Source organism: Allosphingosinicella indica (assembly GCF_900177405.1).
In the GTDB taxonomy this organism is placed as follows: domain Bacteria; phylum Pseudomonadota; class Alphaproteobacteria; order Sphingomonadales; family Sphingomonadaceae; genus Allosphingosinicella; species Allosphingosinicella indica.
In genome coordinates this window covers 1,024,767-1,136,027 of record NZ_LT840185.1, presented here as the reverse complement: position 1 = coordinate 1,136,027, position 111,261 = coordinate 1,024,767, and the positions used below count along the sequence as shown (strand labels likewise).

Genomic DNA, 111,261 nt, shown 5'->3' with positions numbered 1-111,261 from the left:
GCAAGGCCAAGCTTGCGCCCCCCAACAGACCTGACATTCCCCGTTTCTTCGTCACCGCTTATGCGACTCCTGGATCGATACGGCTCTAATACGACTCCATACGCCCGGCCAGCGCTTCGGGTCCGTTAACCGGGATTCGCTTTCACGCTGTTGCATCTTTCCCACAACCTGTGGCCCCGAACCCCGATATGTTCACCATGACAGCGGCAGATTGATACAGGATGAAGCGGCGAGGGTGCCGCGATTTGCGACGAAGCCCGCGCTGCCGAGTCGCAGAGACGGCTTGCCGCCTGCGCGGTGATAACTTAACGCCTCCCTGTCTCAGTTTTTCGAGGAAATGCTTCATGGTTCGCGCCGCCGCCCTTGGCCTCGCCGCCGTCTGCCTAATCGCGCTGCCCGCCTGTGCCAATCGCAACAAGCAGGCGCCGCGCCAGGTTGCGGCCTCGCAGGTGACGCAGATCGGCGTCAATTCCTACCTGTGGCGCGCCGCTCTCGACACGCTGTCGTTCGCGCCGATGGGTCAGGTCGATTCCAACGGCGGCGTGATCGTCACCGATTGGTACACCAACCCCGAATCGCCCAACGAGCGCGCCAAGGTGACCGTCACCATCCTCGATCGCGACCTGCGCGCCGATGCACTGCGCGTCGCCGCCTCGCGCCAGGTGCTGCAGAACGGGCAGTGGATCGAGGCGCCCGTCGCCGCGGCCACCGTGCAGAAGCTGGAAGAGATCATCCTGACCAAGGCCCGCGACCTGCGCCGTAGCGCCGTCGCCGGCTAAGCCCGGAGCAAAGCGTGGCGAACAGCCGCTTCAATCCGCTCGAGGCCGACGCGCGCTGGCAGCGGACGTGGGAAGAGCGCGGCTCGTTCCACGCCGATGACGCGAGCGGGAAGCCCAAGAGCTATGTGCTGGAGATGTTCCCCTATCCATCGGGGCGCATCCACATGGGGCACGTCCGCAACTACACGATGGGCGACGTGCTGGCGCGCTATCGCCGGATGAAAGGTTTCGAAGTGCTCCACCCGATGGGGTGGGACGCCTTCGGCATGCCGGCCGAGAATGCGGCGATGGAGAAGAAGGTCCATCCGGGCGAATGGACCTGGGCGAACATCGCGACGATGCGTGCGCAACTGAAGCGTCTCGGCTTCGCGCTCGACTGGAGCCGCGAACTCGCGACCTGCGACCCCGCTTATTACGGGCACGAGCAGGCGCTGTTCCTCGATCTGCTCGACGCCGGCCTCGTCTACCGCAAGGAGAGCGAGGTCAATTGGGACCCGGTCGACATGACCGTGCTCGCCAACGAACAGGTGATCGACGGCCGCGGCTGGCGGTCGGGCGCGCTGGTCGAGCGACGCAAGCTCAGCCAGTGGTTCCTCAAGATCACAGACTTCGCCGAGGAGCTGCTCGACGGGCTCGGCACGCTCGATCAATGGCCCGACAAGGTCCGGCTGATGCAGGAAAACTGGATCGGCAAGAGCCGCGGCATGCGCTTCGGGTTTGCGCTCGCCGGTCGAGGGGATACCGTCGAAGTCTTCACCACGCGGCCCGACACCATCTTCGGCGCGTCGTTCGTTGCGGTATCGCCTGATCATCCGATCGCGCTACAAGTGGCGGAAGGCCGGCCCGATGCGGCGGCGTTCATTGCGCTGTGCAAGCAGGGCGGGACGACCGCGGCGGAGCTGGACACGGCCGAGAAGCTCGGCTTCGACACCGGTCTGAAAGCCGTCCATCCGCTTGATCCCGCATGGGAATTGCCGGTCTACATTGCCAATTTCGTGCTGATGGACTATGGCACCGGCGCGATCTTCGGCGTGCCCGGCCATGACGAGCGCGACCATGAGTTCGCCACCAAATACGGCCTGCCGATCCGCCGCGTCGTCGCGGCTAGCGCAGACGACGCCGGGACGCCGATCGGCGACGCGGCCGAGAGCGCCGGCGGGGTCATCGTCAATTCGCGCTTCCTCGACGGTCTGGATGTCGAGGCCGCCAAGGCCGAGGTGATCCGCCGCGCCGAAGCGGATGGCTGGGGCGAGGGGACGACCGTCTGGCGGCTGCGCGACTGGGGCGTGTCACGCCAGCGCTATTGGGGAACGCCGATCCCGATCGTCCATTGCGACGCCTGCGGCCCGGTGGGCGTGCCCAAGGACCAGCTTCCCGTCACGCTTCCGGAGGACGTCAGCTTCGACGTGCCCGGCAACCCGCTCGATCGGCATGCGAGCTGGAAGCATGTGCCCTGCCCGAAATGCGGCGCAGCGGCGCGGCGGGAGACCGACACGCTCGACACCTTCGTCGATTCCTCCTGGTATTTCATCCGCTTCGCCAGCCAACCGGACGACAAGCCGTTCGACAAGGCGGTCGCGGAAAGCTGGTTGCCGGTGGGACAATATATCGGCGGGGTCGAGCATGCGATCCTTCACCTGCTCTACGCGCGCTTTTGGACGCGCGCGCTGCAACGCATCGGCAAGATCAATGTCGCCGAGCCTTTCGCGGGGCTCTTCACCCAGGGCATGGTGACGCACGAGACCTATCGCGCGCCCGACGGCCGCTGGCTCGCGCCCGACGAGGTTTCGGGCGGCATCGTAACCGCGACCGGCGAGGCGGTGACGCTGGGCCGCGTCGAGAAGATGTCCAAATCTAAGAAGAACACCGTCGATCCCGAGCCGATCGTCGATCAATATGGCGCCGACGCGGTGCGCTGGTTCATGCTCTCCGACAGCCCGCCCGAGCGCGATCTGGCGTGGAGCGAGGAAGGCATCCAGGGAACGTGGCGCTTCGTCCAGCGTCTGTGGCGGATGACCGCTGCGGACCCTCAGACCGACGGCGAGGACAAGGCCCTCGACCGCAAGCTGCATCAGACGATCGCGGCGGTGGGCGAGAATATCGAGGCGCTGGCGTTCAACAAGGCAGTGGCCAACGTCTACGAGCTCGCCAATGCGATCGAGAAGGCGCCGCCGTCGGCCTCGCGCAACGCCGCGGCTCGGACCTTGCTGCTGCTGGTCGCGCCAATGGTGCCGCATCTCGCCGAGGAAGCGTGGGCAGCGCGCGGCGGAGAGGGGTTGATCGCCGATGCTGCCTGGCCCGCCTTCGACGAGGCGCTGTTGGTGGTCGACGAGGTAACGATCGCGGTGCAGGTGAACGGCAAGCTCCGCGACACGCTGACCGCGCCCAAGGGGGCCTCGCGCGAGGCGATCGAGGAAATGGCGCTGGCGTCGGAGAATGTGGTGCGCATCCTCGACGGCAAACCGCCGCGCAAGGTGATCGTGGTGCCCGACCGGCTGGTGAATCTGGTCGCATGACCGAGCCTCACCCCGCCGCGCGGCCTGAGCTCGTTGAAGGCCTGCCTTTGTCTCCAGGCAGAAGGGCAGGGCTTCGACACGCTCAGCCCAGGCGGGTGTGGGGTTTTGCGCTGATCCTGTCCGCGCTCGCACTTTCCGGCTGCACCCTGCGCCCGCTCTATGCCGGCGGCGGGCAGGGCGCGGTGGCGCAGACCCTCGGCACGGTGACCGTGGCCCCGATCGCCGGCCGTGCCGGCTGGCTCGTCCGCACCGCGCTCGAGGATCGGCTCGGCCAGCGCGAGGGCGAGAGCCCGCGCTATCGGCTGGAGATCGAGCTGGACGACGACATCACCGGCTTCGGCATCCGCCGCGACAGCAGCGTGACGCGCGAACGGCGGACGCTGCGTGCGCGCTATCGCCTTGTCGATGCCGCGGTCGGCACAGTGCTGCTCGACGCGACCGCAGGCTCCGACGCGGGGATCGACGTCGTCGGATCGGAATATGCGACCGTCGCCGCCGAGCAGACCGCGCTCGAGCGGCTCGCCAAGGAAGTGGCCGACCAGATCGTGTCGCGCGTCGCGGTCTATGCGGCGCGAAGCGAAGCGGCGCGGTGAAGGCCAACAAGGCGCAGCTCGACAGCGCGCTGAAGGCGCCGGCCGCGACGCGCTTCTTCCTCTTCTACGGCCCCGACGAAGCGGGATCGCGCGCGCTCGCCAAGCGGATCGGCGCTGTGATGGGGGCGGACGCCGAGCGGATCGACATCGCCGGCACGGAGCTCAAGGCCGATCCAGCGCGACTGGCAGACGAGGCAGCGGCGATCTCGCTGTTCGGCGGCGCGCGATACATCATCGTCGAACCGGCAGGCGAAGAGAGCTTGGCTGCCGTCGAGGCGCTGGCCGAGGCGGCGACCGCGGGCAACCCAGTCGCGCTGGTGGCCGGCGCGCTGCGGCCGACCTCCAAGCTGCTCAAGCTGGCGTTGGCCGAGAAGGGTGCGATCGCCTTCGCCAGCTACGCGCCGGAGGGGCGCGACGCCGACCGGCTGGTCGCCGAGATGGCGAAGGCAGAAGGGCTGGACGCGCGGCCCGACGTCGCCCGGCGCATCGCCGACGGCGCCGGCGGCAACCGCGCATTGATGGCGCAGGAGATCGCCAAGCTCGCCCTTTATCTCGACGCCGCGCCCGACCGGCCCAAGCCGCTCGACCATGACGCGATCGACGCGGTGGGCGTCGGCAGCGAAAGCGGCGATCTCGGCCGCATGGTCGACAGCGTGATGGACGGCGACGCGGCGACCTTGCGCGCAGAGTTCAACCGGCTGGCCAGCGAGGGGATAGAAGGCATCCCGCTGGTCCGCGCGTTGCTCCGGCGGACGAGCCTGCTGGCGCGGCTGCGCGCCGAGGTCGAAAAGGGGCAGGCGCCCGGCGCCGTCATGGCGTCACAGGGCAAGGCGATCTTCTGGAAGGAGAAGGACCGCGTCGCCGGCCAGCTCGTCCGCTGGCGGAGCGACCTGCTCGCCAAGGCGACGAGCCGCCTGGTCGAGGCCGAACGGCTCGCCAAGGCCTCCGGCAGCCCCGGCAGCGTCGCGGTCGACGAGGAATTGTTCGCCATCTGCCGCCAGGCGGCGCGGCTGCGCTAGATCTTCTCGCCGCTCAGCCGCTGGCAGATCATGTCGAGCTGGTCGAGCGACGAATAATGGAGCGCCACGGTGCCGCCGTCGCCCTTATGCGCGATACTGACGTTGAGCCCCAGCATGTCTCCGAGCTGGCGCTGGAGTGCCTCGACATCGGCGCTCGACCCCTTGGTCTCGATCGGCCCGCGCCGTGCCGCGGGGCGGCCGCCCCGCACCAATTTCTCAGTCTCGCGCACGGAAAGATCGCCGCGGATCACTTCCAGGGCCAAGGCCTCGGAATCGTCGGCGCCGATGAGCGCCCGCGCATGGCCCATCGTCAGCCGCCCGGCAACGACATGATCGCGGATGGCCTGGGGAAGGTCCAGCAATCTCAATAGGTTGGCGACATGGCTCCGCGATTTGTGGACGAGCTTGGCCAGCGCCTCCTGGGTGTGGCCATAATCGTCGATCAGCCGCTGATAGGCTTCCGCTTCCTCGATCGCGTTGAGATCCTGGCGCTGGATATTCTCAATGAGCGCCACTTCGAGCGTCGTCGGATCGTCGAACTCGCGGACCAGCACCGGGACTTCATGCAGCCGCGCCTTCTGCGCCGCGCGCCAGCGGCGCTCGCCCGCGACGATCTGGAAGCGGTGCCCGTGCGGCCGGACGACGATCGGCTGGATCAGCCCGCGCGCAGCGATCGACTCGGCAAGCTCGGCGATCGCCTCGTCGCTGAAGCTGCGGCGCGGCTGATCGGGGTTGGGCTCGATGCTGGCGACCGGCATCATCCGCACGCTGTCGCGCCCGCCGCCCGATAGCGGCGCTTCCTGCGACACCTCGCCGAGCAGCGACGACAGGCCGCGGCCGAGTCCGGTGGTCCGTTTGCGGGGCGCCTCGTCGCTCATGCGGCGACCGCCGGCGCGGGTAGCCGTGCGATCAGCTCGCGGGCCAGCGAGATATAGGCTTCCGAGCCTGGGCAGCGGTGATCGTAGATGAGGGCGGGGACGCCGTGGCTCGGCGCTTCGGAGAGGCGTACGTTGCGCGGAATAACCGTGTCGAAGACGACATTGCCGAGGCAGGCGCGCACATCGTCCGCCACCTGCGCCGAAAGATTGTTGCGCCGATCGTACATGGTGAGCGCGACGCCGAGGATCGAGAGATCGGGGTTGAAACGCGCCCGCACCCGCTCGATCGTTTGAAGGAGCTGGCTCAGCCCCTCGAGCGCGAAGAATTCCGCCTGGAGCGGCACCAGCACCGAATCGGCGGCGACGAGCGCGTTGACGGTGAGCAGGCCGAGCGACGGCGGACAGTCGATCAAGCACACGTCCCAGCGGTCGCCTGTAGCGAGGACATGATCGAGCCGATGCGTGCGCGCCTCGCTGCCGACCAGCTCGATCTCGACGCCGGACAGATCGACCGTCGCGGGCACGAGATCGAGCCGCGGCACGCGCGTTGCCACGACCGCCTCGCCCAGCGCGCATTCTCGAGTGAGCAGATCGTAGCTGGAACGGTCGCGTTCGGCATGCGACACGCCAAGGCCGGTGGAAGCATTGCCCTGGGGATCGAGGTCGATCAGCAGGGTGCGCTGCCCTGTCGCGGCGAGCGCGGTGGCTAGATTGATCGACGTGGTGGTCTTTCCCACTCCGCCCTTCTGGTTGGCGACTGCGATGCGGATCATTTCCGGTGTCTCAGCTCCTGTTACCGTCCCCGGCGGCGCCGGACCCCGGTGGCAACGACGATGCGCGCTTCGGGATCGGTGAGGCTTGGCTCGAGACGGAAGTCACCCTGCCACGAAGCCTTGGCGGCTTCCAGTTCGGATGCAGCGCTCCGCCCTTTTGGCAGCACCCAATGTGTCTCTTCGGTCGCGAAGCGGGATCCGGAGACGAATAATTTGTCGAGCGATGTCACCGCGCGGGCGCTGATGACGGCAAACGGCGACGCCGGGATCGTATCGATATTGCCCAGGACAACGAATGCCCGGCCGGCAAGCCCTGTCTCGGCAACGACGCGATTGAGGAAATCTACCCGCAGCCGCCGCTGCTCCACCATGACCGTTTTTGTGCGACGCAACATCGCAACAACCAGGCCCGGAAAGCCTGCGCCACTGCCTATGTCGAGCCAATCACCGCCTGGCGGCGCGAACGCGGAAAGTTGGGCCGAATCAACGATATGGCGATTCCATATCTGTGGCAGCGACGCTGGAGAGACCAAGTTCTGAACCGCGTTTTCACGTGAGACAAGGTCGGCATAGGTATTCAGGCGCTCCATTGTTTCACGTGAAACACCGAGACCATCGATCAGAAACTGCCGCGCGTCGTCTTCGGTCATGCTGCGCGCCGACGTGCTTGGACGAGGATCGCTGCCAGCGCCGCAGGCGTAATGCCGCGGATCCGCGAAGCCGCACCCAACGTGGATGGACGCGCGGCATCGAGCCTTTCGATCATCTCATTCGAAAGTCCGGCGATGGCCGCATAGTCGATATCGACGGGCAGCTTGACCGCATTATCGGCGCGCAATCTCGCAATCTCGACCGCCTGCCGGGCAACGTAGGGCGCATAGCGATGGTCCTCGATCGCCTCGGACAGCAGATCACTCGCGCAATCGCTAAGAGAGGCGTCGAGCCTTCTCACCGTCGGCTCTGTCACGTTGGGGAAACGCAACCATTCAGTGAGTGAGCGAACTTTGCCATCGTCGACCACCTCGGCACCGGCCGAACGCATTTCAGATGGCGCATATTGTTCCGCCAAATGCCTTTCTATGACAGCCAGTGCCTTGGTGCGCCGCTCGAAATGCTCGCGACGCGCGCGTCCGGCGAGCCCATGCGCAAGAGCGAGGGGGGTGAGCCGCGCGTCTGCGTTGTCGGCGCGCAGGCGGAGGCGATACTCGGCGCGCGCCGTCAGCATGCGGTACGGCTCGGTAACGCCCTGCAGAACGAGGTCGTCGATCATCACCCCGAGATAGGAATCGGCGCGATCGAACAGGATCGGTGACGCATTGCCAGCCGAAGCAGCAGCATTGGCGCCCGCAACCAGACCTTGCGCGGCCGCTTCCTCATAGCCGGTGGTACCGTTGATCTGCCCTGCGAGATAAAGCCCTTCAACGTCCCGCACGGCTAGCGTCGGCTCGAGGATGCGCGGATCGACATAGTCATACTCCACCGCGTAACCGGCTTGCAGGATCTCCACCTGTTCGAGACCAGGAATCGTGCGCAGCATCACCAATTGGACGTCTTCGGGCAGCGAGGTGGAAATGCCGTTGGGGTAGATCGCCGGATCGTCGAGGCCCTCTGGCTCGAGAAAGATCTGATGCCCGTCGCGATCGCCGAAGCGATGGACCTTATCCTCGATCGACGGGCAATAGCGCGGCCCCACACCGCTAATCTCGCCGGCGAACAGGGGAGAGCGATCGAGATTCGCCCGGATGATATCGTGCGTAGCGATCGTCGTCCGGGTAATCGCACAGAAGACCGATGGTGCCTCCCGACGGTCGGTCATTGCAGACATCGTCCAACTGCCGGCGTCGGACGGCTGGCGTTCCAGCACAGCCCAGTCGACTGTACGACCGTCCAGTCGCGGGGGCGTGCCGGTCTTTAGGCGTGCCAGTGGAAGCGACAATGCGCGGAGCTGGTCCGCCATCGCCTTCGCCGCCCGCTCGCCGACGCGACCCCCGATTGTGGCGGACATGCCGAAATGGAGCTTCGCACCGAGAAATGTCCCTGTCGCCAGCACCACTGCCGCCGACGTGATTGCGCGGCCGTCGGCTAGCACCACGCCGCCGACGGTCCGCCCGCTCAGAATGAGCGAAGCCGCTTCGCCCTCGACAACGTCGATTAGCGGCTGCCCAGCAACTGCCGATTGAACGGCAGTCCGAAAGCGCTTGCGGTCAGCCTGGATCCGGGGCCCGCGCACCGCAGCGCCTTTGCTGGCGTTGAGCATGCGGTGGTGAATCGCAGCATGATCGGCAGCCCGGGCAATCACGCCGTCGAGCGCGTCGACTTCGCGCACGAGATGGCCTTTGCCGATCCCGCCGATTGCTGGGTTGCAGGACATCGCACCGATAGCGGCGCGGTCGAACGTTACCAGCGCCGTTCGCGCACCCATACGCGCTGCTGCGCAAGCTGCCTCTACGCCGGAATGGCCACCGCCCACCACGATTACGTCGAATTGCATGATCCGCGCTCTAGTCGACCCAGCGCAAAGCGTCACCCTGTTCCACGTGGAACAATCATTTTCCGATACAGAATCGCCCGAAAAGCGCGTCGAGCATATCTTCGACACCGGCGCGGCCTGTAATGCGGTCCAGCGCATGACGCGCGACTCGCAGCGACTCCGCCGCGAGGATCAGATCATCAGCCTGCGCTTCCTCAAGTGCCGTGCAACAATTTTTCAGCTCAGCGCGGTGTCGCCAATTAATCGCGATGTCTGTTTCGGCTGGAAGGATCGCGCGGGCGTGCTCGGCAATCATTGCGGTCAATGTCGCGAGCCCTGCTCCGGTCAGCGAGGACGTTGCGACATCGGCTTTCAGATCAACGGGAATGACATCGCATCGCGGCGACACTGTGACCAGCGAAGGATGGTCCGGCCGGTCAGATATGTTTCCGAGCCAGAGGACGATATCGGCGGCAGCGACGCGACCCTTGGCGCGCGCAATCCCCATCTCTTCGATCGGATCATCGCTGTCACCCCGGAGCCCCGCGGTATCGGCAAACAAGAAGGGGATGCCGTCGATCGCAACCGGCGCCTCAATCACATCACGGGTCGTGCCAGCGATGGGCGAGATAATCGCCGCCTCGCGGCCGATCAGCGCATTGAGGAGGCTGGACTTGCCGGCATTGGGTGGGCCGGCGATCACCACCCTAACGCCATCGCGCAATCGCTCGGCATCGGGCCGCGCAAGCGTTGCAGCGATCTCGCCGTGCAGCGAGCGCAGCAGATTGTGCCAGCCGGCCCCGACGGGGATGACGTCCCCCTCGTCGGCGAAGTCGATCGCCGCCTCGAGTTCCGCAGCGAGTTTGAGCACTTGCTCCTGCCAGTCTGCAATCCGGCGGCTGAGCGCACCGCCCGCAAGCGTCAGGGCAGCACGCCTCTGGCTTTCGGTCTCGGCAGCAAGCAGATCGGCAAGGCCCTCGGCCTCTGCCAGATCGATCCGGCCATTCTCATAGGCGCGGCGCGTGAATTCGCCCGGCTCAGCCGCGCGCAGGCCGGGGAGCTCGGTCAAAGCGGCGTTGACCGCGGCGACCACCGATCGCCCGCCATGGAGATGCAGCTCGGCGGCATCTTCCCCGGTGGCGTTGTCGGGGCCGGGAAGCCATAATATCAACGCATTATCAAGGACTTGTCCGTCCCGCGCAAACAGCGTCGAGAAGGTGGCGCGGCGCGGCGCGGGCACCTTTCCGGCAAGCGCGGACACGGCAGCCTGCGCGCGCGGCCCGCTGATCCTTATGACGGCGATGGCAGCAGGCGGCTGGCCCGACGAGAGCGCAAAGATCGTGTCGCGCGAAACGCCGCTCACGTCTTGCCGGCCATCCCGCTCATCATCTGCTGCCACATCTTCATGCCGGCTTCGCTCATCGGACCCCACTGCTTGACCATGTCAAGCATCCCTTCCGCGGTGAGGCCATCGGCGACCATCTTCTGCATCTTCTGGACATAGGCGTCGTGGACCGGCGTCAGATCGGGAAGCCCCATGAACCGCCGCGCCTCTTCCGGCGTGCAATCGACGTCGACGCTGATCTTCATGGCCATTCTCCCGTGCCCCCGCGCACCCTGGGCGCCGTGCCGCCACCTATGTCCAGCTTCGCTGCCAGGAGCGCAAGAGCCGGGCCCTAGTGTACCCACGGCCGCCTCACGCGCCAGCGGTCCACCTCGACGCCTAGCTAGCCGCCAGGCCGGAGGCCGGAGCCCGACGGCTCCGCTCAGAAGCCGATCAGCGTGCCGATACCGACGTTGGGATCGACGAAGCCGTCGAAGATCATCTTGCCGGCGACGTAGAGGATAACGGCGAGGCCGATCCACGCGATCCAGCGATAACGCTCGATATAGCGGGCGATGAAGTTGGCGGCGACGCCCATCAGCGCCACCGACAGCAGCAGGCCGATGATGAGGATGCCAGGATGCTCGCGTGCCGCGCCGGCGACCGCGAGGACATTGTCCAGGCTCATCGAAACGTCCGCCACCGCAACCGCCCAGGCGGCGCCCGCGAAGGTCTTCGCGGGTTTGATGTTGGCGCTCTCGTCGCCATGCACTTCCGGCGATCCGCCGATCCCCGCGCCAGCCGGCCGCAGTTCGCGATACATCTTCCAGGAAACCCAGAGCAGGAGCAGGCCGCCGGCAAAGATCAGCCCCACGATCTGCATGAGCTGGGTCACCACCAGCGCGAAAGCTATGCGCAGGACGAGCGCGGCCATGATGCCGATTAGGATGACCTTCTTGCGCTGGTCCGCGGGAAGACCCGCCGCCAGCGCGCCGATCACGATCGCATTGTCGCCCGCGAGGACGATATCGATCAGCAAAACCTGCCCGAACGCCCACCAAGCGGCGGGCGAACCGGCGAACAGCGTGCCCATGTCGCTGACAATATGGTTCCACATCTCGAGCATCGCGTATCGGCCCCTTCAGGCGCTTACTGGTTCATCGAGGCGAAGAAATCCTCGTTGGACTTCGCATCCTTCATCTTATCGAGCAGGAACTGCATCGCGTCCACCGTGCCCATCTGCATGAGGATGCGGCGGAGCACCCACATCTTCGAGAGCGTGGCCTGATCGACGAGCAGTTCTTCCTTGCGGGTGCCGGACTTGCCAACATCGAGCGACGGGAAGATGCGCTTGTCGGAGACCTTGCGGTCGAGCACGATCTCGGAATTACCCGTGCCCTTGAACTCCTCGAAGATCACCTCGTCCATCTTCGATCCGGTGTCGATGAGCGCGGTGGCGATGATCGAGAGCGAGCCGCCTTCCTCGATGTTACGCGCGGCGCCGAAGAAGCGCTTCGGCCGCTGCAGCGCGTTTGCGTCGACGCCGCCGGTCAGCACCTTGCCGGAGGACGGCACGACGGTGTTGTAGGCGCGGCCGAGGCGGGTGATCGAATCGAGCAGGATAACCACATCCTTCTTGTGCTCGACGAGTCGCTTGGCCTTTTCGATCACCATCTCGGCAACCTGGACGTGGCGCTGCGCCGGTTCGTCGAAGGTCGAGGAGATGACCTCGCCGTTCACGCTGCGCTGCATGTCGGTGACTTCCTCCGGCCGCTCGTCGATGAGCAGCACGATCAGGAACACCTCGGGGTGATTGTCGGTGATCGCGCGCGCGATGTTCTGGAGCAGCACGGTCTTGCCGGTACGCGGCGGCGCGACGATCAGCGCGCGCTGGCCCTTGCCCTGCGGGCTGACGATGTCGATCACCCGTGCCGACTTATCCTTGATCGTCGGGTCGAGCGTGTCGAGGCTCAGCTTCTCGTCTGGGTAGAGCGGCGTCAAATTGTCGAAATTGACGCGGTGGCGGACAACGTCGGGATCGTCGTAGTTGACCTGGGTGAGGCGGGTCAGCGCGAAATAGCGCTCGCCGTCCTTCGGGCCGCGGATCTCGCCTTCCACCGTGTCGCCGGTGCGGAGGCCGAACTTGCGGACCTGGTTGGGCGCCACATAGATGTCATCGGGGCCGGCGAGATAATTGGCCTCGGGGCTGCGCAGGAAGCCGAAACCGTCGGGCAGCACCTCGATGGTGCCCATGCCCATGATTTCCTGCCCATTCTCGGCCTGGACCTTGAGGATGGAGAACATCAGCTCCTGCTTGCGCAGCGTCGACGCGCCCTCGATGCCCAGCTCTTCGGCCATGGCCACCAGCTCGGCAGGGGTCTTCTGCTTGAGGTCTTTCAAATGCATTGCGGGTATCTCGAATGAAAAAGTTGGGATCAGTCGTGCCGGGCCGGGAAAGCTGGCGCATCTCTTTGGGATGGGACGGCCCGCGCGGACGGCGGGCAAAACGACTTGCCCCGGGCTTTAGCCCGCCTTCGTTTCAAGTCAACTGCGGAGAGCCGCCTAGAACGGCTTCACGATCACCAGGATGACGATGATCGCGGTGACGACACCGGGGATCTCGTTCATCATCCGGAGCGCCTTGCCGCTCATCGGTCGCTGGCCGGAAGCGAGCTTCTTGCCGTAACCGACCATATAGCCGTGATAGCCGGAGAGGCCGATGACGAGTGCGAGCTTTGCGTGGAACCAGCCCATCGTCCAGGCGCCGGTGATGTAAACGAGCGCGAGGCCGAGCAGCCAGACGAGAATCATCGACGGCGTGATGATGATCGTGCGGAGCTTACGCTCACGCTCGATCCATCGCGCTTCCTCATCGGAGCCCGGCGCGGACTCCTGATGATAGACGTAGAAGCGCGGCAGCATGAACAGTCCCGCGATCCAGAAGATCACGAAGATGAGATGCGCCGCCTTGATCCAGGCGTAGGTCAAGGTGAGGGCCGTCTGAAGATCATTGATCAAGCCCGGTCTCCACCGCCGCGGACCAGCCGCAGAAGCTGCTCGACATGCGCTATCGGCGCATCGGGCAGGATGCCGTGGCCCAGATTGAAGATATGCGGTCTTCCCCGGAACGCCGATATGATGCGCGCCACCGCCGATTCAAGCGCCGCGCCGCCGGTGATCAGCGCCAAGGGATCGAGATTACCCTGCACTGGCATGTGCTTGGGCAGCACCGCATCCGCCCATTCCGGGTTCACCGTCTCGTCCACGCCGATCGCATCGATCCCGGTCGCTTCCGCATAAGCGGGGAGCTTGCCGCCGGCACCCTTGGGGAAACCGATCACCGGCACGTCGGGATGCCTTGCTTTCAGCCCGGCGACGATCCGCTGCGTCGGGGCGATCACCCATTGCTCGAACTGCGCGGGACTGAGGCTGCCCGACCAGCTGTCGAACAATTGCACCGCCTCGACCCCGGCACCGATCTGGCCGGAGAGATAGTCGATCGTCATCGCCTCGACCGCGGCGATGATCGCGCCGAAGCCTTCGGGATCGCGATAGGCGAGGCGCCGCGCCTCCGCCTGCTCGCGGCTGCCGCGCCCCGCGACCATATAGGTCGCGACGGTCCAGGGGCTGCCTGCGAACCCCAGAAAGGTGACATTGGGGTCCAGTGCCCGTGCAACCTTATCCACCGTCGCGTAAACCGGCTCCAGGCGCCCTGGGGCGGGCGTCAGGTCGGCAAGCCTCGCTTCGGACAGCGGCGGCGCGAGGCGCGGCCCCTCGCCGGCCTCGAACGTCAGGTCCATGCCGAGCGCGTAGGGTACGATCAGGATGTCGGAGAAGAGGATCGCCCCGTCGAAGCCGAAGCGGCGGAGCGGCTGCAGCGTTACCTCCGCCGCGGCGTCGGGATCGTAGACGAGATCGAGGAAACCGCCCTTGTCGGCCCTCAGCGCACGATATTCAGGAAGGTAGCGCCCGGCCTGACGCATCAGCCAGATTGGCGGAATTGCGCGCTTTTCGCCCTTGAGGACGGCGAGCAGGGGCTTGGTCGGAATGGTCATGGAGGCGTCCGGCTTCCCGCTCTTCTATCCTTAAAGGATTCTTATAATAGGAGTCTGATGTAAGATGTAGGGCGACGGATGCCGGGGTTTATTGCCTGCGCCCGATTTTGCAAACAGCTTGACTCGAAAGAGCCGCACGCAGGCTCCGGGATTCGCACGAACGATCCCCGCTTTCCACAGCTTCGCGCCGGAACTTTTTCGCTGTTCGCCATACTGTGGATCGAATCCGCGGGCTGTGGGCGGCGGCAATGCTTGAAAGCGCGCCCAGGCTTCCGCTAGCGATTCCCACACGCTTTTCCACAGGGGCTTTCCGCTGAGCCAGCTTCACCTTCATCTGCTCTCCGATTCCACCGGCGAAACGCTCGAAGTGGTCGCGAAGGCCTGCCTCGCGCAGTTCGATGGGGTTGAGGCGGTGCGCCACTTCTGGCCGATGGTCCGCTCCGAAGGCCATCTCGATCGCGTGCTCGACGATATCGAGCGGCGGCCGGGGCTGGTGCTGTTCACGCTGGTCAGCCCCCACATACGCCGCGAGCTCGAGCAGAAGTGCCGCAAGCGCAACATCCCCGCGGTTTCGGCGCTCGATCCGGTGATCGATGCGCTGGCGGCAATCACCGGCCAGGCGGCGAAGGCGCGGCCGGGGCGGCAGCATGCGCTGGACGCAGCCTATTTCGCGCGCGTCGACGCGATCCAGTTCACCATCGCGCACGATGACGGCGTGGGGTCGGAAAATTGGGAGGAAGCGGATCTCGTTCTCGCCGGCGTCTCGCGCACGTCGAAGACGCCGACCTCCATCTATCTCGCCAATCGCGGCTTCAAGGTGGCGAACATCCCGCTGGTGCCAGAGGCGCCGCCACCGCCCAATCTGTTCACGGTGAAGCATCCGATGGTCGTCGGCCTCACCACCAATCCGGACCGGCTGATCCAGATCCGCCGCAATCGGCTGCTCGCGCTCAACCAGGTCGAGGAGACCAATTACGTCGATGCGGAGGCGGTGAGCAGCGAGCTCGCCTTCGCGCGGCGGCTGTTCGCCGATCATGGCTGGCCGGTGATCGACGTCACCCGGCGCTCGATCGAGGAAACCGCCTTCGCGATCGTCAAATTATGCGACGAGCGTTCGGAGAAGGGCGCAGCATGAGCCTGCTGCTCGCGTCGAAAAGCGCGGCGCGGCAGGCGATGCTCGCGGCGGCGGGCGTGGAGTTCGTCACCATCGACGCGCCGCTCGACGAGGAAGTGGTCAAGCGGGAGCTACGCGCGGACGGGCTTGACGCTGCGGCGCTCGCGATAGCGCTGGCAGAGCGCAAGGCTATTTCGGCCGACGCGGCGGCGGACGCCTGGGTGCTAGGCGCGGACCAGACGCTCGAACTTGCCGACGGCACGATGCTCGACAAGCCAGCATCGCGCGAGGATGCCAAGGCGCAGCTTCGGCGCATGGCGGGCGAAGCCCATCAGCTCCATTCCGGCGCGGCGCTCGTCCAGGCGGGCGCGGTCCGATGGCGGCACGTCGCAAGCGTCGCGCTGAAGATGCGACCACTGAGCGATGCCTTCCTCGCCGATTATCTCGACCAGGAATATGAGGCGGTGCGCTGGGGCGTCGGCGGCTACCGGATCGAGGGGCCGGGCGCGCAGCTCTTCACCGCGATCGAGGGGAGCCATTTCGTGATTCTCGGCCTGCCGCTGCTACCGCTTTTGGCTGAGCTGCGCGCAATCGGGCTGATGGCGTCATGACGCTGATCCTCGGCCTCACCGGATCGATCGGCATGGGCAAATCGACCGTGGCGGCGATGTTCGCGGACGAGGGTGTGCCGGTGTTCGATGCCGATGCCGAAGTGCACCGGCTGCAAGGCCCGGAGGGTGCGCTTGTCGCCGAGATCGAAGCGCATTTTCCGGGCACCACGAGCGCGGCGGGGGTGAATCGTACGACACTGGCGGAACGTGTGTTGGGTGACGGCGACGCGCTCGGGCGGCTGGAAGCGCTAATCCATCCCGCCGTCGCGCTCGCGCGCGCGGAGTTTCTGGCGGCGCATGAGGCGGCGCCGTTCGTCGTGCTCGACATTCCGCTGCTCTTCGAAAAGGGCGGGTGGGATCAGGTCGACAAGATCGCGGTCGTCTCCGCCCCCGCCGACGTGCAGCGCGTCCGCGTGCTGGCGCGGCCTGGGATGAACGCCGAGAAGTTCGCGCGCATCCTCGCGCTCCAGCTCCCCGACGCCGAAAAGCGCGCGCGCGCAGATTTCGTCATCCCGACAGGAGGATCGCTGGGAGAAACACGGGAAGCCGTTAGCGGAATTGTGCGGACGCTTTCCGTTCCCCGGCGAAAGCCGGGGTCCAGCACGTAAGCTTCACTCGAGACTGGACCCTGGCTTTCGCCGGGGAACAGCGCTGCCCTTGCCTCGCTCGCGCGGCGGTTCCATAACGTCTTCATGCGTGAAATCGTCTTCGATACGGAGACCACCGGACTCAGCCCGCAAGGCGGCGACCGGATGGTGGAAATCGGCTGTGTCGAGATGTTCAACCGCGTCGAAACGGGCCGCACGTTCCACGCTTATTTCAACCCCGGCCGGTCGATGCCCGCGGGTGCGGAGGCGGTGCACGGGCTGAGCGACATCTTCCTTTCCGACAAGCCGCTGTTCGCCGATCAGTGTGAGGCGCTACTCGAATTTTTCGAGGACAGTCCGCTCATCGCGCACAATGCGATGTTCGATTTCGGCTTCCTCAATCACGAGCTCGGCCTGTGCAGCCGCCCGGTCGTCTGCATGACGCGGATGGTCGATACGCTGGTTCTCGCGCGGCAGCGGCATCCCGGCGCGAAGCACAGCCTCGATGCGCTCTGCACCCGCTACGGGATCGACCGGAGCCTGCGCATCAAGCATGGCGCGCTGATCGACGCCCAGCTTCTTGCGCAGGTCTATGTCGAGCTGACCGGCGGCCGGCAGATCGGCCTGTCCCTGGCCGCCGAAGCTCCCGCAGCAGCCGAAGCACCCGCCGATGCGATCATCGTCGCCACCGTCGCCCGCCCGCCGCGACCGCATCGTCCCAGCGACGAGGAACTTCGTCGCCACGCGGCCTTTGTAGCGACGTTGACCGATGCCATATGGGATCGCGTGGAGGGCCGCGGTTGACGCGCCCGCGGGCGGGGGCCTAACCCGCCCGCGTCAGTTATGGAGAATATGATGGATATCCGTGTTTCGGGTCACCAGGTCGATACCGGCGACGCGCTGCGTCAGCATGTCGAGGAGCGGATGACCGGAATCGCGGACAAATATTTCTCCCGCGCCATATCGGCCAACGTCACCTTCGGCCGCGGCCCGCACGAGCATAGCTTCGTCTGCGACATCGTCGCGCATGTCATGCAGGGCGTGATCCTCAAGGCCTCGGCCAATGCCAATGACGCGCACCCGGCGTTCGACGGCGCTGCCGAGAAGATCGAAAAGCAACTTCGCCGCTACATGGACCGGTTGAAGAGCCGCTCTTCGGCGCCCGCGCTGGAGCTGGCCGACATCCCGGCCGATGCGGGCTACACCGTGTTCCGTGCCGACGAGGAGGAAGCGCCGGCGACCGATCATCCGCCGATCATAGCCGAAACGCGCGTCGATATTCCCGACGCCAGCGTCTCCGATGCGGTGATGCTGCTCGATCTCAGGAACACTAACGCCTTGCTGTTCCGCAATTCGGGCAGCGGCAAGTTCAACATGGTCTATCGCCGCGGCGACGGGACGATCGGCTGGGTCGAGCCGCAGCGCGACTGACGCGCGCGCCGCACGGCCGTATCAGCTTCGAGGGATTTGCGGCCGGCGGTCGCAACGACGGTGCTTATGAATGAAGTCGGTGATTTCCTCGCCATCGGTGCGGTCGATGCGGGCCTGTTCGGCGAGAACAAAAAGGCGCTGTTTCAGCACCTCGCCAACGCGGCTGCCGGGCAGACCGGGCTCCCCGCCAAGACGATCCTCGCCGCGCTCAGCGAGCGCGAGCGGCTGGGATCGACAGGCTTCGGCGGCGGCGTCGCGATTCCGCACGGCAAGCTCGCCGATCTGCCAGCGGTGTTCGGCTATTTCGCGCGGCTCGCACAGCCGATTGCCTACGATGCGGTCGATGGCCTGCCGGTTGACCTCGTCTTCCTACTGCTGTCGCCGGTCGATGCCGGTGCCGATCACCTGAAAGCGCTGGCCAGCGTCAGCCGGGCGCTGCGCGATCGCCAGACGGTGGCGAAGCTGCGCGGTGCGCGGTCGAAGGATGCGATCTACGCGCTACTCGCCGGCACCGAATCCGCCGATGCCGCCTGACGCGGGCGATCGCGCCGGCGCAGCGGCCCATTATCGCGCGCTCGAATCGCTTTATGCAGTCGCGCCGATCAACCGGCTCTTCCAGTCGCGCATCGAGATTGCGGAAGAGGGGCTGGCGCGGATCCGCTTCACCATCGACGACAGCGTCAGCCACGCCGCCGGCGCGGCGCACGGCACTATCTATTTCAAGATGATGGACGATGCCGCCTTCTATGCCTGCAACAGCCTGGTCACCGATCGCTTCCTGCTGACCACCGCATTCAACATGATGTTCACCAAGCCGCTGCGCGGTGGCGAGGTCGTCGCCGAAGGCCGCTGGGTGAGCGGCAAGCGCCGCGTGTTCGTCGGCGAGGCGCGGTTGATCGATGCCGAAGGCGAGGAAGCCGCGCGTGGCACCGGCACCTTCATGCGATCGCACATCCCGCTCTCCGGCCTGGCCGGCTATCGCGCCGGATGACTCCGCGCCTGGCGAGCGACGTGCTGGTCCGCGCGTTGCGCGACAAGGCCCAGGCGGAGGGCGGATTCGCGACGGTGTTATCCAAGGGCGATGCGCAGGCGGGCTCGGTTCTGCTCGTCCTCGCCGAGCGCGGCGTACGGCGTTCGGCGATGGAGCGGCTGCTCGATCCCGACGGCAACTATCGCTGGCGGACGGTTGGCGAGGAGGCGGCAAACCCCGAATCGATCGAAAAGTTCCTGTCCAGCAGGCAAAAATTCGATCCCGATTTGTGGATTTTAGAACTGGACATCGCGTCAGCCGAACGGTTCGCCGCTGAAATGACCGCTTTTGATTGACCCCCCGAGCCGCGGCGGGAATGGGCGGCGGGCACTTAGAAGCGGGGGGCCACCCACAACAGCCTGATTTGGCTTGGGGGCCGCGCGAGACGGGAGGCGATCCGCAGCATCGGCGCAAGTCGCGCTGGCGCTGCCTCAGATCGCAGACCGCATAGAATTTGCAGTGAATGTCCAGGAATTTTCGCGTCGCGGGCTTTGCCGCGGCGATTTTGACGCTTGCCGCAGGGGTCGCCTACGCCGATCCGTCGCAAGCCCTCGATACCGATGTCGCGCCGATCACGTCGCGCTACATCGACCACGCTACCGCCACCATCGATGACGCCGCGCCGCAGGTGCAGACGGCCGATGCCGAGCGGATCCTTTCCCACGACGTCGACTTCTCAACGCCCGTCGCGCAGCATGCGGTGGCGGCGATCGGCGGAGACGAGCGCGGCGCGCTCAACGGCGCGAACCCGGGCGGCAAGATGGCCTCGCTCGCATCGCTGGTCGAAGAACATGGCGCGACCGAGCTCGGCAGCGACGATCTCGAATGTCTCGCCGGCGCGGTCTATTTCGAATCGAAGGGCGAGCCCCTGGAAGGCCAGCTCGCCGTCGCCGAAGTGATCATCAATCGCGCAGGCTCGGGGCGTTTCCCCACCTCTTATTGCGGCGTCGTCAAGCAGCGCGGGCAATTCTCGTTCGTCCGCGGCGGCCAGATCCCGTCGATCCCGAAGGCGAGCAATGCCTGGCGCAAGGCCGTGGCGATCGCGCGGATCGCGGAGGACGATCTCGCCGAGAGCGCGGGCGCCGACGCGATGTTCTTCCACGCCCGCTACGTGTCGCCCGGCTGGCGCAACCTGAAGCGCGTCGGGACGATCGGCAACCACATCTTCTACCGCTGAACCAGCCCCCTGGAAGCGGCCGACCTCCCCCCACCCCAAGGCCGTTTCCAACCTCGAAAGCCGTCGCCGGCCTTGCCGCGGCGGCTTTCGTTCGTTCCCGTTTCATTCTATGAAGCGGCATGGCCAGCCAGCCCCACGCCATTTCGCCCGATTGCTTCGCCGACGAGCCGCCGATCGCGCGGGATGTCGCGCGCGGGGTGACGCGGCTGTTCTTCCGGCAGGATATCCACGCGCTGTGCGAGGTGCCGCTGCCCAACGGCCGGCGCGCGGACATGATGGCGATCTGCGGCCAGGGGCTGCTCACCATCGTTGAGATCAAGGTTTCGCGCGCGGACCTTATGGGCGATCACAAATGGCCCGAATATCTCGATTATTGCGACCGCTTCTTCTGGGCGGTGCCGGCGGGGTTCGGCCTTGCCGATTTCGACGGCGCGGCGCTGGGGCCGGAGGTTTCGGGGCTGCTCGTCGCCGATCGCTACGACGCGGCGGTGATCCGCGATGCGCCGCTCAGGAAGCTCGCGCCCGCGCGGCGCAAGGCGGAGACATTGCGCTTCGCCCGCCGCGCCGCGCGGCGGATGGCGGGGGTGCTCGATCCAGGGCTCGACGGCCTCGACTGAGAATCAGAAGACCGGGCCGACCTGAGTCTTGGGCTTGGCCGCGGGCGATTCGAGCTCGCGGACTATCGCCGCGGCGCGGCCGTCGCGCTTGGCATAGTCGATCGCCGAATAGCCCGCGATGCTGTCGGTGCGCTTGGGGTTGGCGCCGGCGGCGAGCAGCAGCCGCACCATCGCGAGATCGCGGTTGTGGACCGCCAGGATCAGCGGCGTCTCGCCGCGCTGGTTGGGCCCGTCGACCGAGGCGCGGTTGGAAAGCAGGAGTTGCGCGCCGTCGACCCAGCCGACCTGCGCGGCGAGCGCCAGCGCGGTGTTGCCTTCGCGGTCCTGCATGTTGGGATTGGCGCCCTTGCCGAGCATGAACGACGTCCAGGTATAATCCTTGTCGCGCACCAGCAGGTGAAGTGCGCCATTGCCGCTGCCGTCGCGCGCGGTGAGCACGGTGGAGCCGGGCTGGCGAACGAGTGATTCGGCCTCCTCGCCCTTGCGCTTCTTCACCGCCTCGATGAACTTGAACCCGTCCGAATAGCTTTGCGCCGAAACGGCGGCGGGCATCAGCCCGGACGCGAGCAGGAGGCCGGCGAGCGCGCCGCGGAAATACCCGGTCTTCACGATGAACTTCCCCAACAATCGCGACTTGATCCCGCGCATCTAGCAAAGCATGGCTGGCGGCACCATGAACGATTATCGCCCCTTCGCCATGCTGGCGCTGCTCTTCGCGCTGCTGCTTTCCGCCTGCTCCGGTGCTTCCGAGCGGGGTGATCCGCCGCTGAAGGGCGCGCGTGTCGGCGGGCCGTTTACGCTGGTCAACCAGGACGGGCAGACCGTCCGCGACAGCGATTTCAAGGGCAAGTACCGCATCGTCTATTTCGGCTACACCTATTGCCCGGACGTCTGCCCGGTCGACATGCAGGCGCTGGGGCAGGGCCTCAAGATGTTCGAGAAGACCGACGCCGCGCGCGCCGCCAAGGTGCAGCCGATCTTCATCTCGGTCGATCCGGAGCGCGACACGCCGGCGGTGATCAAGGAGTTCGTCGCAAATTTCCACCCGCGCTTCATCGGCCTCACCGGCACGCCCGAGCAGCTCGCCGCGAGCGCCAAGGAATTCGGCGTCTATTTCGCGCGATCGGGCGATCCGGCGGCGAAGGATTATCTCGTCGATCACACCAATATCGCGCTGCTGATGGGGCCGGAGGGCGAGCCGATCGCGATGCTGCCACACGACAAGGGGCCGGGGGCGGTGGCTGCCGAACTGCAACGCTGGGTGGAATGAACTTCTGGGAAAAGCCGCTGGCATCGCTCGACCGCGCCGAGTGGGAGGCGCTGTGCGACGGCTGCGGCAAATGCTGCCTTCACAAGCTGGAGGACGACACCACCGGCGACGTCTTCCCCACCAACGTCGCGTGCAAGCTGCTCGACCGGCGGAGCGGGCAGTGTGGCGATTACAGACGCCGCAAGGCACACGTCCCCGACTGTATCACGCTGACCCGCACGACGCTTTCCACCTACGATTGGCTGCCGAAGACCTGCGCCTATCGCCTGCGTGCGGCGGGCGAGCCGCTGCCCGATTGGCATTATCTCGTCTCGGGCGACCGCGAGGCGGTGCACCGCGCGGGCGAATCGGTGCGTGGCTGGACGGTGAGCGAGGTCGATGTCGGCGATCTCGAGGATCATGTCGTCGACCGCGAACTCTGATCTGGTCCTGCGACCGAGCGCGCGGGCGCGGGTGATGCGGCTGAGCGTCGATCCGCGCACCGGCGGCGTGGTACTCACCTATCCGCGTCGCGTCTCGGCGCGGCGGGCGATGGCCTGGGCGGACAGCCAGCGCGGCTGGATCGACGCGGCGGTGGCGCGCGTGCCACCGGCGATCGCGCTGACGCCGGGAACCGATATCCCGTTGCGCGGCACGCCGCACATCATCGACTGGAGCGAGGGACGATCGCGCAAGATCGCGGCGACGGACGGGCGCATCGCGGTCAGCGGTCCGCGCGACAATCTGGAGGCGCGGCTGCTGCGCTGGCTGAAGCGCGAGGCACTGGCGGTGCTGACCGAGGAAACGCATGATTATGCGCGCGCGGCCGGCGTGGCCGTGAGCCGCGTCGGTGTTGGCGATTCCGTTTCGCGTTGGGGAAGCTGCTCCTCATCGGGCGCGATCCGCTATAGCTGGCGGTTGATTCTGATGCCCGATCGCGTTCGCCGCGCGACGGTGGCCCACGAAGTGGCGCATCGCATACATATGCATCACGGGCCCGACTTCCACGCGCTCGTCGCCGATCTGTTCGAGGGCGATTCTCGCGAGGCGCGCGCCTGGCTCAAGGCGCATGGCGCCGGGCTTCACCGCATCGGCCGCGCCGCGAACGCGTCGATCCCCGCCCAGCCATAAGCCCCCAGCGCTTCCGCCTCGCGGCCCCGGTCTTCGTTCATCCCGCCGAGCGCGATAACCGGCTGTTCGGCCTCGCGCGCAATCTCAGCGAAACGCTCGGGGCCTAGCGGAGCGGCGCCGGGATGCGAGCGCGTTGCGAACAGCGGGGAGAGGAAAACGAAGTCCGCACCGGCCGCCTCAGCGGCGCGCAAATCTTCCAGCGCGTGGACCGGCGCGCTGCGCCATCCTTCGCCGCGCCGCTGGCTATCCCGATTGTGACTTCCGTCCGCGCCCCATTCGGCGGCGAGCGCGTCCGGCCCGGCAAGCAGCAGCACGGCATCGCCCGCGGCGGCGCGGACGCGATCGAACAGCGTGCGTCTCTCGACCGGCGCGAGGCTGTAATGGCGGAAGACGATGCCGCTGCCCGGCGGCAAGCTCGCGACGATTTCGAGCAAAGCGCCGCCCAGCCGTTCGTCGGTCATCAGCCAGCGTTTCGGCAGAGGGTGGCGGCGGGGCATGACGCTTTCTATAGCAGCGCCGATGGATGACGCATCGGCAAGGCTGGAGGACGTGCGGGCGCGGATCGCACGCGCCGCGAAGACGGCGGGGCGCGATCCGGCCGGCGTGACTCTGATCGCGGTCTCGAAGACGCAGGGCGCCGATGCGATCGCGCCGCTGATCGCCGCCGGCCAGCGCGTGTTCGGCGAGAATAGAGTGCAGGAGGCGGCGGAGAAGTGGCCGCAGCTTCGCGCTGCGCATCCCGATGTCCGGCTCCACCTCATCGGCCGGCTCCAGTCCAACAAGGCGGACGAGGCGGTGGCGCTGTTCGACGCGATCCATTCGGTCGATCGCCCGTCGCTCGTCGCGGCGCTGGCGAAGGCGATGGACAAGGCGGGGCGGCGGACGGATTGCTTCCTCCAGGTGAATATCGGTGACGAGCCGCAGAAAGGCGGCTGCGCGGTCGCCGATCTGCCGGCGCTGATCGAAGCGGCGCGCACTGCCGGCCTGCCGGTCGCCGGGCTGATGTGCCTGCCCCCGGCCGACGTCGAGCCCGCGCCTTACTTCGCGCTGATGGCCAAGCTCGCACGGCGGCATGGCGTCGCCGGGCTCAGCATGGGCATGTCGGCCGATTACGAGACCGCGGTGGCGATCGGCGCCACCCACGTCCGCGTCGGCACCGCTCTGTTCGGAGCGCGCGATTGACCTTCGAAGGCTTGATTTTTGACTTCGACGGCGTGCTGCTCGAAAGCGAATATGCCGGCAACGCGCAGATGGCGGCCTTCCTCACCGAAGCCGGGCATCCGACGCGGGTGGAGGATGCGCTCAGGCACTTTACCGGCCTCGCGGGCGACGCCTTCGTCGCGGCGGTCGAGCGCTGGATTGATGCGCCGCTCCCCGCGGGTTTCGCCGAGGCGCGGGACGCGGAGGACCAGCGCGCGATGAGGGAAGGGCTGACCGAAGTCGCGGGCGCGATCGCCTTTGTGCGTTCGCTGCCTGCTGACCTCCCCCGCGCCATCGCCTCATCGAGCTCGAGCGCATGGATCCGCGCACATCTCGATCACCTCGGCCTCCGCGACGCGTTCGAGCCGATGATCTTCAGCGGCCGCGAGCATGTCGCCAACGGCAAGCCCGCGCCCGACATCTATCTTCACGCCGCCGCGGCGATGGACGTTCCGATCGAGCGCTGCCTCATCATCGAGGATTCGGCGGTCGGCGCGAAAGGCGCGGTCGCGTCCGGCGCGACGGTGGTGGGCCTCTGCGCAGGCACCCACTGCGCCCCCGACCACGCCGACATGCTCCGCTCTCTCGGCGTCCAGCAAATCGCCCACAGCTTCGATGAGGTTGCGACCTTTCTGATCTCCGGCGAAAGCCGGAGCCCGGCCGCCGGATAACGCCGAGAGTGGGCCCCGGCGTGCGCCGGGAACTCAGAGCTGATGCCCGCTCTTTCGCCGTTTGGCGTCGAGATAGGCGCTGTTGTGCGGGTTGGGCGGGATGGCGAGGGGGACGCGTTCGGGGATCGCGATGCCTTCGGCTTCCAGACCTGCCACCTTGCGCGGGTTGTTGGTGAGTAGGCGGATGCGGTTTTGACCGAGCAGGCCGAGCATCGCGGCGGCGACCGAGAAATCGCGCTCGTCGTCGCCGAAGCCCAGGCGGAGGTTGGCGTCGACGGTGTCGAACCCCTGATCCTGCAGCGCATAGGCGCGCAGCTTGTTGACCAGGCCGATGCCGCGCCCCTCCTGGCGGAGGTAGAGGAGGATGCCCCAGCCGCCGTCCGCCATCGCGGCGAGCGCGTGGCGAAGCTGCGGCCCGCAATCGCATTTGAGACTGCCGAGCGCGTCGCCGGTGAGGCACTCGCTGTGCAGGCGGACGAGCGGCGGAGAGCCGCTTGGCGATCCGATCAGCAGCGCGACATGTTCGGCCGCATCGCCGACCGAGCGGAAAGCGACGATCTCCGCCGTCTCCGCCACCGCGACGGGGAGGCGCGCGCGCGAGGCGATGCGCAGATGATCCGCCTCACGATACGCCATGACGTCATCGGCCCCGACTGCCGCCTCGCTGCCGGCGCCGCCGACGAACAGCGCTGGCAGCAGCCCCGCAAGCCGGGCGAGGCGAAGCGCCGCGTTCGATTCCGGGGCGGCGGGCATCGTGCGGAATGGACCCTTGAGCGGCGTTGCAAGGTCGCGCTGCGGATCGGCGATCGCGGTCGCGGCGGCGAGGTCGATCCACGGCGCACGCGCGATCCGCACCGGGCCGGTCGGCGTCCCCTCCCGCTGGTTGGCCAGCTTCAGCGTCGCCGCGCGATTGCCCGAGATGAGGAGATCGGCCGGCGTCTCGGCATCGAAGGATGCGAGGCCGCCGTCGTCGGCCGTCTCGATCGCCAGCACGGAGAGCCCGTCCACCGCCACGGGCCAGCCGCGCCGCAGCGCATCGACCGCGCGGGCGACGGCGCGCGGATCGCTCACACGTTGAACTCGGTGACGAGCGGGATGTGATCGGACGGCCGCTCCCAGCTCCGGCAGCTTTCATGGACGGCATGGCGCACCGCAGTCGCGGCGACATCCTTGGTCGCCCACATATGATCGAGCCGGCGGCCGCGATCGTTGCGCGTCCAGTCGGGCGAGCGATAGCTCCACCAGGTGTGAAGCCGCCCTGGCGCGGGGTGGAAGTGGCGGCCGAGATCGACCCATTCGTTGCTCTGCTGCAGCCCGGTCAGCGCCGCGACCTCGACAGGCGTGTGACTGACGACGTTGATCAGCGCCTTGTGGCTCCAGACATCGCATTCGAGCGGCGCGACGTTGAAATCGCCGACCATGATGGTCGGCCGCTTTGTCGTCTCCGACCAGCGCGTCATCCGTTCGAGGAAGTCGAGCTTTTGGCCGAACTTGGGGTTGAGCGCGCGATCGGGGATGTCGCCGCCGGCGGGGATATAGACATTTTCCAGCCGGATCCCGCATTCGAGATCGACGCCGACATGTCGCGCCTCGCCATTCGCCTGCCAGTCATGCTTGTCGACATTGGCGAGCGGTAGGCGGCTAAGGATCGCGACGCCGTGGTGCATCCGCTGCCCGCACAGCACCATGTGCTTGTAGCCGAGCCGCTGGAACAGATCGCGCGGGAAGGCGTCGTCCATCACCTTCGTTTCCTGGAGGCATAGGATGTCGGGCTGCTCGGTGCGAAGGAATTGCTCGACGATCCCGGCGCGCGCGCGCACCGAATTTATGTTCCAGGATGCGATCTTCAGGTTGGATTGCGGATCGGGGCGGGACATGGGGGCGATGTAGCCGCGCGGCCCCAAAAAGGTAAGGCCCCCGCTCCGGGGGCGTGGAGCGAGGGCCAACCTAGCGTTTGCTACGCGAGGTCAATTGCAGGAGCCCGGTCGGGAAACAGGGGGAAAACCCGGTTACAAGCCCTGCAATTGCAGCCCTCCTATTAGGCCCATTTTCCTGTCGCGCCGATGAATGGCGTTAACAATTTCGTTCAGAAACCGAAAAATCAGCCGCGCGGGCCACGGTTGGGCCGCGGGTCGGTCCAGCGGAAGGCGGAATCGGCCACTGCGACGTTGAATCGCTGGTTGGTGAGCTTGATCGTCGAGCGATTGTTCTGCGCGTCGATCGTCGTCCAGCCCTGCAGCATCAGCCCCTGCGGCGCGCTCGGCACCTTGGCGAAAGCGATGGTAATGGTTCCGAATTCGGGCCGCTGACGGTCCTTCGCCTCGACCAGAAGCACCTGGCTGTCGTTGCGCGTCACCTTGGCGACGCCGCGCAGATCCTTGTCGGGGTTGAGCAGCACCGAGAGCGGCGAGGTGCCGATCGGCCAGCGCGACACCTGCTTCACCTCATAATCGATGAAGGTCAGCGCCTTGCCGTCACCGACGATCAGCATCGGGATGCCCTTGGCATATTCGAAGCGGACGCGGCCCGGCCGCTTCATGGTGATGGTGCCAGTCAGCGTGCGGCCGTTGCGGCCGGTCTGCGCGAAATCGGCGGTCATCGTATCGACCGCCTTCAGATGGCCCTGCGCCTGCGCCAGCGGCGACGTCTGCTGCGCCGCGACGGGCACGCTCAGCACCGCCGCTGCGGCGGCCAGGAAAAGGGTGCGCGAAACGCTGCGCGTCATCATCGTCTCCGAACTGTTACGGGGGCGTGTCTAGCAATCCGGGTTGAATGCCCACTGAACCCCCACGGTTCCGCGGGGTTCAGATCGGATGTCCCTCGGGGTCGATCAGCACTTCGCGGCGGCCGACGTGGTCGGGGGCGCTGACCTTGCCTTCTTTCTCCATCCGCTCGATCAGCCGCGCGGCATTGTTGTAGCCGACGCGGAGCTGGCGCTGGAGGTAGGAAGTGGACGCCTTCTGGCTCTCCGCCACGGTCTGCACGGCCTTGCGGTAGAGCTGCGCCTCGGGGTCGTCGTCGCCGACCGGCTGGCCTTCGAACATATAGCCGCCGTCCTCCGGCTCCTCGGTCACCGCCATCACATATTCGGGATGGCCCTGGCCGCGCCAATGTTCGGCGACGGCGCGCACCTCCTCGTCGGAGACGAACGGGCCGTGGACGCGTGCGATCTGCTTGCCGCCAGGCATGTAGAGCATGTCGCCCTTGCCGAGGAGCTGCTCGGCGCCCTGCTCGCCCAGGATCGTGCGCGAATCGATCTTGGAGGTGACGGCGAAGCTGATCCGCGTCGGCAGGTTCGCCTTGATGACGCCGGTGATGACATCCACCGAGGGGCGCTGCGTCGCCATGATGAGGTGGATGCCGGCCGCGCGCGCCTTCTGCGCCAGCCGCTGGATCAGGAACTCGACCTCCTTGCCCGCGGTCATCATCAGATCGGCAAGCTCGTCGACCACCACCACGATCTGCGGCAGCACGTCGTAGTCGAGCTCCTCCATCTCATATTTGGGCTGGCCGGTTTCCTGATCGTAGCCGGTCTGCACGCGGCGGCCGAGCGTCTGCCCCTTCGCCTTCGCGTCGCGGACTTTGGCGTTGAAGCTGGAAAGCGCGCGTACCCCCACCGACGCCATCATCCGGTAGCGCTCCTCCATTTGCTCGACGGTCCATTTGAGCGCGCGGATCGCCTTCGCGGGCTCGGTGACGACCGGCGACAGGAGGTGCGGAATGTCGTCATAGACGCTGAGTTCGAGCATCTTCGGGTCGATCATGATCATCCGGCACTGCTCGGGCGTCAGTCGGTAGAGCAGCGACAGGATCATGCAATTGAGCCCGACCGACTTGCCCGATCCGGTGGTGCCGGCGACGAGCAGGTGCGGCATCGGCGCGAGATCTGCGATCACCGGATCGCCGGCGATATTCTTGCCGAGGATCAGCGGCAGCGAGGCGACCTGATCCTCGAACGCATCGCTCGACACCAGTTCGGACAGCGACACCATCTCGCGCTTGGTGTTGGGCAATTCGATGCCGATCACGCTGCGGCCGGGGATGGTGGCGACGCGCGCAGAGAGCGCGGACATGTTGCGCGCGATGTCGTCGGCAAGCTGGATGACGCGGCTCGCCTTGATGCCGCTCGCGGGTTCGAGTTCGTACATGGTGACCACCGGGCCGGGGCGGACCTCGACGATCTCGCCCTTCACCGAGAAATCCTCGAGCACCGATTCGAGCAGGCGGGCGTTGCGCTCGAGGCTGGCCTTGTCGAGCCGCGCCTGCGGCTGCGCGGGCGGCGGGGTGAGGAGGTCGAGCGTCGGCAGCGTATAGGCATCGCCCAGCGCGAGCGAGGATTGGCGCTCGCGCTGCGGGCGGCGGGTCTTGTCGGGCTGCCGCGGCCGATCGGCGATGACGGTGCGCGGTGTGTCCTTGGCGGCGATGACCGGCTTGCGCGGCGCGGCATCCTCCGCCTCATCCTCCTCGTCGAAGAAGTCGTCCTCGATCGGATCGTCGCGGAGATCGGCGATGCGGCGCGGCGCGCGTTCGCGGCGGGCGGCCATCCAAGCTCGCTCCTCGGCGCGGAGGCCGAGGCCCATGTAGAAGAGAAAGAGGCCGGCGATCGCGAGCAAGCCGACGACGACGAGGCGGAAGGGCTCGGCGATGCCGGGCTCGCCGATGAGGCCGAGGCCCAGTTCGATGAGCTTGGCGAAGGTCAGCCCGAACGCGCCGCCCCACCCCGCCGGAAGCCCGTTGACCGCACCGCCGAACAGCAGCGCGACCGCGGTGCCGACCAGGCTGATGCCGGCGAGCGTCACGAGCAGCGCGCGGCGCCAGCTGCCTGCATCGGCGGAACGGGCGACGCGCAGGCCGATGAGCATCACCAGCGGCAGCGCAAGGCCGATCGCGGGGCCCCACAGGCTGAGTAGCAGATCCGAAGCATAGGCGCCGGGCGCTAGGATCCAGTTGCGCACCGGCCCTGCGGCCGACGTGTTGAACGCGGGATCGGATGGGTGATAGCTGACCAGAGCCAGCGCGGCGAGCAGCGCGGCGAGGATGAGCCCGCCGCCGGCGACCAGCGCGACCGTGCGGCGGAACGCGCGGTCTATCCCCGCGCGCCGCTTCGCCGCTTCCTGCTGCTGTCGGCTGGATCGCGCCGCCGTCGCCATGTCCTCGTGCCCGCTATGTTCCCCGGCCACCTCATGCGCCCTCGCGGACTCCCCGGTCAAGCGCGGCGGGCGGTCATGGCGTCGCCGGGCGCTTGGCGTTGCTCCGCTGCATCGCTAGACCGGAGCGATGGAACGCGCGGACGTCATCATCCTCGGCGGCGGGCTCGTCGGCCTCACGCTTGCCATCGCGCTCGACCGGCACGGCGTTTCGACCATCGTCGTCGATCCGGCCGATCCTGCGAGCCAGCTTGCGCCGACCTATGACGGGCGCGCGACGGCAGTGGCGAGCGCATCGTGGCGGATGCTCGAGGCGATCGGCGTCGGCGCGCGGCTGGAGGGGATGGGCTGCGCGATCGGCGCGATCCGCGTCAGCGATGGCCTCAGGCCCGGCGGGATCCTGTTCGAGACGCCCGAGGACGACCGCCCGCTCGGCATCATGTTCGAGAACCGGCTGATCCGCGCGGCGCTGCGCGAGACCGCGCTCGCATCGGAGAATCTGACGCTGCTGATGCCCGCACGTCCGGCCGAGGTGGTACGCGACGGCGCGGGCGCGCGGGTGACGCTGGCGGACGGCCGCACAATCGCGGCGCCGCTGATCGTCGGGGCGGAAGGGCGCATGTCGCCGACGCGCGAGGCGGCGAACATTCCGCTCGCGCGCTGGAGCTACGATCATACCGCGATCGTCGTCACCGTCACGCACGAGACGGATCACGGCAACACAGCTTACGAGATCTTCTACCCGGCCGGGCCATTCGCGATTCTGCCCATGCTGCCGGGTGAGGACGGGCGCCACCGCTCGGCGATCGTCTGGTCGGTGGCCGCCAAGGACGGGCCGGCGGTGATGGACCTGCCGCCGCGAGCGCTGGCGGCGGAGGTGGAGAAGCGGATGGGCGGCTTCCTCGGCGCGGTCGAAATCACGGCGCCGCGGTTCAGCTACAAGCTCGGCTTTCACCATGCGGCGACGATCACCGGCGAACGGCTGGCGCTGGTCGGCGATGCGGCGCACGGCATCCATCCGATCGCGGGCCAGGGGCTCAACCTCGGCTTCCGCGACGCCGCGGCGCTCGCCGAAGTGATCGTCGAGGGTGCGCGCATCGGCATGGACCTGGGCGATGCCGCGCTGCTCGAACGCTACGAGCGGTGGCGGAGCCTCGACACTTTCATGGTCGCCGCCGCGACCGACGGGCTGACGCGGCTCTACGGCGTGCCGGGCCGCGCCGCCTCAGTCTTGCGCCGGTTCGGGATGGGCGTCGTCGAGCGCGTCGGGCCGCTCAAGGACCGGCTGATGGCCGAAGCCCGCGGCGAATCGGGCGAACTGCCGCTGCTGCTACGCGGGCTTCCGATCTGATCCTCCCCTGCGCAAAGCGCAGGGGAGGGGGACCATGCGCAGCATGGTGGAGGGGCAACTCGGACTCAGCAGACCCCTCCACCGTCCTTCGGACGGTCCCCCTCCCCCGGCTTGCCGGGGGAGGACCTTAAGGAACGCGCTTCCTCGGCCAGCATCACCGGCACGCCGTCGCGGATCGGGAAGGCGAGGCCGGCGGCGTCGGAGATCAGTTCGTCGCCCTCGTGCCGGAGCGGCGTGCGCGTCAGCGGGCAGACGAGCTTGGCGAGCAGCGCGGGATCGATGCTCATTGCAGCGTCGCGGGGCCGTCGGCGCCGCCGGGCATCATGCGCTGGAACTGCATGAACTGGACGAGGAGGTCGGCGCGATGGGAGATGTCCGGCGCTTCGATCAGCGCCTGCTTCGATCCGGTGTCGAACGGCGCGATCTGGGCGATGCCGTTGACCAGCATCTCGTCGTCGAGCCGCGCGACCGCGCCCCAATCGACCGCATAGCCGAGCGCATCGGCATAGCGCCGCGATTCCTGTTCCAGATCCGCGCGCAGCGAGATGGCGAGCGGCTCGGGCTCGTCGTCATCGGCGGTGAAGGCGGATCGATCCGCGTCGATCTGGCGATACGGCGTCTCGACCTCGGCCTCGCGCGCGATGCGGAAGCGGGTCAGCCCCTCCAGCACGATGTTGAACCGGCCATCGTCGAGCGCCTCGGAGGCCTCGATCCGGCCGATGCAGCCGACGGGGAACAGCCCCGGCTTGTCCTTCGCGTCGCGCGGCTGGACCATCGCGATGAGCTGGTCGCCCGCCATCGCGTCGCGCACCATCGCCCGGTAGCGCGGCTCAAAGATGTGCAGCGGAAGTTGCGCGCGCGGGAACAGCAAGGCGCCCGCCAGCGGGAAGACGGGGACGCGCAGCAGGCTCATCAGGTGAAGAGGATCGCGGAAAGGCGCCGCCGCTGCGCGCCCGCCCAGGGATCTTCGAGGCCGACGACTTCGAGCAATTGCAGGAAGCGCTTGCGCGCCGCGCCCTCGTTCCATTCGCGATCGCGGCGGACGATCTCGAGCAGATGGTCGGCCGCGGTGTCGCGATTGCCGGCCGCCATCAGCGCCCCGGCCAGCTCGAAGCGCGCCTCGTGATCGTCGGGATCGGCGGCTACGCGCGCTTCCTGCGCCGCGGTGTCGGCACCCGCAGGCGCGGCGGCGGCGAGCTCGAGTGCGGAACGGGCGCGCTGCACGGCCGGATCGGCCGCCGTCGCCTCGGGCAGCGCATCGAGCGCGACGCGCGCATCGTCGGTGCGCCCGTCGGCGATCAGCGCGCGGGCGAGCCCGGCGATCACCTGGGGCTTGTCGGGCGCCATCGCGCGGAGCTGCTCGAATATCGAGACGGCGCGGGGGCCATCGCCCTCGGCCAGCACCGCCTCGGCCATCTCGATCAGCGGCGCGAGCTCCGCCTCCGCCGCCTGCGCCTCACCCTGCACGGGAAGCTGGGCGAGGAGCTGGTCGAGCATCCGGACGAGCTGGCTTTCGGTGCGCGCCGGCGTCAGATCAGCAACGATCTGGCCCTGGAACACGGCGTAGACTGTGGGGATCGACTGGACGCGGAACTGCGCGGCGATCGCGCGTTCCTCGTCGACATTGATCTTGGCGAGCCGCACGCCGCGATCGGCATGGTCGGCGGCGACCTTTTCCAGCACCGGGGTGAGCTGCTTGCACGGCCCGCACCATTCGGCCCAGAAATCGAGGATCACGAGGTTCGTCATCGACGGCTCGATCACGTCGCGCTTGAACCGCTCGATCGCCTCGCGTTCCTCGGCGGTCATTCCCAATGTCGCCACTATCGCACTCTCCTTGCGTCGCGGCCTGTATGTGGTGTTCCGCCCCGCGATGCCAAGCGCAATCGGGGGCTTGCCGCCCCGATACAAGGGTGCTAGCAGCCCGCCTCACCTGACAGGCCGGAAGGCCGCGGCACCGCCGCGATCCTCCCTCCGGCCCAGCTTTGAGCGGGCGTAGCTCAGGGGTAGAGCACAACCTTGCCAAGGTTGGGGTCGAGGGTTCGAATCCCTTCGCCCGCTCCAGTCTTCTCAATGACTTACAAGCGACTGTGACGGCGATAGCGAGAATCGCCCCACTGTATCCCCACTCGCCAACGCCATAAATCCCCCTCGTTTGCCACCCTGTGACTCGGCAAAGGCAGTGCCAAGCACTGCGGGACCGAGCGCCCTTGCCCCGCACGGGACCGGCAAAGATTCCTTCGCAGTAGGGCCCCCCCCGGTGGGGGGGAGGGGTGGAATCGCATCCTCCTGCCGCGTTTGTAAACCGGCCTCTCGTCCGAGATAAAAAATTAGAAAATTAGCGTCCTTCAACAGATTGACTGTCAGCGATGGATGTTCAGATGAACCATGCCGCCACCGTTCTCCGGAGCCAAAAAGACGATGAAACAAGAGAGAGCGCCCTCTCGCATACTTCCGCCTCGGTGCCGGGGGCCGCTGGTACGGAACCTTTCGGGCCTGGTCAGACCGAAGTGCCGGTGTTAGAACCCCCGAATGGGCTACCACGACGGCGTATCGCAGCAGGAACCGGTTTCCCGGCGCACAGAGGCGGGCCGCCCCTCCACGGTCGTTCTTAGCCGTTCGATTTCGACCCACGCGTCAACCTTCAAACTCGCAGATGGGCGAACTTTTTCGAGCCGACGGTATTTGCCTATTGGGAAGGGTGATGTCGTCTCCCTGTGCGACGACTCGCTGACAGCCTACGTCAGCCGCGATAGGCTTTGGATCGACCACACAGCGCCATGGACGGAAACTTCCCGGCTGCAACTCGGGGCTCTCGACCTCCTCGTCACCTTCAAGGAGATCGAGACGGCTGAGGAGCAGGAGCTCTTTCAGCAACTGCGGCAGTTCCACTATCGCGGGGGCGGCGGGGCTGGGAGAACCGTGCCGATAATCGGAACAGTTGAAGCGCCTGATCTCCCCCGAGTCGTCGGCTTTATTGAGCTTTCATCGAGTATGATAGCAAATTCAGCCCGGAAAAGGTTCTTTGCTGCCCCTTACTCCGAGCCATCAGGAATATACTGGAGAGACTGGGACCGACTAACGTCCAGGAAGTATTCTAATCTCATTTGCCGAATATCGCGATTTGTCATTCACCCCGAACTTAGGGGCCTCGGGCTGGCATCGCTTTTTGCTGAAGCAGCGCGAAAGTACGCCGGAGAAAGATGGAACTACGGCGGATATCGGCCTCGCTTCCTAGAAATTACCGCCGACATGCTCCGGTTTTACCCGTTCGTCGGACGGCAATTTACCTACATGGGAGACACGGAAGGCAACGAGCACCGCGTTTCTAAGGACATGAACTACCTCGTCCGGAAAGCTATGTCTGCCAAGGGACTCAGGGGAATGCCACAAGGCGGAGGTGGGATCATGAGCCTACAACGCTCGTACGCAGCAAAGCTCCTGGAATTTATCAGCGATACGGGTTTCTCATTGGAGGAAACCGTTGGCCGGCTCCAGTATGATCCGGCTCTCTTGGACCAGGAGTCGTGGGAGGCTCTCCATAATCTGAACCGGAGGCCTAAGCCTTGTTATGTGACTGGTCTCACCCAAGCCGCCGAGGCCTATGTTTCGGCACGGGCATCGACATTGCACGGTACGCGAGGCCCAAATTCTTCCCGCCTGCCGTCTGAGCCAAAAATTTGGCGTCTTGATGACATCAATATCACGGTGTCCTCCGGAATTTTGCAAACCTCTGAGGCGAGGACGCTGCAAGACGCTTTCGGCTTTGTCGGAGCGTCTGTCAGTTCCACCGTTGTCGAAGGGCTATCGCTTTCGTTGAGAGCGGGAGAGATGACGCTGGTCTGCGGAGCAAGCGGCTCTGGGAAATCCCTCCTCCTCGGTGCTGTTGAGCAACTTCTCACGGGGGCGCCACGGTGCGAGCGATTTCTAACAATTTCCGGGTCAGCTAGCGGCGTCGCGCGGGTCACGTCCCTTCCGACGCTCGATCCAAACCTAACTCCATTGGACTACCTGAGGGATGGGCAGCTACCGTCGTTCCTGGCGGTCACGGCGAGATGTGGCCTTGCGGAACCCCAGCTGCTGGTTCGGCCTATTTGGACGCTTAGCTCTGGCCAGCGTTATCGGTTGCAGGTGGCCCTAGCCGTGCTCGTGAAACCGCAGATTATCTTGATTGACAACTTCTGCGAGTCTCTGGACAGGTTCAGCGCGCGGGCTGTTTGCAAGGGCCTACGGTCGCTTGTGCTCGAGCATAACGTCGCGTGCGTGCTGGCCACGGCTGCATACGATCGACTGGCAAACTTTATAGCACCTGGCTGCGTTGTGATGCTTCGTCGAGGCGACAGACCTACTATGCGGGAAGGCGTTCTCGGTGAAATATAAGAAGCTTATAACTGGCACTAGGTATCAAACGAGAGCCCCAGGTAACTTCTTTACCGATCAGAAAAGCAAATCCGTTCTTCTAGGCCGCCGCGAAGCCTCGGAAATTAACCTCGCTTTTGTCGGCAAGGTTTTAGAGCAAAGCCGCACCGGCAATCTCCTTGATTATAACGTGCAGCTGGATATCCAATTTCCCCACGTGATTGGCATCTTCGGGAGCCGAGGTAGTGGGAAGAGCTACGACTTAGGAGTAATTCTCGAAGGGATATTTGGTCCCTCACGGGCGGATGTGACGGACGCAGGCATCGTTTTCGACGTGCAGGACCAGTTTTGGACGCTTGCATACAAGCCAGACCCTTCGCTTGATACCGACCAGGCACAGGTGCAAGAGCTTACGGCGTGGGGTTTACAGCCTGAGCACATTGAAGGAGTTCAGGTTTGGATCCCGCAATGTAGCGACACCCAGGTCCCGGAAGCCGTTTCATTCTCACTCTCCGCTTCTCAGCTGACCCATGCGGACTGGCTCGCCATCTTGGAGCTAGAACGATTCTCCCCAATGGGACAGGCACTGATCACTCTTTTGGATACCAGTCCGGGGAGCACCCCAGAAGGGCTGGCAGACCTTTGTGACGGGGCTGGCCCGCTTTCAAATTATCAGCAAGGGACTGTGGACGGGCTGCGCTGGCGCCTCGAAAGCCTCGCGCATACGGAAATAATCGGCTCCACTGGACTGAGCATCGATGAGCTTCTTCAGAAAGGTAGGCTGACGGTCGTACTCATGCGGAACCTCGCTGAGTCCGTTCGCGGCCTTGTGGTTGGGGTTATTTCGAGGCTCGCGGCAGATCGCATGGGCCGCGTACAGCAGGCCCGCAAGGTTGCCGCACGCACGGGGAATCGGCTCTCTGATGACGGCATTGCTCTAACCCGACGACTTTGGATTGTACTGGACGAAGCGCACGTACTCGTGCCGTCGGACGGTGCGACTGCCGCGACAGGTCCGTTGATCGATTATGTGAAGCGCGGGCGCGATGCCGGCCTATCTCTGATTTTTGCAACTCAGCAGCCCTCGGCAGTAAACTCCAAACTGATGAGCCAGGTCGATCTCACCCTTACTCACATGCTCGGGTTTGATGCAGATTTGTCGGCTGCTATCGCCCGCATGCCCACGCGCGCCTCAGTAGATTACGACGTGGACAGCCAATCCGGCTGCTCGCTCGCAGATGTCATCCGCAGCCTCGGACCAGGTGAGTGTGTCATAGCCGATGGCGCAAGCAGTCGGATATTTCTCGCACGAGTTCGCCCCCGCACCACCGCGCATGGCGGGGCAACGCCTAAGTGATCGGCAATCGAACCGAGAATGAAGATGCGTTGGCTCGCGCGTTATCGCGCCATATCGGGTACACTACAGCGGCTTATGACCTTGATCGCATTCTTTCGGTCCTGGAGGTTTTCCATGACAGGCCCTCTGCGGTCAAAGAGGAGATTATCGCATTCCTGCGCTCGTCGCAAAGCGAGGGGGGCAATCAATCAGACCTAACGGATGATTATCTCGCCGAAATTATTTCTTTCGCCCGCGCAATGCGTATCGTTCAGCAGACGTCGGGACGCGAGGCGCGCCTCCAGAGATTTTCACCGACAGAATTGGGCCGATCGTTATTGTCATCCCGTCGGATAGATAACCCTGAGTTCTCCAGTTTCTTTGCAGCTCGCATCGCTTTCCTGGCAGATGCAGACTCTCTTGTCGCCTTGTTAATGCACTACCGGGACAGCGGCGATATTAATCTGTTCGACTACTATGTCACATTCTTTCAGCAGTTACGGAATGAGCGTGAACGCTGGCTTCAAGGGGCATTCCCGGAAGCGATCTTACAAGATCGGATCAGTTCCAAGTTATCGTGGATTTCGCCTGCAAAGGCCCGAGGCCAAGCGCATAAGGTGGAAGTGTTTACGAGGAATACCGCCCGTCATCACGCGACCCCTCGAAGGGGGTGGCTTCAATCCTTCGGGATGGTTGATGATGCTGGCCGTTTAACAGCATTCGGTTCTGACGCCCTCGGGGCGCTCCTCCCGGGAAACAACTATTTCTGGTTGGGCCCCCCACGCGGCATCCAAGAGGCGCTTCACGTTAGGCCAGATTATGTCATCGGTGGCCCGTTTGAGGACGAGTTCAACTTCTCAGTAGCCACGGATGAAGCTACGTCGGACCAGATCACGGCTCTGGCTCCTGACGTGGCTAAAATCATGGTGGCAGCGTATCCCTTTGCCCGATTAATCCACGCATCGCAGGCATCGCTAGAGCTACCGCTGGAATATATTAAGTTCAGATCATATCGAGATAAGGTCCATTACGACGAGCTATTGACGGTAGACGAGGTTTTTAGGAGTTACCGGGACCAATTCGACCGCCTTTCTGCTCTTAAGGGGAAGGTGGGCTTTTACAGGGTCAGGTAGATGAGGCTATTGGGGGAGCACGAATGATCGGGCCTCGTAAGAACAGAGTTACATTTCAAGAAGTGTATGCAACTCGTGAATTTTATAGAAGGTTTGTATCGTCCTTAAGCGAGAGTATAGAGCGGATCACAATCTGCTCCCCATACTTTCACCTTCTGCCGAAGCCTTTTGACAACATAATCAAGTTTTGCGGATTTTTGCAGCGGCGAGGTATCGGTGAGATTGTCATCATAACGCGCCCTCCCGGTGTCGACAGCGCCGCTATGAGTCTCGACACAGCTCGGAGGCTTGATGCGGACGGGATCAGCTTCTTCATAAGGGCCAATCCGTACCTGCATGCGAAAATGTACCACATCGAATACTCAAAGGGTCACTTCCGCAGCTTTGTCGGCTCAGCCAACTTCACGATAGGTGGCTTGGAGAGGAACCACGAGGTTATGGCCGAACTAGAAGGCGTCGGTCCGGCTTCACCCTGCGAGAGGGAGTTGGCTCGCATGACGGGGAACGGTGCTCTCACCTTCCCAGCGTGGGTTCATCGGCATAAGCCAGCGGGCGCGGGAGAAACGATATGAAATTTGAGGATTATGATCTCAGGCAAGATCCATTTCCGATCGCTCCAGAAAGCAGCGTGCACAACTGGGCGGGCGACCATGAACTGCGAGATGAGCTTGTAGATATTGTCAAAGGCGTACGCGCCAGAGATATAGGAGTCAGTGAATTCATCGTAATAAATGGCGAATTGGGGGCAGGCAAAAGCCATGCCTTGCGCTATCTGAGAACCCTAATCTGTGAGAGTCCCAACGATTTTGATTCACTGGCGGTTTACCTTGAACGTCCGCGGGTCGCAAACAAGCTGAATTTTGAAAATCTAGCAAAGTATATTGTCCAAAGCATTGGACGCGACACGCTTTCTGCCTACTGCTCTGCCATAGCTCGCACGATAGACGAGATCGTCGAGCAGCTCGCTCATGAAAAGGGAATGGGCGGTATCAAGGACAAGGGCACCTTCTACGAAGAGGCCTATAATCAACTTAAAGAGAGCGACCGCCCCATGGCGCGCCTTTTGGCGCGAGGGACGAGGCCAGGGTCAAAGGTATTTGAGTTTCTCACCGGCGCCGATAGGTGCGATGGGCCTGAGTACGAAGGGAAAATTGACTCAGATTTCATGGCGGCCAAGGTGTTGGGTGATTTCTTTCGGGTACTCACCGCCGAGTTTCCGAACGGTAAGAGGATTAAAGAGTCAATCTACTTCTTTTTAGACGAATGTGAGATGCTGCTGGAGGCAAAAACCTCGGAAAGCGACTTAGTCTTTTCCGGTCTGCGCGAACTGATAAACGGCTTACCTTACCGGTTCTGCTTGATGATGAGCTTCACGGCCGCAACCGCTTTGATCGAGGCGGTGATGCCGAACCATCTACTGAAGCGCCTCACGCGGGATTATATCGAGGTCCCGATGCTCTCGGATGCCATGGCCGTAGAGTTTTTGCGATCACAACTGAATTACTATCGCACGGCGGGCTCCTCGCATGTCGACACCTTCTATCCCTTCTCCACCGAAGCCGTGGAGGCAATCGTGGAGGATCAGACCTCTCTCACACCAAGGAGCATGTTTATTCAGTGTAAGAGAGTCTTTGAACGAGCTATCCGGCGTCACGGCGTAGAGTCAGGCGACGTGATCACTCGGGAGATCGCCGAGAAAATCATGGGACATTGATCGCGGTAACACATCCTAATCAGGGGCTTGGTTGCGTTAGAGGGACGAGCGGATTCGACCGCCACCTTATTTGGGTCAGCTGCGGTCGAGCGGCGGGCTGGCCCTGCGTAACTCGATGCGCGTAGACGCCGCCTAAGCGACGTTCCTGTCCACCAGCTCAAGCATCACGTCCCGGCGCGATGCCGAGCCTGGTCTTTGCGTCGCCTATCCCTGCTCCACGCAAAGGACATGGCTCGCGCGTCACTCGCCGGGCGGAAGTGCTTCGGTCAGTGCGGCTACGTCGCATCGAAGGGCGATGCACAGGCGGCAAAGGACAGTGAAGGTGACGTTGCGCTCTCCGCGCTCGACAGCGCCGTAATAGGAACGGTCCACGTTCGCCACCAAGGCCAGGGCCTCCTGCGTCAGGCCGATACGCTTGCGCTGCGCCCTGATCCTAGTGCCCAGTTCCTGAAGGATCGCCCCTTCGTCCATCCGCCAGCTTAGGCGATGGATGGTGCTTTTCAGTCCACGGGCTATTATACCTCATTCCACGTTGGGCTTGGTGGAAGGACACGCCGATGATCGAGGAATCCCCTGCTGACACGGCTCGGCCCGCAGCTCCCGATCTTGAACGGCAGAGGGCCGAGGGCGCGGTCAATATGCTCGGGAGTTTCGCCCTTGGAGCGATCCAATTGGCGTCGGGTCTCTTCCTTGTAGCCAACGCCATCCTGATTATTGGGATTGTGGCGGTGGTAGTAGCCCGCCGGTCATGGAGCGAGGTGCCAGGTGCAACCTTCCTCTTGAGCCTTGGGGCTACTACAGCTGTGTCATTCCTGCTGTTTCGATGGAGCAATCGGACCATCGAAGCCTTGGAAAGCCGTGGATAAGGTTCTCCGATCGGATCGCGACTGGGCTGCAATCGACGGCGAGCTTTGCCGCGTGCGGAAGTTCAGAGAATTCGGAGCACGGATCGCGGACGGCAAATTCGTTGAGGTCGGCACGTGTCGACCCTATGCGATCGTGTCGTTGGAATGTCGGAAACTGCCCGTGGGCACGGTCGGTTGCATCACGCATAAGCTGGATTTTGCGCACTTGTGGGCGGTCTTCAGGGAAAGAGGCATCGGGGACGATGAAGAGGCCCTCATTTTCTGGACGAGAAGGAATCTGAAGCCCGTCGCCAAGGCTGTGTCCCTGTTCATGCCGAAGCTCTGGGTGATGATCTGGACCCGTGGGGCCTACGAGCGCGAAACCGATCCTGAGCTGCGATCCCGGCCAGGAACCGAAGCAGATATGGTGCCGATTATCAGCTGGAAGCCGGGTGTGATGAATTAAAGCTACGGATGGTGGCTTAGCTGCGTGCTTACGGACTATCTGGAATGAAGGGACTCCCCCGAATTCCCCTTCACTCCGTCACTATTCCATTCAGTTGATCACTGGTTCATGGTCAAATTGATCAAGATAGCTGACCGTCATTTGCAGTCTCAGCGCCTCCTTATCGCCTTCAGCGACGATGAAGGAATCATGGATCGGTAAAGCGACGATCCCCTTCTCCATCAGATTGTGGATAACCGACAAGGCAATGTCGGAGTCCGCCCTTTGCAGCCATCTCCAAGCGCCGGTCTGGAACGATTGGGCGATCGGTTCATGCTTGGCCCTGATCATCTCCAAAACATGGGATTGCTTGAAATAGGGCCTTACGGCTTCCTCTTTCGTTAGCCTGATCCGTTCGGGACTGCCGCCCTCGCATCCGTTGATCAGGGCTTGGGTCAACCGCTTCACGCCTTCCCGGAAATGACTCTTGCGAAGGTCATGCTCCCGTTCGCAGGCGTCGAGGGCTTCCAGAAAATAGGGATCGCCTTCGAACGCCATTCCCTTCTCGTGATACAACATGCGGACTGCACAACCGGAGAAATCCAGTTCCACCGTCGGCTTGCCGTTGATCCTGATCATCGGACGAAATTCCTTCGGGCAGTTGATCCACCACGCCCCGTAGAGCCGCCCGCCGGCTTCAAAGGATCCTTCGTTGAACTGCCGGAACAGGCTCTTGTTCGTCAGGTCCGGTTGCTTGAGTCGCGGAATGCCTTCCCGCCGCCCGGCGTTCATCTGGGCGAGCAACCTGGCCTTATCCCGACTAGACAGGTCCATTGCGACGTCCTGTGCCGCGACAAAGCGATTGTAGGCGTCGATTTGCTCTGTCCATCGCCGCGTCTGATCGTCAGGCTCGAAGGCGATCAAGTCGCCATCGTCGCTGTTGGTTCGATAGAGTCGAACGAGCCGGTGAGGCTCCAGACGGTGCGTGATGTTGCGGCCCGTCAGTCGAGCCCTGATCGCGGCGATCATGAAATCCGGCGTCACGGAATAGGTCGTGGAGGCTTCGCCCCACACGCCAATGTTAATTTCGACGAGTCCCGCTTCCCTTAACAGTTCCAGCTCGCGCTTCATCGCCACGCCGTTCAGCCAGCCAGCGCGTCCGCGATAGGCGTGCGGCGCCAATTGCACCGCGACCAAAGGCGGATGGTAGCTACGGAAGGCCCGGAAGCCGTTGGCAGCCAGCTTACGGAGGAAGGTCTGATGATTGTCGACATCGGCTTGCCGCCGTGCCCGTTTTCGGACCTCGATCGCTTCGACCTGGGCCAGCAAGGCGTCGGCAAAAGCATCACCTTCCGGCCCGGTGAAGTCATAATCTTCGTCAAACCACTCTCCCAAAGGCGCTAGGAAACCGCTGGAGGCGTTCGCGTCCTGCTTCGGCTCCATCGGTGCCCGATCAACGGGAATGGCCTCAACGAGGCGCGTATCCGCCCATCCGGCGACGCCACGCGCCGCCAGCATCCTGTCATGATACATTGGTTGCTGCTCCGTTCAGGCCGCGATGGCGGCAACGAAGGCGTCGATTTCAGCCTTCACATAGCGGGGGCAAGTGCCGATGTATCTGGCATCCACGTCGAGGATGTGGGGCAGCCCCTTAGCTCTTTTGTGCCGCTGACCCCGCACCCATGACGGCGACAGATTCAGCTTCCGGGCAACATCCTTGTCGGTGAAAAATTCCGGCTCAATTGACATGAGCTCTTCTCCTTATTGGGACGAGCGAAAACACCGTTGCGAAGCGCGGGCTTCGAACGGTGGATCGGCTCTGATTTTGGGGTTTATGGAAGAAGGGAAATCCCCTCTATCCATACCTCCATTATATCCGAAAACGGCGGATTTGTCAAGAAAAAACGGATATATCGGCCCGTTGGGGGCCGGTAGCGAGGCCAGTCCGCTAGACTTTGCTAGACATCGGACTAGGCGCTCGCTTCCCCGCCAGAGACTATGCGGCGAACGCGGCCGCCGCTTCCTTGTCGCCGCGATCCACGGCGTAGTGCTTGGCCAGCATGGCAGTGCCGGTATGTCCAAGGCGCCCTGCCACGGTGCGAACGTCTATCCCCTTGTTGATGAGGATTGTCGCATGGCTGCGGCGGAGATCGTGAAGGCGCACGTCTTTCAACCCTGTCGCCTTCCACAGGGCAGTCAAGGCGCGTTTCAGCGTCGTGATCGACACAGGGAAAAGCCGATTGTCTCCCCCCGGGCGATCCAGCTTCTCGAGCGCCTCTAGGATCGACCGCATTTCCGCGGTGCAGCTGACGAAGCGGGATTTGCCGTTCTTGGAATTGAGCACCTCGACCACGACGTGCTCGGCATCGACGGCCCGCACATTGGCCCATGTCAGCGCGAGTATCTCCGCTCGCCGCATCCCCGAATTGTAGGCCCATGCGACATAGTGCCGGAGCCAGCCCCTGATCCGCTGCGGCGTTTGCTCCCGCTTCTCTTCCTGCTCTCGCTCGATGCGTTCGCAGGTCGCAAGGATCGTCTGCCATTCCGCCTCAGTGACAAAACGCTGTCTCGGCTCGACGCCTCTGATCTTGTCGGCGCGTGTGGCCGGGTTTCGCTCGATCAGGCCGTTGCGAACGGCATCATTCATGATCGCATTGAACGTGCTTAGCTGTCTTTGCACCGTGGCGGGCGCGAGGTTAGCGCGCTGCTTGCCGATCCAGCGATTGACATCGCCAACGGTGATCGCGTCCAGCGCCTTCTTGCCGAACGTCGGGATCAGCGCCGTGGCGATATGGCCCTTGGTGACGCCGTAGCCCTTGAGCGTCGATTTTTTCCGTTCGAGCCAGTCCGTTGCGAAGCTGGCGAAGGATTCCGCCTGGACGGCTTCCAGTGGCTCGCCGCGATCGGCTAGGCCCTGTAGGCGGTCCCGCTCGGCTTCTAGCTGCTGCCACGTCCAAGAGGCCCGGTTGCCTGCCTTGTGCTCGATGGAGCCTGATAGAGGCACCGTGCGGCCCTTATAGACGCCGCCGTGGGGCATCCTGATCTTGACCCAGACCGTGCTCGCCTTGCTGCCTTTGAACAGGCCGATCCCGTCGCAATAGACCGGGCGCTTCGTCATTCGGGCGGGGAGTGAGGCTTCCAGTTTCTCGTATTTGGCATAGCGGCCGGGGCGGCCGACCGGGCGTCGCGCATTTGTCATTCTTATCGCTCCGTTGAGGGGTTGCTTTCCCCGGCTGGCACCTCCGAACTTGCAGTGGGGAATCCAGTGGGGTATATCATTATTATAACCGGAAATGGACCAAAAGTCCACCCCGCTCTATCCCCACTTGGAACGTCTATAAACCCCGGAAACGCTCAAAAACGGCAGAAACGCGTGAGTTTGAGAAATCGCGGAAATCCGGGAATGACAGTAACGAGAAAGCCGCCGGAAAACGGCTGATGCCGACCTTGCCAAGGTTGGGGTCGAGGGTTCGAATCCCTTCGCCCGCTCCATGCATCACATGCGATAGTTGTTAGCGCTGGCCGGTTATTCCGGCTGGCCGATCGGTACATAGAGAGCGCTTGGCCTCGCGCGGTCGTGGTGGAGCGTAACCGTCACCGGCCGTGCGTCGGCCATCGTTTCCGCCGAGACGTCGCCGCCGCTGTTGTAGTTCTTCTGCGTCCAGATCGAGTTGAGCGGGCCGATGACGAGGCGGAGTCGGCTGCCCTTGGCGATGCGGCGCGAGACGAACATGAAGCTGTCGAAATCATAGCGCTGCGCCGCGCGGGTGGTGACGAGCTTCGCCTGCCGCGGGCTTTCCCGGAAGCGCGCGCGCTTGATATCGTCGGTCAGGAGGATGCTGCGGCCGGTGCCGTCGATCTCGTAGACCGCGGCTCGGAAATCGGTGTCGGGCGTGTCGATCGCGATCCAGGCGGAGAGGCGGAAGAAGCCCGAGACTTCGGTATCCTTGTCGAACGGCGCGCTGTGATAGACGAGCTGCTTGCCGTCGCCGGCGAGGACGAGCTGCTGGTCGGTGAGCAGCGAGGGATCGATGCTCGCCTCCAGCGCCGCGCGGGAGGTGTCGCGCGGATCGTAGACGTAGCGGTCGGGCCTGCCCGCGCCGGGCCGTGCCGGATTGAGCGCGCCGGATGCCATCACCCGCGTCGCGCCGCCGCCATCCGAATCGAGATAGAAGGGCCGCTCCTCGGCGGTCACGCCCTCCAGCGTGTCGGCATAGCGCCAGCGATCGGCGCCCATGACGTAATAAGCGACGCGTTTTTCGAGGAAGGCGGGCCTGGCGCCGCCCGCCATCGTCCAATTGTACCAGTCGACGTGGAGCTTGTTGAGATCGACGAGGCTCTCCTTGCCGAAGGTGAGGCCGCCGACTTCGGCGCGCGGGGTGCGGGTGCCGGCATGGTCCCATGGCCCGACTATGAGATAATGATTGGCGCGCGCCTCAGGTGATCCCAGCGCCATATGCTTTTTGTAGAAGGCGAAGGCACCCGGCTGATCGCCGTCGTAGCTGCCGGTGATCGTGAGGATCGGCATCGAGAAAGCGCGGAACTGCGCGTCGGTCGGCGCATAGCTGTCGTACCAGGCATCGACCGCGGGGTGAGAGATCCACTCGCGCAGGGTCGCCTGATCGCCGCCCAGCTCGCGCTCCAGCGTGTTGAACGCCACGCCCTCCTCGAACCGGCGGCGCGCGATCGCGCCCCAGAAGTCGCCGTCGCCGAAGATATTGCCCTGCGACGCCTTGCCCGAGGTGAAGTTCAGCCATTGCAGCAGATAGGGGTAGAAGATGTTGTTGCGCGCCGGGAAATCGGCGCCGGGATAGGGCGAGGCGACGGGGACGATGGTGGCAAGATGCGGCGGCGCTTCCTTGGCCGCGGCCCACTGGTTGTAGCCGGCGTAGGAGCCGCCCCACATCGATACCTTGCCGTTGCAATAGGGCTGTTTCGCCAGCCATTCGACGACGTCGTGGCCGTCCTCGGCCTCCTGGATCAGCGGGCGGAACGTGCCTTCGGAATTGCCGCGGCCGCGTGCGTCGACGGTCAGGAACGGTAGGCCGTGCGCGGCGAAATAGACGCCGCGGTCGTGATAGCTTTGCGCGATATAGGGGGTGAGCGTGAAGATGCAGGGCGCGGGGGCGGCCTGCCCCTTGGGCAGATAGACGTTGGCGCTAAGCTGGGTGCCGTCGCGCAGCGGAATCTTCACGTCCCAGCGGAAAGCGATCTTGGCGGCATCCGGCGTGTTCGGCTCGGCAGCGGCCCCCGGTGTGGCGATCGCCAGAGCGAACGCCGCCACGATCGATCTCAATGCCCGCATGACCGCCTCCCCAATGTCCTGATCAGGACAATATTGTCCTCAACCGGCAAGTCAACCGACCGACAGTCTTGCTGTTGACACTCATTCTCATAAGAGTATTTGAGACCGCGAATCATTCGCAATATCAAAACAGCGGGGAATAGCGGTGTTAATAGGGGTGTCGGGGAGCATGTCTCGGGGTGCGCTGATTGTGGCGATGATGGCCGGTGCGCCCGCCAATGCGCAGAGCGCCGCGGCGCAGCAGGAGGCTGGCGAGCAAACGGATGCGGCGAAGGCCGCGGAGGAAACTTACGCGCCGGTGCCGCTGCGCTACGGATCGATCCCGGGCAGCCGGGCGATCACCGTCACCGCGACGCGCACCCCGATTGCGGTGCTCGATGCGCCCGCGACGGTCAGCGTCATCGATGCCGAGCAGATCGCACAACAGCTCGTCACCGACGTCAAGGATCTCGTCCGCTACGAGCCCGGCGTGAGCGTACCCCGCTCGCCGGCGCGGTTCGGCGCGGCGCTGGGTTCAACGGGGCGCGATCGCAACAGCGGCTTCACCATCCGCGGCCTCGGCGGCAACCGCGTGCTGATCCAGGTGGACGGCATTCGCGTGCCCGATGGCTTCGGCTTCGGCGCGCAGCTTGCGGGGCGCGGCGACTATGTCGACGTCGGCCTGGTCAAGTCGGTCGAGATCCTGCGCGGCCCCGCCTCGGCGCTTTACGGCAGCGACGGCCTTGCCGGCGCAGTCAGCTTCATCACCTCCGATCCCGCCGATTTCCTGGCCGGGCGCGACGGCATCGCCGGGCTCGCCCGCGCGTCCTACAGCTCGGCGGACGAGGAGTTTTCGGAGACCGCGGTGGTCGCGGGCGCTTCCGGCCAATGGTCGGCGATGGCGGCCTATACCCGGCGCGATTTCAAGGAGCTCGACAATCAGGGCGACAACGACGTCACCGGCCCGGCGCGCACTACGCCCAACCCGCAGGACGGCGAATCGAACGCGCTGCTCGGCAAGCTCGTCTGGGGCAATGGCGATCACCGCATCCGCCTGACCGGCGAGCATCTCGGCACGCGCGTTACCAGCGACGTGCTGTCCGGCATCACCGCCGCGGTGGCGCGGCTCGACGCGCGCGACAGCGTGAAGCGCGACCGGATCGGGCTCGACTGGACGTGGGAGGGCAGCGGCACGATCGATCACGCCTCGCTCGGCGCCTATTGGCAGGACGGCCGCAACCGCCAGTTCACCTTCGAGGACCGCACGGTCCTCGCCGATCGCGAGCGGCTCAACACCTTCGACAATCGCGTCATCGGCGCCAGCGGCGAGCTGCGTGGCAATTTCGCCGCCGGGACGATCGCCCACCGCTTCGTGCTCGGCGCCGACTATAGCGAGACGCGGCAGGAGGGGCTGCGCGACGGCACCGTGCCGCCCGCGGGCGAGGTCTTCCCGACCCGCGCCTTCCCGGTCACCGATTTCACCCTGCTTGGCCTGTTCGCGGGCGACGAGATCGCCATCGGCACGAGCGGGCTGACGCTCTATCCGGCGCTCCGCTTCGACTATTACAAGCTCGATCCGCGCGAAGACCCGCTGCTCCCCAATTTCCCGGCGACGGGGCAGGATGGATCGCGCGTGTCGCCCAAGTTCGGCGCGCTGTGGAAGGTCGGCGGCGGGGTCAATCTGTTCAGCCAGTACGCACAGGGCTTCAAGGCCCCCGCGCCGACGCAGGTGAACCAGTTCTTCGAGAATCTCGCCTTCGGCTACACGTCGGAGCCAAACCCGGATCTGAAGCCGGAGACGAGCCGCACCTTCGAGGGCGGCGTCCGCTACGGCGGCGAGGCGGTCGATCTGTCGCTCACCGCCTTCACCGGGCGCTATCGCAACTTCATCAGCCAGGAGGTGGTGGGCGGAAGTTTCACCCCCACCGACCCGGCGGTCTACCAGTTCATCAATCTCGATAGGGTCAAGATCAGCGGCGCCGAGGCGCGGCTGCACGGCCGCATGCCCGCGGGCTTCACCGGCACGCTGGCACTAAGCTACGCCAAGGGCGACGTGATCGACCCGAGCGGCGCGCGGACGCCGTTGGCGAGCGTCGATCCACTCAAGCTCGTCGCGGGCATCGGCTGGCGCGCCGTCGACGATCGCTTCGGCGGCGACGTGACGATGACGCACAGCGCGGGCAAGAGCGAGGCGCGCAGCCGCGGGCTCTGCACCCCCTCCTGCTATCTGCCCGACGCCTTTACCATCGTCGATGCGACAGCATTCGTGCGGATCGGCGAGGCGCTCACCCTGCGCGCCGGCATCTTCAACATCCTCGACGCCAGATATGCCTGGTGGAGCGACGTCGCCGGGCTCGCCAGCACCACCGCCATCGCCGACGCCTTCACCCAGCCCGGCCGCAACGCCAGCGTGTCGATCAGCGCGCGCTTTTAACAAGGGACCAGAGAAATGAACTTCACCCGATCGATCACCCTCGCCCTCCTCGTCTCTGCTGCCGCCCCCGCGCTCGCCGACGGGCCGGTCAAGCCGCGTGAAGCCGCGGCCGAGGCCGCCTCCTTCCAGCGCGACCGGCAGGACATCCTGGCGATGGCGGGCAACTTCAAGGTCCGCTTCGACATGCGCGAGACGACAAGCTGGCGGCCCGACTACAAGCCGATCGACGCCAAGACGTCGGGCGGGCACGAGGTGGTGCGCGTCATCGAGGATAGCGGCAAGGTGATCCGCCTCCAGCACCTGCTGGTCGTCGATGCCGACGGCGAGCCGATGGTGATCAAGCACTGGCGGCAGGATTGGGTCTACGAGCCGGAAAGCGTCCTCGTCTACGATGCGAAGGGCCGCTGGAAGCTGGAAGAGGTGCCGCAGCGGATGCGCGCAAGCCGCTGGTCGCAGACCGTCTATCAGGTCGACGACAGCCCGCGCTATGCCGGTTGGGGACAATGGACCGACGAGGGCGGCATCCGCCGCTGGCGCAGCAACTGGACGCTCCGCCCGCTCGCCCGCCGCGATGCGATCCGCAATCCCGTCTACGACCGCTACCTCGGCATCAACCGCCACTCGCCGACGCCGACCGGCTGGATCCACTGGCAGGACAATATCAAGGAAGGGATGGTCGACGGGAAGATCGTCCCCTTCGTCCAGGAATCGGTGCTCAACACCTATGAGAAGTTCGACGGCTTCGACGTGAAGGCGGCGGACGATTATTGGGCGCGCACCAAGGGCTATTGGGCCGCGGTGCGCACCGCCTGGGACAAGGCGATCGCCGACAATCGCGGCGTCACGGTGCAAGAGGAAGCGCAGACCGGCACCGTGATCAGCGGCCGACTGCTCGAAATCGGCAACGAGATCGTCGACGGCAAGATCAAAGAATCCGCGGCCATCGCGGAAGCGCGCGCCAAAATTTCCGGCGCGACACGGAGCTCGCTCGCCCAGCGCTGATCCCGAAGGCGAGCGACGCGGCGCCCAATCCTGCCATCCCCGGGCGCCGCAACCTGCAAGAAGATGGCAAGGGCGGCCAGAGCCCCCTGCCGGCCGCTACGGCACCCGTCGCGGCGTAATGTTCCGCGGCGGGTGCTTCTTTATGGGGCGGGTACGGCCTCGGGACGCGGGGTGGTCGCGTCCGCCGGCGTGTCCGGATTTTCGACGCGCGGGGTGCGCGGTTCGAGCAGCGCGGCGGTCTCGATCGTGTCGAGCGCGCGGCGGGCGGAAACGTAGCGGCGGGCATCGCCGATCCAGGCGGTGGCATGGCCGCGGCCGGGCATGCGCAGCACTTCCGCCAGCGCGACGTCGACCTGGCCGGCATCGAGCCGTCGCTTGGCGCGCTGCAGCCGCTCGGCGGGGATGGTCGGCGGCGTGCCCGCTTTCCGCACGGTGATGAGATCGGCCATTTCAGTTCTGAGCGCGTCCCACCAGCTCTGGTCGGGCGCCGCACCGGTGAGCTGCGGGCCGACTTCCTGCAGGCCCTGCTGCAATTCCTCGAGCGTTACCGGCTGCTGCGCGGCGGTGATGATCGTCGCCACCGCCTGCCGCTGGCTGGTGCCGAAGCGCTGGCGGAGCAGCCCTTCGAGATAGCCGAGCGCAACGCCGCGATCGAGCGCGCGGCGCGCGGCGAAGGCCACGAGCAGCCCCTCGGCGCGATCGGCATTGCCGACGGCGGAGCGCGACTGCTCGTCGATCGCGACGACGCGCTGCTCGAGCTGGCCGACGCGGCGGGTGATTTCGGGATCAATCACCACCGTCTGGCCGTCGGCGGGATTGGCGGGGGCGGGAATCGTTACGACGGGCGGCGGAACGTCCACTACCGGGATGGGCGCCGGTGCCGCGGGCTGGACGCCGATGTAGCGCGCCGCGGCGCTCCAGTTGGCGAGCAGCCAGGCGGCGGCCGCGAGGCCGAGCAGGAAGGCGGTCAGCGGCAGCCAGACGCGCGACAGCAGCGATCGCTGCCGCACCACGCCCTCGACGGGATCATGCTCCATGATGTGCCCTCTTCACGCCTGCCCCGCGCCCTTCTGGCACAGCTTTGCGGCAAGCTCCAGCAACGCCGCGTCGCGGGGCGCGGCGGCGGCATGCACGCCGCGCCAGCCCTTGCCCACAGCTTCGGCGGCGGCAGTGCTGATCGCCGCGAGGGTCAGCCGTGCGCGGATCTCGGCAGAGGCGAGCTCCGCCAGCACGCGTCCGACGCGCGGCGAGTGCAGCAAGGCGATGCCGCCTGCTGCGATTGCCCTTGGGAGCTTCGCGACGGCCTCGGAACGATAGACCGTGCATACGTCGATCGCGATTCCCTGCGCATCAACGACCGTGCGATCGGCACCGGCGAGATGCAGCGCGCATGTGATGCCGTCCGCCGCCATCATTGTGACAAGCGCATTGCCATCGGAAGGACCGACACGGATGCCAGGCAGACCGCTGTCGCGCGCGGCGTCCGCTGTCGCTTCGCCAACCGCATAGCAGGGCAGGTTCGCATATCGGAGCAGGTCCTCACCTGCGTGGCGCGCAGCATTGGCGCTGGTCAGCATCAGCGCATCGTAAATGGCGGGCTCCGGCGCATCCCAGGCGATCGGCATCACTGAAAAGAGCGGCGCGATCACTGGATCGAGGCCCAGTGCGGCGGCGCTTGCCGCGGTCCGGTCGGCGCCGGGTTGCGGGCGGAGAATGAAGAGCTTCACGCTCCAAACAGCGCACGCAGCGAGGGCGCGGCGCGATCGAGCAACTGCCGGGCGAGCGCGCGCGGCGCGTCCCCGTCGCCAGCGTCGAACCGCGCCTCGCCCGCTTCGCTGAGGCTGCCGTCGGCATTGAGGATCTCGGCACGGAGATGGACTTGGCCGTCCGCTATTACCGCGAGCGCGGCGACCGGCGAGTGGCAGTCCGCGCCGAGGCCTTCGAGCAGGCACCGCTCGGCTGCAACGCAGACGTGGGTGTCGCGATGGTCGATCGCTTCGATCAGCGCAACGGTCCGCTTGGCCGCGGCCAGCGTCTCGATGCCCACCGCACCCTGCGACGGCGCGGGCAGCAGATCGTCGAGAGGCACGCCGATCTCGGGATGGCCGAGCCGGTCGAGCCCAGCGGCGGCGAGCAAAGTCGCATCCGCCTCGCCCTTGTCGAGCCGGGCCAGCCGCGTCGCGACGTTGCCGCGGAAGAGCGTGATGGCGAGATCGGGGCGGATACGGCGGAGCTGCGCGGCGCGGCGCGGCGATGCGGTGCCGACGGTCGCGCCCTCGCGCAGCACAGCCAGGCTTTTGGCGCCGATCAGCCGGTCGCGCACGTCGGCGCGCGGCAGCATCGCCGCGATCCGCAGCTCGGCCGGGCGCAGCGTCTCGACATCCTTCATCGAATGGACCGAGATATCGGTGATGCCTTCGGCCAGCGCGCGGTCCAGCTCCTTGGTCCACAGCGCCTTGCCGCCAATGTCTGCGAGCGGGCGGTCCTTGATCGTATCGCCGCTGGTCGTGATCGGCACGATCTCGATCCGCTCCGGCCCCCAGCCGTGCGCAGCGCGCAGCGCGTCGGCGACGAGCCGCGTCTGCGCCATCGCGAGCGGGGAGGCGCGGGTTCCGATGCGAAGCGGCAGGGTCATGCGGCGCCTCTGCTAGCGCTATTGTTCCGGCGGTGCCAGCCCGCGCCCATCGCCGTGCGGGGCTTGCTCCCAAACCCGCCGCGATGGCAGGGAACGGGGATGAGCCTCATCCTCGGCATCGAATCCTCGTGCGACGAGACGGCGGCGGCGCTGGTGACGTCCGATCGCCGGCTGATCGCGCACAAGCTCGCGGGCCAGGAGGCGCAGCACCGCCCCTATGGCGGCGTGGTGCCTGAGATCGCGGCACGCGCGCATGTCGATATCCTCCCCGCGCTGGTCGAGGACGTGCTGGCGGAGGGCAATGTCACGCTGGCGGACGTCGATGCGATCGCCGCGACTGCGGGGCCGGGGCTGATCGGTGGCGTGATGGTCGGGCTGCTTACGGCCAAGGGGCTGGCGCTCGCCGCGCGCAAGCCGCTGGTCGCGGTCAATCATCTCGAAGGCCATGCCTTGTCGCCGATGCTGAGCCACCCCGATCTCGATTTCCCCTATCTGCTGCTGCTTGTCTCGGGGGGGCATTGCCAGTTGCTGCTGGTCGAGGGCGTCGGCGCCTATCGCCGTCTCGCCACGACGATCGACGACGCGGCGGGCGAAGCGTTCGACAAGAGCGCGAAGCTGCTCGGCTTGGGATTTCCGGGCGGTCCGGCGGTCGAGCGCGCGGCGGCGGAGGGCGATCCGCGCGCCGTGCCGCTGCCCCGGCCTCTCGTCGGATCGGCCGAGCCGCATTTCTCCTTCGCCGGCCTCAAGAGCGCGGTGCTCCGCGCGCATCAGGCGGAGCGATGGAGCGTCACCGACATCGCCGCCTCGTTCCAGCAGGCGGTCGTCGATTGCCTGGTCGATCGCACGCGCCGCGCTCTCGACGCTGCTCCGCAAGCGACCGCGCTGGTCGTCGCCGGCGGCGTGGCGGCGAACGGGGCGGTGCGCGCCGCGCTTACCACGCTCGCCGGGGAGGCGGGGCTGCCCTTCGTCGCGCCGCCGCTTTGGCTTTGCACCGACAATGCGGCGATGATCGCCTGGGCCGGGGCGCTCCGCTTCGAAGAAGGGATGGTCGACGGACTGGACGCGCCGGCGCGGGCGCGCTGGCCGCTCGATCCGGCGGCAGAGGCAGTGCGCGGCGCCGGGGTGAAGGCGTGAGGATCGGCGTCATCGGCGGGGGCGCGTGGGGCACGGCGCTTGCGCAGGTCGCTGCGGCCGGTGGCGAGGAGACGTTGCTGTGGGCGCGCGAGCCGGAAGTGGTCGAGGCGGTCAATCTCCGCCGTGAGAATAGCGTCTTCCTGCCCGGCATCTCGCTCTCCACCGCGATCCGCGCGACGGACGCGCTCGACGACCTCGCGGGATGCGAGGCGCTGCTCGTCGTCACGCCCGCGCAGCATATGCGCCGCGTCCTTGCCGGGCTCCCCGCGCTCGCCGTCCCGCTCGTGCTCTGCTCGAAGGGGATCGAGGAAGGCAGCGCCAAGCTGATGCATCAGGTCGCGCACGAGGCGCAGCCGGCAGCGGCGATCGCGGTGCTGTCCGGCCCCACCTTCGCCCATGAAGTGGCGGCGGGACTGCCCGCGGCGGTGACGTTGGCGATCGCCGACCAAGCGGCGGGCGAGGCGGTGGCGGCTCGCATCGCGCGGCCCAATTTCCGGCCCTATCTGTCCGACGACCTCACCGGCGCCGAGATCGGCGGCGCGGTCAAGAACGTGCTGGCGATCGCCTGCGGCGTGGTCGAGGGTCGCGGCCTCGGGCAGAACGCGCGCGCCGCGATTATCTCGCGCGGGTTTGCGGAGATGACGCGCTTCGGCCTTGCGCGCGGCGCGCGGGCGGAAACGCTGGCCGGCCTCGCGGGGCTCGGCGATCTCGTCCTCACCTGCTCCTCGACCAGCTCGCGCAACTTCGCGCTCGGCAAGGGGCTGGGCGAGGGAGCGGACGCCAAGGCGCTGCTCGCCGACCGCAAGACGGTGGCCGAAGGCGCCTTCACCGCGCCGGTGTTGCGCCAGGCCGCGGCGGACGCCGGGGTCGAGATGCCGATCGTAGGCGCGGTGTGCGATCTGCTTGCCGGAAGCGCGTCGGTCGATGCGGTGGTGGAAAACCTGCTGTCGCGACCGCTCAGGGCCGAGGGGCTTTAGCCTCAGAAATCCCAGGCGATGCCCTTATTCTCCCAGTCGCCATAACGCGTCGGCTCGCGGCCCTTGGGGCCGCCATGCTCATCGGCTTGCGGCGCTTTCTCCGGCGCGGGCGGTGGTTCGTTCGTCCAGTGGGCGGGCGGTTTCAGGTGGGGCGGACGGCGGGCGGGCATGAGCGCTTCCGATTGCAGCAAGGGGTGTCGCGCCCCATATTCGCATCGAGGAGACGATAGGCAAGATGAGCGGTTTGAGGACGGTGATGCTGCTGGCGGCGCTGACGGCGCTGTTCATGGGGCTGGGCTACACGATCGGCGGATCCGGCGGCGCGCTGATCGCTCTCGGCATCGCGGCGGCGATGAACCTCTTCACCTTCTGGAATGCCGACAAGATCGTGCTCAAGATGCACGGTGCGCGCGAGGTCACCTCGGGCCAGCTCGTCGATATCGTCCGCGGCCTCGCGCAGCGCGGCGCGCTGCCGATGCCCAAGGTCTATGTGGTGGATTCGCCGCATCCCAACGCCTTCGCCACCGGCCGCAACCCGGACAATGCCGCCGTGGCCGCGACGACCGGGCTGATGGAGATATTGAGCCGCGACGAGATTGCGGGCGTGATGGCGCACGAACTCGCGCATGTGAAGAACCGCGATACGCTCATCATGACGATGACCGCGACCATCGCGGGCGCGATCTCTTTCCTCGCCAATTTCGGGCTGTTCTTCCGCGGCGGCGACAATCGCGGCAACATGCTGGCGATGATCGCGGCAGTGATCGTCGCGCCCTTCGCGGCGATGATCGTGCAGATGGCGATCAGCCGCACCCGCGAATATGGCGCGGATCGCGGCGGCGCGGAGATCAGCGGCAACCCGCGCGCGCTCGCTTCGGCGCTCGCCAAGCTGGCGCAGGGCGCGGCCCGCGTCCCCAATCCGGTGAGCCTCCGGAACCCCGCCGCCGCCTCGCTCTATATCGTGCCGTCGGGCACCGGCCGCGACAGCCTGTTCTCGACGCACCCCGACACTGGCAACCGCATCGCCGCGCTGGAGGCGATGGCGGACGAGATGGGCCTCGCCGCCCCGCCGCCGCTCGCCGAGGTGGCGCGGCAGAGGGCCGGAACCGCAGTGCCGGTCACCCGCCGCCGCACCAGCGCGCTCGATCCGCACGGGCGGCGCTGAATGAGCTTCCTGTTCGACTGGCTCGTCGAGTTTGTCGTCGGCACGATAGTTTTCGGATTCTGTTGGCTGACGGGCTACGTCGTTCTGCGAGGCCTCTCCGGCGGCGCGCTCAAAGTGCGCAGCTATTCCCTCATGTACGGCGAGCATTGGCCGACTGACGAGCGCGGCGTTTATGCATGGGCGGCGATCGTGGTCGGCGCGGCTTTTTGGGCCTCCGCCATCACCGGAGCCGTCTATTTTGCCTGACGCCAAGCGCGCACCCGATGGAGCCGGCGTCCCCGCGCGGCGGGCGGCGTTGCGGCTGCTCGATGCGGTGCTGCGCAAGGGGCTGCCGCTGGAATCGGCGCTCGACGCGGCGGCGCGCGATCTCGACAAGGCGGAGGACCGGGGGCTGGTCCATGCCATCGCGGCGGAGACGCTCCGCCGCCTGCCCGATCTCGATGCGCTGATCGACAGCGCCACGAAGAAGCGCCTGCCCGACGATGCCAAGGCGCGGTTCGCGCTGCGCATCGCGCTGGTCCAGGCGCTCGCGCTCGGCACGCCGCCGCACGCCGCGATCGCGACCGCGCTGCCGCTGATCGATGGTGGACCGCGCAAGCTCGTCCACGGCGTGTTCGGAACGCTGATGCGGCAGGGTGCCGCGCTCCCCGATCCGCCCACCCTGCCCGATCTCGTCGCTGTGCGCTGGGCGCATGCCTGGGGGGAGGAGGTCGCCGCGGCCGCCGCTAGGCTGATCGCCGCGCCGCCGCCGCTCGATCTCAGCTTTCCCGCTGACCGGCCGCCGGCATTGGAAGGCGCTAGCTTGCTTCCCGGTCACCTCCGCCTCGCGGCTGGCACGGGGGTGGCGGGGCTCGCGGGCTATGGCGAGGGCGAATGGTGGGTGCAGGACATCGCCGCCTCGCTCCCTGCGCGGCTGCTCGGCGCTGGCGCGGGGCGGAGCGCGCTCGATCTCTGCGCCGCACCTGGTGGCAAGACGATGCAGCTCGCCGCCGCCGGCTTTGCAGTCACCGCGGTCGATGCCTCGGAAAGTCGTCTCGCGCGACTTGCCGACAATCTGGCGCGCACGCACCTCTCTGCCCAGGTGGTGACCGCCGACGTCATGGCGTGGGCGCCGCCGGAGCCGGTGGACGCGATCCTGCTCGACGCGCCTTGCTCGGCGACCGGCATCTACCGCCGCCATCCCGATGTGCTCCACCGTGTCCGCCCGCGCGCCATCGCCGAGCTCTCAGCGGGCCAGGCGGCGATGCTGGCGCGCGCCGCGGACTGGCTGAAGCCCGGCGGCAGCCTCGTCTATTCGGTTTGCTCGCTCGAGCGGGAAGAAGGCGAGCGGGTCGCCGAAGCCTTCCTCGCCGCCCGCAGCGACTATGCGCCCGAGCCGATTTCGGCGGACGAGATCGGCGGCATCGCGCAGCCGGTGGATGGGCATTTGCGCCTTCTCCCCGGCACGCTGGAGGCCGAGGGCGGTGCGGACGGCTTTTTCATCGCACGGTTCAGGCGAATTAGCGGGGGATAACTCGCCCGCTTCCTTGAAGCGCGCGAATCGCGCGGTTAAGGATTCCGTCGTGCAACAGACGGTCCGGATCGCCCCTTCCATCCTCTCCGCCGACTTCGCCCGGTTGGGCGAGGAGGTGCGCGCCATCGACGCGGCCGGTGCCGACTGGATCCATGTCGATGTGATGGACGGCCATTTCGTCCCCAACATCACGATCGGCCCGGGGGTGGTGAAGGCGCTCCGCCCGCACAGCGCCAAGACTTTCGACGTCCATCTGATGATCGCGCCGGTCGACCCGTTCCTCGGGGCTTTTGCCGAGGCGGGGGCGGATATCATCACCATCCACCCAGAAGCCGGGCCGCACTTCCACCGCACGATCCAGGCGATCAAGGCGCTCGGCAAGAAGGCGGGCGTCTCGCTCAACCCCGGCACCCCGGCCAAGATGCTCGATTATGTGCTGGAGGAGGTCGATCTGGTGCTGGTGATGAGCGTCAACCCCGGCTTCGGCGGGCAGAGCTTCATCGACAGCCAGCTCCGCAAGATCGAAGCGATCCGCAAGCAGATCGACAAGATCGGCAAGCCGATCGATCTCCAGGTGGACGGCGGTATCGATGCCACGACTGCGCCGCGCGCGATCGCGGCGGGGGCGGACGTGCTGGTCGCCGGCACCGCCACCTTCCGCGGCGGGCCGGAACGCTACGACGAGAATATCCGGGGCCTGCGCGGGGGATGAGCCTGCTGGAGCGCATCGACCCCAGGCCGGAGGAGCAGGAGATCGGCTCCGGCAAGAGGTTGATCCGCGTCGGCGACGATCGCGGCGTCTCGCTCGCCGAGCGGCTTGCCTACCGGCTTCACCGCCTGTCGTGGCGGACGCCGCTGCACAAGCTGCGCCTGCGCGGCCGCTTCCCGCTGAAGCTGCTCGCGGTGCCCAAGGATCCAATTGCCGGCGACAAGGCAGCGGGCGAGGCGATCCTGGCGGGCGAGATCGCCTTTGGCGGGCGCAGCGTCGAAGTCGCGCGGCTCGCCTTCAACGATCCCACCTTCGCTCCAGATTTCTCCGATCATCTGCAGAGCTTCGCCTGGCTGCGCGACGTTGCGGCGGCGGCGACGCGCGAGAATGCGGCAAAGCTGGTCGAGGGGATCACCCGCCACTGGCTGGAAAGCTGCGCCGAGCGGTGCGGCGAGCGGGCGTGGCGCGCCGACCTGTGGGGCCGTCGCATCCTCTTCTGGTCGGCCTACGCGCCCTACATCCTTTCCAGCCGCGACATCGTCTACCGCTCCGCCGTGCTCAACACGCTGGCGCGCGGCGCGCGGCATCTCGACAAGAGCGCCGATCGCGCGCCCGAGGGGCTACCGCGGATCACCGCCTGGGCGGGCGTGATCGCCGCCGCGCTGGTCGTGCAGGGCGGGCCGGTGCGGCAGGGCCGCGGCGAGGCGGGTATGATCCGCGCGCTGGAGGCGGCGCAGCATGAGGACGGCGGCCTCGTCAGCCGCTCGCCGACCGAACAGCTTGCGCTGGTCGAGGTGCTGGCGCAGGTCCGCGCCGCCTATTTCGCGGCGCGCAAAGAAATGCCCGACGCGATCGGCGATGCGCTGGAGGGCGCTGCCTCCGCGCTCCGCACGATCATCCTCGGCGATGGCGGGCTGTCGAGCTGGCAGGGCGGCAACGGGCTCGATCCGCGCACCGTCGCCACCGTGCTCGAAGGATCGGGAGTCGAGGCCGGCGCGCTGCGCCAGGCGCGCGGCTGGGGCTATCAGCGGCTCGCGGCGAAATCGGTGACGGCGGTATTCGACGCCGCACCGCCGCCGCCCAGCCGCGCGCTCGCCGGCGGCTGCGCCTCGACGCTGGCGTTCGAATTGAGCGATGGCGGCAACCGGCTGATCGTCAATTGCGGCGGCGTCGGCGCCGCCAAGGCGGCGCTACCCGCCGAGTTGGTCCGCGCGCTGCGCACCACCGCGGCGCATTCGACGCTCACGCTTGGCGATCGCAACTCCACCGCGGTCCATGACGACGGCTCGCTCGGCAAAGGCGTCGGCCAGGTCGAGCTCGGCCGCGACGACACCGCCGGCACGGTGGTCGAGGCCGGGCACGACGGTTACGTCCGCCGCTTCGGCCTCGTCCATCAGCGCCAGCTCGCGCTCACCGCTGACGGGCTGGCGCTGGAGGGGGAGGACCGGCTGATCGCGCAGGGCCGACGCCGGCGCTCCGAGCCGACGGGCTTCGCGATCCGCTTCCACCTCGCGCCGGGCGTCGAGGTGACCAGCACCGCCGACGGCCAGGGCGCGCTGCTCCGCATCAAGGGCGGCGCGGTCTGGCAGTTCAAGGCGCGCGGCGGCGCGCTCGGCATCGAGGACAGCCTGTGGGTCGACGGCGCGGCCAAGCCGCACGGCACCCAGCAGCTCGTCATCACCGGCGAGACGCCGCCCGATGGCACCACCGTCGCCTGGACGCTGAAGCGCGCGCGCTAGCTACGACACGCCCGGGCCGCTATGGGCGGCACCGATTCCCGCATCCATCGAAAGTAACCCATGTCCACCGTGAAGATTCGCCGCGCTTTGCTCTCCGTCTCCGACAAGGAAGGGCTGGCGGAACTGGGGCAGGCGTTGGCCGGACAAGGCGTCGAGCTGGTCTCCACCGGCGGCACCGCCAAGGCGCTCCGTGGTGCGGGGCTGGAAGTGCGCGACATCTCCGATCTTACCGGCTTTCCCGAGATGATGGACGGGCGGGTGAAGACGCTGCATCCCAAGGTTCACGGCGGCCTGCTCGCGGTGCGCGGCGATGCGGCGCATGAGGAAGCGGCGGCAGCGCACGACATCGGCATGATCGATCTCGTCGTCGTCAATCTCTATCCCTTTGCGCAGACCGTTACGCGCGGCGCGGAGCGCGACGAGGTGATCGAGAATATCGACATCGGCGGACCGTCGATGGTCCGCTCGGCCGCGAAGAATCACGCGAGTGTGGCGATCGTCACCGATCCGGCCGATTATGCGCTCGTAGCCAAGGGCGAGACCACGCTGGAGGATCGCAAGCGGCTCGCGGCGAAAGCGTTCGCGCTCACCGCGCAATATGATGCGACCATCGCCTCGTGGTTCGCCTTCGCCGATCAGGGCGAGATCTTCCCCGAGACGGTCGCGATTCCCGTGCGCCGCGCGCAGGAGCTGCGCTACGGCGAGAACCCGCACCAGCGCGCCGCGCTCTACGTTCCCGCCGGCCCGGCCACCCCGGGGATCGCGCAGGCCGAGCAGCTGCAGGGCAAGGAGCTCAGCTACAACAACTACAACGACGCCGATGCCGCGCTCGAGCTGGTCGCCGAATTCAAGGACGGCCCACCGACGGTGGTAATCGTCAAGCACGCCAACCCCTGCGGCGTGGCGAGCGGCGAGACGCTGCTCGACGCCTATCGCGCCGCCTTCGCCTGCGACACGGTGTCGGCGTTCGGCGGCATCATCGCCTGCAATCGGCCGCTCGACGGCGCGACGGCGGAAGCGATCTGCGAGATTTTCACCGAAGTCGTCGTGGCGCCGGGCGCCGACGATGCGGCGCGCGCCGCCTTCGCGCGCAAGAAGAACCTCCGCCTCCTGCTGTGCGGCGATTTCGCCGCTCCGGCGCGGCCGGGACTGACGATCAAATCGATCGCGGGCGGGATGCTGCTCCAGTCCCGCGACAATGGCGGCATCACCCGCGACGAACTGCGCATGGTGACCAAGCGCGCGCCGACCGAGCAGGAGCTGAAGGACTGCCTGTTCGCCTGGACGGTCGCGAAGCACGTCAAGTCGAACGCCATCGTCTACGCAAAGGACGGCGCCACCGCGGGCATCGGCGCGGGGCAGATGAACCGGCTGGAATCCGCGCGCATCGCCGCGTGGAAGGCCAAGGATGCGGCGGAGAAAGCGGGCTGTGGCGAGCCGCGCACGATCGGCTCGGCGGTCGCTTCGGACGCCTTCTTCCCCTTCGCCGACGGGCTGCTCGCCGCGGTCGAGGCGGGGGCGACGGCGGTGATCCAGCCGGGCGGATCGATCCGCGACGACGAGGTGATCGCCGCAGCCGACGAGGCGGGACTCGCCATGGTCTTCACCGGCATGCGCCACTTCCGCCACTGAGCGGAAGGAAGCTCAGCTTTCGCGCGGTGCCAGCTTCGCAGGGGGTAGCGTCGCGTCTTCCTCGGGCGCGTGGCTGCGGAACAGCGCGCGGTCCTCGCGGGTGAAGCCCTTGCGCCACATGATGTAGCCGAAGGCGCCCAGGATCGCCGGGATGCCGAACACCAGCTCGACCCATTCGAGATTTGGCGGCAGCAAGGTGAAGCACCAGCCAACGACGACGGCGGCGCCCGTTGCCCAGACGAGCGGCCAGCGCCACCCCTGCACGGGCGCGCCGAGCAGGCGCGAGAGCAGCCGCGCCTTCAGGATCGAGGACAAGCCGAGCGCAAGCATCAGCCCCAGCGCCGGCCCCGCCGCCTGCCAGCTTTCCGGCCATTGCGCCGCGCGCGCGGCCAGGATCAGCGCGATCGATAGCGCGACCTGCACCGCGACCATCGCCAACGAGATCATCAGATTGCGGTGCCGCGCGACGTAGACGAGCGCGGCTTCGGAGACGACCGCGGTCGCCGCCACCGCTTCCGCCGCGAGCAGGAAGCCGAGCGCCGCGGTGCCGCCGACGAAATTGGGGCCGACGAGGCCCATCACCGCCTCGCCCGGGATGCCGAGCGCGAGCGCGATGCCGACCTGCGCGGCGATGATCCAGAAGCCGACCTGGCGGACCTGCCTCGCCACCGCCGGCTTATCGTCTTCGGCGAGCTTCTGCGTGATGACCGGGCCGAGGATCGGATCGAAGCTGGTCTTGAGCTTCTGTGGCAGGCTCGCGACCTGCTGCGCGACATAATAGATGCCGACGATCGCGGGCGAGAAGAACAGGCCGAGGATCGCGATGTCGATGCGGCGCGATCCCCATTCGATCGCGTCGGCGGCGGCGAGCGGCATGTTGCGCCGGGTCAGCGCCCAGAGGCCGCGCACTTCGGGCCGCCAGCCGTGCGGCCAGCCATAGGCCTTGAACAGCGGCCAGAGCGACGCGCCCAGCGCCGCGACCATCGACAGCACATAGGCGATGATGAGGCCGTCGCGCTTGGAGAGAGTGAAGAAGAGAAGCGTCGCCGCGATGCTGATCGTCCACGGCTCGACGATCGCGCGCGCGGTCACCGTCGCCTTGACGTTGTGCTGATAGGCGAGCGCGGCGAGCGCGATGTCCGAGCCCGCGATCGCGAAGACGATCAGCGGCAGCAGCCATTCGATGCCGTTGATCGGGCTGTTGGGGAACATCGCCTGCGGAAAAGCAATGAGGATCGCGCTCGCCACCGCGGAGGCGATGAAGGCGACCAGCATCGCATCCCAGACGACGCAGACGTGCGGCTTCTCGGTATTCGAAAGCTGCTGCGCCAGCCCGCGCTTCAGCCCCAGCGTCGCGAGCTGCGCGGCGAATTCGACGATCAGCACCGCATAGGCGAAGCGGCCGAGCGCCTCGGCACCGTAGAAACGGCCGGCGACGAACAGGAAGGGTAGCCGCGCGGCGAGCCGCAGCAGGAAGCCGAAGAAGTTCGTCCGCCCGCCCCGCGCCAGCGCGGCAATATCCTTGTCGGCCGGCGCGGCCGTGCTCAATGCGCGGCGCCCCAATTGGCGCCGGTGCCGACCTCGACGCCGAGCGGCACGCTGAGCCGGATCGCGGGCTCGGCGGCGCCTTCCATCACGGCGCAAATGACGGCGGAGGCCTGCTCCACCTCGGCGGCGGGGACTTCGAACACCAACTCGTCATGCACCTGCATCAGCATGCGCACGCCGGCGAGATCCGCGTCGCGGAGCGCCGGCCCCATCCGCGCCATCGCGCGCTTGATGATGTCGGCGCTGGTGCCCTGGATCGGCGCGTTGATCGCGGCGCGCTCCGCCCCCTGTCGCTCGTGCTGCACTTTGGACTTGAGGCCGGGGAAATGCGTCTTGCGGCCGAACAAAGTGGTGGTGAAGCCGGTGGAACGCGCCTTCTCCAGCGTCTCGGCAATGTAGTTGGAGATGCCGGGAAAGCGCTCGAAATAGCGGTCAATGATCGCCTGCGCCTCTTCGGCGGTCACTTCGAGCCTGCCGGCGAGCCCCCAACGCGAGATGCCATAGAGTATCGCGAAATTGATCGTCTTGGCGCGTCCGCGGGTGTCGCGGTCGACCGTGCCGAACAGCTCGCGCGCGGTGATGTTGTGGATGTCGGCCCCTTCGGCGAACGCGGCCTTCAGCTCGGGCACGTCGGCCATATGTGCGGCGAGGCGGAGCTCGATCTGGCTATAGTCCGCCGCCAGGATGACATGGCCTTCCTCGGCGATGAAGGCGTCGCGGATGCGGCGGCCGATCTCAGTGCGGATCGGGATGTTCTGTAGATTGGGATCGGTCGAGGATAGCCGCCCGGTCTGCGCGCCGGACAGGCTGTAGGTGGTGTGGACGCGGCCCGTATCGGGATTGATCTGCTGCTGCAGCGCATCGGTATACGTGGTCTTGAGCTTGGTGAGCTGGCGCCAGTCGAGCACCAGCCGCGCGATCGGAGCGCCGTCGCGCGCCAGCCGCTCCAGCTCATTGACGTCGGTCGAATAGACGCCCGACTTGCCCTTGCGGCCGCCGGGGAGCTTCATCTTGTCGAACAGGATGTCGCCGAGCTGCTTGGGGCTGCCGATGGTGAATTTGCACCCCGCCTCGCCGCAGATCTTTTCCTCCAGCGCAGCGATCTGCTCGCTGAACTCGGCCGACAGCCGCGAAAGCTCGTCGCGGTTCACCTTCACGCCCTCGCGCTCCATCCGCGCGATCACCGGCACCAGCGGCCGGTCGACCAGCTCGTAGACGCGTGCGACGCGCTCGTGCGCCAGCCGCGGCTTGAACCGCTGCCATAGCCGGAACGTGATCTCGGCATCCTCCGCGGCATATTCGGTGGCGCGATCGAGCGGCACCTCGTTGAACGGGATCTGCTTCTTCCCCGCCCCGCACACCTCCTTGTAGGTCAGCGGCTGGTGGTCGAGATGCTCGACCGCGAGATCGTCCATCGCGTGGCTGGCGAGCCCGCCGGCGTTGAGATCGAAGCTCATCACCAGCGTGTCGTCGAGCGGCGCGACACAGATGCCGCGGCGATCGAGCACCACCCAGTCGAACTTGAAATTGTGGCCGATCTTGAGCGTCGCCGGATCCTCCAGCAGCGGCTTCAGCTTGCCGAGGACGGTGGCGGCGGCGAGCTGGTCGGGCCGCTCCGAAAGCATGTCGTGCCCGCCATGCTCCAAGGGGATGTAGCAGGCGCGGCCCGGCGCGGTGCAGAGGCTGATGCCGACCAGGATCGCGCTGACGCAATCGACCGAATTGGTCTCGGTATCGAGCGCGACATAGCCTTGAGCGCTCGCTTCCGCGATCCAGCGGTCGAGCGCCGCTTCGTCGGTGATGGTCTCGTAGCCGCTGCGGTCGATCGGCGGATCGTCGCTTCGCGCCTCCACCGCCGCTGCGGCCGCGGGCGCCGCCGCCTGCGCGGTGGCCGAGAGACGCGAGAGCAGCGACTTGAAGCCGTGATCCTCAAGGAAGGCGCGCAGCGGCTCTTCCGGGATGCCCTTCATCGACAGGTCTTCGAGCGGTTCGGGGAGCGGCGCGTCGCACACCAGCTCAACCAGCTTGCGCGACATTCTCGCCGCATCGGCGTGGGCGATGAGATTGTCACGCATCTTGGACGGCTTCATGTCCGGCGCGGCGGCGAGCACCGCCTCGACCGTGCCGAATTCCTGGATCAGCTTCGATGCCGTCTTGGGGCCGATGCCGGGGACGCCGGGGATATTGTCCACCGCATCGCCCATCAGCGCGAGCACTTCGCCCAATTGCTCGGGCGGGACGCCGAACTTTTCGATCACATAGTCGCGGCCCATCCGCCGATCGTTCATCGTGTCGAGCATGTCCAAGCCCGGCTCGATGAGCTGCATCAGATCCTTGTCGGAGCTGACGATCGTCACCTGCCAGCCGGCAGCGATCGCGGCCTTGGAATAGCAGGCGATGATGTCGTCCGCCTCCAGCCCGTCCTCCTCGATGCACGGCAGCGAGAAGGCGCGCGTCGCGTCGCGGATCAGCGGGAATTGCGGCACCAGCTCGGGCGGCGGCGGCGGGCGGTGCGCTTTGTACTCGGGGTAAAGCGCGTTGCGGAACGTGCTCTCCGACTTATCGAGGATGACGGCGAGGTGCGTCGGCCCGTCCGCCTTGTGCAGGCTTTCGGCCAGCTTCCACAGCATCGTGGTGTAGCCGTAGACCGCGCCGACGTTGAGGCCGTGCCGGTTGGTGAGCGGCGGCAGCCGGTGGAAGGCACGGAAGATGTAGCTGGATCCGTCGACCAGATAGAGATGCGGGGAGGCCATGACGCGCCGGTCTAGCCTAGTCGCCCGGCATTGGGGAGACCTGTCAGCGGAGGTTCAAGCGCAGCCGTTTAGCCGCCCAGTCATGGATAGACGCAGTTTCACGCTTTCGGCGCTCGCGCTCGGGGTTCTGGGCGCCGCGCCCGTGCTGGCGCAGGCGGCGTCATGGCGCCCGACGCGCTTCTCTGTGCGGGTGCGCGGATCGGGGCCGGACGTGCTACTGATCCCCGGCCTCACCGCCGGGCGATCGGTGTGGAGCGATGCGGTGACGGCGGTGCCGGGCTATCGCTACCACCTGCTGCAGGTCGCGGGCTTCGCGGGCGAGCCGGCGGGCGGCAACGCGAATAGTGCGGTGATCCAGCCGCTGGTGGCGGAGATCGCGCGCTACATCGCCGATCAGCGGCTCGTCCGCCCCGCGATTGTCGGCCATTCGATGGGCGGCACGGTGGCGATGATGCTCGCGGCACGGCATCCGGCGCGGGTCGGCAAGCTGATGGTGGTCGACATGCTGCCCGCGCCCGCCGGCCTCGTCGGGTCTGACGCCGCGGCGATCCGGCCGCTGGCGGATTCGCTGCGCTCGATCTTCACTTCGTCGCCCGGCGGGCGGCGGCTGATGGAGGGGTTGATGGGCAATTTCGGCGGCGGCGCGGCGGCGACGGGGAGCGATCCCGATGTGGTCGCACAGGCGATGCACGAGCTAGCGCTCATCGATCTGAAGCCGGAGCTGCCGCGGATCGCGGCGCCGATGGAGGTAGTCTATGCGACGCCGCCAGCGGGCGGCGGGGTCGATCCCGCGGTGATCGTCCGCGATTATCGCAGCGCTTATGCGGGGGCGAAGGGGGCGCGGCTGACGCGGATCGCGAACAGCGGCCATATGGTGATGCTCGATCAGCCTGCGGCCTTTGCCGCGGCGCTCAAGTCCTTCCTCGCGCGCTGAGCGCGGGCGGGCGCTCAGCGGCTGTTGGCGAGGAGGCCGGTGGCGAGATACGCCAGGATGGTGATCGGCCCGAGGAGGAACAGCAGCAGGACGGCGATGATGCGGACGCCCATCGCGTCCATGCCACTGTGGTTTGAAAGCCCGGCGCAGACGCCCATCAGTTTGGCATTGTCTTTGTCGAGCAGGTAGCGATCGGTCATGGTCTATCCCCTTTGCGGGATGGAGGTTCGAACGATCAGGCGAAGGGGATCGGGCCGGTCGCGGCGGCGACGAACAGGCTGCTGGCGATGAGCGCGCCGACGATCGAAGCGGCGATCTGGTTGAGCGAAACATAGGTCATTTGAAGTCTCCCTTTGTGCGGCGCCGGACTGTCCGGTGCCATGCCAAGGGATTTGCAGAAGCCGTGCCAATTCCCGAAAGCGGCGGAAATCCGCCACTTCGCATCGGGGCGAACCTTTCACCCCGATGAACGCAGCCCAATGTTCGGTAAAAATCGCCAGCTTTTGGTGTTCACCTTCGTCCGTGCCCGGACAATTGTCCGAATTCGGACAAGCTTGATGCCATCACGCGCCGTCCGTAAGCGTCGAGCCGACGACATGAGGGAGCTTGGTATGCGTCCGGACAAGGAAATGCTCTGCCCGATCGACAACACGCCGCTGGTGATGAGCGAGCGGCAGTCGATCGAGATCGATTACTGCCCGCTGTGCCGCGGCGTGTGGCTCGATCGTGGCGAGCTCGACAAGATCATCGAGCGGAGTGCGGCGAACAACCTTCCCGACCGTGATTATGATCCGCCGCGTGGCGCGCAGGCGCCGCAGCCGGGGTTCGGCGGCGGCTATTCGGGGCATGACAAGCCCTACCGCAAACGGCGCAAGAGCTTCCTCGAGGAATTGTTCGACTGACGCCTTCCGCCGCACGTCACGCGGCGGTCAGTCCTTCCAGGCCCAAAACAGAGTTGCCGGGGGCACGTTGATCCATTCGAAGCCGCGGTCGATGCGCTCGAAATGGGGGGTGAGGAACTGCTTCACCTTGGGTGAGAATTGATAGACCAAAAACGCGCCGCCGGGGCGCAGCGCCGCGGCGGTCTCGCGCGCGATCTTCGGCCCAATGCCGGGCGGAAGCGTCGAGAAGGGCAGGCCCGAAAGGATGTAGTCGGCATGGTCGAAGCCACAATCGGCCATGATCGTGCGCACGTCCGCCGCCGATCCGGTCACCGCGATCAGCCGGTTGTCGCGGATCTTCTTGCCGAGATAGTCGGTGAAATCGGCATTGGTGTCGATCGTGATGAGTGTGGCGTCGGGCGCCAGCTTGTCGAGGATGCGTTGGGTGAAGGTGCCGACGCCGGGGCCATATTCGACGAACAGCTTGCACGCCGCCCAATCGACCGGGCCGAGCATCTTGTCCATCAGCACGCCCGATGACGGAATGACGGAGCCCACCATCACCGGATGCTTCACAAAACCCCGCAGGAACTGCCAGCGCGGATCGGTCTCCAGCTTGCCCAGGACCGATCGTTTGCGCCGGGCTTGTTCTGCCGAAAGGGTCATCAGGATCGTCCGTTGCCGTTGGGCATGAAGGTTCGCGTTGGCAAAACAACGCCCGGATGGCAAGTGCGGCCCATGCCCGGTCCGGAAATATGACAATGTGCGGAAGGCCGTTACCGCACCGCGATCCGGCGCGGCGGCAATGAGCGGATACGGCATCCCGCGCGAGCGGTTCGCCCTGCTGTTCGGCGTGACGGTGGTCGCTGCCGCCGGCAATACGGCGATGCAATCGCTGCTCCCCGCGATCGGCCGCGAGCTTGGTGTCGCCGACATCTATGTGGCGCTGACCTTCAGCTTGAGCGCGGTGATCTGGGTGGTCGCGGCGCCTTATTGGGCGCGCCGCGCGGACCAGCGCGGGCGGCGCGCGCTGATGCGAGTCGGCCTCTACGGCTTCATCGTCTCGATGCTGATGTGCGGCGCGATCCTCGCCGCCGGGCTGCTCCACTGGTTGACCCCAGGGATCGTCTTCCTGGTCTTCATCCTCGGCCGCGGCGTCTATGGCGCATGGGGATCCGCATCGCCGCCCGCGGTGCAGGCCTATGTCGCCGCGCGGACGGAGGGGGATCAGCGCACCAACGCGCTCGCGGCCATCGCATCGGCCTTCGGGCTTGGCACGATCATCGGCCCGGCGGTGGCGCCGCTCTTCATCTTCCCGCCGCTCGGCCTTGCTGCGCCGATGATCGTCTTTGCCGGGATCGGCGCGATCATGCTCGTCGCGCTCGTCGCGCGCCTGCCCGACGATACCCCGCGCAACCCCGCCCGCGGGCCGATCGCGCCTTATCCATCGATCGGCGGCGGTGCGCCGATGCCGGCGGAGGAGGCGCCGCACCTGCCGCTACGCTGGCGCGACCCGCGCGTGCTGCCTTGGCACGTCATCGGCGTGGTCGGCGGGCACGGGCAGGCGGCGCTGTTCGGCGTCATCGGCTTTCTGGTCATCGACCGGATGGACGTGCCGCTCGCCGACGCGCAACAGTGGATCGCGATCGTGCTTATGGTGAGCGCCGGCGCATCGCTGCTCGCGCAATGGTGGCTGATCCCGCAGCTCGCGCTCGGGCCGCGGCGGATGGTGATCTGGGGCGCGGTGCTGGCGGCGGCGGGATCGCTGATCACCGGCTATGCATCGGGCATCTACGAGATCACGCTCGGCTTCGCGGTTTTCTCGCTGGGCTTCGGCTTCTTCCGGCCGGGGTTCACCAGCGGCGCCTCACTCGCCGTCGCGCCGCATGAGCAGAATGCCGTCGCCGGGATGGTCACCTCGGTCAACGGCATGGCCTATATTGCCGCGCCCGCGATCGGCATCGGGCTCTATGGCCTCGGCATGGCCGCGCCGTTCATCGCGGTCGCGCTGCTGATGGCGGCGCTGGCGCTCAGTCTGCTTCTGCGGCCGAACCTTTCGACCCGCGCGGAGTGAGCATCCCCGGCTGGACGAAGCCGATGCCGCCCGCCGCGAAGGCGTCCTGCTTCAGCTTGCTGCGGATCTTCTCATATTCGGTTTCCATCTCGGGCGTGACGGACGCGCGAGTGTCGGCAAGCGCCTTCTCGAAATGCGCGTCGGTGACTTCGCGGACATCGAGCGAATCGCGCAGCGCGAAGAGGCCTGCGCGGCGGACGAGATCCTCGAGGTCGGCGCCGGTGAACCGCTCGGTCCGCGCCGCATAATCGTCGAGATCGACGTCGCTCGAGAGCGGCATCTTCGCGGTGTGAATCGAAAGTATGCGCCGCCGCCCGGCACGGTCGGGGACGGGCACGTAGACCAGCTCGTCGAACCGGCCGGGCCGGAGCAACGCGGGATCGACCAGATTGGGCCGATTGGTCGCGCCGATCACCACCACCGACTGCAATTCCTCCAGGCCGTCCATCTCGGCGAGGATGGTGTTGACCACGCGTTCGGTCACCTGCGGCTCGCCCATGCCGCCGCCGCGCGCGGGGACGAGGCTGTCGAGTTCGTCGATGAAGATCACGGTCGGCGCGACCTGCCGTGCACGCGCGAACAGGCGCGCGATCTGCTGCTCGCTCTCGCCATACCATTTGGAGAGGAGATCGGAGGATTTGGTGGCGATGAAATTGGCCTGCGCCTCGCGCGCCGTCGCCTTGGCGAGCAGGGTCTTGCCGGTGCCCGGCGGCCCGTAGAGCAGGAAGCCTTTGGCCGGGCGGATGCCGAGGCGACGGAAAGCGTCCGGATCCTTCAGCGGCAGCTCGACGCCTTCCTGGAGCCGCTCGCGCGCGTCGTCTAGCCCGCCGATATCGTCCCAGCCGACATTGGGCACCTGCACCATCACTTCGCGCATCGCCGAGGGCTGGACGCGCTTCAGCGCCTGCTCGAAATCGCTGCGGGTGACCGAAAGCGTCTCGAGCACCTCGGGCGGGATCGTGCCTTCCTCGAGGTTGAGCTTTGGCATGATCCGCCGCACCGCCTCGATCGCCGCCTCGCGGGTCAGCGCGGCAAGGTCGGCGCCGACGAAGCCGTAGGTCTGTTTCGCGAGCTGCACCAGCTCGACGCCTTGCGCCAGCGGCATGCCGCGGGTGTGAATGCCGAGGATCTCGCGCCGACCGTTCTCGTCGGGGACACCGACGACGATCTCGCGGTCGAAGCGGCCGGGGCGGCGCAGCGCCTCGTCGATCGCTTCCGGCCGGTTGGTGGCGGCGATGACGACGACGTTGGCGCGCGGCTCCAGCCCGTCCAGTAGCGTGAGAAGCTGCGCGACGAGCCGTTTTTCCGCCTCGCCAGTCACCTGGCCGCGTTTGGGGGCGATCGAATCGATCTCGTCGATGAACACGATCGAGGGGGCGTTGGCGCCCGCCTCCTCGAACACCTCGCGCAGCCGCTTCTCGCTTTCGCCGTAGGCGGAGCCCATGATCTCCGGGCCGGCGATGTGGAAGAAGCTCGCATCGCTCTCGTTGGCGACGGCGCGCGCAAGCCGTGTCTTGCCGGTGCCGGGCGGGCCGTGGAGCAGAACGCCCTTGGGCGGATCGACGCCCAGCCGCTCGAAGATTTCGGGATAGCGCAGCGGCAGCTCGACCATTTCGCGGAGCTGGTCGATCGTCCCGCCGATGCCGCCGAGATCGTCATAGGTGACGTCGGCGCGGCGCGTCTCTTTCGCCTCGGTATATTCGGAGCGGAGCTCGACTTCGGTATTCTGGTCGATGTGGACGATGCCCTTGGGGCTGGTCGACACGACGGTGAGGCGGATTTCCTGCAGCGCGAACGCCGGCGCGTTCATCATCTGCCTGAGCTCTGGCGGGATGTCGCCGCGGTTGATCTGTTGCTGGCCCGTGGTCGCGACGATATCGCCCGCCGTCACCGGCTTCATCCCGAAGCTGCGCTTCAGCGCGTTCGAAGAGCCCTGGAGGCGGAGGTTCTTCTGCGCGGGCGCCAGCACGACGCGCTGCGCGGGTTTCGATTCAGCCTTGCGAATCTCGACATAATCGCCCGATCCGATCTCGGCATTGGCGCGCTGCAGGCCGTCGAGGCGGACGATGTCGAGCCCTTCGTCCTCGGGGTAGGGATAGACCGCGCGTGCAGGCGTGGTGCGCTTGCCGCCGATCTCGACCACATCGCCTTCGCCGAGGCCGAGCGATTTCATCAGTGCCCGGGGGATACGCGCCAGGCCGCGTCCGCTGTCATCCGGCCGCATATTCGCGACCTGGAGCCGCCCGGCTCCCTTTTCCTCGTCGGCCATGATGTCTCCTTGCCCTGCGAGGCAAATAAGGATCGGCGGACGGGGTTCCAGCTTTGTGGGCAAAAAAAAGGGGCCGACCCGAGGGCCGACCCTTTGAAAGTTTAGGAGAGGATGCCTGAAAGGCGAGGTCTTTTTCGCTAATGCAACATCATTGTGCAAGTGCGAAATGATATGCTATTGGTTGCATCTGGTGCAATCATAACCGCGCTTTACCGCGGATTTTGCCTGCCGCGGTGTGCGTGCGGCGCACCATATAGGGGAGAGGATATGCGCAGGCTTCCTCCTTTGACCGCGATCGAGGCCTTTGTGCAGGTCGCGCGGACCGGATCGGTGAAGGGCGCGGCGGAAGCGCTGTCGCTTTCGTCGCCCGCGCTCAGCCGGCGGCTGCAATCGCTCGAGCGTCACGTCGGCCATCCGCTGTTCGAGCGGCGTCATCAGTCGGTGCGGCTCAATCCCGAGGGCGAGCGGCTGCTCGTCGAGGTCGGCCCCTCGCTCGACGCGCTCGGCCTTGCCATCGAGCGGGCGCGCGGCGAGCGCGAGCTGATGCGGCTGCGTCTCTCGGTGCTGCCGCTGTTCGCGTCGCAGCGGCTGATGCCGCGGCTCGCCGAGCTTCGCGCAGCCCATCCGGAGCTGCACATCGACATCGATACCGCCGCGCACGGCCTCGCCCGCCTCGATGAAGGTGTCGATGCCGCGATCGTGCTGACCAGCGAGGTCGATAGCAGCCTGTATGCGCGGCGGATCGACGTGAACCAGATCGTCGCCATCGCCGCGGCCGATCTCGGCTACACCCGGCCCGCCGATCTCGCCGCGGCAACCGTATTTCTCCACCGCGACATGGCCGACATCTTCGACATGTGGCGCGATGCGATGGGGGTGTCCGGTCTGCAGCCCGCGGCGATCGACTATTTCGATTCGGGGCCGCTGATGCTCGAGGCAGCGGCGCAGGGGCTCGGCGTCGCGCTGATGCTCGACAGCCATTTCCGCGACGCGCACGATCCCCGCATGGTAGAGCTGTTCGGCGCGCGGATCGACACGCCCTACGGCTATTGGTTCGCGTGCCGCCGTTCGGCGCTCGGCCGCCGCCCGGTGCGCATCTTCCACGACTGGCTGTTCGCCAGCATCGCCGGAAGCGGCGAACTCAAGGCAGCGGCCTGAGCGGCGCATGCCTTAGTCGCGGACTTCGGCCTTCACGATCTTGCCCGGCGTGGCGGGCGGCTCGCCCTTGGGCAGCGCATCGACATGCTCCATGCCCTCGGTCACCTCACCCCACACCGTATATTGGCGGTCGAGGAAGCGGGCGTCGTCGAAGCAGATGAAGAACTGGCTGTTGGCGCTGTCCGGGTTCATCGTCCGCGCCATCGAGCAGGTGCCGCGGACATGCGGCTCGTCGCTGAACTCGGCCTTGAGGTCGGGCTCCTTCGATCCGCTGGTGCCGGTGCCCGTCGGGTCGCCGCCCTGCGCCATGAAGCCGGGGATGACGCGATGGAAGACGACGCCATCGTAGAAACCGTCCTTGGCGAGCTTTGTGATCCGCTCGACATGGCCGGGCGCGAGATCGGGGCGCAGGCGGATGACGACGTCGCCGCCGGAATCGAGCGAAAGGACGAGGGTCTGTTCGGACATGGATATCTCCTGTGGTCTGGCGAGCACTTAGGGGCCGAAACCCGCCCGCGCCACCCCTCGCCGCTTATCGACAGCGCCGCCCCACCGGCCTAGGAGGGCGCCGGACCGCGCGAGGAGAGGGCGATGAGCGACAGCGAAATCGATACCCCCATCGCGCAGACTGTCCCCACCCCGCCGACACCGCCGCCCGAGCGCCACGACGAGGACGACCGGATGAACCCGGATTTCGTCCGCGAAGTGATCGACCGTGTCGAAGCCGGCGACAATGAGGGCGCGCGCGCGCTGGTCGAGCCGCTCCACGCCGCCGACATTGCCGACCTGTTCGAGCTGATCGACCGCGATGACCGCCGCGCGCTTGCCGCCGCGGTCGCCGACCTCCTCGACGGCGACGTGTTCGCGGAGATGAACGACTGGGTGCGCGACGAGCTGATCGACGCGCTCGAACCGCACCAGGTCGCCGAGATCGCCGGCGAGCTCGATACCGACGACGCCGTCGCGATGATCGAGGACATGGAGGCGGACGAGCAGGCCGCCGTCCTCAGCGCCATGGAGCCGGACGATCGCGCCGCGATCGAAGAGGCGCTGACCTTCCCCGAGGAATCGGCCGGACGCCTGATGCGCCGCGATCCGATCGCGGTGCCGGAGCATTGGACGGTCGGCCAGGTGATCGATTTCCTGCGCGCCGAGGACGAGCTGACCACCGATTTCTGGGAAGTGTTCGTCGTCGATCCGCAGCACCATCCGGTCGGCTCGGTCGCGCTGAGCTGGATCCTCCGCACGCCGCGCAATTTCGCGATGGCGGATCTCATGCAGCGCGAGCAGACGCTGATCCCGGTCGATATGGACCAGGAGGAAGTGGCGCTCCGCTTCCAGAAATACGCGCTGATTTCCGCCGCGGTGGTCGATCCCGCGGGGCGTCTCGTCGGCATGATCACCGTCGACGACATCGTCCACATCATCCAGGAGGAAGCGGGCGAAGACGTGCTGCTGCTCTCCGGCGCGGGCGAGGGCGACATCAACGAGCCGCTGCGCGACAGCTACAAGGCACGCGTCCGCTGGCTGGCGGCGAACCTGCTGACCGCACTGGTCGGATCGTCGATCATCGCCTTGTTCGGCGCCGCGATCGAGCAGATGGTCGCGCTCGCCGTGCTCATGCCGATCGTCGCCTCGATCGGCGGCAATGCGGGCACGCAGACGATGGCGGTGGCGGTGCGCGCGCTCGCGATGAACCAGCTCACCCGGTCCAACTCGCTGCGCACCATCTGGCGCGAGATACGGCTTGCGCTGCTCAACGGCGCGACGATCGCCATCCTCATCGGCATCGGCGCCGGGCTGGTGTTCGGCAACCCGGCGCTCGGCGGGGTGATCGCGGTCGCGATGCTCATCAACATCGTCATCGCCGGGTTGGCGGGCGTGCTGGTGCCGCTGCTGCTCGATCGGCTCAACCAGGATCCCGCCGTCGCCTCCTCGGTGTTCGTGACCACGATCACTGATTCGATGGGCTTTCTCGCCTTCCTCGGCCTTGCGGTCGCGGCAGGGCTGGTAAGCCATTGAAGCGATTGGCGCGCGCCGCCATATCGCCGCCATGCCGCTCCACATCAGCAAGGTCGCCGTCGGCTGCGCGAGCTTCTCGGCGCTGCGCAACCGGCAGGCGCGGCGGATGCGCGATGGGTTCGTGCCGGTGCTTACCCGCTTCCGCCCCAAGCGCGCGGACGAGCTGATTGGCGGATCTTTGTTCTGGATCGTCAAGCACCGCATCATCGCACGGCAGGAGATCTTGGGGTTCGAGGACGCGGCCGAACGGCGGACGCTGATCCGGCTCGATCCGGCGGTCGTCCCGCTGACGGCGGCGCCAAAGCGCGCGCATCAGGGCTGGCGCTATCTCAATGCGGAAGACGCACCCGCCGATCTCGGCGAGGGGGTGGCGGGCATATTGGAATTGCCGCCCGCGATGGCGCGGCAGCTCGCGACGCTGGCGCTTATCTGAGCTCTAGCGTCCGCACATCACCCGTCCGCTGCCGCGGACGGTGACGGTGCAGGCGGCCTTGCCGGCGATTTCGACATCGCCGGACCCTGCGGAATTGACCTTCACGGCGCGGTTGACGGTGGTCATGACCCGGCCGGTGGTGCCGGCGTTGATCTGCGCATCCTCGGACACGAGCCCTTCGGCGGCAAGATCGCCCTGGCCCTGGATGGAGGCGCGCAGCGTCTTCGCCTTGCCCGCGATCGTGATGCCGCCCGATCCGAGCAGCGCGAGATCGAGCCGGTCGGCCTCGATACGGCCGATCGCGATCGCGCCGCTGCCCGAGAGCGAAGCTTCGAACTTCATCGCCTTGACGCTGTCGACGGAAAGACTGCCCGTGCCGCGTACGAACACGCTGGCGAGATCGCGCGTCGAAAGCTCGATGACCGGAGTGCCAGTGGCCTCGCCGGGATAGCCGCCCCAGCGCGACAGGCTGGGTTTTACCTTGAGCAGCTTGCCCTGAACCTCGATCGACACCGAATCGAGCGCGCGTGTATCGCCGCGCGCTATCGCGCCGTTGGGTTTGCCGGTGACGAGGCGCACTTCGAACGGCCCGTCGATCTGGACCCGGTCGAAATCGGTGACGGTAAAGCGCCGCTCCGCCGCCGCGGCAGGCGCGGGGGCGAGAGCGGCGAAGAGAAGCGCGACGGGGATGCGGTTCATGTCCCCGTTGATGAACGTAAAAGGTTAACGCGGCCTCAATATCCGCGCCGCCTCAGCCGCAATCGACGGAGCCGGAACCCATCTTGCTGATCTTGCAGCGCGCGCCGCCGCTGATCTTCGCGTCGCCCGATCCCATGATCGATACGGTCGCGTTGCGCGTTGCCCGGATGCTGGTGTTGCCCGATCCGACGATGCTGATGTCTGCGTCGCCGGCCGTGAGGCCCGCGAGATCGATGTCGCCCGATCCCGCGATCGATGTTTCGGCGCTGTCGGCGGTGCCGGCCGCCTTGATGCCGCCCGATCCGGCGATCGAGAAGGAGGCCTCGCCCGCCTTGAGCTGGCCGATCTCCATGTCGCCCGATCCGCCGATCGATCCGGCGAAGCGGCGCGATTCGGCGCGGTCGATCTTCATGTCGCCCGATCCGCCGATCGCGGCGGCGCTGAGCGACGGCACCGTCACGTAGATCACCGCCTTGCCGCGGTGCGTGCCGATGTTGCGCTGCTCGCCGATGCGGAGCGTGCCGTTGCGCACTTCGATCTCCAGCCGGTCGAGCTCTGCGGCATCGCCGACGGCGCGGACCGAGACGGGGCCTCCGACCTTCACCTCGACATCATTGTGCCCGGCGAGCGACACGCCCTCGAACGCGCCGACCTGAAAGCTGCGCTCGGCAGTGCCGCGCGGTGCATCGTCGTCCCCGCCACGCTGGGCGTCGGCGACCATGTTGCATCCGGCGAGTGCGAGGATCGGAACGGCGGCGATGGCGATGATGCGCATCGATAGTCTCCCTGCTGTGTTAGCAAAACAATACAGAAGGGCCACGATCGGCGCAACTCCCAAACAGAAAGGGCGGCCCCGAAGGACCGCCCCGTCATGCGTTCGCCAAAGGTTCGCGGCTTACTTTTCCGCGGCCACCTTGTCCTTGTTATAGATCGCCGCGGCCTTGTTCAGGATTTCGAGGATCTGCTCGAGCGCCTTCGGCTCGTCGACCTGCTCCATCGCGGCCAGTTCGCGTGCCAGGCGGCTCGATGCGGCCTCGAAGATCTGGCGCTCGGAATAGCTCTGCTCGGGCTGATCGTCGGCACGGAACAAATCGCGCGTCACTTCGGCGATCGAGATGAGATCGCCCGAGTTGATCTTCGCTTCATATTCCTGCGCGCGGCGCGACCACATGGTGCGCTTCACCTTGGGCTTGCCCTTGAGCGTTTCCAGCGCGTCCTTCAGCGTCTTGTCGGAGGACAGCTTGCGCATGCCGACGCTTTCCGCCTTGTTGGTCGGAACGCGCAGCGTCATCTTTTCCTTTTCGAAGCGCAGCACATAGAGTTCAAGCTGCATTCCGGCGATGTCGGTGCTCTGCAGCTCGACCACGCGGCCTACGCCGTGCTTGGGGTATACGACATAATCGCCAACGTCGAAGCTCAACGCCTTCGCTGCCATCTATCAAACCTTCCGTGGAAATGGCCGCTGTTCGGGACGGTTCGCATCCCCCCACCAGACGCGAGTCGTAAACCGATGTGCGGCGATTCTTCGTGGTTGCGCTTGTGCGGGCGCAGAGAAGCACCCGCGTCGATGACAATCGTATAACATAGATGCGACGGAAAAACTAGGCCGGTGGGCCATTTCTGACCAAAGCGCGGCCGTCCTTCGCCCAAAGGGGCAGGATCAGTCGCCTTGGCCCGGTTCGGCGCTGAAATATTTATCGAATTTGCCGTCTTCACCCTTGTGCTCATCGGCATCGGCAGGCGATTCGCGCTTGCGGGTGATGTTGGGCCATTCGGCGGAATAAGTGGCGTTGAGTTCCAGCCACTTCTCCAGCCCGTTTTCGGTATCGGGCAGGATCGCTTCGGCCGGACATTCGGGCTCGCATACGCCGCAGTCGATGCACTCGCTGGGGTTGATAACCAGCATGTTGTCGCCCTCGTAGAAGCAGTCCACCGGACACACTTCGACGCAATCCATATATTTGCAGCGGATGCAGGCTTCGGTGACGACATAGGTCATTGCGCGGCTTCTCCCTGCCTTCGCCCTAATCCTGCCCGCCTCCGCTCGTCAACGGCTGCTCGGAAACCGCCTCATAGAGCGCCCGCGCTTCGTCGGGCGGGCCACGGCGGTCGGGGAGCGCGAGGATACGGATCACGCGGACGGTGCCGCGCTGCGCGAAGCTCAGCACGTCGCCGGAGCGGACCGGGGCATGGGCACGATCGAGGATGCGGCCGTCCATGCGGATTCGCCCCGCTTCCGCCATTGCCTGTGCCAAGGCCCGCGTCTTCACGATGCGCGCAAACCACAGGAATTTGTCGAGCCGCAGCGTCTCAGCCACGCTTCAGCTCCGCGAGCTTGGCGAAGGCGTGGCCGGCGGGCTGTTCGCGCTCACGCCGCGGCTTGGGGCGGCCCTGCCATACCCAGCCGGCCTCGCCGGCCGCTGGACGGAAGCCGATCGCGCGCATCAGCCGCGCCAGCGCCTCGGGCTTGAGGCCGATCGAGGTGGCGAGCGCGGCATCGACCACCGGCCCCTTGCAGCCACGTGCCTCATGCGCATGGCGCGCGAACCGCTCGGCGATGTCGACGCGCAGCATCTGCGGACCTGCCGCGCGAAAGCCGAGCCGCTCGAGCAGCGCAGGATCGTCCGGCGTATGGAGGACGACGGCGGAATCGGCCGGCAGCTCCGGCATCGGGGCGCCGGTGGCGGCGGCGCGGAGGGCGGCACGCCAGCGCGCGGCCTCGGGCTTGAGCATGTCGGGCAGGAACAGGTCGAGCGCGCCGATGCGGATACGCAGCTTCGCGATCGCGCGGCGCTCGGCGCGATCGAGTCCGGCCAGCGCATCCTTTACGCTCTCACGCGGCACGATGCCGCCGGCATCGACCAGCATCGCCAGCACCGCACGCATTGCCGGCGCCACCGCCGGGTCCTGCGAGGCGAGCCCGGCGCGGCGGAGCGATCCCAGCACGCGCTCGATCTCGCCGCGCAGCCAGGTGTCGAGCCGCGCCGTCACCGCCGCGCGGCCCGCCGCGGACAGCCGGTCGAGCCGACGGTCGAGCTGGACGCGCGGGCTCAGCAGGTTCTTGCCGGGCATCAGACGCGCGACGTCGTGGCCCCGCCACAGCAAGGTCACGGGCGCGCCGGTGTCGGTGCACAGCGTGAAGCTCGCGTCGGCATCGGCGGCCAGCGCGGCGCCGCGGCGTTCATATTCGCCACCCAGCTTCCGCTCTGCCGCAGCGAGCAGCATCTTGCGGTCGGCGTGGCGGGCTGCGGGATCGACGTGAAAATCGAACCCTTCGAGCCGCCCGATCGCATGGCTGCCGACGCTCACTTCGCCCTCGGCATCGACGATCACCGGAAAATCCTCGCCCTTGCCCGCGAGGTCGCGCATCAGCACCGCGGTGCGCCGGTCGACGAAGCGCTGGGTCAGCCGCTCATGGAGCGCGTCGGAGAGCTTTTCTTCGACGCCGCGGGCGCGCGCCGCCATCCGGTCGGGATCGGCCAGCCAGTCGGGGCGGTGCGCGATATAGGCCCAGGTCCGCACCCCCGCGATGCGATCCGCCAGCGTGTCGATATCGCCCTGCACATTGTCGAGCCGGGCAAGCTGTTCGGCGTACCAGGATTGCGGAATGCGGCCATCGCCGTCGCTCAGCCAGCCGTAGAGATGCGCGACCAGCCGCGCGTGATGATCCGGCCCGGTCTTGCGGAAATCGGGAAGGCCCGCCGCCGCCCATAGCCGCCGAACCCGATCCGGCCCGACCGCGCGGCGCCGCACCTCCGGATCGCTGGCAAGCGCCTTCAAGACGGCGAGATCGACCGCCTCCGGCGCGGCGCGCAGCCCGGCGCGGTCGGGGCGCCGCTCCAGCGCGCGGATCAGCGCATCGAGGCTCCGCGTATCGGGATCGCCGTCGCGCCAGTAGAGGAAGTCGATCGGCGGGAATTTGTGCTCCTCGATCGCTTCGACCTCTTCTGGCCGGAACGCGGCGGCCGCCTCGCCCTCCAGGGTCAGCGATCCGAACGTGCCGTCACGCTGGTGGCGCCCGGCGCGGCCCGCGATCTGCGCCATCTCGGCCACCGTCAGCCGGCGCCGTCGGCGACCGTCGAACTTCGACAGGCCGGCGAAGGCGACATGGGCGACGTCCATGTTGAGGCCCATGCCGATCGCATCGGTGGCGACGAGATAATCGACCTCGCCCGCCTGATACATGGTGACCTGCGCATTGCGGGTGCGTGGGCTGAGCGCGCCCATCACGACCGCCGCGCCGCCGCGCGTCCGCCGCAACATCTCCGCCACGGCATAAACCTGGTCCGCTGAGAACGCGACGATCGCCGAGCGCGGCGGCAGGCGCGAGAGCTTGGCCGGCCCGGCGTAGGAGAGGGTCGAGAAGCGTGGCCGGCCGACGATCTTCGCGTCGGGCAGCAGCGCGCGGACCATCGGCGCGAGGCTTTCGGAGCCGAGGATCATCGTCTCCTCGCGCCCGCGCGCATGGAGCAGCCGATCGGTGAAGACATGGCCGCGCTCGGGATCGGTGCCGAGCTGCGCCTCGTCGATCGCGACGAAAGCGACGTCGCGCTCCAGCGGCATGCTTTCCGCGGTGCACAGCAGCCAGCGCGCGTCCTTCGGCAGGATTTTCTCCTCGCCGGTGATGAGCGCGACCTGGTTGGCACCTTTGATCGCGACGACGCGGTCGTAGACCTCGCGCGCCAGCAGCCGCAGCGGGAAGCCCATCATTCCGCTGGAATGCGCGCACAACCGCTCGACGGCGAGGTGGGTCTTGCCGGTGTTGGTCGGGCCCAGGATGGCCGTCAGCTCGGCGCGGTCGCGCATATCTGCCTAGATTGGCGCGGCGAGGGCGGAAAGCAACGCCGCAAACCACCCTGCGGTAACCCGAATCCGGGCTCCGTTCATCCCCGCGCACGCACCTTTCGCCGCAGCGATTCCGTGAGGAAGCGGCGCTTTACTTTACTTTAACCCTGTTTCCCCACAGTCCTTCGCACGGGCGCCGCACATGCGGCATGGGGTCATTGCGCGCAGCGCAGGGGGCATTTTTCCTTCTTGTATCAGTTCGGAAACATGAATGGCGGGCCGGCTGCGGGTGCAGCGGCGCTCAGCCTCGATCACGCCATTGGCCGTCCCCGCGCGCCCAAGGGTTTCGGCACCCGCGTTTCCGATCTTCAGGACCGTTCGCGCGATCTCGAATTCGTCGTCGATCTCGGCGTCCGCATCGGCTCGCGCGAATGGCTGCGTGGCCTCGCGACCTGTACCGCGCTGTGCTTCGCGGCGTGGAGCTTCGCGCCGGGCCTCGAGCCGATCGCCGTCGCCTCGACGCCCAAGCTCACCGATGCGCAGTGGGAGGAATCCCGCGCGCTCGCCATCGCGCCGCTCGCCTTCGGCGGCGATACCGGCCGCCGCATGGCGCCGACCGACGCGGTCGAGCCGCTGACCGACACGCCCGAGCGGCCGAGCGTCGATCTGCTCGCGACGCTGGCGCGCGGTGACGGTCTCGCGCGCGTCCTCGAACGCTCCGGCGTCGGCGCGGGCGAGGCGCAGCAGATCGCGGGCATGATCTCCGGCGTGCTGCCGCTCACCGACATCAAGCCGGGGACCGTGCTCGACGTGACGCTCGGCCGCCGCCCCAACCGCCAGGTCGCGCGTCCGCTCGATCTGCTGACTTTCCGCGCCCGCTTCGATCTCAAGATGGCGGTCGAGCGCGTCGACGGCCGTCTCGCCGTCCGCCCCATCCCGATCGCGGTGGACGATACGCCGCTCCGCATCACCGGCCGCATCGGCTCCAGCCTCTATCGCTCGGCGCGCGCCGCCGGCGCCCCCGCCAAGGCGGTGGAGGGCTATATCCGCGCCGTCGCCAGCCAGACGGGCATCGATACGCTGGGCGCCGACGACCGTTTCGACATCATCCTAGAGCACCGCCGCGCCGCCACCGGCGAGACGGAATCGGGCAAGCTCCTCTACGCCGGCCTGTCGCGCAGCCGCGGCAAGAACCTGCAGCTCATGCAGTGGGATCAGGACGGCCGCACCCAGTGGTTCGAGGCGTCGGGCGTCGGCAAGACCACCGGCATGTTGCAGCGGCCGGTGCCGGGCAACGTCTCGTCCAACTTCGGTATGCGCCGCCACCCGATCCTCGGCTATTCGCGGATGCACAAGGGGATGGATTTCCGCGCCGGCTACGGCACGCCGATCCTCGCCGCCAGCGACGGCCGCGTCAGCGGTGCCGGCTGGCATGGCGGCTATGGCCAGCAGGTGCGGATCGATCATGGCGGCGGGCTCGCCACCTCCTATTCGCACATGAGCCGCATCGTCGCGCGCGCCGGTTCCCAGGTCCGCCGCGGCCAGGTGATCGGCTATGTCGGATCGACCGGCCTCTCGACCGGTCCGCATCTCCACTACGAGATGTACCGCAACGGCGCGGCGATCAATCCGGCCTCGGTGAAGTTCACCACCCGCGCCCAGCTCGCCGGCGCCGATCTCGCCCGCTTCCGCTCGCAGCTCAAGTCGCTGCTCGCGGTGCCGGTGGGCGGCCGCGCCCAGCCGGTCCAGCAGGCAACCGCCGAGACCCCCGCGAAAACCGCGAACGGGGCTTAAACCCTTGTCTTTCTGAAATCCCGGATCGAAGTACCACTTCGATCCGAAGCCTTTAGCGCCCCTGGGAGCGCCAGCGTTTGACGACGCGGCCGATCATCGCTTCCTCGTCGCCCGTCTGTTTCCAGAGCGCGGAGAATAACGGGTCGGACGAGGCCGGGCAGCGATCGCGCTCGAGATCGTCGAACGTCACGCGGATCGGGATCGAGACGCCCTCGCCGCAGACGATGCACTCGCGGTTGCGGAGCGCCGGGATGACGTCGAGGAAGCCGCGCGCGCCTTCCGGCATCGTGCTCTTCACGAACGCCTGGTCACGGTCGTTGTTGAGGCGCATCGCGATGATCGTGCCGCATTGCGAGAGCACGCCCTCGGCAAGATCGGACGGGCGCTGGGTAATGAGGCCGAGGCTGACGCCATACTTACGGCCTTCCTTGGCGATCCGCTCGAGGATCTTGCGGACCGCCTGGCCGGTCGAGGTCTTGTCGGCGGGGACGTAGCGATGCGCTTCCTCGCAGATGAGCAGCACCGGGCGTTGCAGCTCGTTGCGCGACCAGATCGCGTAATCGAAGACGAGGCGCGAGAGTACCGAGACGACGACGGAGACGATGTCCGACGGCACGCCGGAGACGTCGACGATCGAGATCGGCTTGCCCTTGGCGGGCAGGCGGAAGATCTTGGCGATGAAGCCCTGCATGCTGTCCGCAACCAGCATTCCGGAGAACATGAAGCTGTAGCGCGGATCGGTCTTCAGCTCGTCGATCTTGGTCTTGAGCCGCATATAGGGCGCGGTGTCGGTCGCCTTGTTGAGCAGCCCCATCTCGTTGGTGATCGCACCCAAGAGGTCGGTCAGCGTATAAGGGATCGGCGCATCGACGGTCAGCTTGGTGATGCCCTCGGCGGAACGGTTCTTACCGCGCGCGATGAGCAGGCATTTGGCGAGGATGTCGGCATCCTGCTGCCGGTCCGCACCGGTGGTGGTGAGCAGCACTTCGCAATGCTCCTCGAAGTTCATCAGCCAGTAGGGCATGGCGAGATTGTCGACGTTGAACAGTTCGCCATGGCCCTTGAACGCGGCCGAATATTCGCCGTGCGGATCGACCATCACGATATGGCCTTCGGGCGCCAATTCGCAGATGCGGTGCATGATGAGCGCGGCGGAGGTGGATTTGCCGGTGCCGGTCGATCCCAGCAAAGCGAAATGCTTGCCGAGCAGCGCGTCGATATAGAGAGCGCCGCGGACGTCCTTCGTCGGATAGACGGTGCCGATCTCGATGTGCGGACGGTCGTCGGTGGCGAACATCTGTTTCAGATCGCCGCCGGTGACGGCGTGGACGCGGACGCCCGGGATCGGATAGCCGGTGATGCCGCGCTTGAAGTTGGCGAGCCTTCCGCCTTCGCCCTCGTCGCCTTCGCCGAGGAAGTCGATGTCGGCGATGACCATGTCGCCGGCGGCGTCGGTCATCTTGAGGTTGCGGACGGTGGCGACCAGCCAGCGGCGGTTGAAGCCGAGCTTAACGTTGCTGCCGACCTGGCCGGAAAGCGCGACGCTCGGGTCCGGGTCGCTGGCGAGATCGCGCAGCCGCCGGCCGTCGATCTGGATGCGCGCGCCGGCGCCGGTGATCTCGATGACGGTGCCGAAGGCCTCGCGTTGCGCCGCTACCGGAGCCGGGCGGGCGGCGCCCGTGTAGCCGGCATCCTCGTCGCGCGGGAAAGCGCCGTGGAGGTTCATCATGTCGGTCATTCGCGCGTCATCCCTGGCTGCACTGGCCCATGAAGCGCCGAGAGCTACGCGAAATGCGTAAACAACTGATTTCCCGTGATGCGCGGCCTCTTACTGGCGGCGGAAGACGGCACTCGCGCCCCAGCCGAGCAGGAGCGCAAGCGCAACCGCGGCGAGGCCGTAGAGCCAGGAATGACGATCGGCACTGTCGGCGACGAACCGCTCGAAGCCCAGCTTCTCGATATTGATGTCGCGCACCGCGCCCGCGACCACGCGGCCGTCCTGGATCAGGAAGGTCTCCGCCGTGAACTTGCCGACCGGCACGCGCGCTGGAATGGGGATGCGTGCGCGATAGAGCACGCCCTCGCTGATCTCGACGCCCTTTGGGTCCTCGTAATAAAGCTGCGCGCGTTTCTTGAGATCGATGAGTCCGCCTTCGAAGCGGCGCCGCATCTCCGCCGTGCCGCCCGCGCCGGGCGAGAGCTGGAGATAATCGAGCCCCAGCTCGTAGATCGCCGCCATCCGGTCATCGACCAGCTCGGGTAGCGGGCGCGAGGAGGCGACCGCGTAGAAGGAGGGCGCGGAGCGAAACCGCTCGCTCTCGACGTTCATCCAGATGCCCGCCACCTTCTGCTTCTCGCGCACCAGGATCGGCTCGAGCGGGCCCTTCACCACCACCGCAATGTCGGCGGGATCGTCGGGCACCTGGCCGCGCGGATAGAGGATCGCACCGAACAGCAGCAGCTCCGCGCCAGTGAAGGAGTAGCGGATCTGGATGTCGCGCTGTGAGACGTCGGGCACCAGCACGGGCTCGGTGGCGCTGATCATGAGCGGCGCGATCAACGCGGCGAAGGCGGCGCGGGGCAGTCTCACAGCAATTGCACCGTGTAGATTTCGGGAGGACGCCAGCCGAGGCCGATCGCCATCCGCGCCGCCACCGCGAGGACGATGATAGCGAGCAGCAGGCGGAGCAGTTCGGGCTTCGCTTTCTGCGCGAACCGTGCGCCATATTGCGCGCCGATCACGCTGCCCAGAAGCAGCAGCGCGGCAAGGACGATATCGACCGACTTGGTGGTGGTGGCGTGGACCATCGTCGTGGCAGCGGTGACCGCGAGGATCATCAGCAGCGAGGTGCCGACGACGACCTGCGTCGACATGCCGAGAATGTAGATCATCGCCGGAACGACGATGAAGCCGCCGCCGATGCCGAGCAGCACGGTCAGCACGCCCGACAGGAAGCCGAGCAGCAGCGGCGCCAGCGGCGAGATGTAAAGGCCCGAGCGGTAGAAGCGCCAGCGCATCGGCAGCATCGCGATCAGCGGATTGTGGCGTTTGGCGGGCTTGGCGGTGGCCCTCTCGCTCGCCTTGATCAGGCCGAGCGCGATCGCCGCTTCCTTCGCCATCAGCGCGCCGATGCTGCCGAGCAGCAGCACGTAGAGCAAGGCGATGACGGTATCGATCTGGCCGCTGTTCTGGAGCAGCCGGAAGAGCGCGCCGCCGGCGAGCGAGCCGAGGATGCCGCCTGCGATCAACACCGCGCCCATGCGATAGTCGACGCCCTTGCGGCGCTGGTGCGCCATGACGCCGGAGACGCTGGCGCCAGTGATCTGGGTGGTCGCGGAAGCGACCGCCACCGCGGGGGGAATGCCGTAGAAGATCAGGATCGGCGTGGTGAGGAAGCCGCCGCCGACGCCCACCATCCCGGTCAGCAGCCCGACGATCCCGCCCAGCCCGACGATCACCAGCGCATTGACGGAAAGCCCGGCGATGGGGAGGTAGATGTCCACCCGCCTTCGCTACCCATTTCCCAGGGCGGGCGGAAGGGGCGGATCGTGGGAGACGGGCGTTGCGCATTTCGCTTCTGATCGCCGCCGCCTTGGCGTTGCTCGCCGCTGTTCCGCCTGCCGTGCCGGTCCGGCAGGGGTTCGACATCAGCGTCCCCCATCCGCCGCAGCCCGTTCCGGTTCGCGACGGCCAGCGCCTGGCCTACGAGCTTCACCTCACCAACTTTGCCGCCGAACCGCTGGAGATCGCGGCGATCGAGGTCACCGCGGATGGCAAGCGCCTCGCGCGGCTCGAGGGCGCCACGCTTGACGTTGCACTCGGGCGCGCGGGGATACGGGCGGGCGCGGGACTTGCGATCGTGGCGCCCGGCCAGCGCGTCATCGCCTATCTCGATCTGACGGTCGCGGGCGCGCCGCCCGAGTTCATCGCGCACCGGATTGTCGGCGCGGACGGTTTGCTGGCGGATGATGTGCGGGCCACGGTCGGCAAGCCAGCGGTCGCGATCGGCCCGCCTCTCCGCGGCGGGCCGTGGGCGGCGGTCTATGATGCGGGCATGGAGCGCGGCCACCGCCGCGTCGTCTATGCGGTGGGCGGCAAGGCGCGGATACCGGGCCGGTTCGCGGTCGATTTCCTCAAGCTCGGCGCCAAGGGCGGGACGACGCGCGGCGAAGGCCGCGGCCAGCCGCTTTCCGCATCGCACGGCTATGGCGCGCCGGTGCTCGCCGTTGCCGACGGCATCGTGATCGCCGCGCGCGACGATGTCGCGGAGCCGGGCACCATCGCGCCTCAGGGCGTCGAGACGCTCGCCGACGCCACCGGCAATTACATCGCGATCGACATCGGTGGCGGCCGCTATGCCTTCTACGAGCATCTAAAGCCGGGACTGAAGGTGCGCGTCGGCGACAGGGTGCGCCGCGGGCAGGAGATCGGCGCGCTGGGCTTCACCGGCCAGGGGTCCGAGCCGCACCTGCACTTCCACATCGCCGACGCCAATTCACCGCTCGGTGCGGAAGGGCTTCCGTTCGCGATCGACGGCGTCCGGGAAATCGGTGCCTATCCGTCGATCGACGCCTTCGCGAAGGGCGGGCGGTGGCAGCCGCTCGCGCCGTCGGACGGAAAGCCCGTCCTGCCGGGGCCGAACAGCGTTGTTCGTTTCCCGGACTAATCGGCGATCGGCACGGGATTGGGCCGCCGTGCTTTGAGCGCGACAAACAGGCCGACGAGCGCCAGCACGCCGCCCGCGACGGCGAGCGGCGACCAGTGATAGCCCTCCAGCACCGTCGAAAAGCCCATCGCGATGATCGGCACCAGCAGGCTGGAATAAGCCGCCTTGCCCGGCCCTACCGCGCGGATGACGCCGAAGTAGAGCGGGAAGGCGAGCGCCGAGGCGACGAGGCCGAGGTAGAGCACGCCTGCCCAATAGCCCGCGCGATATTCGATCGCCGGCGGCCCGTAGAGGATGAGCGCGAGGAGGATGTTGGCGGCGACACCATAGGCCATGCCCCAGGCGAGCGCGCCTTCCACCGGCATCGATCGCGCGCGCTCGGTCGCCTGGAGGATGTTGGCGACCGAGGCGGAGAGCACCGCGGCGAGGGTTAGGCCGATGCCGAGCAGCACCGCCCCCGGCGCGAGCGCGGTGCTGCGCATCTCCTGCACGAAGAGCAGTGCGACGCCGGCGGTGGCGATCGCCGATCCGGCGAGGAAGCGCGGCGTGATCCGATGCTTCAGGAACAGCCAGCCAAGCGCGCTATTGGGAACGAGCAGCAGCGCGAACAGCACGGCGCAGAGGCCCGAGGTGATGTAATGTTCGGCCGCGTAGACGAGGTTGAAGTTCAGGAAGAATTGCGGAAGCCCGAATGACAGAGCGAACAAATGCCCGCGCCTTCCGATGCGGAGCGGCACGCCCTTCCACAGTGCATAGAAAAACATCGCGGCGGCGGCGGCGGTGAAGCGATAGGCGACCGACCAGGTGGGCGGGACCGCGCCGAGCTGGTCCTTGATGACGATCCAGGTCGATCCCCAGATCAGAGTGACGACGATGAAGGGGATCAGCACCCGCGGTGCCATCATCCCTTCGTCATGGCGGATCGCACTCAGAGCGCGGCGATGGCGGCGGCGAGCGCGGAAACGTCCTCCGGCCGCTGGTCCCAGCTCGCGACCAGCCGCGCCTCGCCCGGGCCCCAGTCGTAGAAGTCGAAGCCCTGATCGCGGAGCGCGGCTGCTTCTTCCGGCGTGACGCGCAGGAACACCTCGTTCGCCTCGACCGGCAGCACGAGGCGATCTCCGCCGGCTGCCGCCCCGATCCGCGCCGCGGCATCGTTGGCGGCGCGGGCGTTGCGCAGCCAGACGCCGTCCTCCAGCATCGCCAGGATCTGCGCGGCGAGGAAGCGGCCCTTGGAGAGCAGGTGGCCTGCGCGCTTCTTGCGATAGAGTGTCGCGTCGGCAAGCGCGGTGTCGAAGAATATCAGCGCCTCGGCCGACATGCCGCCATTCTTGACGAAGCCGAAGCTCAGCGCATCGACGCCCGCACGCCACGTCAGGTCGGCTGGGCGGCAATCGAGTCGCGCCACCGCATTGGCGAAGCGCGCGCCGTCCACGTGGAATCCGAGCTCTTTCTCGCGGCACAGATCGCCCAGCGCCTTCACCTCATCGGGCGTGTAGACCAGCCCATATTCGGTGGCGTTGGTGATCGAGAGCGCGGCGGGCTGCACCTGATGCACATCGTCGCGCACCCCGGCGAGCAGCGCGCGGATCGTCTCCGGCGTCAGCTTCGCGCCCTCGCCGTCGGCGAGCAGCAGCTTGGCGCCGTGGGTATAGAATTCGGGCGCACCGCATTCGTCGTTCTGGATATGCGCGTCGCGGTGACAGACGATCGCGCCATGAGGCGGGCACAAGGCCGCCAGCGCCAGGCTGTTCGCCGCCGTCCCCGTCGCCACCCAGATGGCGCGGCAGCGGGTTTCGAACAGATCGGAGAAAGCGTCGTCGAGCCGCTTGCTCAGCGCATCGCCGTCATAAGCGGTGTCGACGTGATTGGCTTCGGTAAGCGCCGCCATCACCTCGGGGCAGACGGCGGCGGCATTGTCGGAGAAGAAGCGCATGGCCGCGCCATATCGCCGCCGCGTTGCAGGTCAACAGCGGCGGCGATGGTGGTGGCTCACGCCTCCGGATATTTGACCGCGCAGCCATAGGGGCGGCTGGTCGAGATCGAGACCGGCTTGCCGGCCTTCATCTCGGCGAGCGCGGCGGCGACATGATTGCGCGCGCCGGCGATGTCGGCGGCATTGGCGGTCGGCTTGTCGTCGATCCCGCCGGCGTAGACCAGGGTGCCCTTGGCATCGACGATGTACATGTGCGGGGTGGTCTTGGCGTCATAACCCTTGCCGACGACGCCCTTGGGATCGAGCAGATAGGCGGTCGAACGCGCCTTCTCGTCGGCGACCAGCTTCTTGGCTTCCGCGCCGGACATGTGACCCTGCTTGCCAGGCGCGCCGGAATTGATCGTCAGCCACACCGCGCCGTCCTTCGCGGCGGCGGCCTGCGTCTTCTGCATGTTGCCGCTCTTGTAATGCTTCTGGACGAAGGGGCAGCCGGGGTTGTGCCATTCGAGCACTACGGTCTTGCCGCGGAAGTCCGAGAGGGTGACGACCTTGCCGTCGGCATCGTTGAGCTTGAAGTTGGGGGCGGCCTGGCCGACCTGGACGGCGGCGATCGCGGGCGCGGCCAGCACGACTGCGGCGGCGATGGCGAGGATCGGTTTCATGTCTCTCTCCTATATCTTCAGTTCGGTGAGGCGGCTGGGGGTCAGGACCTGCGGCAGCACCTCAACCGGCTTGCCGGGTGCATACCAGAGGTAGAGGGGAACGCCGGATCGGCCGTGCTTCTCGAGGAAGCGGCCGATCGCCGCATCGCCGCGCGTCCAGTCGCCGACCAGCACCTGCACGTCCTTGGCGGCGAAGGAGTCGGCGACTTCCTGTCGTTCCAGCGCGGCCTTCTCGTTGACCTTGCAGGTGACGCACCAGTCGGCGGTGAAATAGACGAAGACGGGCCTGCTCTCGGCCTGCAGCGCGGCGAGGCGCGTCTCGCTGAACGGCTCTGTGGGCAGCGTGGCGGACGTGCTCGCGCCCGCGGGCGAAGTGGCGACGGTGGGCACCAGCGCCATCGCCGCGACGGCGGCGAGCGCGGCAGGGGCCAGCGGCAGCCAGGCGCGCGATCCGGCTTCCTGGCGGCGGCCGAGCCACCAGAGGCCGAGCCCCAGCACCAGCGCGGCGGCGAGTCCGAGCGCCATGCCGTCGGCACCCGCCTGCCGCCCGAGAATCCAGGCGAGGCCGAGCGCGGTCAGGAACATCGGGATCGAGAGGATGCGGCGGAGGCGGTCCATCCACGGTCCGGGCCTGGGCAGCTTGCGGCGCAGTGCGGGTACGAAGCCGAGCAGCAGGAAAGGCAATGCCAGGCCAAGGCCCAGCCCGGCGAACACCGCCAGCGCCGCGGCGGGTGGCAGCACCAGCGCCGCGCCCAGCGCCGCGCCCATGAACGGTCCGGTGCACGGCGTCGCGATGAAGGCGGCGAGCGCGCCGGTCCAGAAGGACCCCGCTGCGCCGCCGCTCGCGGCGAGCCTCGATCCGGCGGTGATCGCCGGTATCTCGAACAGGCCGGCGAGATTGAGCGCGATCGCGCTGACGAGGAGGAGGAGCAGCAGGATCACGCGCGGATCCTGGAGCTGGAACGCCCAACCCGCCGCCGCGCCGCTTGCCCGCAGCGCCAGCAGCGCGCCGCCGAGCGCGAGGCAGATCAGCACCGCGCCCGCAGTATAGGCGAGCGCGTCTCGCCGCGCCGCGGCCTCGTCGCCACCCGCTTTGGCAAGACTCAGCGCCTTGAGGCTCAGGATCGGGAACACGCAGGGCATGATGTTGAGCAGCAGCCCGCCGATCAGCGCGCCTGCCAACGCGGCGAGAATTGCGGTGGCGCTTTCGCCGCCGCCCTGCGCCTCGCTGGCCGCGGCGATCGGCACGCCGGCCGCGGGCACGGTGCCCGGCACCGCCTCGAACGAAAGGCCGCTCCGCCCGCCGATTGCCAGCACGCCCTCGATGGCTTTCGCGCCGCTGGCTTGTCCGCCCGCTTCGGTCTCGACGATCAGCAGATCGCCGCTGCGGCTTATCGCCTGCGCGGCGGCATAGTCGATCATCCCGTCGGCGAGCGGGAAAACGTAAGGATCATCGAGCGCCATCGCTGCGGGAACGGGAATGGCGAGGCGCAGCTTGCCCCCCGCCGCCGCAAAGGTCGCGGGACTGCCCAGCGGGCGCGGCAGCTCGGCGCGCCAGGCGTCGAACTCGGCGCGGCGCTCTGCGCCGCCGCTGCCCACGATCAAATCCTTTGCCAGCGTCGCGCTTTCGGGCACGCAGATCTCGTCGGTGCAGGCGAGGTAATCGAGCTTCACCCGGATCGGCAGCCGCGTCCCCGGCGCGAGGCCCGCGGGGATCGTCAGGTCGACGAGCTGCGCGTACCGGCCCTCGTAAACATAGTTCATCAGCCCCGCGACGATCAGCCGCTTCGGCGTCGGATAGGTCAGCGGCCCTGCCGTGACGCCTTCGGGGAGCGTCCAGGCGGCCTGCGTCTCCATGCCACTGTCGCCGGGGTTCTTCCAATAGCCGTGCCAGCCCTTGTCGGGCGTCATCACGAAGGCGAGCGTGACGGTCGACCCCGGCGCCGGCCGGTCGGTCTCCGCGGTCAGTGCGGCCTTGATGTTGGGCGCGCGCTGCGCCGAGGCGGGTGCGGCGGCGAGGGCGAGCGCCAGCGCACTCCCGAACAGCGCCAGCCAGAGGCGGATTGCGGCCGTTATTTGCACCATGAAGCGCCTATAGCATCCATCCCGCCGGCGGAAACCCGCCATGCGGCCAGCTCGCTGCGCCAGCGCCTATGCCGCGGTGCCTAGGCTTTGCGCCGGGCGGCGAAGCTGCTCTGCTCTCCATCCCTCGACGTTAGCAATCGGCTGGCGCGCACGGTTGTCCGATCTTGCGGAGTTGGGCGCCGTCAGCGCTTCTCGAAGCTGCGGATGCCTTTGCCCAGCCGGTTGTTCTCGATGCGGAGCGCATCGCCGCTTTCGTCGGCGACGAACGACGTGTTGCGATCGACCCCGGGCGCAAGCCGTGCGTCATTGTCGGTGATGGCGAGGCCGGCCGAGCTGTTGTCCGCACCTTCCGCCGCGACCATCACGAAGGCGCTATAATTCTCCTTGTCCTTGCCCTGGACGAAAGTGTTGCGCGCGATCGTGCCGGTGGCGCCGTTGGAGAGGTCGATCATATAGTTGGAGGCGCGGCCCTGGGTGTCGTCGAAGCTCGAATCGACGACCTCGATCCGCGGCGTGCGGCTCTTGAGATAATGGCCGCCGGTGCCGCGCTCGAAACGCGAGCGGACGACCGAGAGACTGCCATATTCGCCGATGTAGAGGCTGTGCGAGCAGCCGTGTCCGTCCTCGCAGCCGCCGAGGCCGGAGAAGGTCGACCGCTCGACGCGGATCGTGCCGCTGGGATCGGAAGCCGAAAGGATGCCGTTCTCGCTGTCGCGGAACATCGATTCGACGACGGTGAGGTCGCCGCTCTCGATGCGGATGCCCGCGCCATTCTTGTCGGGCACGCGCAGGCTCTGGAAGGTCAGTCCCTCGACGCGCGCCGATTGCCCGCCGAGCACCAGCGCGGCCTTGCCCTCGCAGGTTGCGCGCTCGAAGACCGCGGTGCCGGGCTGATCCGCGACATAAGCAATCTCGCCCGCATTCTGCACCGCGCACTGGCGGTAGCGGCCGGGCGCAATGCGAATCGTCCCGCGCCCCTCGCCGATCGCGTCGACCGCGTCCTGAAGCCGCTGGTAGCCGGTGTCGCCGACGACGAACGGCGCCTCGGCGCGCTGCGCGGCGGCGGGCATGGCGAGGAGGATCGCCAAAGAGGCCAATGTCTTTTTCACGCCACCGTCTCCGTCATTCCCCTGTTCGCGGGATGACGATTAGGCCGGAGAGGTTGAAACTTCGTCAGCGCGCTGGTGCAGCGGCGTCTAGGACAGGACCTTGCCGATCGCCGCGCCGGCCAGCCCGGCGACCGCCGAGCCGATCGTGCCGAAAGCGAGAACCGCGGGCGGCACATCCTTGAGCGCCAGGGACAGGGCAATGCCGAGGGAGGCGCAGCCGCCGCCCGCAACCAGCCCGCCCGCCAGGCTCGAAGGCCATCCTTCGGCGGCAAGCCGCGCATAGGCCAGTCCCGCGACAAGCGAGATCGCCATGCCGCCGACAGCGAAGACATTGTCTTTGATGAAGGCATTATAATGGCCGGCGACGACCATCGCGAGCTGCGCGACCAGGCCTCCGCCGCCCGCGATAAGGAGAGCATTCATATTCATCGCAGTCTCTCCCCTGTTTCGCTCTGGCGGCCGGCCATCTCCAGCCGGCCGAGATAGTCGCGCAACATCGCCACCGAGGCATCGAAGGCGGCGAGCGTCCGGTGGGTGCGGGCCTGCATCACCCCGCCCTCCATGGTCGTCAGCGCGAACACTGCCAGCGCATGGCGGTCGAGATCGGCGGGCAGCCGGTCGCTAGCGGCATCGAGGCAAGCCTCGATATGACCCACCCATCCGGTGAAATTGGCGGAGAGCAGCTCCCGCACCGCAGGATCGGGTTCATGCAGTTCGAGCGCGATCGATCCGATGGGGCAGCCGTACAGGCAGTCGCTGTCCTCCAACCGGCGGCGATAGGCGTCCAGCAGCGCGAAGATGCGGTCGATCGGATCCTCGACATCCTGCCAGGCCGGAGCGAGCAGCATCGGCTCTATGCCCTGCCGATAGGTTTCGAGCACCGCGATCAGCAGATCCTGCTTGGTCGGAAAGGCATGATACAGGCTGCCCGAGTTCGCGCCGGCTTCGCGCAGGATGTCGGCCACCGATGTCGAGAGATAGCCCTTCTCCGCGAAGAGCCGCATGGCGGTGTGGATGAGCCGGTCGCGTGTCGGGAGTTGCGCGTCGCCGCTCACGCTTATTGTCCATCAACCGGCTTGGCGCTTGCCGCGAGGCTCTTGGCAAGCTGGTCCAGCGACCAGCGGTTTCCTTCGCTGAACATCTTGATGAGCCAATCGTAGGCGGGGCCTTCGCGATAGCCCACGCCCGTCGCCGTGACCCGCGTGGAGGACGCGTCGACAGGCGCGATCTCGAACACGGTGACGGTGGTCGCGAACTCCTTCGCGTAAGGGAAGTTCGGCGGCGCCTTGGTATTGCGCAGCGCCATCATGCGCCCGGGAAGATAGGCCACGACCACGCTGGTGATATTGTCCGGATCGCCGGGCTTCGCCTTGGCGTCGTAGCTCGTCTCGATCGTTCCGCCGACGCGAAAGTCCACCCGCGCCATCCCGACACCCATCCGCTTCCAGCCCTCGGCGGTGGTCAACGCGTCCCACACTACGGGCGCCGCGGCCGGGATTACGACCACGGTTTCATGACGGCGTTCCTCCGCGAATGCAGGAGGCGTGAAAGCGAACGACAGGATCGCTGCAAACGATGAGGCATGTGCGCGCATGAGGCCCTTACTTGATTGAGCAATCAACCAACACTTATTGCCGCGTTTTGATGAGTCGATCAAGTCTTCGGCTGATGATTTAATTCGACGGCCTCGGCGCGGGCTATCAGCGCGGCTCTTTGGGTGGCGTTGATGGCGAGAGAAGCAGCGGCGCGGAAGGCAGCGGCGGCCTCAGAATGACGGCCAAGTTTTGCCAAGAGGTCGCCGCTAACGGCGGGGAGCAGATGATAGCGCTGAAGGCTCGGCGCGCCGGCGATCGTCTCGAGATAGGCGAGGCCCCGCTCCGGGCCGAACGCCATACCCAGCGCCACCGCCCGGTTGAGCTCGACCACCGGCGATGGCATCGCCTCGGCAAGCGCCGCATAAAGAGCGGCGATGCGGATCCAGTCGGTCTCAACGCTGCGTGACGCGCGGGCATGGCAGGCGGCGATCGCGGCCTGCAGCGTATAGGGGCCGCGCGCACCCGCCGCCTCGGCCCGCTCCAGCGCGGCGAGGCCGCGGGTGATGAGAAGCCGGTCCCACAGCGCGCGGTTCTGATCGGGGAGGAGGATCGGGGCCCCGTCCGCCCGCGTCCGCGCTTTCAGCCGCGATGCCTGCAATTCCATCAGCGCAACGAGCCCATGGACTTCGGCTTCGTCCATCCGCTGGGCGAGGATGCGGCCCAGGCGCATGGCATCCTCGCACAATGCGGGGCGCACCCAATCCTCGCCCGCGCTCGCGGCGTAGCCCTCGTTGAAGATCAGATAGAGGACGGCAAGCACCGACGAGAGCCGCTCCGTCCGCTCGGCGCCGGCCGGCACTTCGAACGGCACGTCCGCGTCGGTGAGCGTCTTTTTGGCGCGGACGATCCGCTGCGCGACGGTCGGCTCGGCGGTCAGGAACGCGCGGGCGATCTCGGCAGTCGAAAGGCCGCCGAGCACCCGCAAGGTCAGCGCCACCCGCGCGTCCATTGGCAGGATCGGGTGGCAGGCGACGAACATCAGCGGCAGCAGTTCGTCGCCAAGATCGTCGTCGATCCGCGCTTCCGCATCGGGCTCGAAACCCTCCGGCTCGTGCGCGATCAGCGCATGCTTGCGCCGCATCATCGCGTCGCGTCGGAAACCGTCGATCGCGCGGCGCCGGGCGGTCGCCAACAGCCAGGCGCCGGGCCGCTCCGGGATGCCCTCCTCGGGCCATTGCACGAGCGCCGCCGCCAACGCGTCCTGCGCCAGCTCCTCGGCGCGGCCGACATCGCGCGTCAGCCGTGCGAGCGCGCCGATCAACCGCGGCGATTCGATCCGCCACAGCGCGTCCAAAGTCCGGCGGAAATCGGCGGCGGTCATGGCCGCCAGCAATGACGGCTTGGCCGTTTAGTGCTTGCCTTCGAGCTGCGGCCGGATGCGGGCCTCGATGTCACGCACCTCATCGGTGGTGATCTCGGCGAAATCCTCCATTCCGTAGACCGGACGGATGTCGATGTCGCTAGGGCCGAACATCGGGTTGGGGCAGCGCTTCACCCACTCGATTGCCTCTTCCAGCGACTTCACCTCCCAGATCCAGTAGCCGGCGACCAGCTCCTTGGTCTCGGCGAAGGGGCCGTCGGTCACCGTCCGGCTGGCGCCATCGAAATGGACGCGCACGGCCTCGCGGCTCGGCCGCAGCCCGTCGCCGGCGAGCATGATGCCCGCCTTCACCAGCTCCTCGTTGTAGCGCATCATCGCGGTCAGCAGCTCTTCGGGCGGCATCCGGCCCGCTTCGCTGTCCTCGGTCGCTTTCACAAAGATCATGCATTTCATCGCGTCGTCTCCCGTATCGGCCCGCCGGATCGGCGGCTCCTATACCCTCGTCGAACAGGGCACGCCCGGTTCGACAAACGAAGCGAAATAAATTTCAGTCGAGATTGGGGCGGAGCCAGCGCTCGGCCTGATCGGCATCCACCCCGCGACGCGAAGCATAGTCCTCGAGCTGGTCGCGGCCGATGCGGGCCACTCCGAAATAGCTCGCGTCGCGGTGGGCGAAATAGAAACCTGAGACCGCGGCGGTCGGCAGCATCGCGAAGCTGGAGGTGAGCGAGATGCCCGCTGGCCCCGCATCGCCATCACCGCCGAGCATGTCGAACAGGATCGGCTTCAGGCTGTGCTCGGGGCAGGCGGGATAGCCCGGCGCGGGGCGGATGCCGCGATATTTCTCGCGGATCAGTTCGTCGTTGCTCAGCGCTTCGTCCGGCGCATAGGCCCACAGCGTGGTGCGGACGTGGCGGTGCAGCCGTTCGGCGAACGCCTCGGCGAGACGATCGGCAAGCGCCTTCAGCAAGATGTCCGAATAATCGTCGGTCTCGGCCTTGAAGCGCGCGAGGTGCGGCTCGAGTCCGTGGATGGCGACCGCAAAGCCGCCCATCCAGTCCTCATCGGCGGCGATGAAATCGGCGAGGCTGTGGTTCCAGCGACCTTCGCGCTTCTTCACCTGCTGGCGGAGCATGGGCAGGCGCGTCTCGTCGTTGCCGGCGAGTACCATGATGTCGTCGCCGTCACGGCGGCAACGCCACAGCCCTGCGACGCCGCGTGCCGTCACCCATTTCTCGGCGACGATCCGGTCGAGCATCGCTTCGGCATCGGCGAACAGGTTGCGCGCGCTTTCGCCGACTACAGCGTCGTCGAGGATGGCGGGATAGGTGCCCGCCAGCTCCCAGGCGCGGAAGAAGGGCGTCCAGTCGATCGTCTGGCGGAGGTCGTCGAGCGGCCAGTCGTCGAAGCGGTGGATGCCGGGCTCGGCGGGCGGCGGCGCCACGCCTTCGGGATCGAACGGCTGCGCGTTGGCGCGCGCCTCGGCCAGCGTCGCGAGCTCGTTCTGGCCCTTGTTGGCGCGCGTGACGCGCACCGCGTCATAATCGCCCGCCGTCTTGCTGACGAGCGGATCGCGCTGCGTCTCAGAGACGAGCGCGGAGGCGACGCCCACCGCGCGGCTGGCGTCGAGCACGTGGATCACCGGCCCTTCATAGGCGGGGTCGATCTTTAGCGCGGTGTGGACGCGGCTGGTGGTCGCGCCGCCGATCAGCAGCGGCATCGTCATCCCCGCGCGCTGCATTTCGTCCGCCACCGTCACCATCTCGTCGAGCGAGGGGGTGATGAGGCCGGAGAGCCCGATCATGTCGGCGCGATTGTCGTTCGCCGCCTGCAAGATGTCCTGCCACGCCACCATGACGCCAAGATCGATGATCTCGAAGCCGTTGCACTGCAGGACGACGCCGACGATGTTCTTGCCGATATCGTGGACGTCGCCCTTCACGGTCGCCATCACAATGCGGCCCTTGCCCGCGGTGGCGCCGGTCGCTTCCTTCTCCGCCTCGATGAAGGGGATGAGGTGGGCGACCGCCTTCTTCATCACGCGGGCGGATTTGACGACCTGCGGCAGGAACATCTTGCCCGATCCGAACAGATCGCCGACCACGTTCATCCCGTCCATCAAGGGACCCTCGATGACGTGGATCGGCCGCTCGGCGGACTGGCGGGCCTCCTCGGTATCCTCGACGACATGCGCGTCGATGCCCTTCACCAGCGCGTGCGACAGCCGCGCGGCGACCGGCCAGCCGCGCCATTCGGCGGCTTCCTTCTCGCGCACCGGATCGCTGCCGAGATATTTCTCCGCCAATGCTACCAGCCGCTCGGTCGCGTCGCCGCCGTCCTTCGGCTCCCGGTCGAGGATGACGTCCTCGCACGCTTCGCGGAGCTCCGCGTCGATCGTGTCGTAGACGTCGAGCTGCCCGGCGTTGACGATCGCCATGTCGAGCCCGGCGGGGATGGCGTGATAGAGGAACACGCTGTGCATCGCGCGGCGCACCGGTTCGTTGCCGCGGAACGAGAAGCTGAGGTTGGAGAGCCCGCCCGAGATATGCGCGTGCGGGCAGCGGATGCGGATCGCGCGGCAGGCCTCGATGAAGTCGAGCGCGTAGCGGCGGTGCTCGTCGATCCCCGTGGCCACCGCGAAGATATTGGGATCGAAGATGATGTCCTCGGGCGCGAAGCCGTCGGCGACGAGCATGTCGTAGGCGCGCGCGCAGATCTCCACCTTGCGCTCTTTGGTGTCCGCCTGCCCGGTCTCGTCGAACGCCATCACCACCACCGCGGCGCCATAGTTGCGGCACTTGCGTGCATGGGCGAGGAACTCGGCCTCGCCTTCCTTCAGGCTGATCGAATTGACGATCGGCTTGCCCGACACGCATTTGAGTCCCGCCTCGATCACGCTCCACTTCGAGCTGTCGATCATGAAGGGAACGCGGGCGATGTCGGGCTCGGCGGCGATCAGCTTGAGGAAGGTGGTCATCGCCGCCTCGGCGTCGAGCAGCCCTTCGTCCATGTTGATGTCGATGACCTGCGCGCCATTCTCCACCTGCTGGCGCGCGACCTCGACCGCCTTGGCGTAGTCGCCGGCCATGATGAGCTTCTTGAACGCTGCCGATCCGGTGACGTTCGTGCGCTCGCCGATATTGACGAAGGACGACACCCCCTCTCCCGCTTGCGGGAGAGGGTCGGGGTGAGGGGCCGAGCGAAGCGAGGCTGGCGGACTGGTCATCAAAAATCCAAAGGACGAAAAGGCACCCTCACCCAATCCTCTCCCGCAAGCGGGAGCGGTCTATGCGGCGAGGGTCATCGGTTCGAGGCCGGCGAGGCGGGTGCGGACGGCGGGCTTTGGCACGGCGCGGGCGGGCAGCGCCGCCACCGCCTTCGCGATTGCGGCGATATGCGCGGGGCTCGATCCGCAGCAGCCACCGACCGCGTTGACCAGGCCCTTTTCGGCCCAGGCGCCGATCAGCGCCGCGGTCTCGACAGGCAGCTCGTCATATTCGCCGATCTCGTTGGGGAGACCCGCGTTGGGATAGACCATCAGCAGCGCGTCGGCGATCTGCGCCAGCGCCTGGACGTGCGGGCGGAGCTGCTCCGCGCCGAACGAGCAGTTGAGGCCGATGGTGACGGGCCGGGCATGGCGCACCGCATTCCAGAACGCCTCGACCGTGTGGCCGGAGAGATTGCGGCCGGCGAGATCGGTGATCGTCATCGATATCATCAGCGGCACGTCGCGGCCGAGATCATCCGCCGCCTCGCGCGCCGCCATGATCCCCGCCTTGGCGTTCAGCGTGTCGAAGATCGTCTCGATGAGGATAAAGTCGGCGCCGCCTGCCAGCAGCGCGTCGGTCTGCTCGCGATAGACCGCCTTCAACTGGTCGAAGTCGATCTCGCGATAGCCGGGATCGTTGACGTCGGGCGACAGCGACAAGGTCTTGTTGGTCGGCCCGATCGCACCGGCGACGAAGCGCGGCCGTCCGTCCTTCGCCGCCCAGGTGTCGGCCGCGGTGCGGGCGATCCGCGCGGATGCCGTGTTGATTTCGCGCACAAGATGCTCGGCGGCATAATCGGCCTGGCTGATGCTGTTGGCGCTGAACGTGTTGGTGGCGATGATGTCGGCGCCGGCGGCGAGATAATCATCGGTGATCGCCTGGACGATATCGGGCCGGGTTAGCGCGAGGAGATCGTTATTCCCCTTCTGATCGCGGGCGAGGCCGAGCGATCCGGCATAATCGGCTTCCTTGAGCTTGCGCTTCTGGATCTCGGTGCCGAACGGCCCGTCCTTGATGAGGATGCGGTCCTTCGCGGCGGCGATCAGCGTCTCCCGGATGCTCACGCCGCCTTCTCCGCAGCCTGTGGGGCGGGGCGGAGGCCGAGCAGGTGGCAGATCGCATAGGCCAGTTCGGCGCGATTGAGCGTGTAGAAGTGGAAGTGGCGGACGCCGCCCGCATAGAGCCGGCCGCACAATTCCGCCGCCACCGTCGCGGCGACGAGCTGGCGCGCGGCGGGGAGGTTGTCGAGCCCTTCGAACAGCCGGTCCATCCAGTCGGGGATGTCGGCGCCGCACTGGCCGGCGAACTTGCGCGTTTGCGCGACGTTGGAGACTGGGAGGATACCGGGCACGATCTCCGCATCGATGCCCATCACCGCAGCCTGGTCGCGGAAGCGGAAAAAGCAGTCGGGCGTGAAGAAGAATTGGGTGATCGCCCGGTCGGCCCCGGCGTCGATCTTGCGCCACAGATTGTCGAGATCGGCAGCGCGGTTGCGCGATTCGGGATGGCATTCGGGATAGGCCGCCACCGAAATCTCGAACGGCGCCACCGCCTTCAGCCCGCGCACCAGCTCCACCGCATTGGCATAGCCCTGCGGGTGCGACGCGAACGCCTTGCCCTGCTCGGGCGGATCGCCGCGCAGCGCGACGATATGGCGGATGCCCGCCGCCCAATAGTCGCGCGCCACCGCGTCGATCTCGTCGCGGCTCGCCTCGACGCAAGTGAGGTGCGCGGCGGCTTCGAGGCCCGTCTCGCGCTGGATGCGTGCGACGGTAGAATGGGTGCGTTCGCGCGTCGATCCGCCGGCGCCGTAGGTGACCGACACGAAGCGCGGGCCGAGCGGCGCCAGCGTCGCGATCGACTGCCACAGCGTCTCTTCCATCTTCTCCGTCCTGGGCGGGAAGAATTCGAAGCTGACGGCGATGTCGCCCGCGACGTCGGCGAACAAGGGCTCGGCGAGCCGTTCGATCGAAGGGGCGAGGGTCATGCCACCACCTTCAGGCGATTTTCCGGCTGCTCGCCGGACCAGATGGTGACGGTGAGCTCGCCACCCTTGAGATGCTCGACCACCCGGCCGGCAAGGCCCGACGCGCCGAGATATTTGAGCATGATGTCGTCGGCGAAACCGAGCCGCGCGTGCGCGTCGCGGCTGCGCAGTTCCTCCAGCTCGTGCGGTGCGAAATCGACGATCAGCAGCCGCCCGCCGGGCCGCAGCAGCCGCGCGGCCTCCGCGATCGCGGCGTCGGGCTGCTGCGCATAGTGCAACACCTGGTGCAGGATGACGGTGTCTGCGCTGCCCGACGCAAGCGGTAGCGCATACATGTCGGCCTGGCGCAGCTCCGCGCTGTCCAGCCCCGTCTCGGCGAGTTTGGCGCGGGCGAGGCGCAACATCTCGGGGCTGCGGTCGATGCCGGTGGCGCACTCCGCGTCGCCGCCGAACAGCGCCAGCATCCGCCCCGTCCCTGTGCCGACATCTACCAGCCTGCCGATCGGCCGGTCGGCGAGCGCGCGCGCAACCGCGGCCTCGACTTCGCTTTCGGCGATGTGGAGCGAGCGGATCGCGTCCCAATCGCGCGCGTGGCTTTCGAAATAGCGCTGCGCCGCCGCGGCCCGGTCGGCGCGGACGGCGGCGAGGCGCGCGGCGTCCGCCGCTTCCCAATGGCCGGCGCCGTCGAGCTCGCCCCAGCGGTCGAGCAGCGCGAACAAAGGATCGATCCGTGCCGCGGGCGCGAGGTTGAGGAACACCCAGCTCCCTTCCTTGCGCCGCTCGGCGAGGCCCGCATCGATCAGGATCTTCACGTGGCGCGAGACACGCGGCTGGCTCTGCCCCAGCACCTGTGCCAGCTCACCCACCGACAGCTCCATGAGCCGCAGCAGCGCCACGATGCGCAATCGCGTCGGATCGCCGAGCGCACGGAAACATTCTGCCGGGTCCGCCATGGATAAGGATATAAAGATATCTTTATATAGGGGTCAAGGCGCGCGATTGCCGCTTGGCACCCTCATGGCCCTGTGGCACGGGCGCGGACCGGCGTAGAGGGACTCGGAATTTGATGCGTAAGCTCTTGATAGTCGCGGCCTGCGCATCGCTTTCCGCCTGCGCCACCACCGGCGCGGCAGACCCTCGCGATCCCTATGAGGGGTTCAACCGCGGCGTCTTTGCCTTCAACCAAGGGCTCGACAAGGCGGTCGTGAAGCCGGCAACCACCGTCTATCGCACGGTGACGCCGGTTCCGGCACGGCGTGGGTTCAGCCGCGTGCTCTCCAACCTCATGGAGCCGCTGCACTTCGTCAACAATCTGCTCCAGGGCAAACCCAAGCGCGCGTTCAATTCGCTCGGCCGCTTCGTCGTCAACACCACGATCGGCGTCGGCGGCCTCGCCGATCACGCCACCGGCATGGGGATGCCCTCGACCAGCGAGGATTTCGGCCAGACCTTCGCGGTATGGGGCGCAAAGAAGAGCCCCTATGTCGTGCTGCCGCTGCTCGGGCCGTCGACGGTGCGCGATGCGGCCGGCACCGGCCTCCAGTTCTTCGTCGATCCGGTCGGCATCGCGCTCGACGAGGCAGGTGCGTCGGGCGAGCTCAAGGCCGGAGCGACGGCGATGCGGGTCATAGATGCGCGCTCGCGCGTGATGGACACCGGCTATGACGCGGTGCTCGCGACGAGCGCGGATGCCTATGCCACCGCGCGCGACGCCTATCTCCAGCGCCGCGATCTCGACATCGCCGACCAGCAGGGCGCCGCGCCCGCCGATACGCTGTCGGATGCCGAGCAGCAGCGGCTGCTCGACGAGGCGCTCGAACAAAATCCGACTGCCGAAGATGCGCCGACGCTTGCCGAGCCGGACACGCCGCCGGTCGAGCCCGAGGTTCCGACCGCCGACCCGGAAGGCGGCATGGCCGCGGCAGATGCACCGCTGCCGGTGGTGCCGCTCGGATGGGACGAAAGCGTCGCCGGCTATTGATGACTAAAGTAGTAGACAAGGTGGTCAGGCTGGATTAATTCAGCGCGCCGCCGGTCTGGCGGGCAAGTCTCTTGCCCGGCACCTCGCCCGGCGGAATGTTTTTTCCCATAAGGAGGGAAGCCCGATGAAGAAGATTGCTCTCATTGCCGTTGCTGCTGCCACGCTCGGCGTCGCCGCCTGCAACAACACCGACACCGCCGCCGAGACCAACGCGGCCGAGACCAACATGGAAGTGACTGCCGACGAAGCCGTTGCCGACGTCAACGCCGCGGCGACCGACGCCGCTGCCGACGCGCAGAACGCGGCCGACACGGCGCTCGACGCCGCCGCCAACGCCGGTGCGGCCGCCGATTCGGCGAACGCCAGCGCGAATGCGGCCGAGGAAGTTGCCACCAACGGCATGTAATTTCTGCATCGCCCCCTCGGGGGCGTTGGAATTGCAAGGGAAAGGGCTGCGGCATCTCCGCGGCCCTTTTTCTTTGCCCGCGCGCCGCGCTAGGTTGGCGGGCGGGAGATAGCGCGATGATCCGATTTGCCGCCGCCGCATTGTTGATGACGCTTGCCGCTTGCAGCGACGAAAGCGGGAGCGGCGGACTCACCGCCGACGAATCGCGCCAGCTCAACGAAGCGGCTGCGATGCTCGACGATGCCCCAGCCGCGCTGCCGGTTGCAAACGAGCAGGCGTCCGTAGAGGAATGAAGAAGGGCCGGGAGGTCGCTCTCCCGGCCCTTGTCTTTTGCCGAACGGCTTAGGGCGTGGACTTAGAAGTCCATGCCGCCCATGCCGCCCATGCCGCCGCCGCCCATGGGCATCGCCGGCTTGTCTTCGGGAAGCTCGCTCACCGCCGCTTCGGTGGTGATGAGCAGGCCCGCGACGCTGGCGGCATCCTGGAGCGCGGTGCGGACGACCTTGGTGGGATCGATGACGCCCGCGGTGACGAGATTCTCATACACCTCGGTCTGGGCGTTGAAGCCCAGCGTCTGGTCCCCGCCGTCGATCAGCTTGCCGGCGACGACGGCGCCGTCATGGCCCGCATTCTCGGCGATCTGGCGGACGGGCGACTGCAGCGCCTTGCGGACGATGTCGATGCCGCGGGTCTGGTCGTCGTTCTGGCCCTTGAGGCCTTCCAGCGCCTTGGTGGCGTAGAGGAGCGCGGTGCCGCCACCGGGGACGATACCTTCCTCGACCGCGGCGCGGGTCGCGTGGAGCGCGTCGTCGACGCGGTCCTTGCGCTCCTTGACCTCGACTTCGGACGCGCCGCCGACCTTGATCACCGCGACGCCGCCGGCGAGCTTCGCCAGACGCTCCTGGAGCTTCTCGCGATCGTAGTCGGACGTGGTGTTCTCGATCTGCTGGCGGATTGCCTCGACGCGGCCCTTGATGCCGTCGGCCTCACCCGCGCCATCGACCAGCGTGGTGTTGTCCTTGTCGATCGAAACGCGCTTGGCCTGGCCCAGCATGTTGAGCGTGACGGTCTCGAGCTTGATACCGAGATCCTCGGAGATCATCTCGCCGCCGGTCAGAATCGCGATGTCCTCAAGCATCGCCTTGCGACGATCGCCGAAGCCCGGCGCCTTGACCGCCGCGACCTTGAGACCGCCGCGCAGCTTGTTGACCACGAGAGTGGCCAGCGCCTCGCCCTCGATGTCCTCGGCGATGATCAGGAGCGGACGGCCCGACTGGACGACCGCTTCCAGGATCGGGAGCATCGCCTGCAGGTTCGAAAGCTTCTTCTCGTGGATCAGGATGTAGGGATCGCTGAGCTCGACGAGCATCTTCTCGGGGTTGGTGATGAAGTAGGGCGAGAGATAGCCGCGGTCGAACTGCATGCCCTCGACGACGTCGAGCTCGAACTCGAGGCCCTTGGCTTCCTCGACGGTGATCACGCCTTCCTTGCCGACCTTCTCCATCGCCTCGGCGATCTTCTCGCCGACGACGGTGTCGCCATTGGCCGAGATGACGCCGACCTGCGCGATCTCGTTGTTGCCGGAAACCGGCTTCGAGCGGGCCTTCAGATCCTCGACGACCTTGCCGACCGCGACGTCGATGCCGCGCTTCAGGTCCATCGGGTTGATGCCGGCCGCGACCGACTTCATGCCTTCACGCACGATCGCCTGGGCGAGCACGGTAGCGGTGGTGGTGCCGTCGCCGGCGAGGTCGTTGGTTTTCGACGCGACCTCGCGCAGCATCTGCGCACCCATGTTCTCGAACTTGTCCTTGAGTTCGATCTCCTTGGCGACGGTGACGCCGTCCTTGGTGATGCGCGGCGCGCCGAAGCTCTTGTCGATTACGACGTTGCGGCCCTTGGGGCCCAGGGTCACCTTCACCGCATCGGCGAGGGTGTCGACGCCGCGGAGAATCCGCTCACGGGCGTCACGCGAAAAGCGTACGTCTTTGGCTGCCATGTGGCTTACCTTTCAGTTTCGAATGGTCACGAATGTTCCGAATGTTCGCAGTGGCCATGGCCCCCGCGCGGACTTGCTCAGCCAACGATGCCGAGAATGTCCGATTCCTTCATGATCAGCAGGTCTTCACCGTTGATCTTGACCTCGGTGCCCGACCATTTGCCGAACAGGATCTTGTCGCCGGCCTTCACCTCCAGCGGGTGAATCTCGCCGGCCTCGTTGCGCGCGCCGGTGCCCGCGGCGACGACTTCCCCTTCCTGCGGTTTTTCCTTCGCGGTATCGGGGATGATGATGCCGCCGGCCGTCTTTTCGTCGGCCTCGACGCGGCGGACCAGCACGCGGTCATGCAGCGGTCGGAAGTTCATACTGCCTCACCTTTCAATAATGCGGTTCGCCCAATCGGCGCCGCGATGCAAAAAGCTGTTAGCACTCGATTGGAGCGAGTGCCAATGCAGGCGATCTAATGCGCAGCTTCGCGGGGTCAAGGGAGCGGCCTGGCGATTTTTTGCGTCCGGCCCGATGGCACCCGCTATCGCCGCCCGATTTACAGTGCTGCCGCACTGGTCTAGCGCGCAGCCATGCGCATCCTCGGCAAGGTCTGGCGGCTTCTGGTGGGCGTGAAGGACGGGCTGGTGCTCGTCTTCATGCTGCTGTTCTTCGCCTCGCTCTACGCGGCGCTGACGGTCAAGCCCTATGCGTCGAGCCGCAGCGACGGCGCGCTGCTTCTCGACATCTCGGGGGCGATCGTCGAGCAGCCGGCCGAGACGGACGCGGTGACCTACCTGTCGGGCGCCACCATCGCGAGCGAATATCGCCTGCGCGATCTGGTCCACGCCATCGATACCGCGGCGCGCGATTCGCGGGTGAAGGCGATCGCGCTCGATCTCGACGTGTTCACCGGCGGCGGGCAGACCGCGCTGTCGGACGTCGGCAACGCGCTCGACCGTGCGCGCAAGGCGGGCAAGCCGGTGATCGCTTATGCCTCTGGCTATACCGACGGCGGCTACACGCTCGCCGCGCATGCGAGCGAGATCTGGCTCAACCCATTGGGCGCGGTGGCGATCGCGGGGCCGGGCGGTACCGGCCTCTATTACAAGGGCCTGCTCGACAAGCTGGGCGTCACCGCCAACGTCTATCGCGTCGGCACCTACAAGGCGGCGGTCGAGCCGTTCATCCGCAGCGACATGTCCCCTGAAGCGCGTGAGGCGAACCAAGCGCTCGCCGGATCGCTGTGGGAAAGCTGGCTGCAGGATGTGACGCAGGCGCGGCCCAAGGCGAAGGTCGCGGCCTATGCCGCCGCGCCCGACGCTGCCGTCGCCGCGGCGGGCGGCGACATGGCGCGCGCGGCGCTCGACATGGGGCTGGTCGACAAGCTCGGCGACCGCACCGCCTTCGGCAGCCGCATTGCCGAACTCGCCGGCACCGACGACGATTCGGTCCCCGGCAATTTCAAGGCCATCGCCTATGACGCCTATGTCGGCCGCAACCCGGCGGGCAGCCCGAGCGGATCGATCGGCGTGCTCACCGTCGCCGGCGACATCATGGACGGCCAGTCGGAGCTCGGCACGGCGGGCGCGGAGACGATCGTCGAGGCGCTGCAGCGCGGGCTTTCGGAAAAGCCGCTGAAGGCGCTGGTCGTGCGGATCGATTCGCCTGGCGGATCGGTGATGGGATCGGAGCGGATTCGCCAGGCGGTGCTCGCCGCCAAGGACACGGGTTTGCCGGTGGTGATCTCGATGGGGTCGGTCGCGGCGTCGGGCGGCTATTGGATCGCCACCGCGGGCGACCGCATCTTCGCCGAGCCGGACACGATCACCGGATCGATCGGCGTGTTCGGCATCATCCCGAGCTTTCAGGGTGCGCTCGACAAGATCGGCGTCGGCGCCGACGGAGTGAAGACGACGCCGCTGTCGGGCGAGCCGGACATATTGCGTGGCCCCTCGCCGCTCGCCGGGCGGCTGATCCAACAGGGCGTCGAGGGCACCTACCGCCGCTTCCTCCAGATCGTCGGAGAGGCGCGCAAGCTGCCGGTCGAGCGCGTCGATGCGATAGCGCAGGGACGGGTGTGGGACGGCGGCACCGCGCGCCAGCTTGGGCTGGTCGACCAGTTCGGCAGCCTCGACGCGGCCATCGCCGAGGCCGCGCGCCGCGCCGACCTCGATCCCGCCACGGTGCGGCCCGTATATCTCGAGAAGGAGCCGGGGGTCGTCGAGAGGCTGCTCAAGACCTATGGCGGCGCCGAGGAAGCGCCGCAGGATATCTACAGCCGGATCGCCGGGGAGCCGGGCGCGCTCGTGGCGCGTGCGATAGCGGATGCGCGGCGGATGCTCGCCGGCCCGGCGCTGCAGGCGCGCTGCCTCGAATGCCCGCCGGTCGCGCCGCTGCCGCCGGTGAGGGCGGGCGGATCGTTGCTCGATCTGCTGATGTTCTGGCGCCGCTGACGCCGCATCAGCGGTCGTAAGCGGGGAGGCTCCAGCGGTTGCGGATCGCGCCGGCGCGGAGTCCGAAGCCGGCGAGCGCGGCGATGAGACCGGCAATGGCGAAGGGCAGGCCGGCGATTGCCAGCAGCACCATGAGCGCGGACGAGAGCGCCGCGGCGGTCACGTAGAGTTCGGGCCGCATCAGGATCGACGGCTCGCCCGCCAGCACGTCGCGGATGATGCCGCCAAGGCAGGCGGTGACGACGCCCATGCCGATCGCCGGGATCGGCGCGATGCCATAGTCGAGCCCCTTGGCGGCGCCGTAGGTGGCGTAGGCACAGAGGCCGATTGCATCGAGCCAGAGCAAGGCCCGCTCGCTCCACCATCGCGCCGGGGCAACCCAGACCGCAGTGCCGGCGGCGAGGCAGATGAGCAGCGTGGCATTCTCTTGAATCCAGAAGACCGGCGCGCCGATCAGCAGATCGCGAAAAGTGCCGCCGCCGACGGCGGTGACGACGGCGAAGAAGAGGACAGTGACCAAAGTCTGCTTCTTTGCGGTGGCGGCGAGCGCGCCGGTGAGCGCGAACACGGCGATCCCCGCAAGGTTGAGGACCGTCAGCACCGGGCCGATCGCGCTGGCGTGATCGTTCACCGGCTTCGTTTCCGGCGCGACGAGAGCGGGAGGAGAATGAGCGCGAGCAGCGCGGTCGCGGTGGAGAGGATCGCGAAGGCGAAGAGGAAACCGTTGCTGGTGTTCTCGCGCGTCTCGAGGTCCATGATGTGGATGCCCCACATGAAATCGTAGATTCGCCACCAGCGCGTGCGGCGCGCGACGATCTCGCCGCTGTCGGCCGCGACGTAGAGCGCGGTGCCGTCGTCCATGCCGACGCGCCAGGTGGCGAGCGGCCGGCGGAGATCGAGCGGCGGATCGTCGGCGCTTGTGCGGGTGACGGAGACGGGCTTGGCATCGCCGGTAAAGCGCGCGCGGACGGTCGCCATCGCCTCGGCGGCGGTGAGCGGTGGAAGCAACGCGCCGGTTCGTGCGTCGGCGCGGCGGGCGGGGCCGTCGGCATAGCGGACCAGCCAGCGCGGACCGGCGGCGTCGCCGACGAGCTCGACCGACTTCACGGCACGCGGGCCGATCGCGGGGGGGACGGGGACGACGCCGTTGGGCAGCGCCGGCGTGTCGGCGACGAGTGCGGTGCCGCGAACCTCCTCGATCGGCTTCCACGCCATGACGAGGCCGCTCAGCGTCCAGAGCAGAAAGGGCACGCCGACCAGCCAGCCGAGCCAGATGTGGACGCGCCTTAAGCTATGCCGGACCCGCAATCACGCCCCCTCGTCCGCGGCCTCAATCCCCGAACCGCGCCTCGCACTGTTGGAGCAACGCGGCCGGCGAGCCAAGCCCCGTGAATTCCGCAACCGCCTTGTTGCGAAGGTCGCGCTGCTCCTCGAGGCGCGATCCGGCGCGGGCGTTTAGGCCCGGCGCGAGCGAACGGTCGAATTCGCGCTGGAGGCCGGCCATTTCGCCATATTGGTCGGCATAATCGGCCTCGTTCGCGCGCATCGCATCGGACAGGAAGTCGATCGTCGAATCGCAGCCAAGGCCCGCCTCGAAGCTGTCGGAGGGAAGCGTGACGTCGGTCTTCTCGGCTACGGGATAGGCCTCTGCGCAGGCGGGGATGAGGTCCTGCCACTTGCCCTCGGTGATACCTTCCTGGAGCGCGGCCATGCGCTCGGAGACGGTGCCGGCGATCTTGGGATCGAAGGTACCGCCGTTCGACGCTGCGATCATCGTATAATGGACGATCTTGGTCTGCGCCTCGAACGGGAGCGGCGCCTTCAGTTCGGCGACCTGCGAGCGCGCGTTTGCGGCGGCGACCACGCCGCACGTCGCGGCGCGGTCGATCGGGTCGGCGGGCAGCTCCAGCGCCTTGGGGCCGCAGGCGGCAAGAGCCAGCGCGGACGCGAGCGCTGCGGACATCGGAACTTTCATCGGTAAACCTCGGTCAATCGTTGCGGCGCACCAACGATGCCGGGTTCAGGCTGTTCCCTGGCGTCCCGCCCGGGTGCAGTTCAGATGTGGATCGGCTTGCCTGTCACCGCCATGGCCGCTTCTTTCACTGCCTCGCTGTGCGTCGGGTGGGCGTGGCAGGTGTAGGCGATGTCCTCGCTGGTGGCGCCAAATTCCATCGCCTGCGCGGCCTGCGCGATCATCGTGCCGCCGACCGATGCGATGATCCAGACGCCGAGCACGCGGTCGGTCTTGGCGTCGGCGATCACCTTGACGAAGCCGTCGGGCTCGCGATTGGTCTTGGCACGGCTGTTGGCCATCATCGGGAACTTGCCGACCTTGATCTCCCCGGCTTCCTTGGCCTGCTCTTCGGTGAGGCCGACGCCCGCGATTTCGGGCATGGTATAGACCACGCTCGGGATTACATCGTGGTTCACGATGCCGGTGAGGCCGGCGATATTCTCGGCCGCGGCAATGCCTTCGTCCTCCGCCTTGTGGGCGAGCATTGGGCCGGGCGCGACGTCGCCGATCGCCCAGATGCCCGGCACCTTGGTGCGGAAATCATGGTCGATCTCGACCTGGCCGCGCTGGTTGACCGTCAGCCCCGCCTTGTCGAGCGCGAGCCCGTCGATGTTGGGCCGGCGGCCGATCGCGACGAGCACGACGTCCGCCTCGATGGTGGAG

Annotated in this window: 112 protein-coding genes, 1 tRNA gene and 1 pseudogene (2 of these 114 running past the window's edge); 50 read left to right on the top strand and 64 right to left on the bottom strand. The window is 66.8% G+C overall.

Features of this window, described 5'->3' with window-relative positions:
• Window positions 1-10 carry the 5' end (the start) of a hypothetical protein gene (locus B9N75_RS05600; protein ID WP_244552449.1) on the bottom strand. Its footprint begins 674 nt before the window's first position, so only the first 10 of its 684 coding nucleotides appear in the window; it begins with the start codon at window positions 8-10; the stop codon falls past the left edge of the window.
• A 334-nt stretch (window positions 11-344) separates the two neighbouring features.
• Between B9N75_RS05600 and B9N75_RS05595 the strand changes: the two genes are divergently transcribed.
• The 4 genes from B9N75_RS05595 (at window position 345) to holA (ending at window position 4,907) form a co-directional block, all read left to right on the top strand.
• Window positions 345-779 (top strand): DUF3576 domain-containing protein, encoded by a 435-nt coding sequence (locus tag B9N75_RS05595; RefSeq protein WP_085217904.1) that lies wholly within the window; start codon window positions 345-347, stop codon window positions 777-779.
• 14 nt (window positions 780-793) lie between these two features.
• Complete coding sequence (gene leuS / locus B9N75_RS05590; RefSeq protein ID WP_085217903.1) at window positions 794-3,295, top strand: leucine--tRNA ligase; 2,502 nt, start codon at window positions 794-796, stop codon at window positions 3,293-3,295.
• Between the two features lie 95 nt (window positions 3,296-3,390).
• A complete protein-coding gene (lptE, locus tag B9N75_RS05585; RefSeq protein WP_244552448.1) occupies window positions 3,391-3,888 on the top strand; it encodes an LPS assembly lipoprotein LptE in 498 nt (165 codons plus the stop codon).
• Complete coding sequence (gene holA, locus B9N75_RS05580) at window positions 3,885-4,907, top strand: DNA polymerase III subunit delta (RefSeq protein WP_085217901.1); 1,023 nt, start codon at window positions 3,885-3,887, stop codon at window positions 4,905-4,907. Before lptE ends, holA begins: the two co-directional genes overlap by 4 nt.
• Here the strand turns inward: holA and B9N75_RS05575 are convergent.
• From B9N75_RS05575 to hemE, 10 genes are all read right to left on the bottom strand, one after another.
• On the bottom strand, window positions 4,904-5,785 hold the full coding sequence (locus B9N75_RS05575) for a ParB/RepB/Spo0J family partition protein (RefSeq protein ID WP_085217900.1): 882 nt from the start codon (window positions 5,783-5,785) through the stop codon (window positions 4,904-4,906). The two genes, holA and B9N75_RS05575, sit on opposite strands and share 4 nt — an antisense overlap.
• A complete protein-coding gene (locus tag B9N75_RS05570; RefSeq protein ID WP_085217899.1) occupies window positions 5,782-6,558 on the bottom strand; it encodes a ParA family protein in 777 nt (258 codons plus the stop codon). The genes B9N75_RS05575 and B9N75_RS05570 overlap by 4 nt, the downstream gene beginning before the upstream one ends.
• A 20-nt stretch (window positions 6,559-6,578) precedes the next feature.
• Complete coding sequence (locus B9N75_RS05565; RefSeq protein WP_085217898.1) at window positions 6,579-7,208, bottom strand: 16S rRNA (guanine(527)-N(7))-methyltransferase RsmG; 630 nt, start codon at window positions 7,206-7,208, stop codon at window positions 6,579-6,581.
• On the bottom strand, window positions 7,205-9,049 hold the full coding sequence (gene mnmG / locus B9N75_RS05560; RefSeq protein ID WP_085217897.1) for a tRNA uridine-5-carboxymethylaminomethyl(34) synthesis enzyme MnmG: 1,845 nt from the start codon (window positions 9,047-9,049) through the stop codon (window positions 7,205-7,207). Before mnmG ends, B9N75_RS05565 begins: the two co-directional genes overlap by 4 nt.
• Window positions 9,050-9,104: 55 nt before the next feature.
• Complete coding sequence (mnmE, locus tag B9N75_RS05555) at window positions 9,105-10,427, bottom strand: tRNA uridine-5-carboxymethylaminomethyl(34) synthesis GTPase MnmE (RefSeq protein WP_244552447.1); 1,323 nt, start codon at window positions 10,425-10,427, stop codon at window positions 9,105-9,107.
• Window positions 10,388-10,618 (bottom strand): DUF6489 family protein, encoded by a 231-nt coding sequence (locus tag B9N75_RS05550; RefSeq protein ID WP_085217895.1) that lies wholly within the window; start codon window positions 10,616-10,618, stop codon window positions 10,388-10,390. The genes mnmE and B9N75_RS05550 overlap by 40 nt, the downstream gene beginning before the upstream one ends.
• 176 nt (window positions 10,619-10,794) lie before the next feature.
• Window positions 10,795-11,478: a TerC family protein gene (locus tag B9N75_RS05545; protein WP_085217894.1), complete on the bottom strand. Its 684-nt coding sequence runs from the start codon at window positions 11,476-11,478 to the stop codon at window positions 10,795-10,797.
• A 23-nt stretch (window positions 11,479-11,501) separates the two neighbouring features.
• A complete protein-coding gene (gene rho, locus B9N75_RS05540; protein WP_085217893.1) occupies window positions 11,502-12,758 on the bottom strand; it encodes a transcription termination factor Rho in 1,257 nt (418 codons plus the stop codon).
• Between the two features lie 156 nt (window positions 12,759-12,914).
• On the bottom strand, window positions 12,915-13,367 hold the full coding sequence (locus B9N75_RS05535) for a CopD family protein (RefSeq protein ID WP_085219426.1): 453 nt from the start codon (window positions 13,365-13,367) through the stop codon (window positions 12,915-12,917).
• Entirely contained in the window at window positions 13,367-14,407 is a 1,041-nt protein-coding gene (gene hemE, locus B9N75_RS05530) for a uroporphyrinogen decarboxylase (RefSeq protein ID WP_085217892.1), read from the bottom strand. Before hemE ends, B9N75_RS05535 begins: the two co-directional genes overlap by 1 nt.
• 313 nt (window positions 14,408-14,720) lie before the next feature.
• On the opposite strand from hemE, the gene B9N75_RS05525 reads away from it, so the two are divergent.
• The 10 genes from B9N75_RS05525 to B9N75_RS05480 all read left to right on the top strand — a co-directional run bounded on the left by B9N75_RS05525 (window position 14,721) and on the right by B9N75_RS05480 (window position 20,974).
• The gene (locus tag B9N75_RS05525) at window positions 14,721-15,542 is read left to right on the top strand and encodes a pyruvate, water dikinase regulatory protein (RefSeq protein WP_085217891.1); all 822 of its coding nucleotides are present in this window, start codon (window positions 14,721-14,723) and stop codon (window positions 15,540-15,542) included.
• The gene (locus tag B9N75_RS05520; RefSeq protein WP_085217890.1) at window positions 15,539-16,132 is read left to right on the top strand and encodes a Maf family protein; all 594 of its coding nucleotides are present in this window, start codon (window positions 15,539-15,541) and stop codon (window positions 16,130-16,132) included. Before B9N75_RS05525 ends, B9N75_RS05520 begins: the two co-directional genes overlap by 4 nt.
• Window positions 16,129-16,740 carry a dephospho-CoA kinase gene (coaE, locus tag B9N75_RS05515; RefSeq protein ID WP_085217889.1) on the top strand — a complete coding sequence of 204 codons (612 nt, stop codon included), beginning with the start codon at window positions 16,129-16,131 and terminating at the stop codon, window positions 16,738-16,740. Before B9N75_RS05520 ends, coaE begins: the two co-directional genes overlap by 4 nt.
• Window positions 16,741-16,824: 84 nt before the next feature.
• Window positions 16,825-17,523: a DNA polymerase III subunit epsilon gene (dnaQ, locus tag B9N75_RS05510; protein ID WP_085217888.1), complete on the top strand. Its 699-nt coding sequence runs from the start codon at window positions 16,825-16,827 to the stop codon at window positions 17,521-17,523.
• A 51-nt stretch (window positions 17,524-17,574) separates the two neighbouring features.
• Entirely contained in the window at window positions 17,575-18,150 is a 576-nt protein-coding gene (gene hpf, locus B9N75_RS05505; protein WP_085219425.1) for a ribosome hibernation-promoting factor, HPF/YfiA family, read from the top strand.
• Between the two features lie 66 nt (window positions 18,151-18,216).
• Entirely contained in the window at window positions 18,217-18,684 is a 468-nt protein-coding gene (locus tag B9N75_RS05500; protein ID WP_085217887.1) for a PTS sugar transporter subunit IIA, read from the top strand.
• The gene (locus tag B9N75_RS05495; RefSeq protein ID WP_085217886.1) at window positions 18,674-19,141 is read left to right on the top strand and encodes a PaaI family thioesterase; all 468 of its coding nucleotides are present in this window, start codon (window positions 18,674-18,676) and stop codon (window positions 19,139-19,141) included. Before B9N75_RS05500 ends, B9N75_RS05495 begins: the two co-directional genes overlap by 11 nt.
• Window positions 19,138-19,476, top strand: a complete 339-nt coding sequence (locus B9N75_RS05490) for a DUF1491 family protein (RefSeq protein WP_085217885.1) — start codon at window positions 19,138-19,140, stop codon at window positions 19,474-19,476. The genes B9N75_RS05495 and B9N75_RS05490 overlap by 4 nt, the downstream gene beginning before the upstream one ends.
• Before the next feature lie 167 nt (window positions 19,477-19,643).
• Entirely contained in the window at window positions 19,644-20,357 is a 714-nt protein-coding gene (locus B9N75_RS14340; protein ID WP_244552446.1) for a cell wall hydrolase, read from the top strand.
• Between the two features lie 119 nt (window positions 20,358-20,476).
• Complete coding sequence (locus tag B9N75_RS05480) at window positions 20,477-20,974, top strand: MmcB family DNA repair protein (RefSeq protein WP_085217884.1); 498 nt, start codon at window positions 20,477-20,479, stop codon at window positions 20,972-20,974.
• A 3-nt stretch (window positions 20,975-20,977) separates the two neighbouring features.
• Here the strand turns inward: B9N75_RS05480 and B9N75_RS05475 are convergent, their stop codons facing one another.
• Window positions 20,978-21,583, bottom strand: coding sequence for an ankyrin repeat domain-containing protein (locus B9N75_RS05475; RefSeq protein WP_244552445.1), 606 nt, complete (start codon window positions 21,581-21,583; stop codon window positions 20,978-20,980).
• A gap of 49 nt (window positions 21,584-21,632) precedes the next feature.
• Between B9N75_RS05475 and B9N75_RS05470 the strand changes: the two genes are divergently transcribed.
• From B9N75_RS05470 to B9N75_RS05460, 3 genes are read left to right on the top strand one after another with little or no spacing between them, the layout of a single operon-like run.
• The gene (locus tag B9N75_RS05470) at window positions 21,633-22,244 is read left to right on the top strand and encodes an SCO family protein (RefSeq protein WP_244552444.1); all 612 of its coding nucleotides are present in this window, start codon (window positions 21,633-21,635) and stop codon (window positions 22,242-22,244) included.
• A complete protein-coding gene (locus tag B9N75_RS05465) occupies window positions 22,241-22,666 on the top strand; it encodes a YcgN family cysteine cluster protein (protein WP_085217882.1) in 426 nt (141 codons plus the stop codon). The genes B9N75_RS05470 and B9N75_RS05465 overlap by 4 nt, the downstream gene beginning before the upstream one ends.
• Window positions 22,644-23,354, top strand: coding sequence for a M48 family metallopeptidase (locus B9N75_RS05460; protein WP_244552443.1), 711 nt, complete (start codon window positions 22,644-22,646; stop codon window positions 23,352-23,354). The genes B9N75_RS05465 and B9N75_RS05460 overlap by 23 nt, the downstream gene beginning before the upstream one ends.
• Here B9N75_RS05460 and B9N75_RS05455 read toward each other — a convergent pair.
• Window positions 23,306-23,851, bottom strand: a complete 546-nt coding sequence (locus B9N75_RS05455) for a thiamine phosphate synthase (protein WP_085217881.1) — start codon at window positions 23,849-23,851, stop codon at window positions 23,306-23,308. The two genes, B9N75_RS05460 and B9N75_RS05455, sit on opposite strands and share 49 nt — an antisense overlap.
• A 22-nt stretch (window positions 23,852-23,873) precedes the next feature.
• Here B9N75_RS05455 and B9N75_RS05450 point away from each other — a divergent pair, with 22 nt between their 5' ends.
• Window positions 23,874-24,536 (top strand): YggS family pyridoxal phosphate-dependent enzyme, encoded by a 663-nt coding sequence (locus B9N75_RS05450; protein ID WP_244552442.1) that lies wholly within the window; start codon window positions 23,874-23,876, stop codon window positions 24,534-24,536.
• Window positions 24,533-25,225: an HAD family hydrolase gene (locus B9N75_RS05445; protein ID WP_085217879.1), complete on the top strand. Its 693-nt coding sequence runs from the start codon at window positions 24,533-24,535 to the stop codon at window positions 25,223-25,225. The genes B9N75_RS05450 and B9N75_RS05445 overlap by 4 nt, the downstream gene beginning before the upstream one ends.
• A 33-nt stretch (window positions 25,226-25,258) precedes the next feature.
• On the opposite strand, the gene ribA is transcribed toward B9N75_RS05445, so the two are convergent.
• The 4 genes from ribA to B9N75_RS05425 all read right to left on the bottom strand — a co-directional run bounded on the left by ribA (window position 25,259) and on the right by B9N75_RS05425 (window position 30,375).
• Window positions 25,259-26,296 carry a GTP cyclohydrolase II gene (ribA, locus tag B9N75_RS05440; RefSeq protein ID WP_085217878.1) on the bottom strand — a complete coding sequence of 346 codons (1,038 nt, stop codon included), beginning with the start codon at window positions 26,294-26,296 and terminating at the stop codon, window positions 25,259-25,261.
• Window positions 26,293-27,102 carry an exodeoxyribonuclease III gene (locus B9N75_RS05435; RefSeq protein ID WP_085217877.1) on the bottom strand — a complete coding sequence of 270 codons (810 nt, stop codon included), beginning with the start codon at window positions 27,100-27,102 and terminating at the stop codon, window positions 26,293-26,295. The genes ribA and B9N75_RS05435 overlap by 4 nt, the downstream gene beginning before the upstream one ends.
• A gap of 224 nt (window positions 27,103-27,326) precedes the next feature.
• Window positions 27,327-27,953 carry a LolA family protein gene (locus tag B9N75_RS05430; protein WP_244552441.1) on the bottom strand — a complete coding sequence of 209 codons (627 nt, stop codon included), beginning with the start codon at window positions 27,951-27,953 and terminating at the stop codon, window positions 27,327-27,329.
• 76 nt (window positions 27,954-28,029) lie between these two features.
• A complete protein-coding gene (locus B9N75_RS05425) occupies window positions 28,030-30,375 on the bottom strand; it encodes an FtsK/SpoIIIE family DNA translocase (protein WP_085217876.1) in 2,346 nt (781 codons plus the stop codon).
• A gap of 127 nt (window positions 30,376-30,502) precedes the next feature.
• Here B9N75_RS05425 and B9N75_RS05420 point away from each other — a divergent pair, with 127 nt between their 5' ends.
• A complete protein-coding gene (locus B9N75_RS05420; protein ID WP_085217875.1) occupies window positions 30,503-31,723 on the top strand; it encodes an FAD-dependent monooxygenase in 1,221 nt (406 codons plus the stop codon).
• Between the two features lie 128 nt (window positions 31,724-31,851).
• On the opposite strand, the pseudogene B9N75_RS05415 reads toward B9N75_RS05420, so the two are convergent.
• From B9N75_RS05415 to B9N75_RS05405, 3 genes and pseudogenes are all read right to left on the bottom strand, one after another.
• Window positions 31,852-32,010, bottom strand: a pseudogene (locus B9N75_RS05415) (Trm112 family protein); the annotation flags it as partial.
• Window positions 32,007-32,636 (bottom strand): LON peptidase substrate-binding domain-containing protein, encoded by a 630-nt coding sequence (locus B9N75_RS05410; RefSeq protein WP_085217873.1) that lies wholly within the window; start codon window positions 32,634-32,636, stop codon window positions 32,007-32,009. The gene B9N75_RS05410 and the pseudogene B9N75_RS05415, both read right to left, overlap by 4 nt.
• On the bottom strand, window positions 32,636-33,532 hold the full coding sequence (locus B9N75_RS05405) for a tetratricopeptide repeat protein (protein ID WP_085217872.1): 897 nt from the start codon (window positions 33,530-33,532) through the stop codon (window positions 32,636-32,638). The genes B9N75_RS05410 and B9N75_RS05405 overlap by 1 nt, the downstream gene beginning before the upstream one ends.
• Window positions 33,533-33,712: 180 nt before the next feature.
• Here B9N75_RS05405 and B9N75_RS05400 point away from each other — a divergent pair.
• The 6 genes from B9N75_RS05400 to B9N75_RS13925 all read left to right on the top strand — a co-directional run bounded on the left by B9N75_RS05400 (window position 33,713) and on the right by B9N75_RS13925 (window position 40,265).
• A tRNA-Gly gene (locus B9N75_RS05400) sits at window positions 33,713-33,787 on the top strand.
• A gap of 468 nt (window positions 33,788-34,255) precedes the next feature.
• On the top strand, window positions 34,256-36,103 hold the full coding sequence (locus B9N75_RS05395) for an ATP-binding cassette domain-containing protein (protein WP_085217871.1): 1,848 nt from the start codon (window positions 34,256-34,258) through the stop codon (window positions 36,101-36,103).
• The gene (locus tag B9N75_RS05390) at window positions 36,093-37,439 is read left to right on the top strand and encodes an ATP-binding protein (RefSeq protein ID WP_157123711.1); all 1,347 of its coding nucleotides are present in this window, start codon (window positions 36,093-36,095) and stop codon (window positions 37,437-37,439) included. The genes B9N75_RS05395 and B9N75_RS05390 overlap by 11 nt, the downstream gene beginning before the upstream one ends.
• Window positions 37,436-38,551, top strand: a complete 1,116-nt coding sequence (locus tag B9N75_RS13930) for a hypothetical protein (protein WP_157123710.1) — start codon at window positions 37,436-37,438, stop codon at window positions 38,549-38,551. The genes B9N75_RS05390 and B9N75_RS13930 overlap by 4 nt, the downstream gene beginning before the upstream one ends.
• A gap of 23 nt (window positions 38,552-38,574) precedes the next feature.
• Window positions 38,575-39,123 carry a phospholipase D family protein gene (locus B9N75_RS14460; RefSeq protein WP_085217868.1) on the top strand — a complete coding sequence of 183 codons (549 nt, stop codon included), beginning with the start codon at window positions 38,575-38,577 and terminating at the stop codon, window positions 39,121-39,123.
• The gene (locus tag B9N75_RS13925; RefSeq protein ID WP_157123709.1) at window positions 39,120-40,265 is read left to right on the top strand and encodes a hypothetical protein; all 1,146 of its coding nucleotides are present in this window, start codon (window positions 39,120-39,122) and stop codon (window positions 40,263-40,265) included. The genes B9N75_RS14460 and B9N75_RS13925 overlap by 4 nt, the downstream gene beginning before the upstream one ends.
• 240 nt (window positions 40,266-40,505) lie before the next feature.
• Here the strand turns inward: B9N75_RS13925 and B9N75_RS05370 are convergent, their stop codons facing one another.
• On the bottom strand, window positions 40,506-40,736 hold the full coding sequence (locus tag B9N75_RS05370; protein WP_085217866.1) for a helix-turn-helix domain-containing protein: 231 nt from the start codon (window positions 40,734-40,736) through the stop codon (window positions 40,506-40,508).
• Window positions 40,737-40,822: 86 nt separating this feature from the next.
• On the opposite strand from B9N75_RS05370, the gene B9N75_RS05365 reads away from it, so the two are divergent.
• Window positions 40,823-41,131, top strand: coding sequence for a hypothetical protein (locus B9N75_RS05365; RefSeq protein WP_085217865.1), 309 nt, complete (start codon window positions 40,823-40,825; stop codon window positions 41,129-41,131).
• Window positions 41,124-41,576, top strand: coding sequence for a hypothetical protein (locus tag B9N75_RS05360; protein ID WP_157123708.1), 453 nt, complete (start codon window positions 41,124-41,126; stop codon window positions 41,574-41,576). Before B9N75_RS05365 ends, B9N75_RS05360 begins: the two co-directional genes overlap by 8 nt.
• Before the next feature lie 90 nt (window positions 41,577-41,666).
• Here the strand turns inward: B9N75_RS05360 and B9N75_RS05355 are convergent, their stop codons facing one another.
• The 4 genes from B9N75_RS05355 to B9N75_RS05335 all read right to left on the bottom strand — a co-directional run bounded on the left by B9N75_RS05355 (window position 41,667) and on the right by B9N75_RS05335 (window position 46,860).
• Window positions 41,667-43,088 carry a hypothetical protein gene (locus B9N75_RS05355; protein WP_085217863.1) on the bottom strand — a complete coding sequence of 474 codons (1,422 nt, stop codon included), beginning with the start codon at window positions 43,086-43,088 and terminating at the stop codon, window positions 41,667-41,669.
• Window positions 43,089-43,103: 15 nt separating this feature from the next.
• Window positions 43,104-43,304 (bottom strand): hypothetical protein, encoded by a 201-nt coding sequence (locus tag B9N75_RS05350; protein WP_085217862.1) that lies wholly within the window; start codon window positions 43,302-43,304, stop codon window positions 43,104-43,106.
• 247 nt (window positions 43,305-43,551) lie between these two features.
• Complete coding sequence (locus B9N75_RS05345; RefSeq protein ID WP_085217861.1) at window positions 43,552-44,754, bottom strand: tyrosine-type recombinase/integrase; 1,203 nt, start codon at window positions 44,752-44,754, stop codon at window positions 43,552-43,554.
• Window positions 44,755-45,081: 327 nt separating this feature from the next.
• Window positions 45,082-46,860, bottom strand: a complete 1,779-nt coding sequence (locus tag B9N75_RS05335) for a CocE/NonD family hydrolase (protein ID WP_085217860.1) — start codon at window positions 46,858-46,860, stop codon at window positions 45,082-45,084.
• Between the two features lie 169 nt (window positions 46,861-47,029).
• Here B9N75_RS05335 and B9N75_RS05330 point away from each other — a divergent pair, with 169 nt between their 5' ends.
• Complete coding sequence (locus tag B9N75_RS05330) at window positions 47,030-49,273, top strand: TonB-dependent hemoglobin/transferrin/lactoferrin family receptor (protein ID WP_244552440.1); 2,244 nt, start codon at window positions 47,030-47,032, stop codon at window positions 49,271-49,273.
• A gap of 15 nt (window positions 49,274-49,288) precedes the next feature.
• A complete protein-coding gene (locus tag B9N75_RS05325) occupies window positions 49,289-50,275 on the top strand; it encodes a DUF6607 family protein (protein WP_085217859.1) in 987 nt (328 codons plus the stop codon).
• Window positions 50,276-50,415: 140 nt separating this feature from the next.
• Here B9N75_RS05325 and B9N75_RS05320 read toward each other — a convergent pair whose 3' ends face one another.
• The 3 genes from B9N75_RS05320 to hemC are packed head-to-tail and all read right to left on the bottom strand — an operon-like array spanning window position 50,416 to window position 52,910.
• The gene (locus B9N75_RS05320) at window positions 50,416-51,312 is read right to left on the bottom strand and encodes a hypothetical protein (protein WP_197685137.1); all 897 of its coding nucleotides are present in this window, start codon (window positions 51,310-51,312) and stop codon (window positions 50,416-50,418) included.
• Between the two features lie 12 nt (window positions 51,313-51,324).
• Window positions 51,325-52,002 (bottom strand): uroporphyrinogen-III synthase, encoded by a 678-nt coding sequence (locus B9N75_RS05315; protein WP_085217858.1) that lies wholly within the window; start codon window positions 52,000-52,002, stop codon window positions 51,325-51,327.
• A complete protein-coding gene (gene hemC, locus B9N75_RS05310) occupies window positions 51,999-52,910 on the bottom strand; it encodes a hydroxymethylbilane synthase (protein ID WP_085217857.1) in 912 nt (303 codons plus the stop codon). Before hemC ends, B9N75_RS05315 begins: the two co-directional genes overlap by 4 nt.
• A 99-nt stretch (window positions 52,911-53,009) precedes the next feature.
• On the opposite strand from hemC, the gene tsaD reads away from it, so the two are divergent.
• Window positions 53,010-54,044 (top strand): tRNA (adenosine(37)-N6)-threonylcarbamoyltransferase complex transferase subunit TsaD, encoded by a 1,035-nt coding sequence (tsaD, locus tag B9N75_RS05305; RefSeq protein ID WP_085217856.1) that lies wholly within the window; start codon window positions 53,010-53,012, stop codon window positions 54,042-54,044.
• On the top strand, window positions 54,041-55,021 hold the full coding sequence (locus B9N75_RS05300) for an NAD(P)H-dependent glycerol-3-phosphate dehydrogenase (RefSeq protein WP_085217855.1): 981 nt from the start codon (window positions 54,041-54,043) through the stop codon (window positions 55,019-55,021). The genes tsaD and B9N75_RS05300 overlap by 4 nt, the downstream gene beginning before the upstream one ends.
• Before the next feature lie 2 nt (window positions 55,022-55,023).
• Here the strand turns inward: B9N75_RS05300 and B9N75_RS05295 are convergent, their stop codons facing one another.
• The gene (locus tag B9N75_RS05295) at window positions 55,024-55,191 is read right to left on the bottom strand and encodes a DUF1674 domain-containing protein (RefSeq protein WP_085219419.1); all 168 of its coding nucleotides are present in this window, start codon (window positions 55,189-55,191) and stop codon (window positions 55,024-55,026) included.
• 65 nt (window positions 55,192-55,256) lie between these two features.
• Between B9N75_RS05295 and htpX the strand changes: the two genes are divergently transcribed.
• Genes htpX through purH form a run of 6 tightly spaced genes read left to right on the top strand, consistent with a single transcriptional unit; the run spans window position 55,257 to window position 61,779 of the window.
• The gene (htpX, locus tag B9N75_RS05290) at window positions 55,257-56,186 is read left to right on the top strand and encodes a zinc metalloprotease HtpX (protein ID WP_085217854.1); all 930 of its coding nucleotides are present in this window, start codon (window positions 55,257-55,259) and stop codon (window positions 56,184-56,186) included.
• Window positions 56,187-56,432 carry a hypothetical protein gene (locus B9N75_RS05285; protein ID WP_085217853.1) on the top strand — a complete coding sequence of 82 codons (246 nt, stop codon included), beginning with the start codon at window positions 56,187-56,189 and terminating at the stop codon, window positions 56,430-56,432.
• Entirely contained in the window at window positions 56,359-57,699 is a 1,341-nt protein-coding gene (locus B9N75_RS05280; RefSeq protein ID WP_085217852.1) for an RsmB/NOP family class I SAM-dependent RNA methyltransferase, read from the top strand. Before B9N75_RS05285 ends, B9N75_RS05280 begins: the two co-directional genes overlap by 74 nt.
• A gap of 49 nt (window positions 57,700-57,748) precedes the next feature.
• On the top strand, window positions 57,749-58,411 hold the full coding sequence (gene rpe / locus B9N75_RS05275) for a ribulose-phosphate 3-epimerase (RefSeq protein WP_244552438.1): 663 nt from the start codon (window positions 57,749-57,751) through the stop codon (window positions 58,409-58,411).
• Window positions 58,408-60,147, top strand: coding sequence for a heparinase II/III family protein (locus tag B9N75_RS05270; RefSeq protein ID WP_085217850.1), 1,740 nt, complete (start codon window positions 58,408-58,410; stop codon window positions 60,145-60,147). Before rpe ends, B9N75_RS05270 begins: the two co-directional genes overlap by 4 nt.
• A gap of 60 nt (window positions 60,148-60,207) precedes the next feature.
• Window positions 60,208-61,779: a bifunctional phosphoribosylaminoimidazolecarboxamide formyltransferase/IMP cyclohydrolase gene (purH, locus tag B9N75_RS05265; RefSeq protein ID WP_085217849.1), complete on the top strand. Its 1,572-nt coding sequence runs from the start codon at window positions 60,208-60,210 to the stop codon at window positions 61,777-61,779.
• A 12-nt stretch (window positions 61,780-61,791) separates the two neighbouring features.
• On the opposite strand, the gene B9N75_RS05260 is transcribed toward purH, so the two are convergent.
• Complete coding sequence (locus tag B9N75_RS05260) at window positions 61,792-63,327, bottom strand: lipopolysaccharide biosynthesis protein (protein WP_085217848.1); 1,536 nt, start codon at window positions 63,325-63,327, stop codon at window positions 61,792-61,794.
• Complete coding sequence (gene polA, locus B9N75_RS05255; protein WP_085217847.1) at window positions 63,324-66,080, bottom strand: DNA polymerase I; 2,757 nt, start codon at window positions 66,078-66,080, stop codon at window positions 63,324-63,326. Before polA ends, B9N75_RS05260 begins: the two co-directional genes overlap by 4 nt.
• A gap of 82 nt (window positions 66,081-66,162) precedes the next feature.
• Between polA and B9N75_RS05250 the strand changes: the two genes are divergently transcribed.
• Complete coding sequence (locus B9N75_RS05250; protein WP_085217846.1) at window positions 66,163-67,014, top strand: alpha/beta fold hydrolase; 852 nt, start codon at window positions 66,163-66,165, stop codon at window positions 67,012-67,014.
• 14 nt (window positions 67,015-67,028) lie between these two features.
• On the opposite strand, the gene B9N75_RS05245 is transcribed toward B9N75_RS05250, so the two are convergent.
• Window positions 67,029-67,214 carry a PspC domain-containing protein gene (locus B9N75_RS05245; RefSeq protein ID WP_044452712.1) on the bottom strand — a complete coding sequence of 62 codons (186 nt, stop codon included), beginning with the start codon at window positions 67,212-67,214 and terminating at the stop codon, window positions 67,029-67,031.
• Window positions 67,215-67,625: 411 nt separating this feature from the next.
• On the opposite strand from B9N75_RS05245, the gene B9N75_RS05240 reads away from it, so the two are divergent.
• The gene (locus tag B9N75_RS05240) at window positions 67,626-67,916 is read left to right on the top strand and encodes a TFIIB-type zinc ribbon-containing protein (protein ID WP_244552437.1); all 291 of its coding nucleotides are present in this window, start codon (window positions 67,626-67,628) and stop codon (window positions 67,914-67,916) included.
• 27 nt (window positions 67,917-67,943) lie between these two features.
• On the opposite strand, the gene B9N75_RS05235 is transcribed toward B9N75_RS05240, so the two are convergent.
• Window positions 67,944-68,561 (bottom strand): class I SAM-dependent methyltransferase, encoded by a 618-nt coding sequence (locus B9N75_RS05235; RefSeq protein ID WP_085217845.1) that lies wholly within the window; start codon window positions 68,559-68,561, stop codon window positions 67,944-67,946.
• Between the two features lie 97 nt (window positions 68,562-68,658).
• Between B9N75_RS05235 and B9N75_RS05230 the strand changes: the two genes are divergently transcribed.
• Window positions 68,659-69,969: an MFS transporter gene (locus B9N75_RS05230; RefSeq protein WP_244552436.1), complete on the top strand. Its 1,311-nt coding sequence runs from the start codon at window positions 68,659-68,661 to the stop codon at window positions 69,967-69,969.
• Here B9N75_RS05230 and B9N75_RS05225 read toward each other — a convergent pair.
• On the bottom strand, window positions 69,926-72,238 hold the full coding sequence (locus B9N75_RS05225) for a CDC48 family AAA ATPase (protein ID WP_085217843.1): 2,313 nt from the start codon (window positions 72,236-72,238) through the stop codon (window positions 69,926-69,928). The two genes, B9N75_RS05230 and B9N75_RS05225, sit on opposite strands and share 44 nt — an antisense overlap.
• A 267-nt stretch (window positions 72,239-72,505) precedes the next feature.
• Here B9N75_RS05225 and B9N75_RS05220 point away from each other — a divergent pair, with 267 nt between their 5' ends.
• Window positions 72,506-73,396 carry a LysR substrate-binding domain-containing protein gene (locus B9N75_RS05220; RefSeq protein WP_085217842.1) on the top strand — a complete coding sequence of 297 codons (891 nt, stop codon included), beginning with the start codon at window positions 72,506-72,508 and terminating at the stop codon, window positions 73,394-73,396.
• Between the two features lie 12 nt (window positions 73,397-73,408).
• Here B9N75_RS05220 and B9N75_RS05215 read toward each other — a convergent pair whose 3' ends face one another.
• Window positions 73,409-73,864, bottom strand: a complete 456-nt coding sequence (locus B9N75_RS05215; protein WP_085217841.1) for a peptidylprolyl isomerase — start codon at window positions 73,862-73,864, stop codon at window positions 73,409-73,411.
• A gap of 123 nt (window positions 73,865-73,987) precedes the next feature.
• On the opposite strand from B9N75_RS05215, the gene mgtE reads away from it, so the two are divergent.
• Together mgtE and B9N75_RS05205 are read left to right on the top strand one after the other, a co-directional pair.
• Entirely contained in the window at window positions 73,988-75,418 is a 1,431-nt protein-coding gene (mgtE, locus tag B9N75_RS05210) for a magnesium transporter (protein WP_085217840.1), read from the top strand.
• Window positions 75,419-75,449: 31 nt separating this feature from the next.
• Window positions 75,450-75,851 (top strand): DUF1489 family protein, encoded by a 402-nt coding sequence (locus B9N75_RS05205; RefSeq protein WP_085217839.1) that lies wholly within the window; start codon window positions 75,450-75,452, stop codon window positions 75,849-75,851.
• Window positions 75,852-75,854: 3 nt separating this feature from the next.
• Here the strand turns inward: B9N75_RS05205 and B9N75_RS05200 are convergent, their stop codons facing one another.
• The 6 genes from B9N75_RS05200 to B9N75_RS05175 form a co-directional block, all read right to left on the bottom strand.
• On the bottom strand, window positions 75,855-76,550 hold the full coding sequence (locus tag B9N75_RS05200) for a GIN domain-containing protein (RefSeq protein WP_085217838.1): 696 nt from the start codon (window positions 76,548-76,550) through the stop codon (window positions 75,855-75,857).
• A 52-nt stretch (window positions 76,551-76,602) separates the two neighbouring features.
• Window positions 76,603-77,325: a head GIN domain-containing protein gene (locus B9N75_RS05195; RefSeq protein WP_085217837.1), complete on the bottom strand. Its 723-nt coding sequence runs from the start codon at window positions 77,323-77,325 to the stop codon at window positions 76,603-76,605.
• A gap of 120 nt (window positions 77,326-77,445) precedes the next feature.
• On the bottom strand, window positions 77,446-77,985 hold the full coding sequence (locus B9N75_RS05190; RefSeq protein WP_085217836.1) for a CarD family transcriptional regulator: 540 nt from the start codon (window positions 77,983-77,985) through the stop codon (window positions 77,446-77,448).
• A 225-nt stretch (window positions 77,986-78,210) separates the two neighbouring features.
• Window positions 78,211-78,549, bottom strand: a complete 339-nt coding sequence (gene fdxA, locus B9N75_RS05185; RefSeq protein ID WP_085217835.1) for a ferredoxin FdxA — start codon at window positions 78,547-78,549, stop codon at window positions 78,211-78,213.
• Window positions 78,550-78,574: 25 nt separating this feature from the next.
• Window positions 78,575-78,868: an RNA-binding S4 domain-containing protein gene (locus tag B9N75_RS05180; protein ID WP_244552435.1), complete on the bottom strand. Its 294-nt coding sequence runs from the start codon at window positions 78,866-78,868 to the stop codon at window positions 78,575-78,577.
• Window positions 78,861-81,356, bottom strand: a complete 2,496-nt coding sequence (locus B9N75_RS05175) for a helicase-related protein (protein WP_085217834.1) — start codon at window positions 81,354-81,356, stop codon at window positions 78,861-78,863. The genes B9N75_RS05180 and B9N75_RS05175 overlap by 8 nt, the downstream gene beginning before the upstream one ends.
• 246 nt (window positions 81,357-81,602) lie before the next feature.
• Here B9N75_RS05175 and B9N75_RS05170 point away from each other — a divergent pair, with 246 nt between their 5' ends.
• Window positions 81,603-83,129, top strand: coding sequence for a M23 family metallopeptidase (locus tag B9N75_RS05170; protein WP_085219416.1), 1,527 nt, complete (start codon window positions 81,603-81,605; stop codon window positions 83,127-83,129).
• Window positions 83,130-83,181: 52 nt separating this feature from the next.
• Here B9N75_RS05170 and B9N75_RS05165 read toward each other — a convergent pair whose 3' ends face one another.
• The 3 genes from B9N75_RS05165 to B9N75_RS05155 all read right to left on the bottom strand — a co-directional run bounded on the left by B9N75_RS05165 (window position 83,182) and on the right by B9N75_RS05155 (window position 86,633).
• Window positions 83,182-84,858, bottom strand: a complete 1,677-nt coding sequence (locus tag B9N75_RS05165; protein ID WP_085219415.1) for an ATP-binding protein — start codon at window positions 84,856-84,858, stop codon at window positions 83,182-83,184.
• Window positions 84,859-84,957: 99 nt separating this feature from the next.
• The gene (locus tag B9N75_RS05160; RefSeq protein WP_425292410.1) at window positions 84,958-85,719 is read right to left on the bottom strand and encodes a TIGR02186 family protein; all 762 of its coding nucleotides are present in this window, start codon (window positions 85,717-85,719) and stop codon (window positions 84,958-84,960) included.
• Window positions 85,716-86,633, bottom strand: coding sequence for a sulfite exporter TauE/SafE family protein (locus B9N75_RS05155; protein ID WP_085217833.1), 918 nt, complete (start codon window positions 86,631-86,633; stop codon window positions 85,716-85,718). Before B9N75_RS05155 ends, B9N75_RS05160 begins: the two co-directional genes overlap by 4 nt.
• 59 nt (window positions 86,634-86,692) lie before the next feature.
• On the opposite strand from B9N75_RS05155, the gene B9N75_RS05150 reads away from it, so the two are divergent.
• Window positions 86,693-87,796, top strand: coding sequence for a M23 family metallopeptidase (locus B9N75_RS05150; RefSeq protein WP_085217832.1), 1,104 nt, complete (start codon window positions 86,693-86,695; stop codon window positions 87,794-87,796).
• Here the strand turns inward: B9N75_RS05150 and B9N75_RS05145 are convergent.
• The 14 genes from B9N75_RS05145 to B9N75_RS05080 form a co-directional block, all read right to left on the bottom strand.
• Window positions 87,793-88,701: a DMT family transporter gene (locus B9N75_RS05145; RefSeq protein ID WP_085217831.1), complete on the bottom strand. Its 909-nt coding sequence runs from the start codon at window positions 88,699-88,701 to the stop codon at window positions 87,793-87,795. The two genes, B9N75_RS05150 and B9N75_RS05145, sit on opposite strands and share 4 nt — an antisense overlap.
• A gap of 23 nt (window positions 88,702-88,724) precedes the next feature.
• A complete protein-coding gene (locus B9N75_RS05140) occupies window positions 88,725-89,729 on the bottom strand; it encodes a threonine aldolase family protein (protein ID WP_085217830.1) in 1,005 nt (334 codons plus the stop codon).
• A gap of 56 nt (window positions 89,730-89,785) precedes the next feature.
• A complete protein-coding gene (locus B9N75_RS05135) occupies window positions 89,786-90,391 on the bottom strand; it encodes a redoxin domain-containing protein (protein WP_085217829.1) in 606 nt (201 codons plus the stop codon).
• Window positions 90,392-90,400: 9 nt separating this feature from the next.
• Window positions 90,401-92,476, bottom strand: coding sequence for a protein-disulfide reductase DsbD family protein (locus tag B9N75_RS05130; RefSeq protein WP_157123705.1), 2,076 nt, complete (start codon window positions 92,474-92,476; stop codon window positions 90,401-90,403).
• 182 nt (window positions 92,477-92,658) lie between these two features.
• The gene (locus B9N75_RS05125) at window positions 92,659-93,585 is read right to left on the bottom strand and encodes a right-handed parallel beta-helix repeat-containing protein (protein ID WP_244552434.1); all 927 of its coding nucleotides are present in this window, start codon (window positions 93,583-93,585) and stop codon (window positions 92,659-92,661) included.
• Between the two features lie 87 nt (window positions 93,586-93,672).
• Window positions 93,673-94,008 (bottom strand): hypothetical protein, encoded by a 336-nt coding sequence (locus B9N75_RS05120; protein ID WP_157123704.1) that lies wholly within the window; start codon window positions 94,006-94,008, stop codon window positions 93,673-93,675.
• Between the two features lie 2 nt (window positions 94,009-94,010).
• Window positions 94,011-94,640 carry a TetR/AcrR family transcriptional regulator gene (locus B9N75_RS05115; protein WP_244552433.1) on the bottom strand — a complete coding sequence of 210 codons (630 nt, stop codon included), beginning with the start codon at window positions 94,638-94,640 and terminating at the stop codon, window positions 94,011-94,013.
• 2 nt (window positions 94,641-94,642) lie between these two features.
• Window positions 94,643-95,242, bottom strand: coding sequence for an SRPBCC family protein (locus B9N75_RS05110; RefSeq protein ID WP_157123703.1), 600 nt, complete (start codon window positions 95,240-95,242; stop codon window positions 94,643-94,645).
• Window positions 95,239-96,501 (bottom strand): RNA polymerase sigma factor, encoded by a 1,263-nt coding sequence (locus tag B9N75_RS05105; RefSeq protein WP_085217826.1) that lies wholly within the window; start codon window positions 96,499-96,501, stop codon window positions 95,239-95,241. Before B9N75_RS05105 ends, B9N75_RS05110 begins: the two co-directional genes overlap by 4 nt.
• A 27-nt stretch (window positions 96,502-96,528) precedes the next feature.
• Window positions 96,529-96,945 carry a YciI family protein gene (locus B9N75_RS05100; protein ID WP_342039343.1) on the bottom strand — a complete coding sequence of 139 codons (417 nt, stop codon included), beginning with the start codon at window positions 96,943-96,945 and terminating at the stop codon, window positions 96,529-96,531.
• 103 nt (window positions 96,946-97,048) lie between these two features.
• Window positions 97,049-99,727 carry a methionine synthase gene (gene metH / locus B9N75_RS05095; protein ID WP_085217824.1) on the bottom strand — a complete coding sequence of 893 codons (2,679 nt, stop codon included), beginning with the start codon at window positions 99,725-99,727 and terminating at the stop codon, window positions 97,049-97,051.
• Window positions 99,728-99,787: 60 nt separating this feature from the next.
• Entirely contained in the window at window positions 99,788-100,834 is a 1,047-nt protein-coding gene (locus B9N75_RS05090) for a homocysteine S-methyltransferase family protein (RefSeq protein ID WP_085217823.1), read from the bottom strand.
• Window positions 100,831-101,757, bottom strand: a complete 927-nt coding sequence (gene metF / locus B9N75_RS05085; RefSeq protein WP_085217822.1) for a methylenetetrahydrofolate reductase — start codon at window positions 101,755-101,757, stop codon at window positions 100,831-100,833. The genes B9N75_RS05090 and metF overlap by 4 nt, the downstream gene beginning before the upstream one ends.
• Window positions 101,754-102,710, bottom strand: coding sequence for an ArsR/SmtB family transcription factor (locus tag B9N75_RS05080; protein WP_085217821.1), 957 nt, complete (start codon window positions 102,708-102,710; stop codon window positions 101,754-101,756). Before B9N75_RS05080 ends, metF begins: the two co-directional genes overlap by 4 nt.
• 113 nt (window positions 102,711-102,823) lie before the next feature.
• Between B9N75_RS05080 and B9N75_RS05075 the strand changes: the two genes are divergently transcribed.
• The 3 genes from B9N75_RS05075 to B9N75_RS13920 all read left to right on the top strand — a co-directional run bounded on the left by B9N75_RS05075 (window position 102,824) and on the right by B9N75_RS13920 (window position 104,437).
• A complete protein-coding gene (locus B9N75_RS05075) occupies window positions 102,824-103,738 on the top strand; it encodes an MlaA family lipoprotein (protein WP_157123702.1) in 915 nt (304 codons plus the stop codon).
• Between the two features lie 124 nt (window positions 103,739-103,862).
• Window positions 103,863-104,144, top strand: a complete 282-nt coding sequence (locus tag B9N75_RS05070; protein WP_085217819.1) for a hypothetical protein — start codon at window positions 103,863-103,865, stop codon at window positions 104,142-104,144.
• A gap of 116 nt (window positions 104,145-104,260) precedes the next feature.
• Window positions 104,261-104,437, top strand: a complete 177-nt coding sequence (locus B9N75_RS13920; RefSeq protein WP_157123701.1) for a hypothetical protein — start codon at window positions 104,261-104,263, stop codon at window positions 104,435-104,437.
• A 62-nt stretch (window positions 104,438-104,499) separates the two neighbouring features.
• Here the strand turns inward: B9N75_RS13920 and groL are convergent, their stop codons facing one another.
• The gene (gene groL, locus B9N75_RS05065) at window positions 104,500-106,143 is read right to left on the bottom strand and encodes a chaperonin GroEL (RefSeq protein ID WP_085217818.1); all 1,644 of its coding nucleotides are present in this window, start codon (window positions 106,141-106,143) and stop codon (window positions 104,500-104,502) included.
• 77 nt (window positions 106,144-106,220) lie between these two features.
• Window positions 106,221-106,508, bottom strand: coding sequence for a co-chaperone GroES (gene groES, locus B9N75_RS05060; RefSeq protein WP_085217817.1), 288 nt, complete (start codon window positions 106,506-106,508; stop codon window positions 106,221-106,223).
• Between the two features lie 213 nt (window positions 106,509-106,721).
• On the opposite strand from groES, the gene sppA reads away from it, so the two are divergent.
• A complete protein-coding gene (gene sppA / locus B9N75_RS05055) occupies window positions 106,722-108,584 on the top strand; it encodes a signal peptide peptidase SppA (protein ID WP_085217816.1) in 1,863 nt (620 codons plus the stop codon).
• A 7-nt stretch (window positions 108,585-108,591) separates the two neighbouring features.
• On the opposite strand, the gene B9N75_RS05050 is transcribed toward sppA, so the two are convergent.
• From B9N75_RS05050 to lpdA, 4 genes are all read right to left on the bottom strand, one after another.
• Window positions 108,592-109,215, bottom strand: a complete 624-nt coding sequence (locus B9N75_RS05050; RefSeq protein WP_085217815.1) for a trimeric intracellular cation channel family protein — start codon at window positions 109,213-109,215, stop codon at window positions 108,592-108,594.
• Complete coding sequence (locus B9N75_RS05045; protein ID WP_085217814.1) at window positions 109,212-109,892, bottom strand: hypothetical protein; 681 nt, start codon at window positions 109,890-109,892, stop codon at window positions 109,212-109,214. The genes B9N75_RS05050 and B9N75_RS05045 overlap by 4 nt, the downstream gene beginning before the upstream one ends.
• A 22-nt stretch (window positions 109,893-109,914) precedes the next feature.
• The gene (locus B9N75_RS05040; RefSeq protein WP_157123700.1) at window positions 109,915-110,547 is read right to left on the bottom strand and encodes a hypothetical protein; all 633 of its coding nucleotides are present in this window, start codon (window positions 110,545-110,547) and stop codon (window positions 109,915-109,917) included.
• A gap of 92 nt (window positions 110,548-110,639) precedes the next feature.
• On the bottom strand, window positions 110,640-111,261 hold the end of the coding sequence (lpdA, locus tag B9N75_RS05035) for a dihydrolipoyl dehydrogenase (protein WP_085217812.1). The gene runs 773 nt beyond the window's last position; the window shows 622 of its 1,395 coding nt (coding positions 774-1,395); its start codon lies off the right edge, out of view; its stop codon occupies window positions 110,640-110,642.

Bases quoted from the DNA above. Each gene is read 5' to 3' on its own strand.
- B9N75_RS05220 (WP_085217842.1), top strand. From the start codon at position 72,506: ATGCGCAGGCTTCCTCCTTTGACCGCGATCGAGGCCTTTGTGCAGGTC.
- B9N75_RS05595 (WP_085217904.1), top strand. From the start codon at position 345: ATGGTTCGCGCCGCCGCCCTTGGCCTCGCCGCCGTCTGCCTAATCGCG.
- B9N75_RS05465 (WP_085217882.1), top strand. From the start codon at position 22,241: ATGAACTTCTGGGAAAAGCCGCTGGCATCGCTCGACCGCGCCGAGTGG.
- B9N75_RS05280 (WP_085217852.1), top strand. From the start codon at position 56,359: ATGCATGGGCGGCGATCGTGGTCGGCGCGGCTTTTTGGGCCTCCGCCA.
- B9N75_RS05200 (WP_085217838.1), bottom strand. From the start codon at position 76,550: ATGAACCGCATCCCCGTCGCGCTTCTCTTCGCCGCTCTCGCCCCCGCG.
- B9N75_RS05135 (WP_085217829.1), bottom strand. From the start codon at position 90,391: ATGAAACCGATCCTCGCCATCGCCGCCGCAGTCGTGCTGGCCGCGCCC.
- B9N75_RS05175 (WP_085217834.1), bottom strand. From the start codon at position 81,356: ATGCGCGACCGCGCCGAGCTGACGGCCATCCTGGGCCCGACCAACACC.
- metF (WP_085217822.1), bottom strand. From the start codon at position 101,757: ATGACCCTCGCCCCTTCGATCGAACGGCTCGCCGAGCCCTTGTTCGCC.
- B9N75_RS14460 (WP_085217868.1), top strand. From the start codon at position 38,575: ATGATCGGGCCTCGTAAGAACAGAGTTACATTTCAAGAAGTGTATGCA.
- B9N75_RS05345 (WP_085217861.1), bottom strand. From the start codon at position 44,754: ATGACAAATGCGCGACGCCCGGTCGGCCGCCCCGGCCGCTATGCCAAA.
- B9N75_RS05410 (WP_085217873.1), bottom strand. From the start codon at position 32,636: ATGAGCCTGCTGCGCGTCCCCGTCTTCCCGCTGGCGGGCGCCTTGCTG.
- metH (WP_085217824.1), bottom strand. From the start codon at position 99,727: ATGACCAGTCCGCCAGCCTCGCTTCGCTCGGCCCCTCACCCCGACCCT.
- B9N75_RS05545 (WP_085217894.1), bottom strand. From the start codon at position 11,478: ATGCTCGAGATGTGGAACCATATTGTCAGCGACATGGGCACGCTGTTC.
- polA (WP_085217847.1), bottom strand. From the start codon at position 66,080: ATGGCCTCCCCGCATCTCTATCTGGTCGACGGATCCAGCTACATCTTC.
- B9N75_RS05500 (WP_085217887.1), top strand. From the start codon at position 18,217: ATGAATGAAGTCGGTGATTTCCTCGCCATCGGTGCGGTCGATGCGGGC.
- B9N75_RS05320 (WP_197685137.1), bottom strand. From the start codon at position 51,312: ATGGAGCATGATCCCGTCGAGGGCGTGGTGCGGCAGCGATCGCTGCTG.
- B9N75_RS05520 (WP_085217890.1), top strand. From the start codon at position 15,539: ATGAGCCTGCTGCTCGCGTCGAAAAGCGCGGCGCGGCAGGCGATGCTC.
- B9N75_RS05120 (WP_157123704.1), bottom strand. From the start codon at position 94,008: ATGAATGCTCTCCTTATCGCGGGCGGCGGAGGCCTGGTCGCGCAGCTC.
- B9N75_RS05325 (WP_085217859.1), top strand. From the start codon at position 49,289: ATGAACTTCACCCGATCGATCACCCTCGCCCTCCTCGTCTCTGCTGCC.
- B9N75_RS05405 (WP_085217872.1), bottom strand. From the start codon at position 33,532: ATGACCGCCGAGGAACGCGAGGCGATCGAGCGGTTCAAGCGCGACGTG.
- B9N75_RS05100 (WP_342039343.1), bottom strand. From the start codon at position 96,945: ATGATCTTTGTGAAAGCGACCGAGGACAGCGAAGCGGGCCGGATGCCG.
- B9N75_RS05295 (WP_085219419.1), bottom strand. From the start codon at position 55,191: ATGCCCGCCCGCCGTCCGCCCCACCTGAAACCGCCCGCCCACTGGACG.
- B9N75_RS05370 (WP_085217866.1), bottom strand. From the start codon at position 40,736: ATGGACGAAGGGGCGATCCTTCAGGAACTGGGCACTAGGATCAGGGCG.
- B9N75_RS05570 (WP_085217899.1), bottom strand. From the start codon at position 6,558: ATGATCCGCATCGCAGTCGCCAACCAGAAGGGCGGAGTGGGAAAGACC.
- B9N75_RS05470 (WP_244552444.1), top strand. From the start codon at position 21,633: ATGGCTGGCGGCACCATGAACGATTATCGCCCCTTCGCCATGCTGGCG.
- hemE (WP_085217892.1), bottom strand. From the start codon at position 14,407: ATGACCATTCCGACCAAGCCCCTGCTCGCCGTCCTCAAGGGCGAAAAG.
- B9N75_RS05140 (WP_085217830.1), bottom strand. From the start codon at position 89,729: ATGCGCTTCTTCTCCGACAATGCCGCCGCCGTCTGCCCCGAGGTGATG.
- B9N75_RS05235 (WP_085217845.1), bottom strand. From the start codon at position 68,561: ATGACCCTTTCGGCAGAACAAGCCCGGCGCAAACGATCGGTCCTGGGC.
- groL (WP_085217818.1), bottom strand. From the start codon at position 106,143: ATGGCAGCCAAAGACGTACGCTTTTCGCGTGACGCCCGTGAGCGGATT.
- rho (WP_085217893.1), bottom strand. From the start codon at position 12,758: ATGCATTTGAAAGACCTCAAGCAGAAGACCCCTGCCGAGCTGGTGGCC.
- B9N75_RS05365 (WP_085217865.1), top strand. From the start codon at position 40,823: ATGATCGAGGAATCCCCTGCTGACACGGCTCGGCCCGCAGCTCCCGAT.
- B9N75_RS05420 (WP_085217875.1), top strand. From the start codon at position 30,503: ATGGAACGCGCGGACGTCATCATCCTCGGCGGCGGGCTCGTCGGCCTC.
- B9N75_RS05070 (WP_085217819.1), top strand. From the start codon at position 103,863: ATGAAGAAGATTGCTCTCATTGCCGTTGCTGCTGCCACGCTCGGCGTC.
- B9N75_RS05565 (WP_085217898.1), bottom strand. From the start codon at position 7,208: ATGACCGAAGACGACGCGCGGCAGTTTCTGATCGATGGTCTCGGTGTT.
- B9N75_RS05455 (WP_085217881.1), bottom strand. From the start codon at position 23,851: ATGCCCCGCCGCCACCCTCTGCCGAAACGCTGGCTGATGACCGACGAA.
- B9N75_RS05435 (WP_085217877.1), bottom strand. From the start codon at position 27,102: ATGTCCCGCCCCGATCCGCAATCCAACCTGAAGATCGCATCCTGGAAC.
- B9N75_RS05240 (WP_244552437.1), top strand. From the start codon at position 67,626: ATGCGTCCGGACAAGGAAATGCTCTGCCCGATCGACAACACGCCGCTG.
- B9N75_RS05165 (WP_085219415.1), bottom strand. From the start codon at position 84,858: ATGATGAACCTCCACGGCGCTTTCCCGCGCGACGAGGATGCCGGCTAC.
- B9N75_RS05495 (WP_085217886.1), top strand. From the start codon at position 18,674: ATGCCGCCTGACGCGGGCGATCGCGCCGGCGCAGCGGCCCATTATCGC.
- htpX (WP_085217854.1), top strand. From the start codon at position 55,257: ATGAGCGGTTTGAGGACGGTGATGCTGCTGGCGGCGCTGACGGCGCTG.
- B9N75_RS05270 (WP_085217850.1), top strand. From the start codon at position 58,408: ATGAGCCTGCTGGAGCGCATCGACCCCAGGCCGGAGGAGCAGGAGATC.
- B9N75_RS05130 (WP_157123705.1), bottom strand. From the start codon at position 92,476: ATGGTGCAAATAACGGCCGCAATCCGCCTCTGGCTGGCGCTGTTCGGG.
- B9N75_RS05250 (WP_085217846.1), top strand. From the start codon at position 66,163: ATGGATAGACGCAGTTTCACGCTTTCGGCGCTCGCGCTCGGGGTTCTG.
- B9N75_RS05075 (WP_157123702.1), top strand. From the start codon at position 102,824: ATGCGTAAGCTCTTGATAGTCGCGGCCTGCGCATCGCTTTCCGCCTGC.
- B9N75_RS05330 (WP_244552440.1), top strand. From the start codon at position 47,030: ATGTCTCGGGGTGCGCTGATTGTGGCGATGATGGCCGGTGCGCCCGCC.
- B9N75_RS13925 (WP_157123709.1), top strand. From the start codon at position 39,120: ATGAAATTTGAGGATTATGATCTCAGGCAAGATCCATTTCCGATCGCT.
- B9N75_RS05490 (WP_085217885.1), top strand. From the start codon at position 19,138: ATGACTCCGCGCCTGGCGAGCGACGTGCTGGTCCGCGCGTTGCGCGAC.
- B9N75_RS14340 (WP_244552446.1), top strand. From the start codon at position 19,644: ATGTCCAGGAATTTTCGCGTCGCGGGCTTTGCCGCGGCGATTTTGACG.
- B9N75_RS05450 (WP_244552442.1), top strand. From the start codon at position 23,874: ATGGATGACGCATCGGCAAGGCTGGAGGACGTGCGGGCGCGGATCGCA.
- mgtE (WP_085217840.1), top strand. From the start codon at position 73,988: ATGAGCGACAGCGAAATCGATACCCCCATCGCGCAGACTGTCCCCACC.
- B9N75_RS05395 (WP_085217871.1), top strand. From the start codon at position 34,256: ATGGGCTACCACGACGGCGTATCGCAGCAGGAACCGGTTTCCCGGCGC.
- B9N75_RS05355 (WP_085217863.1), bottom strand. From the start codon at position 43,088: ATGTATCATGACAGGATGCTGGCGGCGCGTGGCGTCGCCGGATGGGCG.
- B9N75_RS05145 (WP_085217831.1), bottom strand. From the start codon at position 88,701: ATGATGGCACCGCGGGTGCTGATCCCCTTCATCGTCGTCACTCTGATC.
- B9N75_RS05170 (WP_085219416.1), top strand. From the start codon at position 81,603: ATGAATGGCGGGCCGGCTGCGGGTGCAGCGGCGCTCAGCCTCGATCAC.
- mnmG (WP_085217897.1), bottom strand. From the start codon at position 9,049: ATGCAATTCGACGTAATCGTGGTGGGCGGTGGCCATTCCGGCGTAGAG.
- B9N75_RS13920 (WP_157123701.1), top strand. From the start codon at position 104,261: ATGATCCGATTTGCCGCCGCCGCATTGTTGATGACGCTTGCCGCTTGC.
- sppA (WP_085217816.1), top strand. From the start codon at position 106,722: ATGCGCATCCTCGGCAAGGTCTGGCGGCTTCTGGTGGGCGTGAAGGAC.
- B9N75_RS05205 (WP_085217839.1), top strand. From the start codon at position 75,450: ATGCCGCTCCACATCAGCAAGGTCGCCGTCGGCTGCGCGAGCTTCTCG.
- groES (WP_085217817.1), bottom strand. From the start codon at position 106,508: ATGAACTTCCGACCGCTGCATGACCGCGTGCTGGTCCGCCGCGTCGAG.
- coaE (WP_085217889.1), top strand. From the start codon at position 16,129: ATGACGCTGATCCTCGGCCTCACCGGATCGATCGGCATGGGCAAATCG.
- hemC (WP_085217857.1), bottom strand. From the start codon at position 52,910: ATGACCCTGCCGCTTCGCATCGGAACCCGCGCCTCCCCGCTCGCGATG.
- tsaD (WP_085217856.1), top strand. From the start codon at position 53,010: ATGAGCCTCATCCTCGGCATCGAATCCTCGTGCGACGAGACGGCGGCG.
- B9N75_RS05080 (WP_085217821.1), bottom strand. From the start codon at position 102,710: ATGGCGGACCCGGCAGAATGTTTCCGTGCGCTCGGCGATCCGACGCGA.
- B9N75_RS05105 (WP_085217826.1), bottom strand. From the start codon at position 96,501: ATGACCGCCGCCGATTTCCGCCGGACTTTGGACGCGCTGTGGCGGATC.
- B9N75_RS05245 (WP_044452712.1), bottom strand. From the start codon at position 67,214: ATGACCGATCGCTACCTGCTCGACAAAGACAATGCCAAACTGATGGGC.
- B9N75_RS05460 (WP_244552443.1), top strand. From the start codon at position 22,644: ATGTCGTCGACCGCGAACTCTGATCTGGTCCTGCGACCGAGCGCGCGG.
- B9N75_RS05190 (WP_085217836.1), bottom strand. From the start codon at position 77,985: ATGGCAGCGAAGGCGTTGAGCTTCGACGTTGGCGATTATGTCGTATAC.
- hpf (WP_085219425.1), top strand. From the start codon at position 17,575: ATGGATATCCGTGTTTCGGGTCACCAGGTCGATACCGGCGACGCGCTG.
- purH (WP_085217849.1), top strand. From the start codon at position 60,208: ATGTCCACCGTGAAGATTCGCCGCGCTTTGCTCTCCGTCTCCGACAAG.
- B9N75_RS05575 (WP_085217900.1), bottom strand. From the start codon at position 5,785: ATGAGCGACGAGGCGCCCCGCAAACGGACCACCGGACTCGGCCGCGGC.
- B9N75_RS05430 (WP_244552441.1), bottom strand. From the start codon at position 27,953: ATGATGACGCGCAGCGTTTCGCGCACCCTTTTCCTGGCCGCCGCAGCG.
- B9N75_RS05335 (WP_085217860.1), bottom strand. From the start codon at position 46,860: ATGCGGGCATTGAGATCGATCGTGGCGGCGTTCGCTCTGGCGATCGCC.
- fdxA (WP_085217835.1), bottom strand. From the start codon at position 78,549: ATGACCTATGTCGTCACCGAAGCCTGCATCCGCTGCAAATATATGGAT.
- B9N75_RS05195 (WP_085217837.1), bottom strand. From the start codon at position 77,325: ATGCGCATCATCGCCATCGCCGCCGTTCCGATCCTCGCACTCGCCGGA.
- B9N75_RS05285 (WP_085217853.1), top strand. From the start codon at position 56,187: ATGAGCTTCCTGTTCGACTGGCTCGTCGAGTTTGTCGTCGGCACGATA.
- B9N75_RS05040 (WP_157123700.1), bottom strand. From the start codon at position 110,547: ATGTCCGCAGCGCTCGCGTCCGCGCTGGCTCTTGCCGCCTGCGGCCCC.
- dnaQ (WP_085217888.1), top strand. From the start codon at position 16,825: ATGCGTGAAATCGTCTTCGATACGGAGACCACCGGACTCAGCCCGCAA.
- B9N75_RS05425 (WP_085217876.1), bottom strand. From the start codon at position 30,375: ATGGCGACGGCGGCGCGATCCAGCCGACAGCAGCAGGAAGCGGCGAAG.
- B9N75_RS05550 (WP_085217895.1), bottom strand. From the start codon at position 10,618: ATGAAGATCAGCGTCGACGTCGATTGCACGCCGGAAGAGGCGCGGCGG.
- B9N75_RS05225 (WP_085217843.1), bottom strand. From the start codon at position 72,238: ATGGCCGACGAGGAAAAGGGAGCCGGGCGGCTCCAGGTCGCGAATATG.
- B9N75_RS05350 (WP_085217862.1), bottom strand. From the start codon at position 43,304: ATGTCAATTGAGCCGGAATTTTTCACCGACAAGGATGTTGCCCGGAAG.
- B9N75_RS05215 (WP_085217841.1), bottom strand. From the start codon at position 73,864: ATGTCCGAACAGACCCTCGTCCTTTCGCTCGATTCCGGCGGCGACGTC.
- B9N75_RS05480 (WP_085217884.1), top strand. From the start codon at position 20,477: ATGGCCAGCCAGCCCCACGCCATTTCGCCCGATTGCTTCGCCGACGAG.